This is a genomic window from Paenibacillus sp. FSL H7-0331, from assembly GCF_001956045.1.
In genome coordinates, this window is record NZ_MRTH01000003.1 from 1 (window position 1) to 115,343 (window position 115,343).

General features: G+C 46.1%; 97 protein-coding genes and 1 pseudogene (1 of these 98 running past the window's edge). 83 read left to right on the top strand and 15 right to left on the bottom strand.

Going from position 1 to position 115,343, the window contains the following annotated elements:
* Nucleotides 1-225 precede the first annotated feature (225 nt).
* The 10 genes and pseudogenes from BK127_RS04895 to BK127_RS04935 all read left to right on the top strand — a co-directional run bounded on the left by BK127_RS04895 (nucleotide 226) and on the right by BK127_RS04935 (nucleotide 8,215).
* A complete protein-coding gene (locus BK127_RS04895) occupies nucleotides 226-1,059 on the top strand; it encodes an AraC family transcriptional regulator (RefSeq protein ID WP_256711176.1) in 834 nt (277 codons plus the stop codon).
* Nucleotides 1,060-1,202: 143 nt separating this feature from the next.
* Nucleotides 1,203-2,033, top strand: a complete 831-nt coding sequence (locus BK127_RS04900) for a sugar phosphate isomerase/epimerase family protein (RefSeq protein WP_076228912.1) — start codon at nucleotides 1,203-1,205, stop codon at nucleotides 2,031-2,033.
* Between the two features lie 47 nt (nucleotides 2,034-2,080).
* Complete coding sequence (locus BK127_RS04905) at nucleotides 2,081-3,040, top strand: Gfo/Idh/MocA family protein (RefSeq protein ID WP_076228913.1); 960 nt, start codon at nucleotides 2,081-2,083, stop codon at nucleotides 3,038-3,040.
* A gap of 68 nt (nucleotides 3,041-3,108) precedes the next feature.
* The gene (locus BK127_RS04910) at nucleotides 3,109-3,942 is read left to right on the top strand and encodes a LamG-like jellyroll fold domain-containing protein (protein WP_256711177.1); all 834 of its coding nucleotides are present in this window, start codon (nucleotides 3,109-3,111) and stop codon (nucleotides 3,940-3,942) included.
* Entirely contained in the window at nucleotides 3,932-4,093 is a 162-nt protein-coding gene (locus BK127_RS43570) for a hypothetical protein (protein WP_179097382.1), read from the top strand. Before BK127_RS04910 ends, BK127_RS43570 begins: the two co-directional genes overlap by 11 nt.
* The gene (locus BK127_RS04915; RefSeq protein ID WP_076228914.1) at nucleotides 4,068-4,961 is read left to right on the top strand and encodes an AraC family transcriptional regulator; all 894 of its coding nucleotides are present in this window, start codon (nucleotides 4,068-4,070) and stop codon (nucleotides 4,959-4,961) included. Before BK127_RS43570 ends, BK127_RS04915 begins: the two co-directional genes overlap by 26 nt.
* A gap of 143 nt (nucleotides 4,962-5,104) precedes the next feature.
* Nucleotides 5,105-6,241 carry an amidohydrolase family protein gene (locus BK127_RS04920; protein ID WP_083689060.1) on the top strand — a complete coding sequence of 379 codons (1,137 nt, stop codon included), beginning with the start codon at nucleotides 5,105-5,107 and terminating at the stop codon, nucleotides 6,239-6,241.
* Nucleotides 6,238-6,657 (top strand): Rieske (2Fe-2S) protein, encoded by a 420-nt coding sequence (locus BK127_RS04925; RefSeq protein WP_083689061.1) that lies wholly within the window; start codon nucleotides 6,238-6,240, stop codon nucleotides 6,655-6,657. The genes BK127_RS04920 and BK127_RS04925 overlap by 4 nt, the downstream gene beginning before the upstream one ends.
* Nucleotides 6,658-6,825: 168 nt before the next feature.
* Nucleotides 6,826-7,877: pseudogene (locus BK127_RS04930) on the top strand (IS1595 family transposase).
* A gap of 29 nt (nucleotides 7,878-7,906) precedes the next feature.
* Nucleotides 7,907-8,215, top strand: a complete 309-nt coding sequence (locus tag BK127_RS04935; RefSeq protein ID WP_076228915.1) for a hypothetical protein — start codon at nucleotides 7,907-7,909, stop codon at nucleotides 8,213-8,215.
* A 506-nt stretch (nucleotides 8,216-8,721) separates the two neighbouring features.
* Here BK127_RS04935 and BK127_RS04940 read toward each other — a convergent pair.
* Nucleotides 8,722-9,498 carry a helix-turn-helix domain-containing protein gene (locus BK127_RS04940; RefSeq protein WP_076228916.1) on the bottom strand — a complete coding sequence of 259 codons (777 nt, stop codon included), beginning with the start codon at nucleotides 9,496-9,498 and terminating at the stop codon, nucleotides 8,722-8,724.
* 238 nt (nucleotides 9,499-9,736) lie between these two features.
* Between BK127_RS04940 and BK127_RS04945 the strand changes: the two genes are divergently transcribed.
* From BK127_RS04945 to BK127_RS05030, 18 genes are all read left to right on the top strand, one after another.
* Complete coding sequence (locus BK127_RS04945) at nucleotides 9,737-10,876, top strand: amidohydrolase family protein (RefSeq protein WP_076228917.1); 1,140 nt, start codon at nucleotides 9,737-9,739, stop codon at nucleotides 10,874-10,876.
* On the top strand, nucleotides 10,873-11,244 hold the full coding sequence (locus tag BK127_RS04950) for a Rieske (2Fe-2S) protein (protein ID WP_076228918.1): 372 nt from the start codon (nucleotides 10,873-10,875) through the stop codon (nucleotides 11,242-11,244). Before BK127_RS04945 ends, BK127_RS04950 begins: the two co-directional genes overlap by 4 nt.
* Nucleotides 11,245-11,288: 44 nt before the next feature.
* The gene (locus BK127_RS04955) at nucleotides 11,289-12,218 is read left to right on the top strand and encodes an ABC transporter permease (protein WP_076228919.1); all 930 of its coding nucleotides are present in this window, start codon (nucleotides 11,289-11,291) and stop codon (nucleotides 12,216-12,218) included.
* Nucleotides 12,219-12,233: 15 nt separating this feature from the next.
* Complete coding sequence (locus BK127_RS04960) at nucleotides 12,234-13,112, top strand: carbohydrate ABC transporter permease (RefSeq protein WP_076228920.1); 879 nt, start codon at nucleotides 12,234-12,236, stop codon at nucleotides 13,110-13,112.
* 38 nt (nucleotides 13,113-13,150) lie between these two features.
* Entirely contained in the window at nucleotides 13,151-14,677 is a 1,527-nt protein-coding gene (locus BK127_RS04965) for an extracellular solute-binding protein (protein WP_076228921.1), read from the top strand.
* 177 nt (nucleotides 14,678-14,854) lie between these two features.
* A complete protein-coding gene (locus BK127_RS04970; RefSeq protein ID WP_076228922.1) occupies nucleotides 14,855-15,949 on the top strand; it encodes an endospore germination permease in 1,095 nt (364 codons plus the stop codon).
* Nucleotides 15,946-17,421 carry a spore germination protein gene (locus BK127_RS04975; RefSeq protein ID WP_076228923.1) on the top strand — a complete coding sequence of 492 codons (1,476 nt, stop codon included), beginning with the start codon at nucleotides 15,946-15,948 and terminating at the stop codon, nucleotides 17,419-17,421. Before BK127_RS04970 ends, BK127_RS04975 begins: the two co-directional genes overlap by 4 nt.
* A gap of 1 nt (nucleotide 17,422) precedes the next feature.
* Entirely contained in the window at nucleotides 17,423-18,574 is a 1,152-nt protein-coding gene (locus BK127_RS04980) for a Ger(x)C family spore germination protein (RefSeq protein WP_179097383.1), read from the top strand.
* Nucleotides 18,575-18,856: 282 nt separating this feature from the next.
* Nucleotides 18,857-19,753 (top strand): MurR/RpiR family transcriptional regulator, encoded by an 897-nt coding sequence (locus BK127_RS04985; RefSeq protein ID WP_076228924.1) that lies wholly within the window; start codon nucleotides 18,857-18,859, stop codon nucleotides 19,751-19,753.
* Between the two features lie 73 nt (nucleotides 19,754-19,826).
* Nucleotides 19,827-21,455: an ABC transporter substrate-binding protein gene (locus BK127_RS04990; protein WP_076228925.1), complete on the top strand. Its 1,629-nt coding sequence runs from the start codon at nucleotides 19,827-19,829 to the stop codon at nucleotides 21,453-21,455.
* Nucleotides 21,456-21,469: 14 nt separating this feature from the next.
* On the top strand, nucleotides 21,470-22,477 hold the full coding sequence (locus BK127_RS04995; RefSeq protein ID WP_083689065.1) for an ABC transporter permease: 1,008 nt from the start codon (nucleotides 21,470-21,472) through the stop codon (nucleotides 22,475-22,477).
* A gap of 14 nt (nucleotides 22,478-22,491) precedes the next feature.
* Nucleotides 22,492-23,358 carry an ABC transporter permease gene (locus BK127_RS05000; RefSeq protein WP_076228927.1) on the top strand — a complete coding sequence of 289 codons (867 nt, stop codon included), beginning with the start codon at nucleotides 22,492-22,494 and terminating at the stop codon, nucleotides 23,356-23,358.
* Nucleotides 23,359-23,408: 50 nt separating this feature from the next.
* Complete coding sequence (locus BK127_RS05005; RefSeq protein WP_076228928.1) at nucleotides 23,409-24,446, top strand: glutamate cyclase domain-containing protein; 1,038 nt, start codon at nucleotides 23,409-23,411, stop codon at nucleotides 24,444-24,446.
* A 20-nt stretch (nucleotides 24,447-24,466) separates the two neighbouring features.
* On the top strand, nucleotides 24,467-25,651 hold the full coding sequence (locus BK127_RS05010; protein ID WP_179097384.1) for an aminotransferase class V-fold PLP-dependent enzyme: 1,185 nt from the start codon (nucleotides 24,467-24,469) through the stop codon (nucleotides 25,649-25,651).
* Between the two features lie 23 nt (nucleotides 25,652-25,674).
* The gene (locus BK127_RS05015) at nucleotides 25,675-26,433 is read left to right on the top strand and encodes a KDGP aldolase (protein ID WP_083689067.1); all 759 of its coding nucleotides are present in this window, start codon (nucleotides 25,675-25,677) and stop codon (nucleotides 26,431-26,433) included.
* A 4-nt stretch (nucleotides 26,434-26,437) separates the two neighbouring features.
* Nucleotides 26,438-27,808: a xylulokinase gene (locus BK127_RS05020; protein ID WP_076228929.1), complete on the top strand. Its 1,371-nt coding sequence runs from the start codon at nucleotides 26,438-26,440 to the stop codon at nucleotides 27,806-27,808.
* Nucleotides 27,809-27,839: 31 nt separating this feature from the next.
* Nucleotides 27,840-28,865, top strand: coding sequence for an ABC transporter ATP-binding protein (locus BK127_RS05025; RefSeq protein WP_218639001.1), 1,026 nt, complete (start codon nucleotides 27,840-27,842; stop codon nucleotides 28,863-28,865).
* A 28-nt stretch (nucleotides 28,866-28,893) separates the two neighbouring features.
* A complete protein-coding gene (locus BK127_RS05030) occupies nucleotides 28,894-29,868 on the top strand; it encodes an ABC transporter ATP-binding protein (protein ID WP_076228931.1) in 975 nt (324 codons plus the stop codon).
* A gap of 76 nt (nucleotides 29,869-29,944) precedes the next feature.
* Here the strand turns inward: BK127_RS05030 and BK127_RS05035 are convergent, their stop codons facing one another.
* Entirely contained in the window at nucleotides 29,945-31,729 is a 1,785-nt protein-coding gene (locus BK127_RS05035) for a cache domain-containing sensor histidine kinase (protein ID WP_076228932.1), read from the bottom strand.
* A 43-nt stretch (nucleotides 31,730-31,772) separates the two neighbouring features.
* Nucleotides 31,773-33,428, bottom strand: a complete 1,656-nt coding sequence (locus BK127_RS05040; RefSeq protein ID WP_076228933.1) for a response regulator transcription factor — start codon at nucleotides 33,426-33,428, stop codon at nucleotides 31,773-31,775.
* 245 nt (nucleotides 33,429-33,673) lie between these two features.
* On the opposite strand from BK127_RS05040, the gene BK127_RS05045 reads away from it, so the two are divergent.
* Genes BK127_RS05045 through BK127_RS05055 form a run of 3 tightly spaced genes read left to right on the top strand, consistent with a single transcriptional unit; the run spans nucleotide 33,674 to nucleotide 36,953 of the window.
* The gene (locus BK127_RS05045; RefSeq protein WP_076228934.1) at nucleotides 33,674-35,083 is read left to right on the top strand and encodes an ABC transporter substrate-binding protein; all 1,410 of its coding nucleotides are present in this window, start codon (nucleotides 33,674-33,676) and stop codon (nucleotides 35,081-35,083) included.
* A gap of 48 nt (nucleotides 35,084-35,131) precedes the next feature.
* A complete protein-coding gene (locus BK127_RS05050; RefSeq protein ID WP_083689068.1) occupies nucleotides 35,132-36,055 on the top strand; it encodes a carbohydrate ABC transporter permease in 924 nt (307 codons plus the stop codon).
* 10 nt (nucleotides 36,056-36,065) lie between these two features.
* Complete coding sequence (locus tag BK127_RS05055) at nucleotides 36,066-36,953, top strand: carbohydrate ABC transporter permease (RefSeq protein ID WP_083689069.1); 888 nt, start codon at nucleotides 36,066-36,068, stop codon at nucleotides 36,951-36,953.
* A gap of 149 nt (nucleotides 36,954-37,102) precedes the next feature.
* On the opposite strand, the gene BK127_RS05060 is transcribed toward BK127_RS05055, so the two are convergent.
* Nucleotides 37,103-38,152: a hypothetical protein gene (locus BK127_RS05060; RefSeq protein ID WP_076228935.1), complete on the bottom strand. Its 1,050-nt coding sequence runs from the start codon at nucleotides 38,150-38,152 to the stop codon at nucleotides 37,103-37,105.
* 543 nt (nucleotides 38,153-38,695) lie between these two features.
* Between BK127_RS05060 and BK127_RS05065 the strand changes: the two genes are divergently transcribed.
* From BK127_RS05065 to BK127_RS05090, 6 genes are all read left to right on the top strand, one after another.
* A complete protein-coding gene (locus tag BK127_RS05065; RefSeq protein ID WP_144026375.1) occupies nucleotides 38,696-39,424 on the top strand; it encodes a cache domain-containing protein in 729 nt (242 codons plus the stop codon).
* 272 nt (nucleotides 39,425-39,696) lie between these two features.
* Nucleotides 39,697-40,599 carry an ABC transporter permease gene (locus BK127_RS05070; RefSeq protein WP_372237342.1) on the top strand — a complete coding sequence of 301 codons (903 nt, stop codon included), beginning with the start codon at nucleotides 39,697-39,699 and terminating at the stop codon, nucleotides 40,597-40,599.
* 323 nt (nucleotides 40,600-40,922) lie between these two features.
* Nucleotides 40,923-41,789 carry a carbohydrate ABC transporter permease gene (locus tag BK127_RS05075; RefSeq protein ID WP_076228938.1) on the top strand — a complete coding sequence of 289 codons (867 nt, stop codon included), beginning with the start codon at nucleotides 40,923-40,925 and terminating at the stop codon, nucleotides 41,787-41,789.
* A 135-nt stretch (nucleotides 41,790-41,924) separates the two neighbouring features.
* Nucleotides 41,925-43,484, top strand: a complete 1,560-nt coding sequence (locus BK127_RS05080; RefSeq protein ID WP_076228939.1) for a type 2 periplasmic-binding domain-containing protein — start codon at nucleotides 41,925-41,927, stop codon at nucleotides 43,482-43,484.
* A gap of 42 nt (nucleotides 43,485-43,526) precedes the next feature.
* On the top strand, nucleotides 43,527-44,540 hold the full coding sequence (locus BK127_RS05085) for a response regulator transcription factor (RefSeq protein ID WP_076228940.1): 1,014 nt from the start codon (nucleotides 43,527-43,529) through the stop codon (nucleotides 44,538-44,540).
* Nucleotides 44,540-46,342, top strand: a complete 1,803-nt coding sequence (locus BK127_RS05090; protein ID WP_076228941.1) for a cache domain-containing sensor histidine kinase — start codon at nucleotides 44,540-44,542, stop codon at nucleotides 46,340-46,342. Before BK127_RS05085 ends, BK127_RS05090 begins: the two co-directional genes overlap by 1 nt.
* 605 nt (nucleotides 46,343-46,947) lie before the next feature.
* On the opposite strand, the gene BK127_RS05100 is transcribed toward BK127_RS05090, so the two are convergent.
* The 4 genes from BK127_RS05100 to BK127_RS05115 form a co-directional block, all read right to left on the bottom strand.
* Nucleotides 46,948-49,191, bottom strand: coding sequence for a M56 family metallopeptidase (locus BK127_RS05100; RefSeq protein ID WP_076228943.1), 2,244 nt, complete (start codon nucleotides 49,189-49,191; stop codon nucleotides 46,948-46,950).
* A 35-nt stretch (nucleotides 49,192-49,226) separates the two neighbouring features.
* A complete protein-coding gene (locus BK127_RS05105) occupies nucleotides 49,227-49,625 on the bottom strand; it encodes a BlaI/MecI/CopY family transcriptional regulator (RefSeq protein ID WP_076228944.1) in 399 nt (132 codons plus the stop codon).
* Between the two features lie 154 nt (nucleotides 49,626-49,779).
* Nucleotides 49,780-50,874 carry a sensor histidine kinase gene (locus tag BK127_RS05110; RefSeq protein ID WP_179097385.1) on the bottom strand — a complete coding sequence of 365 codons (1,095 nt, stop codon included), beginning with the start codon at nucleotides 50,872-50,874 and terminating at the stop codon, nucleotides 49,780-49,782.
* A 107-nt stretch (nucleotides 50,875-50,981) separates the two neighbouring features.
* On the bottom strand, nucleotides 50,982-52,085 hold the full coding sequence (locus tag BK127_RS05115) for an NAD(P)H-binding protein (RefSeq protein WP_076228946.1): 1,104 nt from the start codon (nucleotides 52,083-52,085) through the stop codon (nucleotides 50,982-50,984).
* Between the two features lie 154 nt (nucleotides 52,086-52,239).
* Here BK127_RS05115 and BK127_RS05120 point away from each other — a divergent pair, with 154 nt between their 5' ends.
* Together BK127_RS05120 and BK127_RS44680 are read left to right on the top strand one after the other, a co-directional pair.
* Nucleotides 52,240-55,425 (top strand): chondroitinase-B domain-containing protein, encoded by a 3,186-nt coding sequence (locus BK127_RS05120; RefSeq protein WP_076228947.1) that lies wholly within the window; start codon nucleotides 52,240-52,242, stop codon nucleotides 55,423-55,425.
* Nucleotides 55,426-56,175 (top strand): fibronectin type III domain-containing protein, encoded by a 750-nt coding sequence (locus tag BK127_RS44680; RefSeq protein ID WP_076228948.1) that lies wholly within the window; start codon nucleotides 55,426-55,428, stop codon nucleotides 56,173-56,175. It begins immediately after the preceding gene.
* 42 nt (nucleotides 56,176-56,217) lie between these two features.
* Here BK127_RS44680 and BK127_RS05130 read toward each other — a convergent pair whose 3' ends face one another.
* On the bottom strand, nucleotides 56,218-57,102 hold the full coding sequence (locus BK127_RS05130) for a helix-turn-helix transcriptional regulator (protein ID WP_076228949.1): 885 nt from the start codon (nucleotides 57,100-57,102) through the stop codon (nucleotides 56,218-56,220).
* Nucleotides 57,103-57,358: 256 nt separating this feature from the next.
* Here BK127_RS05130 and BK127_RS05135 point away from each other — a divergent pair, with 256 nt between their 5' ends.
* Complete coding sequence (locus BK127_RS05135; RefSeq protein ID WP_076228950.1) at nucleotides 57,359-57,553, top strand: transcription initiation factor TFIIIB; 195 nt, start codon at nucleotides 57,359-57,361, stop codon at nucleotides 57,551-57,553.
* Between the two features lie 106 nt (nucleotides 57,554-57,659).
* Here BK127_RS05135 and BK127_RS05140 read toward each other — a convergent pair whose 3' ends face one another.
* Nucleotides 57,660-58,031 (bottom strand): sulfurtransferase, encoded by a 372-nt coding sequence (locus BK127_RS05140; RefSeq protein WP_305954280.1) that lies wholly within the window; start codon nucleotides 58,029-58,031, stop codon nucleotides 57,660-57,662.
* Nucleotides 58,032-58,181: 150 nt separating this feature from the next.
* Here BK127_RS05140 and BK127_RS05145 point away from each other — a divergent pair, with 150 nt between their 5' ends.
* The 5 genes from BK127_RS05145 (at nucleotide 58,182) to BK127_RS05165 (ending at nucleotide 63,232) form a co-directional block, all read left to right on the top strand.
* A complete protein-coding gene (locus BK127_RS05145) occupies nucleotides 58,182-59,105 on the top strand; it encodes an N-acetylneuraminate lyase (RefSeq protein ID WP_076228951.1) in 924 nt (307 codons plus the stop codon).
* Nucleotides 59,106-59,222: 117 nt separating this feature from the next.
* Nucleotides 59,223-59,609 carry a VOC family protein gene (locus tag BK127_RS05150; protein WP_076228952.1) on the top strand — a complete coding sequence of 129 codons (387 nt, stop codon included), beginning with the start codon at nucleotides 59,223-59,225 and terminating at the stop codon, nucleotides 59,607-59,609.
* A gap of 519 nt (nucleotides 59,610-60,128) precedes the next feature.
* A complete protein-coding gene (locus BK127_RS05155) occupies nucleotides 60,129-61,283 on the top strand; it encodes a mannitol-1-phosphate 5-dehydrogenase (protein WP_076228953.1) in 1,155 nt (384 codons plus the stop codon).
* A 191-nt stretch (nucleotides 61,284-61,474) separates the two neighbouring features.
* Nucleotides 61,475-62,470, top strand: coding sequence for a sugar-binding transcriptional regulator (locus tag BK127_RS05160; protein ID WP_076228954.1), 996 nt, complete (start codon nucleotides 61,475-61,477; stop codon nucleotides 62,468-62,470).
* A gap of 33 nt (nucleotides 62,471-62,503) precedes the next feature.
* Nucleotides 62,504-63,232: a glycerophosphodiester phosphodiesterase gene (locus tag BK127_RS05165; RefSeq protein ID WP_076228955.1), complete on the top strand. Its 729-nt coding sequence runs from the start codon at nucleotides 62,504-62,506 to the stop codon at nucleotides 63,230-63,232.
* Between the two features lie 92 nt (nucleotides 63,233-63,324).
* Here the strand turns inward: BK127_RS05165 and BK127_RS42920 are convergent, their stop codons facing one another.
* The gene (locus BK127_RS42920; RefSeq protein ID WP_076228956.1) at nucleotides 63,325-65,343 is read right to left on the bottom strand and encodes a phage baseplate protein; all 2,019 of its coding nucleotides are present in this window, start codon (nucleotides 65,341-65,343) and stop codon (nucleotides 63,325-63,327) included.
* A 275-nt stretch (nucleotides 65,344-65,618) separates the two neighbouring features.
* Here BK127_RS42920 and BK127_RS05175 point away from each other — a divergent pair, with 275 nt between their 5' ends.
* From BK127_RS05175 to BK127_RS05225, 11 genes are all read left to right on the top strand, one after another.
* Nucleotides 65,619-66,413, top strand: coding sequence for a DeoR/GlpR family DNA-binding transcription regulator (locus tag BK127_RS05175; protein ID WP_083689072.1), 795 nt, complete (start codon nucleotides 65,619-65,621; stop codon nucleotides 66,411-66,413).
* 194 nt (nucleotides 66,414-66,607) lie between these two features.
* Complete coding sequence (rpe, locus tag BK127_RS05180) at nucleotides 66,608-67,264, top strand: ribulose-phosphate 3-epimerase (protein WP_256711202.1); 657 nt, start codon at nucleotides 66,608-66,610, stop codon at nucleotides 67,262-67,264.
* Nucleotides 67,265-67,296: 32 nt separating this feature from the next.
* A complete protein-coding gene (gene rbsK / locus BK127_RS05185) occupies nucleotides 67,297-68,241 on the top strand; it encodes a ribokinase (RefSeq protein ID WP_083689073.1) in 945 nt (314 codons plus the stop codon).
* A gap of 20 nt (nucleotides 68,242-68,261) precedes the next feature.
* A complete protein-coding gene (locus BK127_RS05190) occupies nucleotides 68,262-69,329 on the top strand; it encodes an NAD(P)-dependent alcohol dehydrogenase (protein ID WP_076229262.1) in 1,068 nt (355 codons plus the stop codon).
* 37 nt (nucleotides 69,330-69,366) lie between these two features.
* A complete protein-coding gene (locus tag BK127_RS05195) occupies nucleotides 69,367-70,407 on the top strand; it encodes an ABC transporter ATP-binding protein (protein ID WP_076228958.1) in 1,041 nt (346 codons plus the stop codon).
* A 4-nt stretch (nucleotides 70,408-70,411) separates the two neighbouring features.
* Complete coding sequence (locus BK127_RS05200; RefSeq protein ID WP_076228959.1) at nucleotides 70,412-71,290, top strand: carbohydrate ABC transporter permease; 879 nt, start codon at nucleotides 70,412-70,414, stop codon at nucleotides 71,288-71,290.
* Between the two features lie 24 nt (nucleotides 71,291-71,314).
* A complete protein-coding gene (locus tag BK127_RS05205; protein ID WP_076228960.1) occupies nucleotides 71,315-72,145 on the top strand; it encodes a carbohydrate ABC transporter permease in 831 nt (276 codons plus the stop codon).
* Between the two features lie 49 nt (nucleotides 72,146-72,194).
* Nucleotides 72,195-73,511 (top strand): ABC transporter substrate-binding protein, encoded by a 1,317-nt coding sequence (locus tag BK127_RS05210; protein WP_076228961.1) that lies wholly within the window; start codon nucleotides 72,195-72,197, stop codon nucleotides 73,509-73,511.
* Nucleotides 73,512-73,639: 128 nt separating this feature from the next.
* Nucleotides 73,640-74,407, top strand: a complete 768-nt coding sequence (locus tag BK127_RS05215; RefSeq protein ID WP_076229263.1) for a glycerophosphodiester phosphodiesterase family protein — start codon at nucleotides 73,640-73,642, stop codon at nucleotides 74,405-74,407.
* 23 nt (nucleotides 74,408-74,430) lie between these two features.
* Nucleotides 74,431-75,474 (top strand): galactitol-1-phosphate 5-dehydrogenase, encoded by a 1,044-nt coding sequence (locus BK127_RS05220; RefSeq protein ID WP_076228962.1) that lies wholly within the window; start codon nucleotides 74,431-74,433, stop codon nucleotides 75,472-75,474.
* 98 nt (nucleotides 75,475-75,572) lie between these two features.
* A complete protein-coding gene (locus BK127_RS05225) occupies nucleotides 75,573-76,277 on the top strand; it encodes an MgtC/SapB family protein (protein ID WP_083689115.1) in 705 nt (234 codons plus the stop codon).
* Here BK127_RS05225 and BK127_RS05230 read toward each other — a convergent pair.
* Nucleotides 76,274-77,086: a helix-turn-helix domain-containing protein gene (locus BK127_RS05230; RefSeq protein ID WP_256711178.1), complete on the bottom strand. Its 813-nt coding sequence runs from the start codon at nucleotides 77,084-77,086 to the stop codon at nucleotides 76,274-76,276. The two genes, BK127_RS05225 and BK127_RS05230, sit on opposite strands and share 4 nt — an antisense overlap.
* A 220-nt stretch (nucleotides 77,087-77,306) precedes the next feature.
* Here BK127_RS05230 and BK127_RS05235 point away from each other — a divergent pair, with 220 nt between their 5' ends.
* From BK127_RS05235 to BK127_RS05280, 10 genes are all read left to right on the top strand, one after another.
* Entirely contained in the window at nucleotides 77,307-78,116 is an 810-nt protein-coding gene (locus tag BK127_RS05235) for a phytanoyl-CoA dioxygenase family protein (protein WP_076228965.1), read from the top strand.
* Between the two features lie 134 nt (nucleotides 78,117-78,250).
* Nucleotides 78,251-78,946 (top strand): SDR family oxidoreductase, encoded by a 696-nt coding sequence (locus BK127_RS05240; protein ID WP_076228966.1) that lies wholly within the window; start codon nucleotides 78,251-78,253, stop codon nucleotides 78,944-78,946.
* Nucleotides 78,947-79,170: 224 nt separating this feature from the next.
* Entirely contained in the window at nucleotides 79,171-80,133 is a 963-nt protein-coding gene (gene trxB, locus BK127_RS05245; protein ID WP_076228967.1) for a thioredoxin-disulfide reductase, read from the top strand.
* Between the two features lie 175 nt (nucleotides 80,134-80,308).
* The gene (locus BK127_RS05250; RefSeq protein WP_076229264.1) at nucleotides 80,309-81,109 is read left to right on the top strand and encodes a polysaccharide deacetylase family protein; all 801 of its coding nucleotides are present in this window, start codon (nucleotides 80,309-80,311) and stop codon (nucleotides 81,107-81,109) included.
* A gap of 51 nt (nucleotides 81,110-81,160) precedes the next feature.
* Nucleotides 81,161-82,369 (top strand): multidrug effflux MFS transporter, encoded by a 1,209-nt coding sequence (locus BK127_RS05255; protein WP_076228968.1) that lies wholly within the window; start codon nucleotides 81,161-81,163, stop codon nucleotides 82,367-82,369.
* 358 nt (nucleotides 82,370-82,727) lie between these two features.
* Nucleotides 82,728-83,621 (top strand): peptidylprolyl isomerase, encoded by an 894-nt coding sequence (locus tag BK127_RS05260; RefSeq protein ID WP_076228969.1) that lies wholly within the window; start codon nucleotides 82,728-82,730, stop codon nucleotides 83,619-83,621.
* Nucleotides 83,622-83,875: 254 nt separating this feature from the next.
* Entirely contained in the window at nucleotides 83,876-84,079 is a 204-nt protein-coding gene (locus tag BK127_RS05265; protein ID WP_076228970.1) for a hypothetical protein, read from the top strand.
* A gap of 176 nt (nucleotides 84,080-84,255) precedes the next feature.
* Nucleotides 84,256-84,537: a YkgJ family cysteine cluster protein gene (locus BK127_RS45665; RefSeq protein ID WP_341165264.1), complete on the top strand. Its 282-nt coding sequence runs from the start codon at nucleotides 84,256-84,258 to the stop codon at nucleotides 84,535-84,537.
* 50 nt (nucleotides 84,538-84,587) lie between these two features.
* Nucleotides 84,588-86,195, top strand: a complete 1,608-nt coding sequence (locus BK127_RS05275) for an ankyrin repeat domain-containing protein (RefSeq protein ID WP_076228972.1) — start codon at nucleotides 84,588-84,590, stop codon at nucleotides 86,193-86,195.
* A 42-nt stretch (nucleotides 86,196-86,237) separates the two neighbouring features.
* On the top strand, nucleotides 86,238-87,389 hold the full coding sequence (locus BK127_RS05280) for a serine hydrolase domain-containing protein (RefSeq protein ID WP_076228973.1): 1,152 nt from the start codon (nucleotides 86,238-86,240) through the stop codon (nucleotides 87,387-87,389).
* Nucleotides 87,390-87,404: 15 nt separating this feature from the next.
* On the opposite strand, the gene BK127_RS05285 is transcribed toward BK127_RS05280, so the two are convergent.
* A complete protein-coding gene (locus tag BK127_RS05285; protein ID WP_372237343.1) occupies nucleotides 87,405-89,162 on the bottom strand; it encodes a sulfatase family protein in 1,758 nt (585 codons plus the stop codon).
* A gap of 115 nt (nucleotides 89,163-89,277) precedes the next feature.
* Here BK127_RS05285 and BK127_RS05290 point away from each other — a divergent pair, with 115 nt between their 5' ends.
* The 17 genes from BK127_RS05290 to BK127_RS05370 all read left to right on the top strand — a co-directional run bounded on the left by BK127_RS05290 (nucleotide 89,278) and on the right by BK127_RS05370 (nucleotide 113,107).
* A complete protein-coding gene (locus BK127_RS05290) occupies nucleotides 89,278-90,819 on the top strand; it encodes a response regulator (protein WP_076228974.1) in 1,542 nt (513 codons plus the stop codon).
* Nucleotides 90,816-92,534 (top strand): sensor histidine kinase, encoded by a 1,719-nt coding sequence (locus BK127_RS05295; protein ID WP_076228975.1) that lies wholly within the window; start codon nucleotides 90,816-90,818, stop codon nucleotides 92,532-92,534. The genes BK127_RS05290 and BK127_RS05295 overlap by 4 nt, the downstream gene beginning before the upstream one ends.
* A gap of 214 nt (nucleotides 92,535-92,748) precedes the next feature.
* Nucleotides 92,749-93,609 (top strand): ABC transporter permease, encoded by an 861-nt coding sequence (locus tag BK127_RS05300; protein WP_083689074.1) that lies wholly within the window; start codon nucleotides 92,749-92,751, stop codon nucleotides 93,607-93,609.
* A gap of 30 nt (nucleotides 93,610-93,639) precedes the next feature.
* A complete protein-coding gene (locus BK127_RS05305; RefSeq protein WP_076228977.1) occupies nucleotides 93,640-94,527 on the top strand; it encodes a carbohydrate ABC transporter permease in 888 nt (295 codons plus the stop codon).
* A 39-nt stretch (nucleotides 94,528-94,566) separates the two neighbouring features.
* Nucleotides 94,567-96,150: a type 2 periplasmic-binding domain-containing protein gene (locus tag BK127_RS05310; RefSeq protein WP_076228978.1), complete on the top strand. Its 1,584-nt coding sequence runs from the start codon at nucleotides 94,567-94,569 to the stop codon at nucleotides 96,148-96,150.
* A gap of 27 nt (nucleotides 96,151-96,177) precedes the next feature.
* Complete coding sequence (locus BK127_RS05315; protein WP_076228979.1) at nucleotides 96,178-97,197, top strand: Gfo/Idh/MocA family protein; 1,020 nt, start codon at nucleotides 96,178-96,180, stop codon at nucleotides 97,195-97,197.
* 40 nt (nucleotides 97,198-97,237) lie between these two features.
* Nucleotides 97,238-99,052, top strand: coding sequence for a glycoside hydrolase family 97 protein (locus BK127_RS05320; RefSeq protein ID WP_256711203.1), 1,815 nt, complete (start codon nucleotides 97,238-97,240; stop codon nucleotides 99,050-99,052).
* A gap of 67 nt (nucleotides 99,053-99,119) precedes the next feature.
* Nucleotides 99,120-101,687, top strand: coding sequence for a glycosyl hydrolase family 95 catalytic domain-containing protein (locus tag BK127_RS05325; protein ID WP_076228981.1), 2,568 nt, complete (start codon nucleotides 99,120-99,122; stop codon nucleotides 101,685-101,687).
* A gap of 166 nt (nucleotides 101,688-101,853) precedes the next feature.
* Nucleotides 101,854-102,849: an ABC transporter substrate-binding protein gene (locus tag BK127_RS05330; protein WP_076229266.1), complete on the top strand. Its 996-nt coding sequence runs from the start codon at nucleotides 101,854-101,856 to the stop codon at nucleotides 102,847-102,849.
* A gap of 36 nt (nucleotides 102,850-102,885) precedes the next feature.
* Nucleotides 102,886-103,893 carry a helix-turn-helix transcriptional regulator gene (locus BK127_RS05335; protein ID WP_076228982.1) on the top strand — a complete coding sequence of 336 codons (1,008 nt, stop codon included), beginning with the start codon at nucleotides 102,886-102,888 and terminating at the stop codon, nucleotides 103,891-103,893.
* Nucleotides 103,894-104,132: 239 nt separating this feature from the next.
* On the top strand, nucleotides 104,133-104,849 hold the full coding sequence (locus BK127_RS05340) for an ABC transporter substrate-binding protein (protein WP_083689076.1): 717 nt from the start codon (nucleotides 104,133-104,135) through the stop codon (nucleotides 104,847-104,849).
* 34 nt (nucleotides 104,850-104,883) lie between these two features.
* Nucleotides 104,884-106,083, top strand: coding sequence for an MFS transporter (locus BK127_RS05345; RefSeq protein ID WP_256711179.1), 1,200 nt, complete (start codon nucleotides 104,884-104,886; stop codon nucleotides 106,081-106,083).
* A 325-nt stretch (nucleotides 106,084-106,408) separates the two neighbouring features.
* A complete protein-coding gene (locus BK127_RS05350; protein WP_076228983.1) occupies nucleotides 106,409-107,371 on the top strand; it encodes an ABC transporter permease in 963 nt (320 codons plus the stop codon).
* A gap of 160 nt (nucleotides 107,372-107,531) precedes the next feature.
* On the top strand, nucleotides 107,532-108,407 hold the full coding sequence (locus tag BK127_RS05355) for a carbohydrate ABC transporter permease (protein WP_076228984.1): 876 nt from the start codon (nucleotides 107,532-107,534) through the stop codon (nucleotides 108,405-108,407).
* 84 nt (nucleotides 108,408-108,491) lie between these two features.
* Nucleotides 108,492-110,054 (top strand): extracellular solute-binding protein, encoded by a 1,563-nt coding sequence (locus tag BK127_RS05360; RefSeq protein WP_076228985.1) that lies wholly within the window; start codon nucleotides 108,492-108,494, stop codon nucleotides 110,052-110,054.
* Nucleotides 110,055-110,216: 162 nt separating this feature from the next.
* On the top strand, nucleotides 110,217-111,995 hold the full coding sequence (locus BK127_RS05365; protein ID WP_076228986.1) for a sensor histidine kinase: 1,779 nt from the start codon (nucleotides 110,217-110,219) through the stop codon (nucleotides 111,993-111,995).
* A gap of 20 nt (nucleotides 111,996-112,015) precedes the next feature.
* On the top strand, nucleotides 112,016-113,107 hold the full coding sequence (locus BK127_RS05370) for a response regulator transcription factor (RefSeq protein ID WP_076228987.1): 1,092 nt from the start codon (nucleotides 112,016-112,018) through the stop codon (nucleotides 113,105-113,107).
* Nucleotides 113,108-113,209: 102 nt separating this feature from the next.
* Here BK127_RS05370 and BK127_RS05375 read toward each other — a convergent pair whose 3' ends face one another.
* Both BK127_RS05375 and BK127_RS05380 read right to left on the bottom strand, forming a co-directional pair.
* A complete protein-coding gene (locus tag BK127_RS05375; protein WP_076228988.1) occupies nucleotides 113,210-114,589 on the bottom strand; it encodes an ADP-ribosylglycohydrolase family protein in 1,380 nt (459 codons plus the stop codon).
* A 61-nt stretch (nucleotides 114,590-114,650) separates the two neighbouring features.
* Nucleotides 114,651-115,343: the 3' portion of an AraC family transcriptional regulator gene (locus tag BK127_RS05380; RefSeq protein WP_076228989.1), read on the bottom strand. 189 nt of this gene lie beyond the right edge of the window; the window shows 693 of its 882 coding nt (coding positions 190-882); its start codon lies off the right edge, out of view — the gene reads right to left on this strand; its stop codon occupies nucleotides 114,651-114,653.

Below are 115,343 nucleotides of genomic sequence, written 5' to 3' on the forward strand. Positions count from 1 at the left end.
AATTTAGTATTGTCTTTTTTACCATTCTAAACAAGATTAAAATCTTTCTTAAGCTCCTATTGACATTATATTAGCTGGTTTGTGTACAAGAGCAGGACCGTCCGGACAGGAGCCGAACGGTTCTTTACTATTTTTGCGTTGATTTTATCCATATGTTCCGGTTACAGTGATAACATGAAGGGTAGTTGCCAGTTAATTGCGGGGAAGCCGTACAGGATGAGGGGCGTGAACAAGTTGGGCGGAGGCGAGATATTAACCAAACCGGAGTTGCATGTCCGGAGTTTTGTGGCTACTACGAATACAGATTGGGCGGATGACGGCTTTCACCAGCACCGCACCTTGGAAATCAGCATTTTGCTGGAAGGTAGAGGCGTATTCGAATGGAATGACAGTAAGCTTAACCTGGATGCAGGGCAAGTGATTATCATCCCGCCTGCCCTGCCGCACCGGTTTGAAGGGAAGCAGCGGAATCGCTATGGGGTCATGCATCTGGAAAACATACCGGCTCGGATTATGGAGCACTTATCTGATTTTGGAAGCGGATCCAAGCCAGTTATCATAGCTCTATCCCGTCTCGATAAAGAACGCTTGGAATGGCTTTTTCGCGAATTTTTACGCATATTGTCCAGTCCACTTAAGAAGCAAATGAGAACATACAGTGCATGGGTAGAGGTCATTGTTCTATTCCTGCTTGAACATTCGCAATCGGTTCAGCATGCATTAACGATCACCAAGGCGGCCGATTATATCCGCGAAAATTTGAGTCGAGGTGTGCAAATCGCTGACTTGGCCGCTTTGGCAGGACTGACCGAGGCTGGTTTTCGCCGTTTGTTCGATGAAATCTACGATATGAGCCCCAAGCAGTATTTGCAGCAATGTCGTATGGTCGAGGCCAAATGGCTGCTTAGCTCCTCGAATAAAGAATTGAATGAAATCGCCGAGCAGATAGGATTTGCCAGATTGCATTCGTTCTCGTTATGGTTCAAAAAGGTGGAAGGAATCCCTCCATCGGAGTGGCGTAAAATGCAGCAAAGAAAGACAGATGAATTTTCTATTTAAGCGGATGGCGTTTTGTGTAAATTGTGTTTCGATTTCAATAAATACAATCGGTTCGAAATACATTATTCTTCTAGTGTACCCCGAAAAACGGCAGCATGCGGTAAGTCATGCGTCATAAGCAGGGCGGAAAGGAAGAATAGTGGATGCGCAAAGGAATTAATCAATGGTGTTTTCCAAAAGGAACTTCATTAGCGAATATGTTTGAAACGAGTCGTCAAGCGGGCTTCGATGAAGTTGAACTGAACCTGTACGCACCTGGTGGTGTGGGACTAACCATGGACACCACGGAGGAGGAAGCCAAAGCCATTGGGCGGCTCGCTGAGCTTCATGGGATCCAGCTGCGCTCACTTTCCTCAGAAATCATGGGACGTTATCCGTTGTCTTCCCCGGATCAGGAAGTTCGCAATCTCGGAATTAAGGCTATGCAGAAGCAAATACAAATTGCCGCATGGCTCGGTATGGATACGATTCTTGTTGTTCCCGGCAGAGTGAACGAGGAAGTATCGTATGAGCAGTGCTATGAACGCAGCCGGACAGAGCTAGCCAAGCTGCTGCCGGCTCTGGAGGCGAATCATATCCATATGGGCATCGAAAACGTATGGAATAAGTTCATGTGGTCGCCAATTGAAATGGCCAAGTACATTGATGACTTCGGGTCATCTTTGGTATGCGCTTATTTTGATGTAGGCAATACACTGCTATTTGGTTATCCGCAGCAATGGATTCGTATACTGGGTCACCGAATTCGCAAGGTGCATGTCAAAGATTTTAAGCTGGCTATAGGTAGCCTGAATGGCTTTGTCCCGCTGCTGGCAGGTGATGTCGATTGGAAGGAAGTACGAATCGCATTGAACGATATCGGTTATAAGGATGTGCTGACTGCGGAATTGACGGCTTACACAAGTGCTCCGGAGCAGCTCATCTTCGATACGGCGAGGCATCTTGGTGTGATCATGGGCGACAAACCGAATTAAAAAAGCGTGCTTGTACAATCAAATTCCGAAGGAGTGCGGTATATATTATGGTAAAAATCGCTGTTATGGGTGCAGGCGGTATTGCTGCCGAACATATGAAAGCTTTGAAGCCTCATCCAAACGTAGAGATCGTAGGGATCTGTGATGTAATTCTCGAAAACGCACAAAATATGGTTAATGAAAATGGGGGTCGAGCCTACACTCATTATGAGGAAATGCTGGACCGGGAGCAGCCGAACGGCTTGATTATCAGTGTCCCTCCTTTCGCCCATGGTGATGTGGAAGAGGTCGCAGCGAGTCGTGGAATTCATTTATTAGTCGAGAAACCGGTTGGCCTCAATATGGATGCAGTCAGGAAAAAAGCAGAAGTGATGCAGGCGGCAGGAATTATCGTCAGCACCGGATATTGCTTGCGTTATATGGAAGCCTTGCAAAAAGCACGGGCGTATTTGTCGGATAAGCCGATAGCGATGGTGCGGGCACTGCGCATAAGCGGCATACCCCAAATGCCCTGGTGGCCGATCATGGACAAATCCGGCGGGCAGCTGGTTGAAATGACCACACATAATGTGGATATGATGCGTTGCCTGGCTGGAGATATCACGAAGGTATCCGCTGATATGAACTTGCTTGTGATGAAGGATGGGGGATTCGATATCCCTGATGTCACTTCCGCGAACTTCGTTTTTGCTAATGGGGCAGTCGGACATATCGACACCACGTTTTTTCCGCAGCCTGTCGAACGAGCTTATCTGGAAGTAATGGGCCCTGGGTATCTTCTGACAATTGAAGGTAGAACCTTGACTATAATAGAAGGCAAACAAACTATGGTTTATAAAGGGGATGATGATTTCTATAGAGCTCAGGATCATGCGTTTATCGAAGCGATTGATACGGGTGATCGCAGCCTGATCCTTGCTGATTACAGCGAGGCCATGAAAACGCTGGAGGTCACATTGGCGGCGAATGCTTCAGCTGCTTCAGGTCAAACGGTTTACCTAACCTGATAAAAGGTTCTCATGACATTAGTGATATTGCGATTTGCATTGTATAATAAGCAAGGTGCAGGAAGAATATGTCTGCCGATGCAAATCATACTTTATTCATGGGAGATGGTAATGTGACACAAGCAGGAGATCGTGCGGCTAGCGCCGTGCTAAATACGCCGGGATTGGTCAGTTTTTGGGATTTTCAGGAGCCCTCAGGAGAACCACCAACTTCCCAGGGGAAAGAGCGGTATGTGCTGCAGGATGGGAACGGCGCTGTTGCCAAGGCCAATGAAGGTGTGTTTGGGCCCTCTGCTGCCGACATTCGCAACGGTCAGTGGTATCGGATTGCTCGTGCAGACTGTCCGTCTTTGGATTTCCACGGAGAGACAGCGTTTACATTGTGTGCATGGCTGAAGCGATCCGGTCAGCAGGAGTCAACAAAATGTGAAGCGGTCGTTGGCATGTGGGATGAAACGTATAAGCATCGGCAATATTGCATGTTTCTCAATCTGCGGATTTGGGACAGCGCTCAACAGCTATGCGGACATGTGTCAGCTGAAGGCGGTCCGACACCGGAATATAAGTATTGTATGACATCGGCTATTGGACAAACAGAGGTTTCCTTTGGAGAGTGGCATTTTGCTGTGATCACTTTCGATGGCGAATATGCCAAAGTATTTCTGGACGGACAACTGGATGAACGGGAAACGTTCAACCCCTATTTGTATCCGAAGGCACTGCACAACGGTGGTAGTGAGGGATCAGACTTTACGGTTGCCGGTGTGAATAGGTCCGGAGAAATGGGTAACTTCTATGAAGGCCTGCTCGGTGGGCTGGCGGTATATGACAGGTGTTTGTCTGTAGATGAAATTACTGCGCTGCATCAAGCAACTAGGCCAATCGAGATGGATGCTTCATGATGTAGGCCCTGTTGTACATAATCGATTGGGTGGAACGGCTGCTTCTCACACCGATGTGGAGGAGCAGCCTTTTCGGGTGGAAATGGCCAGTAAGAGTATGGTTGTATGGATTGGAGATTACATGCATGGATATGAAGGATTTCATGAATAATGATAAGCTTCATTGGAATGTGGATATTGAAAATACATTAAATCGGTTTCCTATTTTGCTGCGATTTAACGAGTGGACCAAGGGAACCAGCTTTCATTACCAGCCTGGTGTGGAGATACATATTACTCAAGAGGGAGAGGGAACGATGGTTGTAGGCAGGCAAATCTTGCTGCAGGCTCCCCGTTCTGTCTTGGTATTTCGCGGAACCGTGCCTCATCAGATGATTTCCAAATCGTCTTATAAACGTGCGGTGATCTGTGTCAACTTCAGCAATGAGGATGAGGGCGTGCTTTCAAGCCTGCACCGTCTCATTGATTTTGCCTGGGTACCCGATGATTCGTGCCTGAGCTTTTCGCTTAGTCCTAAGCAGTTCCAGAAAGTAGAGGAGATGTGCAGAGGGCTGAATCATGAGCTGGAAGCTCGCGAGATTGGCTGGGAGCGGATGGCATTGGCTCTTGTACTGCAAATAACAGCTTATTTGCAAAGGAGTACGACAGATTCGGAGCGCGTAACGATGCTGCCGATGAAGGGGAAAAAGAATGATCTTGTGCAGGCTTGTCTGGATTATGTATGTGGAAATCTGGGTGAAGAATTATCATTAAAAGTAGTTGCCAAACGCTTTGCGGTCAGTGAAGAGCATTTGACGCGAAGCTTTACGAAGGAGATGGATATCAGCTTCTATCAGTATGTGCTGCTGCAAAGGGTGGCAGAAGGAAAGCGACTGCTGCGTGAGTCTGCGGATGTGTCTGTCTCGGAGATCGCATATATGATCGGTTTTCCCTCCTCATCTCACTTCAGCCGTCATTTTAAAGCTCTGACAGAGGAGACACCTTCCGCATACCGCCAGCGTTTGTTTGCAGCTGAATAAATGCAGGCAGGCAGCACTTCACCAGATTGGTCAATTATTGACCAGAAACATGTCAAACATCGGCAATCTTATTTCGCTTCTTCATCCTATAATTGATCTTGTCAAGCAACTGCAGGACAAATCGTTAATTGGAGGAGAAGCGAATGAAGGCGACAGAAGGTGGACAGCAAATGACGGTCAAACGTCCAAAGCTGAAGCGTTCGATCATTGATTGCGATATCCATCACTACACAGGGATGAATGTAATAAAACCATATTTGCCTCGTGAATATCGTGAGCTTGTCGATACTTATGGAGCTGCCTTGCCTGGAGGTATGCATTTTAATGGAGGTGTAGGCGGTCGGATGGTCGACTCTTTTCCGCCTGCTGGAGGTCCCGCGGGAAGTGATCTGGCTTACATGCAGGAGCATCATCTCGATCCCCATAATGTTGAATATGGCATCCTGACCGGTGAAGGCATGGGGATGCATGGTACGATCAACCATGATTACGCGGCAGCTTTATGCACCGCAACGAATGAATATACCATTGAGCACTGGCTGGCACAGGACAGCCGGTTGAAAGGTTCAGTATTTATTCCGAAGCAGGAGCCGAATTTATCGGCGCATGAGATTGATCGTATAGGTGGACGGGCGGATATCGCGCAGGTGATCGTTTCCAGCGGGTCGATCTTTCCTTATGGGAATCGATATTACAATCCGATCTATGAAGCATGTGTCCGTCATAACCTGCCATTTACCATTCATGTTGGCGGAGAGGGTAGCGGAGTGAATGCGGCGACTACAGGTGCAGGCTATGTGACCCATTATATAGAATCCAGAGCTGCTCGTCCGCAGGTCATGATGGCTCATCTGGCAAGCTTCATCTTCGAAGGTGTATTTGAGCGGTTTCCTACATTGAAGGTTGTGCTTCAGGAAGCAGGTGTATTCTGGATCGCCCCGTACCTGTGGAGGCTAGATCAGGATTGGAAGGCGCTGCGTGTGCAGACCCCATGGGTGAAGAAGAAGCCAAGCGAGTACTTCCGTACGAATATGCGAGTTACGACGCAGCCGATCGAGATTACGCCGAATCGGGAAGTGTTTGACCAAATGATGGACAGCATCTTCGCAAAGGAAACGATGATGTTCTGCAGCGACTATCCACATTGGGACTTTGATTCCCCGCTAAAAGCATTGCCGAAATTGGATGATGAGCTATGGGATCGTGTGTTTTACCAGAATGCTGCCGATATTTATAGTCTGCCTGTGCGTAAGGCGGAAAGTGAAGGGAAGCAGTCATGACACAGTCGACACAAGAGCAAGCCTCGCAGAAGAAGCCACCAGCTGCTGAGATGCACACCGTTGCACAAGTATCGGAGATTCCTCCTGGCACTCATAAGATTGTGGTAGCCGGCAACCGCAGCATCGGAATTTACAATATCGATGGGCAGTTTTACGCACTGCGCAACGTGTGCCCGCATCAGGGTGCAGAGCTGTGCAGAGGGCTGACCAAACCGCTTGTTAGCTCCTCAGGGCCGGGTCGCTTTGAATATGAGCGTGAAGGGGAAATCGTCCGATGTCCGTGGCATCAATGGGAATTCGATATCAAGACCGGATGTATGATTGTTGATCCGGCGATGCGAACGAAGTCCTATGAGGTAACAGTGGAAATGTTCGGGGTTTCCGTCGAGGATGGAGCGGTGATTGTCCATCTGTAGGCATGGAGTGCGTCGCAATTATATTTAGAGGAAGTCTACGGTTCACTAACTCAGTGAGCTATAGGCTTCTTTTTTCTTGGCTATGTTAAACGTTACTGTTGATTTTTGATACTTACGAACTAATGTTCTATAATAAGGGTAATATCACTGTTCGGAGATGATTTACCTATGGAGTTAAAGGAACTGAAGAGGCTTGCTGATACATTGGACGATAACGGTAAGCGAGAGCTTATCTACTTTTTGCAGTCCCGAACCAAGGGTGTGGCGGTTCCAGTTCGAGCGATTGACGAAATTCAAGAGCAGAAGCATAAAGATGGACTCGTTTGCCCGCATTGCAAAAACCATTCTGTCGTGCGATTTGGAAAGTACGCTGTAAAAACACGTACTGGAGAGGTTAAACGTCAACGATACCGTTGTAAGTCCTGTCGCCAAACGTTCAATGACCTTACAAATACCCCTCTGCAACGAACGAGGAGACCTCATAATTGGGTTCGTTTTATTGAATGCATGATTGAGGGCTTTTCTCTGAGAAAATGTGCTGAGCAGTTAAACGGTGAAGTCACGCACGTAACCTTGTTTTACTGGCGACATAAGATTCTTGCCGCTCAAAAGCAGATTCCAACTGAAGCGTTCCAGGGAATCGTCGAAATGGACGAAACGTATTTCTTATTCTCCGAAAAGGGTAAACGGAATATTGCCGAACGTAAGCCACGTAAACGTGGCGGAAAAGCCAAATATCGTGGTATTAGTAATGACCATGTATGTGTACTCGTTGCCCATGACCGTCAGAAAATGACTTACTCTGGCGTACTTGGGCGTGGACGTATTCGGACTACAAAATTGGATGAAGCGATTGGTGGTCATATATCTGATTCAAACGTGCTATGCACTGATTCGTGGAGAGCATTCAGTTCCTATGCGAATTCAAAGGGCTTGGCTCATTACCGATTCAAGTCCGACGGAAAACACGTGTAAAAGGCGTGTACCATATCCAAAACGTAAACAGCTACCACAGCCGCTTGAAGAAATGGATGGACCGCTTTAATGGTGTTGCAACCAAATATTTGCAACATTATTTGGCATGGTTTCGTTATATAGACAGCAAGGAATATGAGAATACCTCATCGAACAAGAAAAATATGTTGGTTAAATCGTGCCTGTTTACTGTAACCGACACGAATACTAAACTTAGGCTTTCTGCTTATTCTTTTTTAGTCTAACGGTTCTTGTGGGAGGAGAGGGGATATAGGTGTATGCACAAATATTTCTTGGCATTTGGATGCTCGTAAATGCAGGTTTTCATTTTTTTAAGCTTAAATTTTTTCTTAGAAAGTCGGTAATATCTATCTTGAGCGAGGATGAGTTAGCCTCTTACCAAAAGGGATCTGTTTTACCATACATCCTATTAGGCATCCTAATTATCGTTATGGGGATTATCGAGGGCAAGGAGTTGCTTTCTACTCCAGTTTTCATTGGAGTGTATATTATATTGGCTTCCATTCCATTTGCTTTGCTTTTTAGAAATAACAAAAAACACTCTGGCTATTATTTTTGGTAACTCATTTGGATTTGTAACTGGTTGCCGACACATTTAGCACATATTTATACTTTTCATTCCGTAAAGCAGTGAACCATTCCGCTAATGGAGAACGATAGCTCAATAAAACCGCCTTTTCACCGAGGCGGTTTTCTTATGGTCAAATATCAACATTAGAATTTAACATAGCCTTTTTCTTATATAAGGGGTTCACGGTTATGAATCCCGGATGGCAGATCGGCTTGGGGTAAGAAGAAGAAGACAGCACAAATTAAGGGGAGAGGACATGTATTAGAAGTAGAAGATTGCACAAATGTAGGATAGAGGACATGGGTATGGGGTGGAAAGTTTACGGGCCGTCTTTGAAGTCGTGTTCCCACCGCCCAATCTCATCCATGGAACTCGACTTCAACAACGGCTGGAACCCCATACCCATGTCCACGCCAACGCACCTAAGTATGGGTTTAGACAAGTATTTAGCCGCAGGCTGAGTTTTCTAAATTTCGATATGATCGATTCGGGAGCGATCAAACACGATAATGCTGTCTGAACGACGAAGGATTCGTCCCGATCTTGGAACTGAATATTCGGCTCAGGTAGGAGCCGTTCTCATACCCACATTGGATCGCAATCGATTCCATGGTGTCATCTGTTTCCAGCAGCAGCCGCTTGGCCTCCTCCAATCGCAAACGGGTAACAAATTCCAAAGGAGCCACGCCATATGCTGCCTGAAACCGCCTTGTAAACTGAGGCTGCTTGATTCCGAGACTGGACGCAATTTCGTGCATGCTAAGCTCGCCGAACACATTCTTGTGAATGATTCCCGCTGCTTTCTGCATGCTGGGGTCAATCTGCTTTTTACGATTAAAAGTGGATTTTTTTTCCACATCACACAGAAATAAAAGGTCCGCAACCAGATGATTGAGAATAGGAGAGGAGACGCCGTATTTGAGCTCTGTCTTACGCAAATAAGTATAAGTGGAGGAGAGCCGGGCCACATCGTGAATCGTTATTTTGCCAACAGGTGGCCGCAGAAAAGAATCCTCTACTTCCTCGGGTACGGTAAACCGAATCATGTGAAAAGTAATTTCATTGGGTGTCCTGCGCTTTAACACGACATTCGGCGGACAAATCACGATATCCCCAAAGACCGCATGTCCGTTCAACTCCCCGACATCGAAGTCAAACGCGCCTTTTTCAACGCCGAGGATAACATGATTACTGTATATATCCTCGGGCAGCTGGAAGCCAGGTTGGGGTCCCGCATAGACATATCCATCTACATTTATCAGGTTTTGAAGCATGGCACATTCCCCTCCTGCCACCAGATCAACCAAGCTGGCTTTTAATTTGAGAATATCATATTTTATGTAATTATTAAAGGTTTGGATCGGATAGTTGTTTCTCCGCATCTACGCAAAAAAGTGCAAGAGAAATGGCAAATGCGTGTATTACAATCCGTATTTTACGATGATATGATAATAGTGAAATCAGAACATTACGTAGTTCCAAGATGACAATTGCGATAAAGGGGTGGTTCAAATGGAGACAACACAAATCAAAGGATCAGAAAGCAAGTCCAAGTTGAAGCGTTCCATTATTGACACGGATATTCACGGAAGAGCTCCGCGAGAAGGTATGCTGAAGTACATGCCGCGTATTTATCGGGAACAGATTGCTACCTTTGGTTGGCGTCTGCCTGCACAAGGCGGAATGTTTCTGAATGGTGGAACCAACGGTAGTATGCAGGATGTGAACATCCCTGAGGACAGTCAGAACGAAGACACTTATCTCGATTATTTACGGAAAAACCACCTGGACACCTACAATATCGAGTATGGTATATTGACTGGGGGAGGTTATGAGGTTCATGCAGCGGTAGACACCGATTTTGCGGCGGCGGTGTGTTCGGCACACAATGATTATTATTTGGAGAGATACTTGTCGAGAGAAAGCAGACTGAAAGGCTCAATCCTGATTCCTAAGCAGGATCCTATTCTGTCCGCTAAAGAAATTGATCGTGTTGGATCCAATCCCGATATGATTCAGGTCGTGGTCTCCAATGGAGCACAGAAGCCTTACGGGCACCGATTTTATCATCCTATTTATGAAGCTTGCGTTCGCCATAACCTGCCTTTTACCATTCACGTCAGCATGGAGGGGATTGGTATCAACAATCCGACAACGGGTGCCGGGCATGTTACCAGCTACATTGAATACCGTGCAGCTCGTGCTCATATTATGGCAGCACATATGGCAAGCTTTATTTTTGAAGGGGTATTTGAGAAGTTCCCAACACTCAGGGTGGTGATGATGGAAGCGGGAATGCTGTGGATCGCTCCGCTGATCTGGAGATTGGATCAGGATTGGAAAGCATTGCGTCACCAGACACCGTGGGTCAAGGAGCCGCCAAGTGAATATTACCGCAAATTTTTTAGGATCACCTCGCAGCCCTTGGAGCTTCCTCCGACAACCGATATGATCAAGCCAATGATGAATGCCATCCATTGCGAGACGAATCTGATGTTTGCAAGCGATTTCCCGCACTGGGATTTTGATTCCCCGACACATGCCTTCCCGAAATTGGAAGAGAATATGTGGGATCGAATCTTCTACCAGAATGCAGCGGAGCTGTACGGCTTGCCGCAAAGAAAAGCGTCGAAGGGAGTGGCTTTGGCATGACCCGGTATTTGGTAGGCAGCATCTCTGAATTAACACCAGGAACCAAAAAAATTATTCAAGCCGGCGGGCGAAGTGTCGGTGTGTACAACCTGGGCGGCGAATTGTATGCGATTCGGAATTTATGTCCGCATCAAAGTGCAGGGTTATGCGAGGGCATTACGAGCTCGTTTATTACATCCACGGGACCCGGGGAATTTTGCTTTGAGCATGAGGGTGAGATTGCACGATGTCCATGGCATTTTTGGGAATTCAACATTAAGACAGGTCAAATGATGGTGGACCCGAAGGTAAGAACCAAAACGTATGATGTAGAAGTAGAACGGTTTGATGTTTCTGTAGATGAACAGCAGGTCTTCGTCCACATGTAACATCCAGAAGCTAACAGCAGGAGATTAGGGTTATCCCTTCAGAAATGGCGGTGGTAGGAATTAAAGCAACATTGACTCTGCTAAAAAAAGACAAGCATCTGTATTTATTGGCCATACCCGGCATCTTATTCTTTATTGTGTTTCATTATGTTCCGATGTATGGAATATTGATTGCTTTCAAAAAGTACAACGTATACCAAGGATTTGCTGGCAGCCCTTGGGTAGGCTTCGATAATTTTGTAAAGCTTTTTCAAATGAGTGGTTTTGTGAGAGCGCTTAACAATACGATGATTATCAGCCTTTACCAATTGGTGTTTGCTTTCCCTGCTCCTATTATCCTTGCGATTATGTTGAATGAAGTCAGGCACATGCTGTATAGAAAATTTGTGCAAACCGTCATTTATCTGCCCCATTTTGTATCGTGGATTATCATTACAGGCATATTATATGCCTTTTTTTCCCCGTCTACGGGCGTTATCAAAGAGATTTCCGTTTGGCTTGGTTATGAGGGAACTGTGATCAATTTTATGAGCAGCAAGGAATATTTCAGATCGTTGCTGGTTGTCTCGAATATATGGAAGGAAGCAGGGTTCGGGACTGTGCTCTACTTGGCGACCATCGTATCAATTGATCCTCAGTTATATGAAGCGGCGAAGGTGGACGGAGCGAAAAAGTGGCATCAAATTTGGCATATTACGCTTCCGGGGCTGCGAACAACGATTGTCATTTTACTGATCTTCCGGGTAGGCCACATCCTCAACGCCGGGCTGGATCAAGTGTATGCGCTTTATAATCCTCAGGTATATGAAGTCAGCGAAATATTGGACACCTTTATTTACAAGCTGGCTTTCGAAGAGGCCAAATATGATTTGTCGACAGCTACGGGTGTGTTCAAGTCAGTCATTGGTTTGATACTCGTATTGTTCACTAACTATATTGCCAAAAAAATCGACCGGGACAGCGGGATTATTTGAATTAAGGAGGCCAACATGAAGGAGACGTTTGGGGAGAAGTTCATTTATTGGCTGTTAAACGGATTTTTATTACTATTGTCCCTATGCACGCTGTATCCTTTCTGGCATGTCCTGATGTATGCCTTAAGTGATCCCAAGCTATCGATGGGTGGAGGCATATTCCTTCTTCCACGGGGATGGTCGCTATCGTCGTTTGAAATTTTACTGAACAGTAAGGGGATCTATACAGCCTACGGGAACTCCTTGATCAGGCTGGTTGTGGGAACCTGTGTGAATCTGCTATTTACAGCGATGCTTGCTTATCCGTTATCCCTGAAGCGTTTTATCGGTAGAAATGCGATCACACTGATGATCTTTTTTACGATGCTGTTCAGCGGCGGTATGATTCCCAGCTATTTGCTCGTTAAAGAATTGGGACTATTGGATAGTATCTGGGCGCTCATTATTCCGGGTACGATCAGTGCTTGGAATTTGCTGATTATGAAAACGTATTTTCAGAACATTCCTCCTGAGCTCGAAGAATCTGCGAGCATAGACGGAGCTTCGCCCATGAGGGTGTTAATTTCGGTTATACTGCCTGTCTCCATGCCGGTGATTGCTGCGATCGGTTTGTTTTACGGAGTCGCGCATTGGAACTCCTATTTTGACGCAATCCTATATATCAACTCACAGAGCCAACAAGTATTGCAGGTGTTCCTACGGACGATGCTCAACAGCAGTTCTTTGCAGCAGGTACAGGGCTCGGAGGCTTTTGCCAGCAATATCGGGATGGTAACCGAGGAATCGGTCAAGATGGCAACGGTCATTTCATCGGTACTGCCTATGCTGCTCATCTATCCGTTTTTGCAAAAGTACTACGTAAAAGGAGTATTAATCGGTTCAGTTAAAGGATAATGAAATGTAAATTCGGACAAATAACTAGGGGGCTGGCTATGATTAATAAATCTTGGAAATCCATCGTATGGGCAACGACAACAATAATTGCGGTTGGAAGTTTAAGCGCTTGCAGTGGAGGTGCGCAAGGAACGGGTTCCGATGCATCGGGACAGCAGCAAACCAAGCCTGGAGAAACGCCAACCGTTACGATTCTTATGAGCAAGGGCACCAATTTCCCTGAGACCAATCCGGTCATTGACCAAATCAGAAAAAAAACAGGCGCCAACGTGCAGGTCATTGCAGTGGATCTCGGGGATTATGAAAATAAATTGAATGCCATGATTGCATCCGGCAGCCCACCTGACATATTCAACAGCTACAGCAAGCCTAAGATCAAAGATCTGGTAGACAATAAAGCCATTCTTCAGCTTGATCCTTTATTAGAGAAATCAGGAAAAAACATTAGTGAGAATAAAGGCAAATATTTAAAGGGTATCGGCTACATCGACGGCAAAACGTATGCCATCCCGAATGCTTACGGACTCGGTAACGGACTTGCCATCCGTCAGGATTGGCTCGATAAGCTTGGGCTCAAAGTGCCGACAACATTGGATGAATATGAAAATGTTCTGAAAGCCTTTGTTACCAAGGACCCGGATGGTAATGGCAAGAATGATACCATCGGTCTTGGATTGTCTGTATCCATTGATCAGACATTCGAGCATGTCTTCGCGGCTTATGGGGTGCCACTCAAGAGGGGAGTGCTAGTTGACGGTAAAGTGACTCCGTGGCCACTAGCCCCCGGTTATCTGGATGCAGTCAAATACTATAACAAGCTGTACAAGGAAGGGGTGCTCGAGCCTGACTTTGCAACCGTTCCAGCGATGCAGGAATATGAAAAGCTATGGAATGGGAAGATGGGTGCCTTTCAATTTAATCCTCCAGGTACCACACAAAACTGGATGACCCGCTATATTGAAAATCCTAAACCGAAATTTGTGTATACCACGCTCAAGGGACCGAATGGTCAAGGCGGCAATGTTCGTTTTGTTCGTGAGGATAAAGGTCCGTGGACGCACATCTCCAGTAAATCCAAAAACCCTGAAGCTGCGATTAAGGTGCTTGACTTTCTAATCAGCGAAGAAGGCGACCGTTTGACATGGGCTGGAATTGAAGGAACCACCTATACCATGAAAGACGGCAAATTCGAATGGATCAAGCCTTATGACGATGCCGTTCAACTGAGAAATCAGGGGGGCTTCGCCTATTCTGCTATTATTCAACGCCTGGATGGTATGGAGTTTCAGCTGATGAACGATACGACGCGCAAAGGGATCGAACTATCGTATAACAGCCCAATCCCCGATGCTTATCTATTTGGGGTACCTGATATTGAAAGAGACAAAAAGAAGGTTCTTGATGACATGGAGCTTGAATTCAGAACCTCTGCCATCGTATCGAAGGGTGATCTGGATAAACTCTACACGGACTTTAAGAAAAAATATTTAGCCGAAGGCGGAAGCACGTGGATTGAGCAAGCAACGGTTATCTACAACAAGGAAAAAGCGGAATTAAAAAAGTGAAATGAATCAATCGTGCGTTAATCACTGAAGAATGGATAGCACACAGCACAAGCTGACAACGGTATTAGACCGGGGTCAGCTTGTTTGTATGATGGTTGTAAATTGGATGGATATGCATAATATTCGAACATCTGGATAATCTATTACCGTTATAACAGACGGATGGTGAATAGTGTCATGGATAAAAGTATAGGTAAAATTAACTTTTTGCAGGTGTGCATGATTTTGATGCTGATGAATGGACTTATGACTCATGTAGTCGTGAATCCTATGCTGCTGGAGGCATCCGGCAGGGATGCCTGGATTTCCGCTATATTGGCAGGAGTATTGCTATTACCGTGGTGTGCCCTGCTGGTTATCTTTATGAGAAAATCAGGCCAACAGAAGCTTCAGCCTTGGCTAGCGAGCAAGACAAATTCCACAATCTCGTGGTTGCTTGTCATTCCGATTTGTTTGCAATTGTATCTCATCGGAGGGACGACGGTTATCCACACCGCAACATGGACCATTATTAATAACCTGCCCGGTACGCCCAAGCTTGCCTTGGTTTTCACTTTATGTCTGGTCAGCTTGTATTACGCGATTTCTGGCATTCGGATGATAGCGATTAGTGCGGGCATCTTATTACCCATGGTAATTGTACTGGGGTATTTTGTGAGCTTCGCCAATATGCCCAAAAAAGATTTCACCCTGTTGCAGCCGGTTCTGGAGTATGGCTGGCAGCCTGTTATCCATGGCATGCTTTATGCGGGAGGCGGCTTCATAGAGCTGATTATGATCATAGCGATTCAGCATCGAATAAAGTCCCGTGTTCGGCCATGGCAGCTGATGATACTTGCAGCTGTTATGGTGTACATCACGGTCGGTCCCATTATAGGTGGAATTACGGAATTTGGGCATAGAGAAGCCACCAAGCAGATGGAATCACCCTACGAGCAATGGAGGTTGGTAAAACTTGGTAATAATATCGAGCATGTGGATTTTTTATCTGAATTCCAATGGCTTGCCGGCGCGGTGATACGAGTCAGCTTTTCACAGCTATTAATAGGAGAGCTGTTCCCTTTTCGAAGCTTGAAAAAGAAAAAATTTCTAATTTTATCCATCACGATCAGTTATATTGTGCTCACGATGCTTCCCTTGGAAAGCTATTCCGTTTATTTATGGATGTATCAATATTACATGCCGATTTCTTTCACAGTGGCTTTGCTCATATCACTTGTATGCATGGCGATTGCACTCATTTCCAGGAAGGTAAAGGAGGAAGCTGCATGAAAGGAAATAAGCTTGAATCGTCGGAAAGCTGGAGCGAATCTAAACTCAAGGCGTTATTTCCTCACTCGGCGGACGTCCAGATTCATAATTTTCGATTAGAGGATGATGGTTGCTCCGAAGTTACTCTCATTTATAGCGAGGGCTTGTGTGATACCACTCAAATTGGTAGGGTCGTTCTACCTCAGCTTAAAAATATGTATCGCCAGCATGGATTTACTGACTTGCAAGGGGATAATGTATACGGCACCCTCCCTATACATCCAGTAGAGGCCGAAGCCACACCTGTAGAAATAGCCGAATTATTATTTCAGGGGGATCTCCTGCTGCTGTTTCCTCAAACCTCAGCTTTATTTAGAATGTGTATCGGTCATCGTTCTGAGCGCACTCCTGAAGAATCAAGTACAGAGATATCGATCAAGGGTCCCAAAGATGGATTCGTAGAAGACATCATGGTGAATGTGTCACTGATCCGCAAACGGATTCGCAGCAATTCCCTCTGCTATGAAACCGTTACGCTGGGAAGACGAACTAGAACAAGAGTCGGTTTGCTGTACATTGATGACATTATTTCCCCTGATGTGTTGAATGAAGTGAAAAAAAGGCTTAACAAGATTGATGTGGATGGACTTTATAGTATAAACCAACTTGAAGAAATGATTGTTGACGCCAAGTATTCGATGTTTCCTTTACTCGATTACAGCGGTCGACCTGACAAAGCAGTAAGCAGTCTATTGGCAGGGAGATTTGTCATCATTGTCGATGGGAATCCAATGGTATTAGTTGGGCCTACGACCTTTTTGCTTCTAATAAAATCACCTGAAGATCTATATTTTAGTTTCCAAAATGTATCATTTGCACGTTTGATACGTTTATTCAGCTTCTGTATATCTATTTTGCTGCCTGGTATTTGGGTTTCGTTGTCTTCTTTTCACCAGGATCAGATCCCCTTTCGACTGATGGCAACCATTGCTTCAGCACGTATTGGATTGCCCTTTACCGCACAAGCAGAATTGTTAATTTTACTGGTGCTATTAGAGATATTCAGAGAAGCGGGTCTTCGACTACCGAGTACAATTGGACAGACATTGACCGTTGTTGGCGGATTAATTATTGGTGATGCATCTATTCGAGCCGGGTTGGTTTCTCCAAGCGTTGTTGTCGTTGGCGCCATTACAGTAGTTGCAGGAACTACTTTAGTCAATCAATCGTTAAGTTCAACCGTCAGTTTCATGCGATTTTTGATGTTTATGATTTCTTCTTTTCTTGGCATGTACGGACTCATCCTTGGGATGCTGCTGATTCTAGGTTATATGAGCCAGCTTCGTTCCTTCGGTGTGCCCTATATGGCGCCGATTTCCCCTCCGCATTTTAAAGAAATGTTAGGCGCTGTTCTTCGACTTCCCTGGAGCAAATACAAAAAAAGACCTCAATCATTACACACCATAGATTCGGACCGACAAGGGGAGGATTAGCGTGGCTGTAAGCATAAAATGGGTTCTCATACTGGCTGTACTCCTATTGGAGTCAGGCTGCTGGGATTCCAAGCCTATTCAAAATATGGTCTATGTAACAGCTATTGGTCTGGATTATGAGGAAGGCAATTTTATTGTCCATGTACAGACACTAAATTTTAGTAATGTGGCCAAGAGTGAAAATTTCGAAATTGGTAAAAATGTACCCGTGTGGTTAGGCAGAGGAGAGGGGAAAACGGTCAGCGAAGCTTTAACATCGATCTACGCGACCTCACAGGTAAGAGTATACTGGGGACATGTCAGAGCGATCATTTTCAGTGATAGAATGCTTAATGCGACAGATTCGGTTAAGCATGCTTATGACGCCATAAACCGTTATCGTGAGATTAGATATAACATTTTAGTATACGGTACGAAAGAGCCCATGACCAAGATCCTTACACAAAAATCAATTTTTAATTTTTCACCATTAGAGAGCATCATGGATACCCCGGAAGATAGCTATTCTCAAAGGTCCTTTATTCCTCCCCAGTATGGTTACAGGCTTATCGCAGAAGTGAGCGAGCCCGGAAGGACGGCAATGCTTCCATCGCTTGCCACCGTAGACGATAGCTGGACGGAGGATCAAAAGAAAAAATCAATGTTTAAAGTGGACGGAGCCTACATGGTGAACACGCAAGAACTGAGAGGTTGGTTTTCCGGTGACGATCTCAAGGGAGCCAGATGGCTATATAAAAAAATGAAACGTGCGATCATTAATATTCCCGGTAATGGGGACCCGATCGCGGCATTAGTCCTGAAGCTGCCTAAACATCGTATAGAGACTTACCTTGAAAATGGGGAATTGCGCTTTAATATCACTGTTGAGGTCCAAGCTTATGTAGATGAAATGGTCCAAAACACATCTACAAAGAAGATGGAGCAGGAAGCGGAAGCGGTTGTTCGCGAAGAAATAAAATCGACCTATTTAAAGGGAGTTTCGAAGCAGACGGATATTCTGAACTTGCTGGGACAACTTTATGAAAAAAAATATAAAATATGGAAAAGCTTATCTGACGAAAACCAGCTGGTATTAAAAGAAGATACTTTGAACAAAATCGATGTTCACGTAAGGATAACTAACACAGGGACCTACAAAGGCAAGGCACGTTGATTTACAAAATCACATCGATATAGCATATTGGGGAGGACCGATGAAGCAGCTATGCAATTCCGATTGCAGACACGCCTGCTCACGGTCTTTCCTTTCTTCAGAGCGCTTTTAATGAAAGCGTAATCAAATTGAGCGGTGATGGATGCAACCCACAAGAATCATATATGTAATTTTTGCTCTGAAAATTACAACCAGAATAATTAAAAATATATTGAAGAAAATTTTCATCTATTATATAATCGTTTTACAGAAAATTAATTTCTTTAAGGGTGGGGTGAGGAATTGGAAGAAGAAGCTCAGCTAAATGTAGGAATATTTCTAAAACTGCGGGAAATCGCTAATAACTTGACGCTGGCGGAGAAGAAGGTGGCTGAGTTTATTATTCAATCCGGTGATGAAATTATCCGGATGACGATTACCGAATTGGCTCAGAAATGCGACAGCAGCGAGTCCACGATTGTCCGTTTATGCAAAAAGCTTCGGTTGCGGGGTTATCAGGAATTGAGGGTGGCACTAGCTCAGGATTTGGTTTCTTCACCTGTGAAGCAGATTCACGAAAAGGTCGATTTGAAGGATACGGCAGAGCAAACGATGCGGAAGGTATTTCAAGCGGCTGCTCAGGCGTTAAGCGATACCGAGTCCGTGCTCTCTGTAGACAATCTGATTAAAGCTATTGAATATGTCAAAGAGGCTAGAAGCATTTCGTTTTTTGGTATTGGCGCTTCAGGCGTCATCGCTTTAGATGCGTATTACCGCTTTTCCAAGCTGGGGATCAGCTGCCATTATGCTACGGATGGTCACAGCCAGACGAACAAGGCCATTTTTCTGGGTGAGGGTGACGTTGTTATAGGCATTTCACATTCGGGACGCACCCGTGATGTTATTCGTACACTCGATATCGCTCAAAGCAAAGGAGCCAAAACGATAGCGGTAACCCAATTCGGTCATTCTCCTATAACCGAGGTTGCTGATACGGTGCTGTTCACATCTTCCCGTGAAACCGCTTTTCGCACAGAGGCGATGGCTTCGCGGATCGCACAAAGTGCGATTCTCGACTCACTATTTGTCAATGTGGCCCTAACCAGATATGAGGAAGTCATTAAGAATTACGAGCAAGTCAGGCAAGTGACCTCGGAAATGCGAATTGATCATATGAAAGACCTACACAAAAAGGGTTAACGGGTTGAACAGGCGTCAACAAATATACAATTAGGTTCATCTTGCAAATGGACCTATCGGGAGGTTATTAGTTTTGAAGAAGAATCCATTCAAAATGTTAACGTTAGTTGTTGCCATTGCTTTGACAGCGGGCTGTACCAGTACGTCTGCACCTGCACCTGTACCTGCGAATAATGCTGCGGGAGGAACAAGCGTCAAAAAAGATTCCATTGTTTACGCGCAAAGTGTAGCCATCACTTCACTGGACACAGCAGGAATGCAGCCCCAAGGTTACCCTTCCGGTTATGAAGCGGCTTTTGCGATATATAACGGTTTGGTCAAATTCGACGACAAGCTGGAGTTTAAACCTGACCTGGCAGAGAAATGGATGACTTCCAGTGATGGGAAGACGTGGAGCTTTAGTTTGCGTAAAGACGTCAAGTTCCAGGACGGAACCCCGTTTAATGCGGATGCAGTCGTTAGCGTATATACCAAAATGCTCGATAAGACGTATAATACCGGAGCTTCTACCCTCTGGGCACCGATTGACAAAATTGTCAAGGTGGATGATTACAATGTACAAATCTTGACCAAAGAGCCGTATGGCGGATTGTTGAACACGCTTGCTCATGGGTCCGCACTTATTCCAAGTCCAGCAGCTTTAGAGAAATATGGTAAGGATATCGGACTGCATCCGGTTGGAACCGGGGCTTACATTCTCGATAAGATTGAACCGGGCACTCAGGTTGTACTGAAAGCCAACGATAACTATTACGGCGGGAAGCCCGCTTATAAACAAATTACATTTAAATATGTCGGAGATGCATCTTCACGTATCGCAGCTTTGAAAAGCGGTCAAGCGGATGTGATTGACGCGGTTCCCGTGGAGCAAGCCGATGATCTGAAATCGAGTCCGAATGTAGATCTGATTAATGTTCCGGGACTACAGGTATTTGGCATCGGCCTCAATCAGAATAATACGATTCTTCAGGATAAAAATGTTCGTCAGGCTCTGAATATGGCGATTCAGAAGGAAGCTATCGTCAAAACCTTGTTCAAAGGATATGGAACGGTACTAACAAGCCCTCTTGCTCCTAATACAACCGGGTATGTGAAATCGGGCGAATACAGCTTTGATGTGGAGAAGGCGAAGAAAATATTAGCTGACGCAGGCTGGAAAGCAGGAGCGGACGGGACGCTAGAGAAGGAGGGGAAGAAGCTTTCCTTTAATCTGCGGACGCCGGATGGTATGTATCCAAACGACGTCATTGTTGCCGAAACCATGAAGAGCCAGCTCAAAACCATCGGAGTCGATGTCAAAATCAACAAGGTGGAGAAATCAACCTTCTGGGATGGAATCAAGGTTCCACAAGCAAAAGTGGATTTCGATATGGTTTTGTTTGGTTACAACCCATCACACGGCAATGGAGGCATTCAGTTGGACGCGTTGTTTGCGACGAATCCGGATGCAGCCAAAAACCCGCCGCAGTGGAACTTTAACTGGTACAGCAACAAAGCGGTGGATGAGCTGATACAGAATGCTAACAAAGAGGTTGATCAGCAAAAACGGACCCAACTGCTGGGTCAGGCCGAGAAAATGATATGGGACGACGCCCCCTATATTTGGCTGTATGCCAAAAATAATATAGCGGCCAAAGCCAAAAGTGTAGATGGCATTAAAGTACTTCCGGTAGTGTTTACCTTGGTACACGAAGCTAAATAATCGGTTCTTGATCGATGAAAATTCAGAAATGCCAACGGATGGCACCTATACGACCCGAGGTGCTTTCCCTGTTCATATGGCAGGAAAGGAAGAGAGAGACATTGGCAGGTTACATTGTCCGCAGATTCTTCTATTTGATTATACAAGTATTTGTCCTTTTAACTTTAATGTTCGTGTTATTCCGTTTGGTGCCGGGCGACCCCGCCTCATTGATATTAGGCGGCAACGCTTCACAGGATGAAGTGGACCGATTGCGGCATGCTATGGGATTGGATAAATCGATATTGCTGCAGTATGTAGATTATTTAGCTAACCTGCTGCGGGGCAATCTCGGTGATTCGATATCTTATAATTTGCCCGTTCTTCAGGTGATATCGGGTCGCATATGGCCAACCGTTCAACTGATGCTGGTCAGCATCATTATTGCCATAACAGTTGGCATTCCAGCGGGCATTATTTCGGGGCTCCGTCCTCGTGCGTTCAGCAGTCGGTCGCTATTGTTGATCTGGATTGGTTTCCTTGCTGTGCCTAATTTCTGGCTGGGATTGCTGCTGGTTCAACTATTCTCTGTGGAGCTGAACTGGCTGCCCGCTATTGGATATGGCAGCGCACTTGCACTGGTTATGCCGGCAATTGCCATTTCCGCAAGATTAATCGCTTTGATTGCCCGGATGACGAGGACGGCTATGATGGAGGTTCTTCATGAGGATTTTATCCGTACGGCAGAGGCCAAGGGGATTCCGGGATGGAAGGTTGTCATCAAGCATGCGCTTCGTCCGGCGCTTCCACCAGTTATCACCATGATCGGTTTGCAGGCAGGTTATTTGCTTGGGGGATCGGTTGTAGTGGAAAATTTGTTTTCCTATCCAGGTATGGGTCAATTGCTATTATCCGCCCAAAGCATGCGCGATTATTCACTCATGCAAGGGATTACGATCTTTTTTGTAGGCAGCTTTCTGGTCATTAATTTATTTGTCGACTTGCTCTATGGGCGGATCGATCCGCGGATTCGTTACGATTAGGAGGTGGCCGGAAGATGGCTTCCGCATCGGTTATTCAGAAGAAAAGCAATTTCGTCGTCCGGTTCCTCAAACCTATGCTTAAGGAATCGACTCTGGCGGTAGGAGCCTTATTACTATTAATTATTGTATTGTGCAGCTTATTGGCTCCTTGGATAACACGCTACGGTCCAGAAGAGCAGGATTTGATGGCGGCTTTATTAACACCATCTGGGCAGCATTGGTTTGGCACGGATGAGCTGGGTAGAGATATTTTTTCGCGAGTCATTTATGCAAGTAGGATTGATTTGTCGATTGCTATCGGTGGTGTCCTGTTGGCATTTATATTGGCGCTGCCGTTTGGCTTATCAGCCGGGTATTACGGAGGGAGAATTGATCGTCAAATCTCAACGATTTCTGAATCGATTCTGACCTTTCCTTCATTGGTATTAGCCATAATTATCGTATCGATGATAGGTACGGGCAAAACCGGATTAATCATTACGGTTATGATTACACAGGCGCCGCAGCTTGTGCGTTATATAAGAGGGTTTGTGTTTCAAATTCGTGAAATGGAGTATATCACAGCAGCTAAAGCAGCGGGAAGCCGTACCTTATTTATCATGGTGCATCATGTGCTTCGCAACATTCTCGGGTCCAGTATGGTTATTCTGAGTTTAATGGCCAGCGAGGCGGTATTGGTTGCAGCAGCACTAGGGTTTCTAGGGCTGGGTGTACAACCTCCTGATCCGGAATGGGGCACGATGCTCAGCCGAAGTCGTTCTTATTTCACGCAGACGCCGCATTTGATGTTTTTTCCGGGTTTAGCTATTGCTGTGCTAATTCTTAGCTTTAATTTGCTGGGTGACGGTTTACGTGATTATATGGACTCGAAAAAAAGATAGGAATGAACATCTAATAGAAATCGAACACAACAGGGAGTGAAGATACAGTCATGAATCCTATTCAGACAAAACTGCAGCTGGAAGTCAAATACGCTCGTTTGGGAGAAGTCATTGATGCGTTGGTATCCAAAGATTTTACGGCTAGGGGAATCTCGCATGAGCTCTATGATGCGGCGAGGGAACAAACAGGGCTGCCGTTGACAATGGCCGCTGCCGAGCATTTGCGGCAGCATGTCGGCAAAGGGGATCGCGTGCTGATATTTACAGGCTGGCCATCCCGTTCATGGTTGATCAAAGGCTTGACTGAGACCGATGGTCCGGTTGGGGCTGCAGTGTTGGCAAGAGCCTTGGAGCAGGCTTTAGGCGTCGTACCGATATTGGTCATGGAGAAATCGTTGATTCCTTTCGGTGAAGTTGCGCTGCGTGCGGCAGGATTAATCGTCAGTGATTTGGAAACGGCGCTTAAATCCAAGCCGGGTCCACCTTCAGCCTCTGTGGCTGCGGTCATAGATTTTCCAACCAGCTGGGAAGAGGGAAGCCTTGCCGTGGATCCTCTGCTGAAGCGGATCCAGCCTAAAGCGATGATTTCCGTGGAGCTTCCAGGAGCTAATGCAGAACGGAAATATCATAATGTAACAGCACGCGAGGTGCCTTCTGAGCTTGTAATTAAAGCGGATCTCTTGTTTAGCGAAGCACGTAAACGCGGGATTGCTACTATTGGAATTGGTGATGGCGGTAATGAACTGGGTATGGGGAATGTCCGCAGCGCCATTGCCGCTCATTTGTATCGGGGGGAAGCTGTAGCGCCAGCAACAGAAGTTGATATACTCATTGCCTCCGTGATTTCGAATTGGGGAGCATGCGGGCTTGCCGCTGCGATCGCTGCACTTGCCGGCAAACCTGAAGTGCTTCGCGCCATTGATGTGATCCGGATTACCGATCGTCTGGTGGATGCAGGGGCGATAGACGGATTAACGGCTTACGTTGATCCCAAAAATGACGGAACGAGCCATGAGATCAATCGTGCATTAATGAATTTCCTATATATGTCGGTAACGATGCATCTTGACGGTTGGGTCAAAGGCTAATGACGGGAGGCGATATGCTGATGAATGCAAATATAGACGCCAATGAAAATATGAATGTAAATGCAAATATGGATGACCCCATAGATTCGGATAAGATCATGAATCCATTTGAGGCTGTGCAGCTGCCGAGAGTGATTAATGCTGCAGGTAAAATGACTTACCTGGGCAGTTCAGCTGTGCGGTCTGAGGTAGCCTCTGTCATGTCTGCAGCTTCACAAAGCTATGTCGATATGGCGGCATTGAAGCAGGCCATCCAGCTTCGCGTGGCAGAGCTTACGGGTGCTGAAGCGGCTTGCATTACATCTTGCGCAGCAGCAGGGATTATCGTTTCCATAGCGGCTGTCCTGACAGGAACGGATTTGGACAAAGTCGAAGCATTACCGGAAATCAAGGGCGGCAAGCGTGAAGTCATTTTGCAAAAGGGCCATGCCGTAAGCTTTGGGGCGAATCTGACCCAAATGATTCGGATGACTGGAGCGACAGCCAAAGAAATCGGTACGGTTAATGGTGTAAAGCCGTATCATTTGGAAGGCGCAATTACGGAATCGACAGCAGCCATTGTCTATGTGGTCTCACACCATGCTGTTTCCAATGAGATGTTAAGCTTGCCGGAGGTAGTAGCCATTGCCAGCAAGCATCATATTCCTGTGATCGTGGACGCGGCTGCTGAGGTTGATTTAAAGCTGTATTTGGCGCAAGGTGCTGCTTTGGCTGTTTACAGTGGGCATAAGGCGATAGGAGGGCCTACCTCAGGTCTCATTATAGGACGTCAGGATCTGATTGACGCCTGCCAGCTTCAGGAAAAAGGCTATGCACGGGCAATGAAAATCGGCAAGGAAAATATTATGGGCTTTTATACCGCTATAGCCTATTATTTAAAGGAAGATCCCCAGGAAATGGCCGACCGATTAAAGGAAATCGTGGAGAAACTGCAAGCGGATATTAGGGGCTGTGGATTGACAGGAATCAGCACCAAGATAGCATGGGATGCAACACGACCGATACCGCGGTTGCAACTGATCATGGAAGAGAATGCGGTGATGACAGCGAAACAACTGATCGGCCGATTGGAGCAGAACAATCCCTCGATACGCACGAGAAACCATTCAGCGGATGCAGGAATTATACAATTTGATCCGCGTGAGTTAAAAATAGAAGAAACCCGAATTATCGCACAAGTCATGCAGCGAATTTGGGAAGGATAACCAAGGAACCTATGAGGAGTTGAATGACCGTAATGATTTCATTGATGCAGCAAGCAATAGGCGGAAAGGTTCTATTAAATATTCAGACACGCTCAGTCGAAGCATCCGTACAAGCATCCGAGCTGCTCGGACGCGCCGTTATTGTCGGTGTCATGGCCAAAGACTATCCAAAGCTGGAGGATGGCGTTCACTATATTGAAACCTTGCATCAGCACCATGTGCAAGTTTCTGCGGGATTAGGGGACGGCAGTGCTGATCAATGGGAGCATGCACTGCAGCTCGCACTCCAAACCCATCCGCTGCATCTGAATCAAATTTTCCCAGCGGCGGCTTTATCTCACTATGCTTTACGTTCCAAGGGTGCGCAAACGATGGTGAACGCTATGGTAAGGCCTACAGGTCAGCCTGGTATCGTTGATATCGGCACAGGCCCGCTTAGCCAACGAATAGGGCGAGGGCACGCAGCTATTGAGAACGTGCTAGCTATAATGAAGGAAATGGGTGTGCAGTCCATTAAATTTTTTCCGATAGAAGGAAACACCAAATTGGATGAAGTGCGCGCCGTGGCTGAAGCCGTCGCCAGAGAAGGTATGATGATCGAGCCAACAGGTGGCATTACGCCAGACAATGTCGCGGAGATCGTACAGGTATGTCTGGATGCGGGCGTTTCTTACATCATGCCGCATTTGTATGGTTCATTGAAAAATCCCGAAACAGGCGATCTCGATATCCAGAAGCTGACTGCAGCCTATCACCGTGTTCTTGCCTTGTTTGAGGAATAATTCGATGAATACCGCGGGACAATCGATCCTTGCCATTGATATCGGTTCTTCGTCTGTTAAAGCTGCCTGTATTGGAACTGACGGCAGTATCGTAGTGAGCTGTAAAGTTGCTCTGCCAAGTATCGTAAATGGTGATCGAGTAGAGATTGGAGCGCAACCATTATGGAAGGCTTTCGTCGATTCGGTAGGCTTGCTGCGCCAGAACGGACATGATTTGAGTGGATGTATAGGGATGGGCATCACCACGCAAATGGCAGGACTGGTCCTTCTTGATCGTGAAGGACAGCCGCTGCGCGACTTTATTCTCGGGGTCGATCAGAGGGGAGCTGACTACGTTCAGGAGCTTAGCCTCAGATTGCAGGGTACCGACATCTATTCGAAGACAGGCTGCCCTTTATCCGGGATTTATCCTTCCACGAAGCTGCTATGCTTGCAGGCTGAGGAGCCGCACATATTGACGAAGGCACATTATATAGGCGGTATCAAAGAATATTTGTTATGGAGATTGACAGGCAATTGGATGACCGACCCGGCATCCGCATCCACTACACAGCTGTACGATCAGCAGTCGCATGCTTGGTGGCCGGATATGCTGTCGGCTGTTGGCATAGTCTCTGAACAATTACCGCAAGTATGTGATCCCGTTTGCTCAGCCGGAGCGCTCTTGCAGGAGGCGATATGCGAGTTGGGGGTATCGGCCATGATTCCCATCGTCGTAGGAACAGGAGACGGACCTGCGGCCAATCTGTCCAGTGGTTCTGTCACTGGGCAGCAGCTGTGCATATCACTTGGCACCACGGCTGTAACACGTTTTTGGGCGAAGGGCACTGAGTCATACACCGGGGAAGACCATTATTTCCGGCAGCATTTTGGCTGGGATATGTATTTGCAGGGAATTCGGCTTGAAGGGGCGGGACAACGTATTTCAGAGCTGCTGCCCATCCAGTCACTACCGGATAGCAAGACTGGTGATCCTACCCAACCATCAGACCATGCCCTGCAACTGCAGGAGGTGCTGGATAGCATCCTGTTTACCTTGTATGCCTTGATGGAACCGCTCGTCACTCAAGGACGATTTGAAGAAATTCGTCCAATTGGCGGGGGGGTGCTGAGCGAATCCTGGATGCAGGATATTGCAGATTTATTCCAGCTTCCGGTCCTGTTAACGGCAGGTGGCGATAGCACATTGGGCGCTGCCATGATCGTCATCAAACATATAGAGGCTGAAGTCGATTGGAAAGATATTTCGGATCGGCTGGTAAGGGTTGTACACAGGATTAAACCGTGCAGCCAGGCGAGCGAAGCTATCCGTCAGCAATATGAAAGCTACAATCAAATGATGAAAGGAGGAAGGCGCGATCCATTCCGTCCTTAAAACGGTTTCAGGGTATTCATGCCGCCATATGATGAAGAAGAAACTGCTGGAAGTGAAAGAATTGGTTACCGACTTTACATCGGACCGGGGAACTTTTCATGTTGTGGATCGTATTTCGTTTGATATTGATTATGGTGAGACGGTAGGTTTGGTTGGAGAGTCCGGTAGCGGCAAAAGTATTACCTCTTTATCCATTCTCGGATTGATCAAGACACCGGGCCGTATTGCAGGCGGTTCGATTCTGTTCCAGGGTGAAGAATTGATTGGCAAGACGGCGAAGGAGATGGGCTCTGTCAGAGGACAGGAAATGTCGATGATCTTTCAGGAGCCGATGACCTCTCTGAATCCGGTGCTGACAGTGGGCGAGCAGATAGCGGAGACGGTTCGTCAGCATAAGGGGATGTCACGCAAGGAAGCTATGCAGCATGCCGTCGGCATGCTGGAAAAGGTAGGCATCCCGATGCCGGAAACGCGAGTGAAGCAATATCCCCATCAGCTGTCCGGGGGGATGCGACAGCGGGTCATGATCGCGATCGCTTTATCCTGCAGCCCCAAGCTGCTCATTGCCGACGAGCCGACGACAGCTCTTGATGTGACCATCCAGGCACAAATTCTCGAGCTTATGAAAACATTAAACCGGGATGAAGGTACTGGAATCCTGATGGTCACGCATGATCTTGGTGTTGTTGCCGAAGTATGCGAGAAAGTGATTGTCATGTATGCGGGTCAGGTTGTGGAGCAGGGGCCGTCGCAGGAAATATTTACGAATCCGCTGCATCCCTACACAGAGCTATTGTTGAAATCGATTCCTCAAATAGGCGGTACCCGTGAAAAGTTGTATTCCATTCCAGGCCATGTTCCTTCTCCTCACGCCATGCCTGACGGCTGCAGATTTCATGCGCGCTGTCCCTATGCATTCGATCGCTGCTCCAGAGAAGAGCCGGTACTTCTTGATCAAGGCTCAGGCAGACGCGTCAGCTGCTGGAAGTATGATGAGCTTGCTGATCCTGCACGTGTACAAGGTGAACAAGCGGATCAATTGGAACAATCTAAGTGAGCGAAACCTCTTCAAGGTGGTGAACCTAATGGAAAAAACGTTACTTCGCGTGGAAAACCTGACCAAATATTTTCCTGTGAAGCGCAAAATGTTTCAGAAGCCCGCTAACCCGGTTAAAGCGGTCAATGGATTAACCTTCGATATTATCGACGGAGAGACGCTTGCGCTTGTAGGTGAATCAGGATGCGGTAAGAGCACAACCGGTCGAACGTTACTGCGGCTTCTGGAGCCCACTGCAGGCAAAGTGACCTTTCAGGAGCAGGATATATTCTCGCTCTCCAAAGCGCAAATGCTGCATATTCGCCAGCATATGCAAATAATTTTTCAAGATCCCTTTGGCTCGCTGAATCCGCGTCTGAAGATCAAGGATATTATTGCAGAACCGCTCATTGCTCATCAGATCGGAGATAGTCGCCAGAGGCTGCTTCGGGTGAAAGAGCTGATGGAAGTAGTTGGCCTGAATGAGGATCAGATTGATCGATATCCACATGAATTTTCAGGAGGACAACGGCAGCGTATCAGCATTGCCCGTGCCTTGGCTTTGAATCCCAAGCTGATCGTATGCGATGAGGCTGTATCCGCTTTGGACGTATCCATCCAGTCCCAGGTATTGAACCTGCTGCAGGACCTGCAGGTGCGATTCGGGTTAACCTATTTGTTCATATCGCATAATTTAAGTGTCGTCCATCATATTGCTGACAGAGTGGGTGTTATGTACCTCGGTAAGTTGGTCGAATTGGGTCCGGTGGACGGTATATACAAACAGCCGGCTCATCCTTATACCGAATCACTTTTATCAGCGATACCGGAAGTTAACCCACAGAAACAGCGGACCCGTATCCTGCTCAAAGGTGATGTACCCAGTCCGGCCAATCCACCCTCAGGCTGTCAATTTCATACTCGTTGTCCCTATGTGCAGCCATTGTGCAGCTCTGTTGAACCGGAATTTAAGGAGATCGCTGCGGGCCGCTTTACCGCCTGTCATTACCCACTGAATCAATAAATGATAGTAACAGGACCCTCTGATCTCCAGTACGAAGCTGCGGATCGAGGGCCTTTACCTGTTGTCACTTGTTCATTTATGGGGAGACGTTGTTAGCTGGCATTCTAACCGTTATGGTCGTTCCTGTACCTATATGGCTCTGCACCTCAATGCCGTAGGACTCACCATAATAAAATTGAATCCGGTCATGTACGTTTTTAATGCCAATGTGCTCTTGATCCAGAGTGTCTGAAGGCTGACTCAGCCGATGCTGCAAGGCTAACAAGGTTTCCTCGTCCATGCCTACCCCATTGTCTCTTATGCTAATCATAAGCTCGTCGCCTGTCTTTGCAGCTGACACTTCGAGCAGTCCCTGTCCGGTGATTCGTTCCAATCCGTGGATAAAAGCATTTTCAATCAGCGGCTGTAATGAAAAGTGGATCACCGATATCGATTCAGTGCCAGGGGCCATGTTTTCCCTGTATGCAATCTTATCTCCAAAACGCATCTGTTGTACCTTCACGTACAGCCGGGTATGCTCCAGTTCTTCAATCAAGGGAACGGTTTCTTTGCCCGATTGGGTATGAATACGAAATAACAGACCCAGCACGCTCACCATTTCACTTATATCCCGCTGGCCGTTGATAACAGCTTTCATCTGGATCGATTCCAATGCATTGGCGAGGAAATGGGGATTGATCTGGCTTTTGAGCGCTCCGTACTGAGCTATTTTTTGCTGGGCTTTGGCCATGGAGGATCTTTCGATATAGCTTTGCAAATCCTCGACCATCTTACGTATCCCCTGATACAACACTCCGAATTCATCCTGCCGGTCGCTGCTCAGATTGACGTCAAACCTGCCCATCCCAAGTAATTTGATTTGTCTGCTTAACAATATGATCGGTTTCGTTACACGCGCCGACAAAATAAACATAAACAATATGGCAGTTCCCAGCGAACAGAGAGCCAAGGCCAAAATAATTTTGCCGAGCAGCTCGGCCTGTTTGGTCATCTCCTTTTCATCCATATATTGAATGACTTTCCAGCCTGAATAAGGTGAGGTTACAAAATTAATATAGGAATCCTTCCCGGCTATGGGGGAGTAAAAGCTTCCTGTCTCGCTATTCAAAACCGTTTGCAGCGCGAGATTGCTGATCGCATTCGGCTTGTCTGAACCCGGTTGATCATTGTCTGATGAGTAGATGATGCCGCCATGATTATCGACAATCACAAAATTCCGCTTGCTGTTCTCGGACAGCTTGAGGATCTCGCGCAGCGAATCCAGACGAATATCGACCAGAATGACGCCAAGCTGCTGCTTGCTCCCGATTTTATTAATGACCCGTGCGATAGAGATAACGGGCTCATGCGGGTTAATGCGATGAAACGGTGGATGAGTGCCAAACAGAACCACGCCTCCTTTGTTGGCAACCGTTTGTTTGTACCAATCCTCGTTGGTAAATTCGTTGACATCGTAGTCAGACCGATTGAAGTTAGCGGAGTAAAATACACGGTCACCTGCGTAAATCTGCACACTGTCGACATTTTTGATAATCATCTCAATGGAGCTGATAAAATTTTCAATGACTTTTTGGTATTTGATCTTTTGATCCTCGGCTTCCTTTGCCTGATATTGAGACCAATTTTCCAGCGCATGCTGCAGCTGATCCTCGGTCTGGGCATTCAGCGTACCCTTTTCTATACTTTGCAAATACTGATCAATATTGAATGACAAATTATTCAGGATGAGAATGGAGCTGGCCTGATACTCATTTTTGACAGCCTGAAACGAGTAGACATAAATAATGCCTGAAATCACCATGAGCGGTATGGTAATCGTGACAATAATCAGTACGAATATTTGGGTATTGACATGCCTCATCCGAACCCTGTCGGAAAAGTGCCTCCAAAGATGGTTCACGGCTTCACGACCTTACCTGTTTTCTATACTCGGTGGGCGTCATCTGGGTGACAGCTCTAAATGTTTTTACAAAATGCTTATAGCTTTTATAACCACACATCTGACATACATCGGTGATCAGGTAATGAGGCTGCATCAGACATTCCTGTGCGTAATGAATTCTGATTTCCGTTACAAAGGTCATGTAATTCTTTTTAAGCTTCGTTTTGAAAAGTCTGCTTAAGTAAGAGGGATTATAAAAAAAGCGATCAGCGACCATTTGCAGCGTGATATCCTGATCGATGTGCTGCTTGATATAGACTTCAATCTGTTCGAAAATAAGACTCTCTTGCTGGACAGCAGGCAGCGATTGCTGCCGATAAACGGAACTGAGACGAATCATCCAGTCAGCAAGCCAATCAAATAGCGCCTCGCTGGTCTGGAAGTCATCCACACAGGCAAGCGACAGCAGCTTGTCACTATACACGCCTTCGATTTGAATGCCATTGCTGTATGCAAAACGCAAAGTAACCGTTATCAATTCCTGAAGAAAGGCAAGCCAAGGCTCTGTTGGACATTCGGAACGACCTGTACTCATTTCCTGACTCAAACGTCTCATCAGCAGCTTGATTTGTATGTCGTCACCAAGCTCCAGGCAGCTCAGCATCTGACTTTTGTCCTTCTCGTTAAAAGGCAGCGCTGAGTTCTTGGAATAAGGAAAAACATGCTCAGCAGGGGAAAGCTGGAGCAGATGACGGTCCGATTGAAAATAACGCCGTACCAAAGCTTTTTCTGCGAGTCGCAGGGACATCCCAACCTTTGCAAGCTCCGCTGTCATGGGACCCATAGCCATAAATACGGAGGCATTGCCCTGCATGCTTACTTGCTTGAGCAGCGTGTCTAAGGTTTCCTCATCCCAAGACGTGAAATCAGAGTGATCCTGAGCTTCAATGATGATGACCGCATACAATTTTGACTTGGAGATATAAGTAAGTGGTTGACGTATATTCTTTGATGTGAACAAGATGTTAACTAGTTCTGTAATCAATTGATCGGCTTCGGGGCTCGGCCAGCGGTTTGAAATGGAATAGGGCGGACTTGATGGATTGGGCACACGGGCTGCAACAAAGGTTAGATAACAGCAGGCTGTGCCTTTAAATCCGTATAGCTGATGGAGGGATTCCTCTGTCAGAGCGGGCTCTTCCTCCTCCAGTACATACTTGATGAGCTGATTGCGCTTGAGTTGGCTGCTTTCTGCCGCTTCAAGCTGCAGAGTAAGACGAGCCTGAGCCTCCTGGCGCTTGTCATTGAGGTTTTGGATGCACTCGCGGATGGTAGTCAAGCTTTCTTCATACTGCAAAGGCTTCAGTAAAAAAGCATGTACACCGCCTAAGCGAATCGCTTGTTGGGCATACTTGAAATCGTTATATCCCGTTAAAATGACAAATACAGTATTCGGAAGCTCAGCACGCAGCTGTCCAATCATCTCAAGTCCATCCATCTCTGGCATGCGGATATCCGTGATGACCAGATCTGGTCGTTCTCTGAGTCCAGTAAGCAGCCCCTGCTTACCGTTATCTGCTTCTACAATCGACTTGATACCCAGCTCAGCCCAATCGAAATATTGTTTTAATCCGGCCCGTATCAGGGGTTCGTCTTCGACTACCATCAATGTATACATGATATCCCCCCATAAATTGTGACAGCGTAATCGCGGATTTGTTAAGAGATAACCGTATTATACTAGATTGGAACCATTCGTCACAGGAATAATAGGTAGAAAACTCTTAATATTCAGAACAGGTCAGAAAAGGACCATGAAAGTAAAATCAGGGGGATTCTCATGTTAGCTTATATCCCCTATGATAAGGGAAGTAATGAAAACGATTTATGTTCACGTTCTAACTATAACTGGGGGGTAATTGAATGGGAGCTTTAAAGAAAAGCCTGATGACGATATTGGGTGTGACCATGGTTGGAACGCAGTTGGTAGCCTGCAGCAGTAATGTTGAACCGGCCAAGAGCAGCACCACACCGGCAGCCTCCGGAAGTATGGGACCAGCAGCCTCTGGTGACACCGCGAAGCCGGCAGCCAAGCCTGTTGAAATCACTTGGTGGAATTTCCCCAATTTTCAGCCGTTAGATGGAGAGGTTGGCAAATACGAAAAGCAGATTATTGCTGCATTCAACAAAAAAAATCCTGACATTAAAGTCAATCTGGAAATGATTACCTTTGAAGGCGGTCCCCAAAAGCTGAATGTCGCCATTGCCTCCAATACAGCCCCTGATGTGATCTATGATGCTCCGGGTCGAATTATCGATTGGGGCAAGAAGAAGCTGCTGGCTCCGCTGAATGATATGGTGACTAAAGAAGTGCAGGCTGATATTTCACCTGCCTTGTGGAAGCAATCCATGGTTGGCAATGATATTTATATGTACCCGATCAATACGGCGCCGTTCATGATGGCTGTTAACAAAACCGTATTTGAGAAGATTGGTGCGCTGGATTTACTCCCGTTAAGCAAACCAGACAGAACCTGGACCGTAGCCGAATATGAAAAAGCACTGCAGGCGGTCAAGGAAAAAGCGCCGGACGTTATTCCATCAGGCTTTTATGCCAAGAGTACGGCTGGAGATCAAGGAACCCGTGCTTACATAGCTAACCTCGGTGTATCCAGATTTTTGAATGAGGACTACAGCAAGGTGGCCATCAATACGGACAACGCCGCGAAGGCACTCGACTGGATTGTCAAAGCGAGCAAAGATAAATTGGTTGTACCGGGCGCAGCGTCATTGGCGGCTGCAGATGTGAACGATATGTTCCTGCAAGGCAAGCTGGCATTCACGATCAATTATTCCGCAGTTCTTAAAGCGCAAAATGTACCGAACAAAAAAGTGAAATTTGACGATATTTTGCTTCCATTCCCTACGCTGGATGGATCGAAACCGAAGTTGGAGCCTTATCTCGGTGGAATGGCGATCTTTAACAACAATGACAAAGATAAGATCGCAGCTTCCAAGAAGCTGATTGATTTTATTGCCAATGATCCTGAATACGGTAAGAAGAACCTGATCCAAACTGGTGGTTTATCGGCGCGGACGTCCGTTACAGGGCTGTATGATGATTCCGAGTACAAATATGCCGAGCTTGCTCGCAGCTTCATCACAGACCCGCCAACGATAGCTGATGGTTATGCAGAGATTCGTACCTTCTGGTTCCCTGAGCTGCAGAATGCCTTAATCGGGGGCGTATCTGGCAAAGCGGCACTTGATAATTTCGCGACCAAAGCTAACGAGGCGATTGCCAAGGCAAAGACACCAACCCAGTCCAAATAACATCAGGTATGGCATTGGGGCAGCGTTGCAAGTGCGCTGCTCCTTTCTATGAACATAAGGAAAGGGGAGCTGGAGTTGCTGGCAGCTGTGCGCAAGTCCAAACATTATATTTTACGCGATTGGCTGATGAGTTATTTATTTTTACTGCCTGCATTTGGTTTTTTTCTCTTATTTGTCGCCTATCCGATGCTAAGAGGAGTCTATATCAGTTTCTTTGATTATTCATTAAGAAGCTTTGAATTTGTTGGGCTGCATAACTATATTTCGTTGTTTCATAACGAAACCTTTCTTAAATCTTTACGCAATACCTTTTTACTTGTTGTCATCGCTGTACCGATCGTCATTGTGTTTTCCGTTTTTGTGGCGATGAATATTTACAAGACCAAAGAGGTTATTCGTTCTTTCTTTAGAGGCGTATTTTATTTACCTGCTGTATCCTCGGTTGTCAGTATTACGGTTGTCTGGGGTTGGATCTATCATCCTAACTACGGAATTCTTAATTATTTGACAGGTTTATTCGGGTTTGAGCCCATCTCTTGGCTTGGAGACACCCGCACGGCTTTGTTAGCGATTATCGCGGTTCTGATTACAACCTCGGTGGGACAGCCGATTATTCTATATGTCGCTTCGCTGGGCAACATTCCGACATCCTATATTGAAGCTGCACAAATTGATCGGGCAACCCCTTGGCAAATATTTGTGAAAATCATATGGCCGATGCTGATGCCAACTAACTTATACATTATCGTCATTACAACCATTAATACATTCCAGTGCTTTGCTTTAATTCAGCTGTTGACCTCTGGTGGTCCGATCTACAGCACCTCGACGGTTATGTATGGTGTTTATGAGCAAGCGTTCTTGCTTGGTAACTTCGGATTAGCTTCAGCGATGGGTGTCTGTTTGGCTATTATGATCGGGATTATCTCCGTCATTCAATTCAAATACTTTGGCAGTGATGTAGAGTATTAGGGGGAACATCATGAAATCACATGCACAATTAAATAGGAACGAGAAGATCCGTCCTACGAATTTCAGATCAGCTAAACGCCAAGAAATCAGCATCTCACGCATCGGTTCCGTGTGTCTGTTGATTCTCTCTACCATCGTATTCATATTTCCATTCTATTGGATTGTTACGGGTGCTTTCAAAATTCAGACCGTAGCCACGGCGATACCGCCCGAATGGTTTCCGCTCAAGCCGACGCTGCAAAATTGGAGCGATTTATTTAAAAATCCGGTATGGCGCTGGACCTTCAACAGCTTCTTTATCTCCGTGTGCGAAATGACGGCCGTGTGTCTGGTTGCTTCAACGGCTGGATATGTCCTTGCCAAGAAAGTATTCCCTGGAAGAAAAATCATATTCACGATGTTTGTTTCATCCATGGCGCTGCCCAAACAGGTTATTCTTGTCCCCTTATTTACGATGTTAGCTAGTTTCGGTTGGATCAATACGTATCATGGTCTCATTCTTCCTGCCATTGGCTGGCCATTTGGTGTCTTCCTGATGAAGCAGTTTGCCCAGACGATACCGGGGGAGCTGATGGAGGCTGCCAAAATAGACGGCTGCTCGGAGATCCGCATGTTCTCAACGATCATTATTCCATTGCTGAAACCAGCGTTGGGTGCACTCGCAATTTTCACTTTTATAGGTGCCTGGAACGATTATTTCAGCCAGCTGATTATGACAAGATCAACGCCAATGATGACACTTCCGCTCGGAATCGCTACCATGCAAGGCGAATTTACAACGAATTATGGAGTTATGATGGCTGGAGCCGCGCTCGCCTCTGTTCCGATGATCGCGATCTTTTTAATGTTCCAAAAGGCATTTACCCAAGGGATTACGATGGGTGCAGTAAAAGGCTAATCATTTCCAAGAGATATTAGCAGGACAAATAGTTCAAAAAAGCCGGAGCCCCTTTACTTTTTAAAGGATGCTTCGGCTTTTTGTCAGCTTGTGGTTGCGTTATGTATGAGAAGCTCTGATTAAAGTGAACTCTCATACAGGGCTTCGGATTACTTCCCGGCAGCGTTAACAGCTGCTTTAATGGCATCCGTCACTTTCTGTTGGAATTCAGTCGCTTCTTGTGCGGACAGGTTATCTGAAACAGCATGTATATCACTACTCCATAAGTTCAAAATACGGGATGCCAGCTCATCAGCTGATGTTGCAGTAAGACTTGTCAGGCTGCCACCTTGTTTATAAGCACTTTTCAGTTCATCATACTCAAGATCCTCAGTATTGGTAACCAGGAAAGCATCGTTAAAGATGGATGCTAAATGTTTGTTAATGAATGCTTGTGTATCATATGTGGAGTCTTTCTTTACACCCATCCCATTGGACAAGGAAACGGCAGATAAAATGGAGTTGTTTGCTTGATCCTTCAGCTTCGCAGCTTCATCAGCTGTTAGCAGATTGGCGGCAACCGCCTTATCAAGCTCTTGCAGAATCGGACTGACCAGTGCATCCCTTAAAAAGCTTTGATCGAGAAGGGTAGCCTCTGCGAGCGAGCTTCCTTTAAGTACACGGTCATGTACATCCACATAATCTTCATCTGAAATAGCTGCAGCCTTGTTCTCCAATTGATTCATAAGTGTATTCATAAGAGTATCATAATTAAATCCGCCTTTGACACTGGCAACCTGATATCCTGGTGTAGAAAGAGCGACTTGAATGCTATTGTACAAATCGGATTTCAATGTTGCTAACTGCTCATTAGTGACCGAATAGTTTTGCAAAGTACTGGATAGATCCTGATCTATCCATGCTCTCAACTTTTCGCCCAGTAATGAGCTGTCGATACTGGCAGCTTGAGCTAATGTCTGCCCATTAAGCAAAGCATCCTGCACATCTACATAATCTTTATCCGAAAACGCTACTGTCATCGTAATCAGCTTGTTTAAACGATCTGCTATGTATTGCTGTCTATCCAAAGGTGCTTTTACTCTTTCAATGACTGGGTAATCATCGTCATCCGCAAATGCTTTCGGGGCTAAAGTAAGGGCACCACTAAATAATAATGCAGTAGAAAGTATTGCAGCCATCCATGGTTTTCTGTTTTTCATTTTTAACTCCACCTTATCTCTATAGTTTTTCCTTAAACATTTCGCTAACGAAATGTTTCTGTACGAAATATATCACTTTGTGTTTGAATTGTAAATAGTATCTAAACAATAATAAGTGAATAAAGTTTGAACAATTTTCAAGAAAATGTTAATGCCACAATCTGGTACCAAGGATGACGAACTAGTTATTGCTAGAGTGCTCATAATGTTCTACAATATATTGTGAAGTAACTAACTTCTATGTAACGTAGAGCGGTGTATAGTGGTGTAGAGTGCGGTGTTAGAGATCATAGAAATCGTCGTACTTCACATCCAATGATGACCAGTATCGTTTGATCGTACAAGAATCAAGCTTCGTTTTGATAACGCTTTCAAAAAAGGGGATCGTAAACAGATATGCGCATGGCCAGCATGTTGTCAAACAAACCAATATTGAAACTGATGCTGTTAATAGGAGGATTAGGTCTAATATTACTTATCGTTAGTGGCGCGGTTCACTTCGTTTCCTCTCAGATGATGCAATATGAAAAAAAAGAGAAAACGATGAGAGTGCTAATGCAAGTGAAGCAGACCATGGACAATGAAATCAAGCAGATGAATCGGGTATACTTGCGAGTTGCTTCTGACCCGAATGTTCGGGATTATCTGTATGCTCAGGATCCTTCACCGGTCAGCCAGAAGCCCGCCGCCGAGCTTGTGATGAAAAGCTTGAACAGGTATAAAGCTGCCAATCCTTCCATACTGGATGTGTACATGTACGCCAAAAGCAATCATGCAATCGTGAGTACACAAACTGTGGACACGCCTGAACAGTTCTTTTCCACCCGGTTGTACACCTCCATGAAGTATTCAACCTGGCATCAGCTTATCAAATCGTACCAGAACAAGAACTACCTTCATATCGGACAGACCTCCAAGGATAGCTTTAAGGGAACTGGGCTGGCTCTTTTTCAATCGCTGCCGTTGACAGACCCAACAGGACCGGATGCAACGATAGTTATTGTCTTCAAGTCTGCCCCTTTACAATCCATATTGGATACTGTCGATCCGGCGCTCCAGGGCACTGTCATGATTACGGATAAATACGATGAGGTATTGCTATCCTCCCAAGTAAGAAAAGCCCCTGCTCCAGAAGTGCTGGATGGAATGACCAATGATAACGGCGTTCTATACATGGATGAGAATGGTACGAAGGTTGCTCTGTTTTATATGAAATCGTCTGATCCGGAGCTGACTTATATGGCTTTTATTCCTGAGGATTTGCTGAGTTGAAGTATGTTATTCGTTCGGGGGTACTCCTGTACAATTGGGCATTGAACGTCCAGTTTACCAGTGGAGAGGCCCCTGAATTTCGTCTGCGATTCATTCACTCATTTTACCGTATGCAATCTCCCCCCCTAATTTCTGAATATGAAACTCCTCCCAAGATTGATTTACATCACACCCATCTTAAAAAAAGATAAGTATGTTTAAATTACGGACTCCCTCTATTCAGACCCCTGCTGTAAGATTCATTTATAACAACAACGATGGGATGTGTGAATGTGAGTTTGTTAGCCTACTACAACCGGTACAAAATTCTTTATTTGTTATCCCTTCCGGGAATTATTTATTTTGTGGTTTTTAAGTATATTCCACTGGCAGGCTCGATGATGGCGTTTCAAAATTACAGTATTTTTGAGGGTATTTGGAAAAGTGAATGGGTAGGCGTGGCTAATTTCCAGCGTATGTTTGAGTTCGCAGACTTTTGGAGAATTCTGAAAAATACATTGGCTATCGGTTTTTACACGCTGGTCTTTGGGTTTCCGATTCCGATTATTTTAGCTTTAATGATGAATGAGCTGCGTAATCAGCTCTATAAGCGATTTGTCCAGACAGCGGTGTATTTGCCGCATTTTTTATCATGGGTCGTTGTTGGGGGGATTGTGATAGAAATCTTGTCACCGACCAGTGGTGTAGTGAACCACGTTCTTACCTGGTTTGGACAGGAACCGATATACTTCATGGGTGAGGACTCCCATATTCGAACGATCATCGTAAGCTCGGGGATCTGGCGGGATGCGGGCTGGAGCACGATTATTTATTTGGCCGCCATGAGCGGTATCAACCCCGATCTGTATGAGGCTGCGCAAATGGATGGAGCGACTCGGTGGAGACAGACGATCTCCATCACGATTCCTTCGATTATGACGACAATTACAATTTTGTTTTTGCTGCAGATCGGGAATTTTCTGGATCTCGGCTTTGAGCGGGTATTTGTGTTTTTGAATCCGCTGACGAATTCAAATGGGGATATTCTCGATACGTACATTTACAGGGTGGGACTCATTCAACGGGAGTACAGCTATACGACGGCGATTGGGTTGTTTAAATCGGTGATTGGGTTTGTGCTGATTGTTACGGCGAATACGTTTAGTAAGCGAGCAACGGGTGAGGGATTGTATTAAAGGTTCGATGTGGAGAGTGTGGTGAGGAGCATATGGTGAGGGGGGCGCTGCGCGGCCGAAGTGTTCTTCCGATCGCTGTTTTTCATGGATTTCCTGATTGGATAAGAGATGTATCGGTAGAAATCCATGAACAAAGGCGAACGCTCCGCTTCTGCAGAACACCACGGCCGCTCCGCTGCGTGCTCACCGAGCCTATAAGGCAGAGTAGTGATTAGGAAAAATGGAGATTGTCCAAGGTGTCCTTTGGATAATTAACTACAATATAAAACTCAGTGCATAAATATGAAGTCAGTTTGCTAAGCAAACTTTTGGGAGGCTAACCCGTGTCACCATCCAACAAAACAAGCCGATTGGCGCTGCTCAATCCATTGATTTTATTACTGATTAGTTTGACGATGCTGCTGCCGATTCTGAATATTATCGCGCAATCACTGAGTGGTTCGGTTGCGCTTAGCACTGGCAAAGTGATTTTATGGCCAGTGGAGTTTACCATGGCGAACTACGCAACCGTTTTGCAACAGGCTGCGATCTGGAGAGCTTTTGGGATCAGTGTAATTATTACCGTTTGTGGGACTTTGATTAATCTGATTATGACTGCGAGCTTGGCCTATCCTCTATCGAGACATGAGTATAGGGAACGAAAATATATTTTGCTGATGGTTTTGATTACGATGATATTTCATGCGCCGTTAATTCCGAATTATTTGCTCGTTAGGTCTTTAGGCTTGCTGGACACCCTATGGGCATTGATGCTGCCCGGAGCGATCAGTGCATTCAATTTGTTCGTGATGCGCTCATTTTTCCTTTCCATCCCCAATGAATTGATTGAATCGGCGAGAATTGACGGAGCAGGGGAGCTGCGTACCGTATGGAGCATTATTTTACCTCTATCCAAGCCGGCGATGGCAACGATGAGCATTATTTATTCGGTTGCCTTGTGGAACAATTACTCCAATGCGATGTATTATATCAATAATCGGGCCTTGTTTCCTTTGCAGGTCAAGCTGAGAGAGTTCGTTATTACCGACTCATCGGATTTGGCGAATACGGCGAATGATGTCGCCAACCTGTCACCGGAAGGGCTGAAGATGGCGGTCATCGTGATCGCAACGATTCCGATCATGCTCGTATATCCTTTTCTGCAAAAGCATTTTATTAAAGGGATGCTAATCGGATCGATTAAATCTTAACCGTGTAGGATGGATAATTCCGTGCACTACTATAATAAAGATCAACAGAGCTTAAAAAAACCGATGTTCCAGTTACAGCATTCGCGTTAAGATCATGTCGAAGCCACTCATTAACTCGTAGGGGGAACATATACAATGAAACGTTGGAAAAAAGCAGGTATGCTCGCATCGCTGACATGTGTTACAATAGTGGGCTGCTCCAGCCCGGCTGCACCCAAAGCAGCAGACAACAAACCGCAGGGACCGGTCAAAATTTCGATTTCGATGAGCGATTCCTTAAACAAGTATGCACTCGCAAGTACGGACATCAACAAGGACAAATGGGTCAAGAAGCTGGGAGAGCTTACGAATACCGAATTGGATATCCGACTGGTTCCACATGCGGAGTTCAAGCCCAAGACAGCCCTGATGTTCGCCAGCAACGATATTCCTGACGTGATGAACACCATTCAAGGCATGTTCCCTGAAGGACCCGATATGAGCGGAGCGATTAAAGGCGGATTGTTTATGCCGCTGGATGATCTGCTGAAGGAGTATGGACAGGATTTATTGAAAGCGATTCCGAAGGAAGCCTGGAACGAGGTCAAGTACAACGGTAAAATCTATGCGATCCCGGAATACTTATCGTCCTCCACGCGTCGTGCAACGTTTATCCGTAAGGATCTACTCGATCAGACGGGGCTGCCAGCGCCAAAAACTGTCGATGATCTTCTGAATGTACTGCGCGCAATGAAAAAGAACGGGGTTGCTGAACCGTTTGCCTTCCGCAAAGATTTTGTATATTCCGATGTGATTTTCGGTGCTTATGATGTGATGCCTTACAGCACGATGTTTGAAAAAATAGGCGATCAGGTTGTTCCTAAGTTTTTCAAGGTCGAAGCGATGCAAAAGGCGTTGCAGGTGTACAAGACGATGTATGACGAAGGCTTAATGGCGAAGGATTTTGCCAGTCTGGATGGTAACAAATGGACTAATAATATCAATGCCGGTAAATCGGGTGTCTGGAATCACAATGCCAATCTGCTGTTGAACTGGATTAATACCACAAAGCCTGCGAATGCCAAATCCGAGGTCATCATCATACCTTCACCTGTAGGGGATGACGGTAAAGGCGGCATGATGAAATATAGCTACACGGGCGGACTTTCTTATATTAACAGCAAGGTCAGCAAAGAAAAGGCGGCAGCCATCGTTAAATTCCACAATTATATGATTACCGAAGCGGGCGACAGATTCTTCAACTTTGGTATTGAGGGCGATACGTACACAATGAAGGATGGCAAGGTAGCTTATAAGCAGCCGACCACACCGGAGGGTACCTTGGAGGAGCAATTCCGTTCCGTTATGCTGAGATTGGTTGAAGATACGGCCTTGAATCGGACCTTGCTCAATACGACAGAGGATGGTAAAAAGCTGGTTCAGCAGTTCGATACCATTGTAACGAAGGAAGGTCGTAACGGAATTGCGTTCCAGCCTGAGCTCGCAGCCAGCGCCAAGTATACGGATGCCGGTATCAAGTTCTCGGATATGCCGCCGGTTATTCTGGATCATATGCTGAAAATGGTATACGGCAAGGAACCGATTTCCGATTGGCCGAAGGTGCTGGAGGAATGGAAATCCAAGGGCGGGAATGATATCATAAAAGAAGCAACTGACCGTTATAATCAGAAATCCGGCGTCATCATGGGAGACTAATACATCCAGACGTTGATCCCTGCACAAAATGGAGGACGGCACATGAAGCATATTCTGGTTGTAGATGATGAGCCGCTTATACTCAAAGGTCTTGTTGTCATGCTGAAGCAGCATTCGCATACCTTTGATTCCATTCGAACAGCCAGTAACGGCTTGAAAGCGCTCCAAATGATTGAGGAATCGATGCCTCAACTGCTGTTGACGGATATCCGGATGCCTAAGCTGGATGGTCTTGAGCTGTGCAAGCAGGTTCATGAGAAATACCCTTTGATTCAAAAGGTGATCATATCCGGATACGGTGATTTTGAATATGCGCAAGCCTGCATCTCGTATGGGGTTAAGGAGTACGTGCTGAAGCCGTTCATCCCCTCCAAAATTCATAGCCTGCTGGATAAGCTTGTGTACGAAAGCCATCATGCTGTATTTTCCATATCTCGATATGAGGAATGGATCGACAAAATTGTCGAAGCGATCTGGTCCTTGCGGATTGAGGAGGTTGAGCTGCATTTGGAGCAGTTAAGGTCGTATTGCAGTACGGCCTCGACCTCCGATTCGGATTTCATTCAGCTGTTGAAGGACTGCCTGACGATGCTCAAGAAACGTTTATCCGTCAAAGGTTTTCACCCGCAGGGTGAGGAAATCTCGGACGCTGCCGATAAATTGCAATATTTTGCACAGCTTCAAATACAGATCCTGAAAATGATTGATGAGCTGACCCTACAGCGGGGTGGACAGGATTTGATGCAGAAGGCCAAGTACTATATGGATTCTCATATTACGAAAGACTTGTCGCTTGAGGATGTGGCTGAATATCTCGGGATTACCCCGCCTTATCTAAGCCTGCTGTTCAAAAAGGTGCACAAGGAAAACTTCGTTCAATACCGGATTATGAAACGAATCGAGCTGGCCAAAAAGCTACTGGAAATTCCGCACTATCGGACTAACGATATTGCTTATGAGGTGGGCTACGAGAATTATCCGCATTTTTCACGCATGTTCAAGAAGGTCACCGGATTGTCGCCCTTGGAATACCGACATATGATGGGAATCAAATAATGAAGCCAACGCTCGCCAGAAGTATTTTTGCCTATATTGCATCTGTTGTCATCATCACCGCGGCTTCGATCGGATTTTTCTCCTATCATATTTCGTCCAAGAAGCTTAGTGAGCAGAATGAGCAGCATCTTAAGGAAATCGTCTCGAATGCGGTCAATCATACCGATTTGTATTTGAAATTGTATGAGCGGGCCCACCTATCTCTGTTCACCAATACGGACGTTAAAAAATTTCTCGATGCGCCTCCACAGGGAGATTACGAGTATTATGAGTTTACGAATAAGCTGAAGGTTAATGTGATTGATCCGCTGTTCATCAAATCTCCTGAGATCATGACGGTATATTTGATCGATTACAACCATAACTGGGTGTATTATGAGAATCCGGCGCTGAAGCCGATTGCCGATCCGCTGCCTGAGGTTACACTGGAGGAGCTGGATAAAGAGGCCGATGCGCAGGGAAATCTGACGATTATTAACAATAGCGTATTTGCCGGGAGCAGCAATCAATTTATTACATTGGCACGCAAAATCCACGGTGAGGTGTTTAACGAATTCAAAGGGATATTGGCGATCGAGATCAAATCCAATGAATTTTCAACGCTATGGCGAGGGATCAACCTCGGACCCAACGGGTTCTTTTCCATCGTCGATAATGAGGGACGGATCGTCTATCATCCGGATAAGAAGCAGATTGGCAGCTTTGTCGACAAGCAGCTTCTAAGTAAGCTGGAGTCGAACCCTTTGGAATCGTTCATCGATGCCTCCGGTGGTGAGGAGCGAATGGTGGTCAGTCTGAAGTCTGCATACTCCGGCTGGAATTTGATGGTGTCGTTGCCGACTGCGGATATTAACGAGCCGCTTTCGAGTATTCGGATGTCTTCCATCTGGGTGGGAGGCATTACGCTGCTGATCGCATTGCTGCTATCGTATCGATTTGGTCGGAATATTACCAAGCCGATCCAGATATTGAAAAAAGGCATGCGCCAAACCGAGCAGGGCAATTGGGTCAAGATCCCCCAGCTTCGAACTCGTAATGAGCTGGATGAGCTAATTGAACGATATAATTTGATGGTTGTGAGCTTATCCGAGTTGATGGATACGTTATACCGGACTGAATTAAGTAAAAAGGACGCCGAGCTGGAGCATCAAAAGGCGCAATTGCAATCCCTGCAGCTGCAAATCAATCCTCATTTTCTGTACAATACATTTGAAAATATTATTTGCTACGCTGTGATCCAGCAATCTGAGGAAATCACAGAAATTGTCGATGCCATTGCCTCCATGTTTCGTTATTCCGTACAGACCGATATTGAAGAGACGGCCATCGTGAATGAGCTAAAGCATGTGCTCAATTATATGACGATAATGAAGCATCGCATCGGTCGGGAGTTTGAGCTGGATGTGCGGATACCTCCACAGTTCTTTTTGAAGAAAACAGTCAGGCTGACGCTGCAGCCTTTAATTGAAAATATTTTTCAGCATGCGTTTGCGGATGGTTTGGAGGAGCATCATTTTATTCGGCTGGATGCCTGGATTGAAGGCGATGATTTGGTGATGGTGGTTGAGGATAACGGAGTGGGCATAGCTCCTGATCGTCTTGCAGTTCTGCAGAGTCAGCTGGATACGAACCAACTGGCTGAATCCAATCTGTCTGGTGGCAAGGGGCATGGCGGGATTGGCATGATGAATGTGCACCGCAGAATTCAGCTGGTATTCGGAGAGAAATACGGCTTATGTATGGAGAGTGAGCAGGGTAAGGGTACCCGCTTGTTCATTCGTTTTCCTGATCTGGCAACGTGAAACGTCCAATGCTCTTGTGTAGAGCACTGGACGTTTTTGCTTAATTATACGAGCTCCTCATTTCGGGGATGGGAATCTAATAAACGAAGCGTGGTTAGAAATACTGTAACCCCCCCCATAACAAAAACAGCAAAGAACGAATTTAGGACTAGGTACTCGCATAGTATGAAACGAGGTAATTATGAAGCATTATGGAGGTCATGTTAATGAGTTTTCAATATCCAGCAACACATCATCAGGTTTTATATCAGGCAGACCCGAGTGTAGTACACACATTAAGAACAATTCGTAATCGTATACATCATATTTGCAGTTCTCATGTTAATCGTTCAGTTCGTATTCAGACAATAGACGGTCATGTTTACGAAGGTGTAATTGTAAATTGTGATTCCGCCCATATTTATTTAAGAGTTTCTAATCCCGGAGTACATCGCCCATTTTTGGGGCCGAGTGACGCTGCAATCCTTACTTTAGTTCTATTCGAGCTGCTTGTCATAGTTTTGTTGTCATAAAAGGTACAACACACCTTCATTGGTAATCATAGAGATTCTCTTCTCTCCATGCTGCTTAGTTTAATATAGGCTACTCAATGAAGCCTTATATGTCTACTTCAAATTGTTAAAGTCTGCGGCCTTTGCGTTTATCAAGTAAGCTACAATTTCGTTTTGTTGTGATTCATTTTCCTTAAACATCACTTGAAAGCACACATCATTTTCGATCCAGAAATAGCTAACCAAATCCGCCTCATACGCATTACTTAATGGACCGTCGATTTTGTACTTCTCTGTTTGGAGCACTTCCATTCCTGCTACTTCTATCGGGCTTACCTTGACTTCATGCTTTTGCCCGTCTATACGATAGAAGTCAACATATCCGTTGTTTTTGATATCTTGATACGTATGACCGTTTTTGATTTGCTTGAGATTAAAACTGTTTGCATTACGATTGTTATTGTCAGTCTTTTGGTATCTAATACTGAGAAGTCTTGTATTCTTATCCTCATCGTCTATTGGAAAGCTGAAGTTGACCTTTTTGGTGACAAAAGCATTCATTGCTTGAAATTGTCCGAATAGCTGCAGCGGAAATTTAGGTGTAAATCCGATTAATTCCGGAGCCTGCTGTAAATCATCCGTATCATAGATTTGAATGTTCAACATATAGTCGCTTGTATAACGTTCATTCATCTGTTCATCAGGATATTTCATGGATTCTATCATCATAAGGAGCTCTTGATTTGAAACGCTCCCATGAAGTTGGTACTGGATATCCTGATCCTGCCATATATAGTACAGCTTTTCTCGCTTTCCTGAACCTACTGTCACCTTCAAAGCGTCCATTTGATTAATGATCAGGGGTTCTTTCTTTATTTCAAATTCAAATTCACTTATTTTAAGCTGTTGTTCGGATTGCTCAATTTTCGCATAAGCGGCTTCCAGTCCGTTTCCACCATACACCGCGTTTAATTCAAAATTTCCATAATGTTTGTTTCCTTTACGAGCTTCGTAATAAAATGAGGCCTGGGTTAGCTTGCTTTCTTCAGGTTGTTTTGATTTCAGATGTACACTCTCAAATTTGTAGTCCTCAGGCACAAAGTCAGGGACTTTAAACTTAAAATCGGCAATCCGAGCAGCCTTGTCCAAACGATTATAATCACGGAATGGGGAATCAAACAGAATTCGATCTTTCATTGCCGAATCGGTTGCTGCAAGCGTGTTATCCGTACTGATCGCCAAGAGCGGATTGTGAGAATTCGTTAACGTCACAGCAGCCAGAATCGCCATGCCTATGATCGCAATCGCTGATATTTTATAAGAGCCTTTTTTAAAAGACTTGATCATTGTCATCCTCCTAACGATTTGGTTATGGTTGTTCGATTCGTGAAAATACAGCAGGTTTGGCTGATTTCGTTTGGCAGAAAATCGCTTGAGAAATTCAATAATCGTCAAGCCATACGGAACAGCCTCTGCTTCTCCCAGAACCTCCAATACGTAAGCATCACAAGCGAGTTCTCTGTCAGCTTTCATCATCCTGATACAAATCCAGACCAAAGGATTCATCCAGTGGATCGCAAGAATAAAGCTTCCTATTGTATTCCAGGCCATATCTTTTCTTCGATAATGGGCTAATTCATGAGACAAGACATGTGATATCTGAGAGGGGTTCAATTCCTTGCCGATTGCTTCCGGTAAATAGATCCAAGGATGAATCACCCCTGAGATATAGGGACTTATCGCATAATTGTCTGTGTATACTGGGATCGGTAACGAAATGCCGAATTTCGCTCTGCAATCCTCCATAACCTGCATGATCGAAGAATCGGTTACCAATCGGAGGGTACGGAATCTTTGTCGCATCTTCATTATGCAATAGACCAGGTAGGTAAGGATGGTAACTACGCCTATAAGCCATACAGACGCCAAGATTTTTAAACCGAGAGCATGTGATTGTACAGTAGCAGGCTCAGGATCTTTCATCCTTAGTGCAGATAGGTCTGGCTCCATGTTAGAGTAATCCTGACTTAACCTGCTGTTATCATTGGAAAGTAATTCGTCTTGTTGGTTGGTTCTTGTTCCATTGTTAGATAGATCGCTTTGTACAAAAGAAACGATACCGGCAGCAGCCTTACTCCATTCGGTTACGAACGGCACCATATTAAAAATACTGACGTCGCTGTTTGGAAAAACGGGCAGCAGCAATCGGATCAACACAATCAACCATAACGCATGTCGAATGCGGGCATTCATGTAACGGTGAAATAACTTTTGAATCGATATCACTAACAAGGCAACAATACTTGCCGCAAAGGTCGAATACACAAACCAGACAAAAGTGTTATATACAATATCCATAGGTTTACCTCTTTACATGTACTTGGGCAGCTTCATTATGCTTGTGGTTTGTTATCGGCTTTATCCTGCTTGTCCGTCAAGATCTTCTGCAGCTGCTCGATCTCCTTATCGGACAAATGCGCCTCCTCCAAAAAATTGGTAACCATACTGCCTGCGACACCACCAAAAACTCTTTTTATAAAAGACTGACTTTCCGCCTTAACGCATTCTTTTTCTGAAAATAGGGGGTGGTATTTATAACCTCTTCCTGATTTCTCAAAGCCGATTACTTTCTTTTTCAATAGCCTGTTCACAAACGTACGAACGGTTTGCTCGCTCCATTGGATCTCATCGGGAAGCTGAAGCAGGATTTGCTCTGAGGTGATCGGGCTGCTTTTCCAAATGACTTTCATAATTTCCCACTCGGATTCCGATATTTTGGGAATCGTGCTCATAATGGAACCATCCTTTCTGATGATCTTTCATTTACGAATGTAAATATAACCTGATGAATTTGATATTACAAGTGTAAATGAAATTTGTCAACTGTTGGAATGTGATAGGAATGTCTGGATACAACGAAAAAAGAGCCGCAGCAGATGCGACTCTTCATTGAGGAGCTTTCTTAAAAGATAAAATAAAAGTGGTTTCTTTTTCATTCGTATCAAAAAGGATATCACCATCATTTTTTTGCATAATTTGCTTGCATATCATCAATCCGAGCCCAGTCCCTGATGATTTATTGGTTACAAATGGCGTGAATAAAAAATCTTTGATCTCGTCAGAGATCTTCGGGCCATTGTTAGAAATATACAGATACACCTGCTCATCATCTTCTTTTATTGACAGCGTAATTTGTTTTTTATGGGGAACTTCAATGAGCGCATCAACGGCATTGTTCAATAGATTGGAGAGTACTTGTTGTATGCCTTTCTTTTGTACCCTGATTATTTTATCGTTTTTAAATTTTTTAACAAATAGAATATCTTCTTGGATTAATCGCGGATTTATCATGGATAGAACTGAATGAATAATTTGTTGTATTGAGATGTTATCGAAGGATTCATCATGCTCTCGATTTCTGGAAAAACTGAGAAAACCCGTAATCTGCATATTAATACTCTCAAATTCATCATCAATAATTTTAATATAATCGGCAATCTTTCGGTTCATTTCAGAGGAAATGCTTTGTTTAATCAGTTTTAAAAATCCCTGGATGGATGTAAGCGGATTGCGGATCTCATGAGCCATACTTGCTGCCATTTTGCCAATCAGAGCTAGACGTTCACTATGCAGCTCATTAATTTGCTTATCTTTTTCCAATATCACATTTCGGGTCAGGCTCCAATAATTTTCACGCGCATGCTTCTCAAATAAATCCATTCTGAAAATGTACTTTTTTACAAGTTGATAGATCGCAATCTCATTTTCTGTGGCAACCTGTTCGACAGTTTCAAGAATGATTTTTCTCCAAATATTCGTTGTAATAAGAATGTATTCAATATAGTTATACTGATCCAGTGAAATCTTGGACCACTTCGGTATAGAATTAAAAATAGGGTGGTCGTCTGCAGGGATTTCTAAATTCATTATATAATTTAAATAATTATCAATATTTTCAGCTGAGTCTAAAGGCAGATCGGGATAAATTTCCCGTACCTCCTGCAACCACCTTTTAGATATGATCGCTTTGTGGCTTGCCATGATTGAAACATACTCGTTATTCATTGTTACAGCCACCGCCTCGTTGAGGTTTAATTCGACAATGTAAACGCAATACCTTTAATGTATGGGTCTGAGTAAAAATATAATCAAAGGTTAGGTTGGCGGATGAGACGAAGCAGATTTTTCCTGAAGGCGTACATCACCCAGATATGTACCTTGGCCTGAGTGAATCTGTATAGGAACCAAGGCAAGGAGGGCACATAATCGTGAATCGCAACGATACATTCCTGTGTGCCTGGAATTTGCATAAACTCGAGCCTTCCGTGGTGCGACTCTTTGGTATTCGCGAACGTGCCGCCGGTAATCTGGTATACAGCACACGCGGACGTGCTTCTTGGTGAGGAATAAGTCAGCTCCAGCAGCGGTCTTCGGTCGAATACAATATAAACACGGCATACCCCGGAGTCTTCGATTACGGTCCTCAGCAAGGGCTTGGCGAAGCTCGACAGCCAGGACAAATAATAGGCAGCAGCCCAGGTGGCGTTCTTACCTTCCGGCACAAGGATACGCTGAACAGAACGTACATCGGATTTTATCGTCTGCTTCCGCTTTATGCGTTTCACCTCGGCTGTTTGCTTGAGCATTTCCTCATAGGTCGTGACATCAAGCCCTCCGATATCCATCGTTCTTCCGAACAACTCTTTATTGCCAATACTGTGCTTTAACGCGTTCAGCACTTCGGAGAGCGATGAGTTCTCAGGCTCGTCAATCAGACCTGTACGAATCGTCGTCACTGGAATTCCAAAGGATTCAAGGATCTGCTGCACCTCAAGCCGACTACGCATGTGGCGGGAAAGTGCGTTCTTCTTCGTATCAGGTGGAACAAGGCCGCTCCAATACACGATCTGCTTCACGCCATTCTTTTGAGCCGCGCGTCCAAAATGCTCAGCAAGAATGACGTTTATATCCTCAAATTTGGCCTGTGTCAGCCTGGCGGTGGACAGCATGGAAGGAGTCAAATATACGGCGTAATCCGCACCCTCAAGACCTTTCTCCGCGTCATCCATAGAGAAAAAGTCGCAGGATCGCCACTCCACGTGTTCCCTATCCTCTCGGTTGTCGGCAAGTCTGGATAATGCGATAACTTTGGTTTGTCCTGACAATTGCTTTAGCAGGTTATATCCTATATATTCGTCCGCCCCCGTTAAAGCGATCGTTGGACGTTGATGATTCTCGTTATTTTTCTCCATGCATAATGCCCCCTTGTTGATGCTTAGTGTAACAGATCTAGGTCATGATGATGAAGCGATTAATAAATCACAAGTCAGTGTAAAATAGATCATTTGCGGATACAAGTCCTACAGCTATACTCACTATATTCTCGTAAAAGGATGGTGATTATAGTTGAACAGTAGGCGATTGTTAAAAGGAGGGAAGCTGATATGCGTTTCACTTTGTCTGGCGCTGCTGCTTTCGGTATCGACACCTTGGATTCAACCCGATTTGGCAGAAGCGGCGCTGCCGTATCCCCTACAGGAAGGCTTTGAAGGCTACGGAACGACAGCGTCGGGGTACACATCTCCGATTGCACCGACTGCCAGTGCGAGCCAGCCGTGGGTAAACGCTGTTGGAGGCAGCACGAACTGGTCGGTGGGAGAGATTGCTTCCGCTACACCTGGCAATCATGTGCTGAATCAGACGGATACGACAACGACCTCAGCCTATGTGGTGACCATCAATTATTGGGGCAGCAATAACCCGGAGCTTACGACCGATAGCATGGAGCTGTCTGCCAAAGCGAAGATTACCGGTGCCAACAGCACGTATGCGGGGTTGGTAGCCAGATATTCCGTATCCGGGAGTACGCCTAATTATTACCGATTTACGTGGAAGAAAAATTCGTCCAGCTATCAGTTTTATTTGGAAAAGGTTACGGGTACCTCCAAAGTCAGCGTTCCGCAAACTTCCGGTACACCTAATGCCAGCGGGGTTTCGGTAACCAACACGATTTTGAACCCGTCCTTGGACAGCTTCGGCTATTTGCCTCTCAAGCTCAAGGTTATTGAAAATGCCGATTCCAGCTTAACGCTTGAAGGCTATTACGCATCTACGCTCGTGCTGTCCGGGACGGACACAACGCCTTATGCGACAGGCCAGGTCGGCTTGTACAGCAATGCGGGAACGACCGCCTTTGATGATGTGCAGGCAGCCACCATCAGCTCACCTACTTCACCTGCCATGATTGCAGCTCCCAATCATATTACGGCGACTTATCCGAGCACGGGAGCGGTTAAAGTATCGTGGGAGCCGGTGGATGGTGCAGCGGGCTACAATGTAAAGATGGCGACAAGCCCAACGGGTCCTTTTACGAAGCAGAACAGCACACCGGTTACGACAACCAATTACACGAGATCCGGTTTGACAACGGGGACGACTTATTATTTTGTTGTCAGCTCGGTTACGACGTCTGGAGAGGGAAATGACAGTACACCTTCCGTATCAGGTGTTACGAAAGCGGTTTCATTACCAACGGTCACCACCGCAACCCAGCTTACTGCTGCGCTCGCATCGGCAGCGCCGGGAGACATCATTTTACTTGAAAACGGAAATTATGCAGGTGCATCCTACACAGGCTTGAATGGAACCGCAGACAATCCAATCGTCATTGCGGCACGTAACAAAGGGATGGCGAAGTTTACATCGACCGGACTTAAATTCACGACGAGCTCCTATATTACGCTGCAGGATTGTGAATTTACGATGACGGCTTCTACGTGGGTTCGTTTGACAGGCTCTCATCATATCCGTGTGACGAATAACTACTTCCATTCGCCTGCCACGAGCAGCGTGACCGGACCCAAAACCGATTGGGTCTATATAGATGGAGCCGGCAGCCATCACAATCGGGTTGACCATAATTTAATGGAAAATAAGCTGGATACAGGAAAATTTATTTTGTTCGACGGCGTTTCAGCGGCAAGTGCTGCAACCAAGGAAATCACTCAATACGATATGGTGGAGTACAACATTTTCCGCAACACGCTTGGACGTCAGGAGAACGAATCGGAGAGCATTCGGATCGGGGTATCGACATTGGTGCATCTGGACGCCCATACGACGATTCAATACAACATCTTTGATCATTGCGATGGTGATCCCGAGATTGTTTCGGTCAAGAGCGGCGCGAATATCATACGGTACAATTATTTTATTGAATCGCTAGGCTCCTTGTCACTTCGGGCTGGCAACGGCTCCAGCGCTTACGGCAATATGTTCATCGGTAATGGACGTACAGAGCTTAACCCCGACCCCTACGGTGAAAATCTGGGGACAGGCGGCATCCGCATTTATGGCGAGAACCATAAGGTGTACAATAACTATTTTCAAGGCTTGACAGGCAGCAGCTTTGATGCCGCCATTACGTTTACGACTGGCGATAAGGATGATTTGATGACGAATTATCCAACTTATCCGGCTCTGCATTACATAGCCAAAAATATCGTTGTAGCCAATAACACGCTGGTCAACAATTATGCCAACATTGAACTGGGGCTTGTTCGTTATGGGCTGCCTCCCGAAAATCTGACCTTTGCCAATAACATCGTAGTCGGCTCACAAAAAGAGCTGATCAAGATCATGACTCCCATTCCGGGTCTGACATGGTTGGGCAACATCATGTTCCCGCAAAAAAATGTGCCGCTCATAACCGGCAATTCGGCATCACTGACCTCATCCGAGGTTAATGTTGCTTACCCGCTGCTGAAGGATGAGGTGCTGCAGCATGATGCCAAGCAGTACGCCTGGCTGTGGACCTCATCCAGCTATACCAGGCTGAGAACGATTGCGTACAAAAAGCTCGGCTCGGCAAGTACGGCCATCAACGCATCCACAGGTAGCTATGGCAGCGGAGGGACGTATTCTTATATCAATGAGGATATGGATCGTGAGCCGAGGACCGGTATCCCTGATGTCGGAGCAGACGAATACTCGGCAGCGGGTCTGCCAGCGGATACAGCCAACCCGACATGGAGCGGCTCGACTCCGGTTTCAGTGACAAGCATCGCCCCTCGTCATGCAACTATCAGCTGGACAGCGGCGACAGATGATACGAGGATTGCTGCCTACCATATTTATCGGAATAATGTGAAAATCGATACGACCTTTGGAGATGTAACAAGCTATGTGGCTTTTGGCTTGCAGCCAGGAACCACCTACACGTTCAAGGTAGAGGCTGTGGACCAAGCGAATAAAACGGTCATGAGCGGTAATACGGTCAGCGCATTAACACCGGTGATGAGGGGAATTGTAGTTTCGGAGGTTCCTGTGCAGATTGCGCTGGGTGGCACTTCGAAGCAGCTTAAGGTTATCGCTACTTATGCCGATCTGTCTACGGAGGATGTAACGGCAGGGTCAACCTTTACCAGCAGCAGTCCTGGGGTGCTGACCGTTTCCACGAGTGGATGGGTGACAGCAGCAGCCTTGGGCAGCTCGATTGTAACGGCTGCATATGATGGAGCAGCGTCGCCGCCCTTAACTCTCAAAGTCAACGCTTCAGCGCAAACCAATCTTCCGGTCACCGCTGATACGTAAGTGGATAACATTACAGCTGCCAATGCCGACACGAATTACAGTACAGCAGCTACGATGGAAATTAAAGGAGACGGAACCAAACGGAGAGCCGGGTATTATAAAGTAAATTTGCCAGCCCTGAGTGACCGTATCGACACTGTGCAGCTCAAGCTGTACGTCACCTCTGCCGGAGCGGGTGGGGATTTACAACTGCATGGCTTACTCGATGATTCGTGGGTTCCGACTACGATTACCGCTAATAATCAGCCCGAAAGGGCAAGAACGGACGCAGCTCTGGGAGTGATTTCACCAATTACGGCGGGCAGCTTCGTGACCTTTGATATTACACCGTTCTATAAAAGCCAGTCGGACGGTGTGCTCAGCTTCCGGCTGACGAATAAAACAGGCGGAATCGCGGTCAAAGTCGCTGGTCTCGAAGGGACCACTGATACCCGGGACCCGGTAGTCATCTACACGACGATCAGCAATCCGACGGCTGTGCCAGCGGCACCAGCCTCGTTGACGGCAGCAGCAGTAGGCGGGAAGGTAAACCTGTCGTGGAACGCCTCGGCAGCAGCGGACAGCTATAAGGTGCTGAGATCTACGAACGGTACGACCTACAATGTGATCATTACCGGAGCGGGAACGACTACATCCAACGGGTACACCGATACGAGTGTGGTCAGCGGAACCACTTATTACTACAAGGTCGTCGCTTCCAATACCGTTGGTGACAGTACGGCTTCGAATGTTGTGACCATTGTTTCTTAAAAGAGGAGGGGTGGCGCGCGGCAGCATTAGAAACGGTCACTCTTACGGAAACAGCCGCTTCTGGTGCTGGCTGTCACGGTAATCTCTGGCGCCCATTCCTTTTACTTTATGGAAAATGCGGCAGAAGCTTGGATACGAGCCGAAGCCCGCTTCCACCCATACCTCTGCGATCGGCATATCTGAGGAAAGCAGCAGACTGCAGGCATGTCGAACACGCAGCTCATGGAGGAAATCGACAAAGTGAATACCGTACTGTTTATGAAACAAATCGCTAAGGTAAGCTGGAGTGATGTGAAAATGCCGGGCTACCTGTGCAAGCGACAACGGCTCCATGTACTGCTGGTACATGTATTGAACGATGGATGTCACGAGCTTGGCTTTTGCAGATATGCCGGAGGGAGGGACAGCTGGATCATCCGCAGCGTGTAATGAGCGGTAACGAAGGAATAGTGCCAGCGCTTCAAGCAGCTTTCCTTTCAAAACCAGATGCTTGTAGGGGATATCCGCTTCAAATTCGCTCAAAGCCTCGTCAAGTAAATGGCATATACGGCTCCTGTCGCTTTTAGGAACCATGACATACGGAGGCGAGCCATCCTCCTGAACCGTTAGCAGATGCGCTAGACCAAGCTCAGCTTCCTTTCCTTCTGTCAGCAGGTCCAGAGGAAAGTTGCAGGTATACAGGGTCAGCGATTCACCAGGGATGGATCGAAAGCTGTGTATATGAAAAGGCAGCAGCAGGACAAAGGTTCCGGGAATCATCCGATGCTCACTCCCATTAATGATTTCCTGACCGCTGCCTGCGGAAACGTAAGAAAGCTCAATAAAGTCGTGTCGATGCGGAGCAACCGCTTGATACGATTTTTTTTTCATGTAAAAGGGAAACAAGGTCTGACGGTTCGGATATTCAAACAGGTAGTCGGGATACATGGAGCGGCCTCCTTTACTCGTAATCTCATTATAAAACAAATCCTCAGTTAAAAATATGAGAGGTTAATAATAGACGAGTTGGCTATCAAGTCAGCAAAATATTTGACATACCTTACAGTTACATACAAAATAAATATAACTTCAGTTATTATGGTTTACTTTTCTGTTGTTTCAATTGATAGTTCACTGGGAATTTAGCAAGCGGTATGTAAATGACTAATAAAACTATTACCTATTGGAAATGAGGAATTGAATTATGGCAAAGACCGAGACCCAATGTCCTAAATGTGGAGGCAAGGAAATAGGCAAAGGGAGACAAACTGGATATGCAGTGGTAACTCCTATAAAAGGTCTTTTTAAATTTGGCACCCCTGTAATTCATTATATTTGTTTGAAATGTGGTTTTATTGTGGAAAGTTATGTTGAAGATCCATCAAAATTTAATAGCTGATATAAACAGCCAAGTAACAATTCCGTGATGACTCCGAACAAAATAAATACATCGCCCAAGGTGTCACAATTGGTACGATGTACTCCAATATTAATTACATTATCTGTTACTCTTCCCCAATAGCCATCGGATTCTCCTCATATGAAATCCAATCGCTCCAACTTCCGGCATAAAGCTTCACATTCTTGAATCCAGCCTCGCTAAGTCCCAGAATATTCGGCGTGGAGGTTACACCGGAGCCGCAGTACACGATGATTTCCTTGTCACGCGGAAGGCGTGCATAGTTCTCGGTTATTGCAGACTCGTCCTTGAATCGGCCCTGCTCGTCCAGGACATCCTTCCAGAACTTGTTGATCGCGTCCGGAATATGACCCGCGGCTTTATCGATAGGCTCCACTTCTCCCAGGTAGCGGGGAGCTTCGCGGGAATCGAGCAGCAGGGTTCCAGGCTGACCAAGCTTGGCTTGAACCTCTGTCACATCGGCAACAATATCGGTTCGAAAATGAATACATACTATCGAAAAAATCGAATTCTTAAAAATATGAGAGGTTTATTAGAAAATATGAACACCTTGGAGGTCCCACGTCCTGTACGCTAATACCTAAGATAAGGAGAGGAGCAATAACAAATGGCGAACAGCAAACGGTTTCACGGGATTTTCACAGCGTTGGTTACCCCTATGCATGAGGACGGAGGTATCGACCACCCATCATTGGTACGATTGGTGCAGCATCAAATCGAGCATGGCATTCATGGGTTTTATGTTGGAGGCAGCACAGGAGAAGGCTTCCTGATGACGCGGGAAGAGCGCAAGCAGGTATTGGAAACGGTCATTCAGGCGACTGGCGGCAAGGCGCGTGTTGTTGCACACATCGGCAGTATGAGTACGATGGAGTCCGTTGAGCTTGCCCAACATGCTGAAGCGGCGGGAGCAGAAGCGGTCTCGGCGGTTGTGCCTTTTTACTATAAAGTAGGAGCCAGAGAAATTCAGAAGCATTATGAAACGATTATGGCTGCCACCAAGCTGCCAATGATTGTTTACCATTTCCCTGGTGCCACAGGCGTCCAGCTTTCACTCGGATTTTATGAAGAGATGGCGAAGCATCCGCAATGTATCGGAGTGAAGTTCACCTCGCTGAACCTGTTCGAAATGGAACAGATTCGTTCCAGGTGTGGGGACGATTTCCTGATCTGGAACGGTCATGACGAGGTTTTCGCAGGGGGTGCCTTAATCGCAGCGGATGGTGCTGTGGGCAGTACGATGAACATGATGCCCAGTCTGTATACGGACATGTATACGTCCATACAGGGTGGACTATGGGAGGAAGTACGCTCCCTGCAAAGTAAAGCCAACGCTATTATTTCGCATCTGGTGAATTTTGACGTGATACCCTACGAAAAATATGTACTATACAAGCAGGGGATTATCAGCACACCTACAGCCAGACAGCCATTAAGACAATTTACATCGGAGGAAAACGAGCAAATCCATCGCTTTCTGCAGAGCAATGAAATATTGAGCGTTCACAGTAAAGTAAACAACCCTTCCTGATGAACCTAAGTCTAAGTTCTGGTCCGAATCACCGCAATCCATAAGAAACCCTCCTTCTTCAGTCATGCTATAATGGCAATGAACATACCCAATAACTGGTTGGAAGGATGATGGAGGATGGCAACACTTATACCTTTCCTATTTTCGGAGGATTCCAGAGCGCAAGCGGAGTTCTATATTGGAGCGCTTGGTGGGGAGATCCAGTCCGTTATGACGCATGGTCAGGCACCAGAGCCGAATGATGCGATCAAAGACAAAGTCATGCACTTGTGTCTGCTTGCCGGAGGAATCAACTTTTTCATGGCTGATTCCATCGGTCCACTTACGCAGGGGAACGGCATCAGCCTGAATTTGAACTTCGAATCTGGAGCCGAAGGCCGGGAAGCGTTCGATAACCTCGCGGCAGGCGGCACAGTGATACATCCGCTCGAGCCGGTATTCTGGGGTGGCATGTACGGGCAAGTAGAAGATAAATATGGCGTTAATTGGATGATCAGCTGCTAAGCTGAAGAAAGCTAATCCTGACCGGAACGAGGCTTCCGATAAGGCCATACCATCGAAGAATAGGGCTGATGCAGCCCTATTCTTTTTGTTTTCAGCAATAAATGTAATAACTGTAAAATTGTACGATTACAAACCAATGAAGATCTTTTTTACACTAGAAAAGAATCAAACTAAAGGATTTACTTCAGATGGGGAGAAGAGGGCCGCAGTCTTTTATCATATCAACCAAGGAGGCTTTACCAATGAGAGGTTTTGGAAAGCATGGACAGCAGGATTAATCACTATACAACGGTCTCCAGCAGCTTCCAATTCGGTATTGCGGCAATTCGTTTGTGTGTGATACAATGATTTCAACTTGGTCAAATGCTATATTTTGGACATTTGCTCAAAATATAAATCGTGTTGGGAAGTGGTTATACACCCATACATCGCAATTGAACTGTAAGATTCATTTCATTCGTCAAACAACTGGGAAGTAACAAGCTCTCCGGGGTTACATGTTTCAAGAGGAGTGTGATCATGAGAGCCGTACATTTTGGTGCAGGCAATATTGGCAGGGGATTTATCGGACTGCTGCTTTCCCGTTCAGGTTATACGATCTGTTTTGTGGATGTGAATGATAAGGTAGTATCACTGCTTCGTCAAAGAGGGAGCTATACGGTTTCCTTGGCAACCGAGTCTCACGATAGCGTGGAGGTCAATGGAGTATCAGCAATTAACGGTAATGAGGTTGCACAGGTTATCCAGCAAATCGCCAGCGCCGATCTGATAACTACAGCGGTAGGGGTGAATTTGCTTGGATCGATTGCCGATGTCATTGCGCGAGGCATAGAACACAGGATTAAGAACAGCTTGTCCGGTCCACTTCAGGTCATAGCCTGTGAGAATGCAATCCATGCAAGCTCTTTATTGAAGAAGCAGGTGTATGAACGGTTAAGCCGTGAAGCATGCAGCAAGGCGGATGAAGCTGTATTTTTTACTAATACGGCTGTGGATCGGATCGTGCCCATTCAAAGCCATGATGATCCGTTGGAGGTAACCGTCGAACCCTTTTATGAGTGGCTGATCGATCGTAGAGGCATGCCGCCGGGAGCAGTCCAGATACAGGGGGCGGGTTATGTTGATCAGTTGGAGAGCTACATCGAGCGCAAGCTTTTTACCGTCAATACCGGACATTGCTGTGCCGCTTACTTGGGCTATCTGAACGGTTATGCAACGATCCATGAAACGATGGCTGATCCGGCTATTTCTATTCAGGTCAGGCAGGTACTGGAGGAAACGGGCTCCTTGCTTGTTAAGAAGCATGGTCTGAATCTGCAAGAGCATACACAATATATCCAAAAAATTATGAGCCGTTTTGGCAATGCTTATTTATCTGATGGGGTTGTCCGTGTGGGTCGCTCACCGATCCGTAAGCTTTCTCCGAATGACCGATTGGTTCGTCCTGCTCTTCAAGCCTTTCATTTAGGAATAGAGCCTTATCATTTATCAAGGGTAATAGCGACGGCACTGCTGTTTGATTACAGTTCAGACGAGGAAGCTGTACAAATTCAAGCGAAAATCAAGGCTGTGGGGATTCATCAAGCTGCTGCTCATTTTACTGGAATACCGATTGGACATCCTGTTCACGACCTGATTATTCATCACTATGAGACATTGACACAGCCGATATAAAATGCGAAATCATATACCTTCTATGTGGTTAACACAATGTTGTAATCGTTGTGCTGACATGATAAAATGATCGTATATTTGAGCATTTGTGCAATCGTGGACGTATGATTAGGTTGATTTGAAGATCAAGGATATTCGAAAGGCATTCTGGGAATGGGAGGCGGTGCAATCGGACAATAATTATCCTATAGTTGGATATTTTGTTGAAGGATTGGGCCAATTTGAATCATATGAGCGGAAATAGTAAAAATGAGCATTTGTCTAAAGAGAGCTTTCTGGAGAGGGTAGCACGGATGTACTACGTCCTTGGCATGAGCCAGCAGGAAATCTCTGTGCAGCTTAATATCGGAAGATCTTCAGTTTCCAGATTTTTAAATGAGGCGAGGGAAAGAGGAATCGTACAAATCCAAATTCGTTCCGACCTGGACAGCTGTCGGCATGAGCCCTTGGAACGCAAACTTACCAAGCTGTATGGCTTGAAGGACTGCGTAGTATTTCGGGGTGATCAAAGCGCGAATCCTTTTGAGGCAATGGCGACTCAATATCTGGATTCGGTACTGCCCTCACACGGGGCCATTGGGCTTGGGTGGGGGAAGACGCTGAACGCAATCGGCACCCAGCTGCATCTGTGCGATTCGCGTCCGGGACTGAAGGTTTATCAGCTGATAGGCGGTTTTGGCGCCAAGGAAGATCAGATTCCTGCCTCCTCGATCATTCAGATGTGGGCTCAAGCGCTTCGGGGCAAGGCTCATTTGTTTCCAGCACCTGCGATTGCCGGTAGCGCTGAAAGCAAGGAAAGCTTTATGCAGGATCCGAGCATACAGGAGATCATGTTGGAAATCCGCAAAATGGAAACGATTGTGTTCAGTATTGGCCACGCTGGTGAAGATTCCACCTTATTGGCGTTAAATCTGGTATCCGGTTTAACCTATGAGGAGTTAAGTGGAGCCTCTGTAGGAGAGATTCTGTTTCATTGCTATGACAAGCAGGGCAAGTTCTCCCTTCCACGCATCAGCGAAAGGGTCGTAGGCACGTCGACGGAAGATTTGATGAATATTGAGTTGCGTATTTGTGTGGCGCAAGGCGCGCACAAGGTGCAAGCTATAAGTGGTGCTTTGCAAGGAAAGCTGCTGAATGTGCTGATTACAACGGAAGAAACGGCATTGCAGGTACTTGAGCTCAAATAAATCCAATAAATTGATGTTTAAGGAGATATTATTGTGAAAATTAAAGGTGTTGCTCACCGGGGTTATCCGGTCAAGTATCCGGAAAATACACTATCCTCCTTTCAAGCTGCAGTTGATTTGTCTTTTACGCATCTGGAGCTTGACGTTCATTTAAGTAAAGACGGTATTCCAGTCCTTATGCATGATTATTCGATTGAGCGGATGACGGATGGTAAAGGCTTCATCCGTGATTACACTCTGGATGAACTCAAATATTTCCGCGTTAAGGAAGTAGAAACGATCCCGACCCTGGAGGAAGCATTGAACCTGCTTAAGGGCCAAATATCGATTCTGGTTGAGCTGAAGCAATCTGGCGACCTATATCCGGGTCTGGAGGAAAAGACGCTGGAGGTTATACGCAAAACGGACACATTGGACCAGTGCAGAATCATTGGTTTCGATCACTTTTCCATCGCCAAGACGAGACAACTGAATAAAGATATAAGACTGGGTCTGTGCAGCAGCGGAAGTATGCCTTACGTGTTTCCGTTTATGGAAGAAATCGATTGTGACTTTTTGGGTGTGCAGCTTCGCTTCATGACACCGCAATATGCAGCCATGATGCAGGAGCGGGGCATCATTTCCGGGCCTTGGCCCGTAGATACATTAGCCGATATGGAGCTTATCGCCGCCAAATATCCAACGGATCTGATCACGACGAATGAGCTGGAGCGTTGGGCCGAATTTTATCGCAACCATCCCAAGCTGCATGTAGGTGTATAGCACTTTCTTCTACTTTATGTTCATATAATAGAAAAAACGGAACAACAAGCTTTTGCTTGCGGTTCCGTTTTTATTTGTAAGTCAGGTATGAATCAGGTTCCTGTTACAAGAACATCTTTGTAAAAGATGTTGGCGTGCTTTTTTGTATCCGTCGACGATCGATACGAACCAAATCCGAAGCATAACCGAACGGTTGTGCCGACAACCTGGATGGACATGCCCTCCGGTTCTCTGAATAGCAAGGAGCTTCCTGCATTCGTCAATTGTCGATCCACCTGTAAACCTGTATTTAAGTTCACTGTCGTAATATAGGTGTTACCGGTAGGGTTCGTGGCTGTATCGTAGGCAGTTCCATCCAGTAAATAAAGATAACTTCCATAAGAGGCAAACCCCTGAAAAGTGCCTAATCCTGTCGGTTGATCCACGGTTGCGAGCGGTGTAAAGGTACCTCCTTTAAGCTGGGCCAGATTAAACGTACTATAATGGAATGCACGGCTTCCCACAACACCTGTTCGGTAGCGCATCGTCAGCAGACCGTTCGTCATATCGATATTGACAGTTGTCCGGTCTGCTCCCACTATCGGGGCGTACTTGGTAATGGATGAGTCCGTATTGACCAGAACCTGATTATTCACAAAAGGGAATCTGGCTAATTGAGTGCCATAACCATTTCCATCTGATCCATCGTTAACAGCATCCACCTCCGTCCACAAATAGGCGGTTGTACCGACAGGCTCCACACCAATGGAAACCCCGTGTCCAAAACCTATCAAATACATTTTTCCGAGTATGGTACCGGTTGAGCTGAGCTTCGTAACTGTTAAATCTCCTTTGAGCGCTCTCTCTGCGCTGCTGTAGGTCCTGGTTTCCGTCCCTAATTGCTGACCTGCATTTGTAACCTGTACCATGTAAATATGATCATTCGTATTATCTATTGCAAAGCCTTGCTGCAGCGTGGGGTCTGCCAGCACTTTACCCGTAAGCAGGGGCTCCGCCGGATCGGATAAATCAAACATGTTGGATACAAAAGCGTCCTTGTAAAAGATATTGGAATTCTTGCCGGTATCCGTCGATGATTTATAGGATGCAAAACCGAAGGATAATCGGACATCTGTACCTGCAGTCTGAATCGACATGCCATGCGGCTCTCTGAATAGAAGTGAGCTGCCTGCATTCGTCAATGACCGATCCACTTGAGCGCCCGAATTAAAATCCACCGTCGTTATATACGTGTTACCGGTAGGGTTGGTGGACGAATTGTAGGCATTCCCATCCAGTACATATAGATAGCTGCCGTAAGATACAAAGCCTTTAAAGGAACCTAAAGTCGACGGTTGATCTACTGTAGCGAGCGGTGTAAAGGTACCCGTCTTGAATTTGGCCAGGTCATAAACGCTGAAATGGAACGAGCGGCTTCCGACAACGCCTGTACGGTAACGCACGGTCAACAGGCCGTTAGCCATATCTACATTGACTGTCGTCCGATCAGCACCTGCCACTGGCGAGTATTTAGTAATCGATGAATCGGTATGGACCAATACCTGATTATTCACAAATGCGAATCTGGCTAACTGAGTGCCATAGCTATTTGCATCGGTTGAATCATCCTGGAAAGCATCGACATCGGTCCACAAATAGGTAGTCGTGCCAACTGGCTCCGCCCCGATCGAAAGCCCGTGTCCAAACCCCATCAAATACATTTTCCCCAATGCGGTTCCAGTCGTACTGAGCTTCGTAACCGTTAAATCCCCATTAAGGGCTCTCTCTGCAGCCGTGTAGGTTCGGGTTTCCGTTCCTAATTGTTGTCCTCCAGCTGTAACCTGCACCACGTAGATACAATTATTCGTATTATCGAACGCAAAGGATTGCTGTACCGTGTTGTCCGTCAGTGCCTTGCTTGTAAACAAGGGTTCTGCGGCGTCTGATAAATCGAACTTATCTGGAACTGAAGCTTGTGCAATACCTTCTCCGATGGTTAATAGAGAAAACGACAACATCATTACTACAAGAAAAATCGAAAGAACCTGCAATAGTCTCTTGCCAATAAAACGATGCTTCCTTGACACCTCGGTTACCGTCGATTGTTCTGTTCGTACACATGAAATTTTCATTTTGGCCTCCTAACAATTTTGGTTTTCAATTCCTAACTTGTAAGCATTTTCATTCTACTTCAAACCACAAAAGATGTCCAATCAATTGTTTGCATGTGGACATATGTCCAAATTTACTAAACATTAATTTATTTCAATTGTTGCGGCATTGCCCTTCATTCAAAGATGAAGTAAAATGATTAACAATGGAGTCTGTAAAACGGACATGAAAACTAACAAAGTAAAGATTCTTTGATGGGATATCACAATAATAAGCATAGGGTAAGGTGGTAAATGTGGAAAACAATACATCCAGGAGAGTGGAGACCTTAGCGGGTAATGATCGAAAAAAAGAAATTGTGAATCTGCTGGAAGAATTGGGTGTAGTCCGCGTATCTGATATGAGCAAAAGATTCGGAGTTACGGAGGAAACGATTCGCCGTGATCTTGAACGGCTTGAGAATGAAGGGTCACTGCTTCGAACACATGGCGGCGCTGTGCTTAACCGTAAAGAAGGCCCGGAGCTCCCTGTACTGCAGCGGGAATTGGTGCAAGCGGAAGAAAAAAGATCCATAGGCGAGTACGCGGCATCCTTGGTTAAGGACGGGGAAGTGATAGCCCTTGATGCCAGTACGACCTGCCTGCAAATGGCCAAATATTTTCCTAACAAAGAGATTACTGTCATCACCTACTCCATCCCCATAGCTTATGAGCTGATCAAAAAAACAAATATCCAAATATTTTTGATTGGTGGTTATCTGGATAGGCATTCATTAGGCAATACCGGTACTCCAGCCGAGAAAATGTTGGAAGGATACCATGTGGACAAGTTCTTTTTCTCTTGCCAAGGCTTTGATTTGCAAAGAGGGATCAGCGAGCCATATGAAGCACATGTACAATTAAAAAAAAGCATCGTCTCCATTTCGGACCAGCTGATTTTATTAGCAGACAGCAGTAAGTTTCAAAGAAAATCCTTAGTCCGATTAATAGGGCTGGAGGAAGTAAGCATGCTTGTAACCGACAATCATATGCCAGTAGAAGCCTTGCAAGAAATGGATTCAAGTGACATCAATGTCGTAGTAGTCAGCTGAACATCGCCTCCTTCCTATAATTCTGTATAAAAAAGAAACCAATCTGTGATTGGTTTCTTTTTTGGTAAAATATATGTTGAAAACAAATAATATATAGTATATAATCTTCCTATTGAGTTGATTTCGAAGAATAAATTGTTGGAATGAATAGTTACGTGCTTTGAAACAGACAAAATGGGGTGTGGACGATGGCAATGATAGGACCCTCATTAATGTGTGCAGATTTGGGTCGTTTAATAGAATCTGTGCAAATTTTGAACCAAGGGAATGTTGATTTTTTTCATTTTGATATTATGGATGGAAGCTTTGTTCCTAATTTTAGCATGGGACCCGATATGCTGAAGACACTGCGTCCGCATACAAGCAAACCGTTTGATGTGCATCTGATGGTTGAAGAACCGGAACGATTTATAGACATGTTTGCAGATGCGGGGGCCAATATGATCTCAGTCCATGCAGAGTCCAAAATCCATTTGCAAAGAGTGCTTCAATCCATTCGCGATCGAAATCTCCAAGCGGGTATAGCCCTTAACCCATCAACTCCCCTCTGTATATTGGATTATGTGATGGATACTGTAGATTATGTTTGTTTAATGACCGTTAATCCGGGATTTGCAGGCCAGAAATTTATTCCAAGTACGCTTGGAAAAATAGCCGATTTGAGACAAAAAATTAATGCCTCCAATATGGATATATCGATTCAGGTTGATGGAAATATCAGCTTAGCTGCGATTCCGCAGGTTATGGAAAAGGGAGCTGACATGCTCGTATGCGGAACATCAAGTTTATTCATGCGGGGTGTGAGATTGGAGCAAGCGGTCGCCGATTTGAGGGAGTATTGCCATAAATAGCCGTTCAGATCTATAGGGAAAGGAAGTGTGAGGTGACGATTACTGTAGTGGGAAGCATCAATATGGATATTGTAGCTCTAACCGATCATTATCCTTGTCACGGAGACACGATATTCGGGAATGAAATCCGGTTTTCTCCTGGTGGAAAAGGAGCCAATCAAGCAACGGCCTGCGCCAAATTGGGGAAAGAGGCCGTAATCGTAGGGTGCGTTGGAAGAGACCCGTTCGGTGACCGCTTGATTGAAACTATGCACGGAAACCATGTAAATGTAAGCTTTATCAAAAGGTCTGTATCCAGGCGTACCGGGACAGTGCTCGTAACCGTTGATGAGTCCGCAGAGAATACAATGCTTGTTGTAAGAGGCGCCAATGGGGAGTTAGATGCTGGAGACGTTGAGAGCTGCAGTGAACTGATTAAAAAGAGCAAGGTGCTGCTTGTACAATTGGAAATTCCTGAAGAAACTGCGATTTATGCAATGGCTAAAGCCCGCGAGTACGGGGTGACCGTTATTTTGGATCCTGCACCTGCAGAGGGTATTCATTTGAATGTTTTGAAATTTGCCGATATCCTTATTCCAAATCGACAGGAAGCCAAATTTATAACAGGTATTGATGTGATAGACATCCAATCCGCGCTTGCAGCGGCAAGGTTTTTGGAACAAAGGGCAGGCGTGACAAGATCCATTATCAAAATGGCTGAGCTGGGATCTCTTGTATATACAAAAGGGCTGTGGGAGTATGTGGAGGCCATCAAGGTTCATCCCGTTGATACCGTGGCAGCGGGAGATGCGTTTGCAGGTGCGTTGGCTTGTGCGATTGCTGACGGTGAAGCCTTGGGCAGCGCTGCGAGGTTTGCAACGATTGTAAGCGCTTTAAAGGTAACGAAATTAGACGCTCAGGACGGTATTCCAACGATGGACGAAGTCAATGAATTTTGCGCTTCAAGAAATCTGAGACATTACCTGAGTCATTCGTAAGAAGGAGTAGGAACATGAATATGAGTGAAGCGATGATGAGAGCCGCAGTTTTGGAAAAACCGTTATCCATAGCGGTTCAAACCGTACAAAGACCTGTTCCAGGTCCGAATGATGCATTAATAAAGGTTCATTGCATTGGTGTTTGTGGCTCAGATATTCATTATTATGAGCATGGAAAAATTGGAAGATATGTCGTGGATAGCCCGATTGTTTTAGGTCATGAGCTTGCAGGTGAAGTTATTCAGGTCGGTGATCAGGTGACCAATGTCACTGTAGGTGATCGGGTAGCTGTTGAACCGTGCGTTACGTGCGGCCGCTGCAATTTTTGCAAGTCAGGGCGGTACAATCTATGTCCAGATGTTGTTTTCATGGCTACACCTCCTGTGGACGGGGCTTGGTCTGAATACGTTGCCATTCGAAGTGATTTTTTGTTCAAGCTGCCAGAGGACATGAGTTATGAAGAAGGAGCTCTTTTGGAACCGCTATCTGTTGGCTTTCATGCGATGAGAAGGGGGAAGGTGGGCCCATCCGACCGTATGCTGATACTCGGATTAGGTCCAATTGGCTTACTGGCCATTCAAGCAGCGAAACTGTTCGGTGTTACCGAGATCATTGCGTCCGACGTTGTGCCGTTCCGACGCGAAATGGCACTTAAGCTTGGTGCAACAGCTGTAATCAATCCATTGCAGGACAACATCTCTGAGCAGCTTTCCCTACTCACTGGGGGGGATGGCATCGATGTCATCATCGAATCGTCAGGCAATAGCCAAGCGATCTCGGATACGATCCGATTGGTTAATCGCGGGGGGCGCATTGTATATATTGGCTTGCCGACAGTGGATCAAATTCCTATGGATATGAACCTGTTAATTGATTCAGAATTAGATGTGTATGGTGTGTTCCGGTATGCCAACACGTACCCGGCAGCTATACAAGCGCTCAAGAATAGTGATATTGACCTGCGTCAGTCCATTACCCACAAGTTTGCTCTTAGTGATATTCAGGAGGCTATCGATGTAGCAAGAATCCACAAGGATACAAGTATTAAGGTTATGATTTATCCTGACAACGATAACGTAGAAAAGTAATACTTTGAAAATTTTACTACTATGAGGAGGGGTCCAATTGGCATCTATAGAATTTGTGAAGGTTACGAAATCATTTGATAAGCACGATGTTATTAAAGACCTGGACTTGAAAATTGAAGATGGCAAATTTACCGTTCTGGTAGGTCCGTCTGGCTGCGGGAAAACGACACTTCTAAGAATGATTGCCGGAATTGACCCCCAGACATCCGGATCGGTGCTTATTAATGGCAAGGATGTAACGAAGATTGCACCTGGTCAAAGAGGAGTAGCCATGGTGTTCCAAAACTATGCGATCTACCCTACGATGTCGGTGAGGGAGAACATTGAATTCGGCTTGAAAAATAACAAGGTGCCCAAAGAAGAGCGGACTCGTTTGGTGGAATCGATCAGCGCTACGGTGGGGTTGTCCGAATATCTGGATCGCAAGCCGTCTACATTATCTGGCGGTCAACGTCAGCGTGTCGCGCTGGCCCGGGCTATGGTCAAGGAGCCATCCGTGTTCCTGATGGATGAGCCGTTGTCCAATCTGGACGCCAAACTCAGGGTGCAGATGCGCATTGAACTCATTGAGCTGCATAAGAAGCTTGGCACTACTTTTGTGTATGTGACTCATGATCAGGTAGAAGCGATGTCTATGGCCGATACGATCGTCTTGATGAATAAAGGACTTATTCAACAGGAAGCACCACCGGATATTATGTATCGCAAGCCGAGCAACAGGTTTGCTGCGGAGTTCATCGGAGTTCCGCCCATGAATATTGACGACTTGGGTGTAGAAGACATCAGGTTCGGCTTTCGCCCGGAAAGCGCTGTTTTATCTAAAGAACCTGGGGGACAGCACTTTTCCATCCGTGGAGTCATTGCCACAAGGGAAATGCTCGGATCTGAAACGGTCTATCAAGTAAAATACAAAAACAGCTCTTACATGATTAAATGCATTGAGGATCATTTCACCGTGGACCAAGAGGTATATTTGGAAGTCGCAGCCAACAAAATATTTTTCTTTGGGGCAGATGGAAACCGTATTGGCGAGGAAGATGGGCGCTTCCATGAATACATAGAAGCATTGAGAGGTTGATCGTATGGATAAAAAATTATTATGGAAGTGGATCCGTTCTTATCTCATGGTGTTACCCGCCATGATAGGCATTTTCACCTTCGTCATTTACCCGATGCTTTATTTGATTTATTTAAGTCTTTTTAAATATAACCTGATGAATAAAGCCAAAAGCACTTTCATCGGATTAGACAATTACAAAGAGGTTTTCATGCGTGAAGATTTTTACAAATCGCTGGGGAATACGGTTGTTTACACTGTTGGCGCTGTTGTGTTGACGATGGTTATATCTCTGCTTATTGCATTATGGCTTAGCAAAAGCAGCAAGTTTAACAGTATTGTGCAAGCTGGATTATTCACGCCGCATATCATCTCTATTGTGTCTATTGCACTCGTGTGGCTGTGGCTTATGGAGCCTAACCTGGGTTTTCTCAACTTTGTTTTAAAGGCTCTGGGTCTACCGCCCTCTCAATGGTTGCAGAGCTCTAAAACGGCATTGATATCCGTAATTATTGTATCTGTTTGGCACAGCGTAGGTTATTATACCTTGATTATAGTAGCTGCTCTCCAAAGCATACCGCCAAGCATCTATGAAGCAGCCGAATTGGATAATGCGAAAAAGTTTAAGGTGTTTTACAAAATAACGTTACCCTTAATTTCACCGCAGCTGTTTTTCATCTTAATCATTATGACGATTGGTTCCTTTAAGGTGTTTGATACGGTCCGAATCATGACAGGTGGAGGCCCTAACAACGCAACCAGTACATTGGTTTATTACATTTATGGATTTAGAACGACGAATATTGGCTTCTCCTCGGCAACGGGTGTTGTTTTGATGGCTATTATTGGAATTCTTACGTTTATCTACTTCAGTTTGCTTTCTAAAAAGGTTCATTATCAATAAAAGAGAAAGGGAGTTCGACCCTTCATGCCATTTGAACTCAAGCACCTATGGACGACATTAAGTACAGTACTTAAAATAGCAGTTCTTATGATTTTTGTTTTTCCATTTTTGTGGATGATCTCCACGTCGCTGCAGACCTTTCAGGAAACCTTGACGATACCTCCTACCATGATTCCGGCAGTACCTCAGTGGAATAATTTTGTGACTGCCATGAGTTCGGGTCCTTTCATGACCTATGCCAAAAACTCGATCGTTGTGACGCTTTCCGTCATTGTATTGCAATTTGCTGTGATGATCCCGGCTGCCTATGCTTTTGCCAAATATTCTTTTCCAGGAAAACAATTTTTGTTTGCTATGGTACTCCTGGCCTTCATGATTCCTGGTCAAGTCACCTTTATCCCGGTCTATCTGATGCTGGCTGATTGGGGAATGATCAAAACCTTATTGCCGCAAATTATTCCATTCATGTCCAACGCATTTGGCATTTTCCTTTTACGCCAATATTTTATGCAGATTCCAGAAGAAATTATTGAATCGGCCAAGTTGGACAATGCCAGTGAGCTCAAGATTATTTGGAAAATTATGACACCGATGTCCATGCCAGCATTGGCAACGATTGCACTGTTCAGCTTTGTGAGTCATTGGAATGATTATTTCTGGCCGCTCGTGATGACGGATTCGTCCCCGGTTCGTCCGTTGACGCTCGGAATCGCCATGCTGCGAGAAACGGAAGGGATTAGTAACTGGCATATTATTATGGCAGGTAACGTTGTCCTGGTGGTCCCTATTCTGCTCGTTTACCTGATTTGTTCCAAACAGATTGTCAAGGCATTTGTTTATTCAGGGATTAAGTAATCGTGTAATCTCTTCCGAATAATAGTTAAAAAAAGGGAGGAAGAAAAAAATGAAAAAGAATATGTCAATGATTATGGCATCAACCATGCTGCTTGGTGCACTTGCAGGCTGCAGCTCATCACCTCAAGCAACGGATACGGGTGGAGCTGCTGGAACCGCTGCAGCACCAACAGCAGCACCGGCCAAGACCGGCAAGACCACGATTCAATATTGGCATTCCATGGGAGGGAAAAACGGTGAATATACAGATGCACTCATTAAACGTTTTAATGAATCCCATCCCGATATCGAGGTTGTTGGGACTTTCCAGGGAGGTTATGAAGAAGTAGTTACCAAGCTTCAGCAGGCAGCTGCAGCGAATACGGCACCTGATGTAAGCATGCTGGAGCGTTCTTTTGTACAGTTGTTTGCAGATGCAGACGTTTTGGAAGACCTTACACCGTATTTAAAGAAATCCGGATTAAGCGTTGATGATTTTGTTCCCGGTCTTATGGGCCATTCTACTTTCAATAAAAAGTTGGTAACACTGCCATTAAACCGTTCCACTCCGATCATGCATGTTAACAAGACGATGCTGGATGAGAAAGGGCTCAAGGTGCCGACAACCTGGGACGAAATGAAAACGGTAGCCAATGCGCTAGTCATTAAAGAAAATGGGGCTTACAAACGTCAAGGGCTATCCATGCCGTTTGATGATTGGTATCTCATTGCGATGATGACCCAGTCCAAAGGAAGATTTTTTAATGAACAGGGTACCTCGATCGGGTTTTATGATAACGGAGTAGGGCTTAAAGTGTTCAGTTACCTGAAGGACCTTCAGAACACGGGAGCCTTGTTTTATCCACCGACTCAGGATTCCGGTAATATCGCCAACCAGATGTTTATGGAAGGTAAAGTCGGATTGCTGCTGCAGTCAACGGGAAGTATTGGAGGGTTTGCGCAAAATGTGAAATTCGATTATGTGACCGCCTTCCTGCCCAAAAATGATGTGTTTGCCACACCAACCGGGGGAGCAAACGTTACCATGCTGGCCTCATCCAAAAGCAAAGCGGCTGCTTGGGAATTTATAAACTGGTTGATGACGGATCCTAAGGGTGGACAGCAGTTTGTAATCGATACCGGTTACCTGCCTTTCACGAAGAAAATGGTAGAGTCCAAAGAAATTAAAGAGCTGTATGCAAAAGAACCGAACCGAAAGGTCGCTTACGATCAGCTTCAATATGCAACGGACACGAATAAGCATTTGGCTTGGACACCGGTGGTACAAGAGTTCCGCTCGGCTATGCAGGCGATCATGTATGACAACAAGGATATTCAGACCACATTGACTACATTCAAAAATTCAGCCGAAAAACTGATGAAATAGTAAGCCCAGTTATGTAAAACCCACAAGGCCTTTCAGGAAAGCAGACAGACCGATGTTGGAATCCACATTCGGTTTTCTGCTTTCTTTGCTACATGAGGATGATTATTCAAGAGAGGGATGCAGCCTATATGTTAGAACGTCTGGAAAATAATTCGTCAATTCAAATTGTCGGACATCGAGGATACAAATCCTCCTATCCAGAGAACACACTTCTTGCTTTCCAGAAGTCACTGGAGATGGGGGTAGATGTGCTTGAGTTTGATCTGCGTTTCTCCAAGGATAAGGTCATCATGGTTATCCACGATGAAACACTGGATCGCACAACCAATGGCTCGGGCAAAGTGAGTGACTATACGATGGCGGAGCTTCAACAACTGGATGCTGGAGGATGGTTCGGTAAACCATTTGAAGGGCTCAAGATACCAACCTTTGAAGAGTTGTGCCAGTTGTTGGCCTCATATCCCGATACTCTGCTAAATGTAGAAATTAAACCAAGCAGTCATGCCAAGGAAATTGCCGATCTAGCTATCTGTATGTTGGAAAAATATGGATGTTTATCTCGTTGTATATTTACTTGTTTTGATGCAGAGATCATTACTTATATCTACGATACGTACGAATTGAAAACACAAGGCTTTCCTGAAGAGCTTATGTCAAACTTTGTTACAGGCAAAGACGGTACCTACTCTAAAATGTGGTCAATAGGTATCAGTTTAAAATTGTTAACTCCTGCATTAGTTAAAGAGTTTCAGCAAATGGGTCTTCTTGTCGGGTGCTGGAGTACGGATAATGAGCAACAGGTTTATTATGCGCTGGGATGCGGTGTTACTTTGCTAACCTGCAACGATCCACAAGCAGCTATGCATGTTCGCCAGCAAATGGGTGGCATTCGATAGCAAGTCAGAAAGGAAAGATGAAGATGAAAGCTTGGCCTTTGTACGCTATCGGAGACATTCGGTTAGAAAACAGAACGAAACCGCATGCGGGTTCAGGGGAGGTTCTTCTGAAGGTGCGTGCGTGCGGCATTTGCGGCTCCGATATTCCCCGAGTCTACTCGAAGGGAACTTACTCGTTTCCGACGATACCTGGACATGAATTTTCCGGTGAGATCGTAGAAGTAGGCGAAGGTGGGGATGAGTCGCTAGTCGGCCGCGGTGCCGCGGTGTTTCCATTAATGCCCTGCCGGAGCTGCAGCGCATGCGAGATTGGACAGTTTGCGTTATGCGACAATTACAATTATATGGGCTCGCGATGCGATGGGGCTTTTGCCGAATATATCACAGTACCCTTATGGAACCTGCTGTTAATGCCCGAAGGTGTGTCCTATGAAGAAGCGGCAATGGTTGAGCCAGCTGCCGTAGCCTTGCATGCGCTCCGACAAGCCAGTGTGGACATTGGTGATACGGTGCTCATTTATGGAGCGGGCCCGATTGGTATGATGCTCGCCCTGTGGGCTCAGATTTGGGGTGCAGGCCGTATACTGCTCGTCGATATCGATGAAGCGAAGCTGGCATTCGCGCAAGGGCTTGGCATTACGAATACGTGTAACGCTGCCGTGACTGACACAGTAGCCTGGGTACATGAACAAACGAACGGGCGAGGTGCAGACGTAACGATCGAGGGCGCAGGCAGCACGATTTCCTTTGAGAATGCGATGCATACGACACGTCCCTTCGGCAAAGTTATACTTATGGGCAATCCAGCTGGTGATATGAAGCTGACGCAGAAGGGCTACTGGGAAATACTTCGTAATAATCTTACCCTTATCGGTACCTGGAACTCGTATTATGCGAATTTGCCGGTTAACGAGTGGCAACTGGTGCTGACCTTTATTGCTTCCGGAAAGCTTCGGCTGGATCCTTTAATAACGCATCGTGTGCCCATAGAAAGAATTGGTGATGCCTTGCAGATGATACGGGATCGCAGCGAGTTTTCCGTTAAAGTGATGTATATTCATCAATAAGGATTTATTAATAAATTCCGGTCATATAAAAGGAAGTGCAATTCGTGAACAACATTTCACAAATATGGTACATCTCACACGGGGAGCTGCTTCTCCGAATGGTCCTTGCCGCTGTCTTGGGAGGGCTGGTTGGCATGGAGCGGGAATGGAATAACCATGCTGCGGGCTTCCGTACCCACATCTTGGTTTGTCTGGGTGCGGCTACGATTATGCTTCTGTCGATCTATGGATTCAGCCAATTTGTGAACGAAGCCAATGTAAGAATGGATCCTGCCCGTCTTGCTGCTCAGGTTATTAGTGGAGTCGGCTTTTTGGGAGCAGGCGCCATTCTTCGTAATGGCCCAGTCATTAGCGGTCTGACGACGGCTGCTTCCGTTTGGGTAGTTGCTGCAATCGGATTGTGTGTGGGAGCTGGCTTCCTGTACGCAGCTTTTTATGCCACGTTAATGGTATTGGTCAGCCTCTTCCTGTTAAACAAATGGGAGAAGCATCTGCTTAGAAATCGAAGAAGCAGTGAAGTGTCCATTAGGGCGTTGGATTGCCCTGGGGTTCTTGGTCACATAGCGTCTAAATTCGGAGAGCACGGTATTCAAATTATCAATGTCAAAATGATCTCGGATAAGGAGACCAGCGATTCGGAGGGGAGACCTACCATTCAATTTATTTTCAACCTGAAGGTGCAGGAGCAGTCCAAGCTGCTCTTGGCCGTTGATCAAATTAATTCCTATGACTTTATTCTCTATATGGAATCTGGCCGCAGCTTAATGAATCCGCTTGGACAAGCAGCAGAGCATGCAAATTAGTTGTCCCCAAGCAGTGAAGATGCTGATCGTTTGTGCTTCATAAATGAACTCGGATTGACGCCATACCATTTGCGAAATTGATTCGTAAAATGGTTGTAGTTCTGAAACCCGACATCGAAGCAAATCTGGGAGGCGCTGCGTTCGGTATGCTCAAACAATAGCGCAGCCTGCTGAACACGCATTCTGTTCAATGTATCGACAATGCTTTGTCCTGTAATTGTTTTGAAGAGGTGGGACAATCGTGAAGCTGATAACCCTACCGCATGGGCCAAGTCATCTATTCGAATGTGCTCCCTCATCCGCTGAGAAAGCAGAGAGAGCGTTTCTTCGATCCTGGCATCCATAACGTGGCTTTTCTTTTGAGCCAGCAGCATAATAATCTCACGAAGTGCATTGCAGCACAATTCATTCCAATATTCCCCGCGCTCTCTGGAATCCGAAATCACTCTGGTGAAGGCATGGCGGATGCGTTGTCGGGCTGACTCATTTTCTATGGATTGCATAATCAAATTATCGTTGGGCAGCAGGCTCGTTTCAATAAGACTGGAGGGAAAGTGGGCCCATACAAATTGCCATGTATATCCGCGTCTTGTGCCGTATTGATGAGGGATACCCGGCTTGAGCAAGGTCACATCTCCGAATTGGCAGTTTAACTCATGTCCCGGGACTTTAAAATAGCCTTCACCCTCCAGCGTGAATGTGATTAACCAATCATTCCTGCCATTCGGCCTGTTGATGAAGTAGGTTTCGGTTTCCTGAAAATGTCCGGCGATAACCGTATCGTAGGTATAGCTTTTATATTTGCTCATTGGTCCAGATTCCATGGATACCCAGCTTTCGATTGAGATATAGAAACAGTTTGACTTAGGATAGAGGACTACTTTCTGATTAACAGCATATAACAAATCCAATCATTGCGCTACTTATATAGCAGGATTATATGAATATATAGCATCATTGTTACTGTTCGCTGGAGTGTAATTCGCTTACGATAAGCTTATACAAATACAGCTTACAGGAGGCAAGGCAATGGACTTACAATTGCACAGATTAACACAGGAGCAGAAGCATCATTTTGAAACGGAAGGGTATCTCGTCGTAAAAGGATTATTTGGGCCGAACCAGCTGGCAGAGATCGACAGCACCTTTGAAGAGATCAGCTATCAAACGATTTCCGGTTTTTTTGAACCCGATCTGAATGAGGATACAACAGACCCACTGAAACGATATCCACGGGTCATGCACCCTCACCGTTTTAACGAGACAGCCAAAAAATATATGCTGCATCAGCCGGTACTTGAGGTTCTGACCGATTTGTATGAGGAGGAGCCGCTCGCCGCTCAGAGCATGTTTTATTATAAGCCACCTGGATCGCGTGGGCAGGCTTTGCATCAGGATAACTTTTATTTAAAAGTCGATCCCGGAAACTGTATTGCGGCCTGGACCGCCATTGATGCAGCGGATGAGGATAATGGTGGCCTGCTGATTGTACCGAAGACGAACCAGCACGAGATTGTGTGTCCGGATCTGGCCGACGAGAACGAATCGTTCACAACTCATTATGTGAAGCCGCCCAAGGATCAGAAAGCCATTCCAGTGCTTATGGACAGAGGCGATGTGCTGTTTTTCAATGGAAATCTGATTCATGGCTCATACCGGAACAAAACGAAGGATCGCTTCCGCAGAGCTTTTATCTGCCATTATGCGAATCAGTCGGCAACCAGCATAAGCAGCCACTACCACCCTTTGTTCCGGCAGAACGGTACGACGGTGGAACTGGAGGCCAATCCCGATGGGGGACCGTGCGGCATCGAGCACCAAAATGTATACCCCCATTAACGTTGTGCCGATGCCCAAATGGTGGCCTTCTCATTTGGTTTGCCTTCTATATGAAGCGTAATCTATTTTTGTTATATTGGAATGTACAGAGATAGCGCAATGCGCTCATATGAGGAATAGAAGGAGATGCCAGCATGAATCTTGAAAATCAACGTGTAGTGATTATAGGTGGAAGCACGGGTATTGGATTAGCCACAGCTCGGGAGGCGGTTCTACAAGGAGCTCGTGTAATCATCGCAGGGCGCTCCTTGGACAAACTGGAGAAAGCTCAAGCAACCATAGATAGTGAATTACTGGAGATCCGGCAAATGGATAATCAGAGTGAAGATTCGATTAAGGCATTTTTTCAGGAGATTGGGCAGTTTGATCATCTGTTTACACCAGGAGCTTCTTACGTGCTCGGGCCTATAACAGCCAGTAAGGATGTAGCCGAAAGCTGCTTCAAAGCTAAGTTTTGGCCGCAATATTTTGCTGCCAAATATGCAGTTCCCCATATTTCACAGAATGGTTCTATCGTGCTGATGTCGGGAGCGGCGAGCCAAAGACCTATATCTGGCGCAGCCTCTTATGCCGCTTGTAATGGAGCCATCGAGAGTCTGGGCAAAGCGTTGGCTATTGAGCTGGCTCCTGTTCGGGTCAACGTCGTTTCTCCAGGCACGATCCGAACTGAGAAAGAACGGACAGAAGCGTACGAGGCTTACCAAGGGATGTGCCTGCTGAAGCGGGTAGGGAGTGTTGAAGAAGTCGCACATGCTGTTATTTACTTGATGACGAACCGATATACGACTGGAAGCACGCTGTTCCCTGATGGCGGCTACGTATTAAGCTAATTTTATCCAATATATCACAAGCATCCGTTAACTCCTTTAATAAGGGAAAGCGGGTGCTTTTTTCGATATTTTAAAAAGGCCATCTTCATCTTGCTCTGTATTTCATCGGATCTTCATGCGAATTTCACGATACCTTCATGAGGCAGGATTTGGATTCTGGTAATATAGACATATCGAAGAACAACCCAAACCAAACATAATCGTAAAATAAAGGGGAGCTTACCATGAGTACATCCGTATATAAATCAGTCATTATAGGAACAGGTCCAGCAGGACTAACAGCAGCTATTTATTTGGCCAGAGCCAATCTGGAGCCATTGATTATTGAAGGTCCAGAGCCGGGTGGTCAACTAACCACGACAACAGAGGTCGAGAATTTCCCCGGGTTTCCCGAAGGGATCATGGGACCCGAGTTGATGGACAATATGCGTAAGCAAGCGGAACGATTCGGTGCTGAGTTTCAGACAGGCTGGGTTAACAAAATTGATTTTTCCAACCGCCCATTTCGCATTTCCATTGAAGGTCGGGAAGATATTGTAGCAGAGACGATCATCGTCTCCACAGGCGCTTCAGCCAAATATTTGGGCATTGAGGGTGAAAGAGAAAATGTTGGCCGCGGTGTAAGCACCTGCGCAACTTGTGACGGATTCTTTTTCCGCAACAAAAAGATTATCGTAGTCGGCGGCGGTGATTCGGCTATGGAAGAAGCCAACTTTTTAACTCGCTTTGCATCCGAGGTAGTGGTGGTCAATCGCCGCAGTGAGCTTCGTGCATCCAAAATTATGCAGGACCGAGCACGCCAAAATCCGAAAATCAGCTGGGGCTTGAACAAAACTCCGCTTGAAGTTCTTACTAATGATCGTGGTGTTACCGGCTTAAAAGTTAAGAACAATAGCACGAATGAAGAAGAGGTTATTGAAACAGATGGCATCTTTATCGCGATTGGTCATACGCCTAACACCAAATTTTTAGATAATCAGCTGCAAACCGATGAGCAAGGCTACCTGCTGGTTAATCCAGGTACAACTGAAACGAATATTCCTGGCGTATTCGCCTGCGGCGACGTTCAGGATCATCGTTATCGCCAAGCGATCAGCGCGGCAGGAACCGGCTGCATGGCGGCACTGGATTGCGAACGTTTCCTGGAAGCTGCCGAGAGTGAGCATTTGCAAACAGCTGTTCGCTAATCATTTCATAAGAAGAGGGGCATAAGCCTCTCTTTTTTTTACTGGGAAATTTCGTTGGGTCCCTTCCACGTTTACATATAAACCATTCGTCTCATATTGTCATCCCTGAATTGATAAGGTAGGATAGACATGATCATTCAGCTATTCGATACCACAAGTGAAGAGGGATGTTATGATGAAAGTTCGTTTCGACCGCTTTCCAGGCGGCACAATGAAGGCGGTCACGTTAAGCTATGATGATGGGCGAATCCATGATCGCAGGCTGGTGGACATTATGAACCGCCATGGCCTCAAAGGAACGTTTCATTTGAATTCGGGCAAGCTCGGTCAGGACTCGTACATTACAGCGGAAGAAACGGCAGCGCTGTTTGCAGGGCATGAAGTATCGGCTCATACCGTGAATCATCCGCATCTGGAGCTGATTCCACCGGAGCGAATCGTAATGGAGCTTGTAGAAGACCGTCAGGCGCTCGAAGAGCTGGTAGGTTATCCGGTTCGGGGCATGTCATACCCGTTTGGCACCTGGAGTGATCAGGTTGTTACTATGCTTCCTTCATTAGGCATTGAATATGCGCGCACGGTTCAGAGTCATGGCGAATTTATGATGCCGGATAATTGGTTGCTCTGGTCGCCGACGTGCCATCACAAGTCGATGTTGGAGTATGGTGAGAAGTTTCTCGCGCATCAGCCCAAATATTCAAGGCAGTCTCTACTGTATGTGTGGGGTCACAGCTATGAATTCGAGAATGATAATAACTGGGAAAGGATGGAGCAGTTCGGTCAGCTCATCGGAAATCAGCCGGACATCTGGTATGCAACGAATGCGGAGATTGTAGCTTACATGATAGCGTCAAGGCAGCTTCGCTTTTCGGTATCGGGCACGATTGTACATAATCCAACGGCATTATCCGTATGGGTTGGTGTAGATGGTGAGTCGGTAGAGATTGCAGCCGGAGCGACTGTGAAGCTGGCGTAACCAATAGCAATCTGCAATAAACTTAGGGTGGATAACAAGGAGAAGCATACGATGAATATAGAGAAAAAGAAACGAAATCAACTGCGTTTTGCATTACTATTGGGTACATTTTCAGCTCTGGGGCCTTTTACCATAGATATGTATTTACCTTCATTCCCTGAAATCGTAGCACAATTCGGTACAACAGCTTCACTGGTGCAGCTTAGCTTAACGGCATGTCTGTTAGGACTCGGTCTGGGACAATTGGTGATGGGAACTTTAAGCGATGTACATGGAAGACGCAAGCCGCTGTTGATTTGTATGATCTTATATTTGGCAGCTTCGTTCACCTGTGCCCTCGCACCGAACATTGAATTTTTTATCGTCGTCCGGTTTCTTCAAGGCTTTGCTGCATCTGCAGGTATCGTTATTTCGAGAGCCATTGTTCGCGACGTCTATAACGGCCATGAGTTAACAAAGTTTTTTTCCTTGCTCATGCTGGTAAGCAATTTGGCTCCGCTCGTTGCACCTGTGGTAGGAAGTGGCATCATTTCCTTTACAACATGGGTTGGCGTATTTGTTGTATTGGGCTTAATCGGCATTTTCTTGAGCATCATGACTACCTGGAAGCTGGATGAAACCTTACCTGTGGAGCAGCGTGTTCCCAGTAACTTTATGCAAGTATTAAGAAATTTTAAATCGCTGTTAAAAGACCCTCAGTTCGCCGGCTACGCGCTCGCACAAGGTATTATGATAGCCGGAGTATTTGCTTATGTCTCAGGGACGCCATTTATTTACCAAAATATTTATGGGGCGTCACCGCAGCTGTTTGCGATTTTATTCGGCTCGAATGGCATCAGTTTAATCATCGGCTCTCAAATCGTGGGCAGGCTGACCCACAGGGTCTCAGAACGCAGCTTCCTGCTGACAGGACTGCTGTTAGCGGGATGCTCCAGCGCGGCCGTATTAATTGCAGCTCTTGTTCATGGTCCTTTATGGGCACTAGTTATTCCACTTTTTTTCTTTGTAGCCTCGATCGGGATGACGGCAACAGCATCATTTTCATTGGCCATGGAGCATCAAAGCCATGTCGCGGGCAGCGCGGCGGCACTGCTTGGGTTAATTCCTTTTATTTTGGGTGCGGTGGTTTCCCCTCTTGTCGGAATCGCAGGTGAGCATACGGCCGTTCCCTTGGGCGTAATTATCCTCTCTACGAGTGTAATTGCTTTACTTGCCTATCTTGGTCTCGTAAGAAGGCCAAGGAAAGAGCTCGCTGCATAAGGAGACTTCAGCTGATGATTATAACTTAAGGAATCATCGTCGGCCGCGGCAGACGTATAAAGCATCGTTAAAGGAGAACTATTTTTCTTTGCGGTGCTTTTTGTTATGTCTCCAGTTTGGAAGATTGGTTTATTCTGTATTCAGGAATCATTCAGTTAACGGTCAGCTCTTATTCAGGTGGACGATTTATAATTCATAGCGTAACGGAGATAAGCATCCATCAAGGAGGTGTATTCATGTTAAGAGCCTATAGTTCCCAATACTCGCTGCCACTGCGTTCTCTCATAATGATCACCTTATTGATCGTCATATATAACCTCATCTAAGAAGAAACTCAACCAGAGAAAGGAAGTTAACTATGATAACCAAAAAAACGAACTATAAATGGATCACCTCAACTTTATTATTGTTAATCGTCCTTGTCACCTATATGCTTCTATATCCTCCGGTAAGTAAAGGGCAAGAATCGGTTGCAAAAGTAAATGGAGTTTCCATAGCCAAGGAACAGCTATATAATGCAGTGTTGGCTTCGAGTGGCGAAAAAACGCTGCAAAATTTAATCGATCAGGAATTGATTCAGCAGGAAGCTAAAAAAGCAGGTGTTCAGGTGCAGCAGACGGATATCGACAGTGCATTTGAATCAACCAAAGGACAATTTGCTTCCGAAGACGAATTTAATCAGGCGTTGGTCACTTACGGAATGACATCCGATCAGCTAAAGCAAAGTATACAAACAGAGTTACTGATTGAAAAGATTTTGGAGCCAGAAATAACAGTTACCGATGATGAAATTAATCAATACTACACAGCCAATCTGGAAACATTAAAAACACCGGAGCAAGTGAAAGCTTCGCATATCTTGGTTGCCACTAAAGAAGAGGCCGATGCCATTGAGCAGCAATTGAAGAATGGTGAGGACTTTAGCACAATCGCTCAGGATAAATCGCTGGACACAGCGACCAAAAGCAAAGGCGGAGATTTGAATTACTTTGCTAAAGGCGAGATGGAGGAACCGTTTGAAGCAGCAGCTTTCAAGCTTGAGACCGGAGCCATCAGTGACGTTGTTCAGACAACAAACGGCTATCACATTATTAAAGTGACCGATCATAAACAGGCAACTACACCAACCTTGGATGAGAAAAAGGAAGAAATTCATACGACGTTGTTGAAGCAAAAGGTTTCAGATAAAGCTTCGAGCTGGCTTGAGGAAAAGAAAGCGGGAGCTTCAATCGAGAACTATTTGACCAGTTAACCATCAGTAAAAGTTAGCACGATCAAGTATTCCGTAGGCGGTAACCAGGCTCCTTTTACAAGGAAACCTCGGTTGCCGTCTTTTTGGGTTTGAGTCCAAGCAGCAGGCTTGCTACATTTGAAAGGACACCCCGTGCAGAGCTATAATGTGGAGACATCAAATTTGGATAAAAGGATTAATTACATGAGAGCCCACTTAAATAGACCATTAAAGGAGAACTATATATATGTGGTTCATTTCGAGGAGGAGGACATATGATAACCAACACGAGCACCTTGACAGAGATGAAACTCAACAATGAACAAGAAGCTTTGATGATTCAGACAATGAAAGTAGAACATACGAAGCTATGTAACCAAATGGCTCAACTGGATGAACTGCTGCTGCGACTAGAAAACAAAATTAATAGACTTGACGATTGTATGAATTTCACGCCCAGTATTCAAGCATCAGCATAAAAAGGCCCTCAACTCCATGATCTTTTCGGCATCGAATAACCAGTTTCGAGAGAAGAGAGGATATGGAATGAGGGTCTTTTTGTCTATCATACGGTCTTGTTCAGAAATAATAGTTGGCTTTATCGTGGGGTTCTCTATGGGTTGCGATATGTTATAATAAGTAAAAATGGAAAAGAGTGGGGGCTAGGTTTTTGGAATGCCGATTGGGTTGTGCGGCCTGCTGCATAGTCATTTCAATTTCTTCCTCAATCCCTGGAATGCCTAATGGAAAGCCGGCAGGAGTCCGATGTATACAGCTTTCCGATCAAAATACATGTAAATTATTCGGTTCATCCGAACGCCCGGCTGTGTGCAGCAGTCTACAACCTTCCGTAGATATGTGTGGGTTATCCAACATAGAGGCTTTCCATATTTTATCGGAACTCGAGCAAGCAACTACTCCAGCATCAACAAAATAGACATAGATCAGATATTGCTGGTAGCATACTGTGAATGAGGGGGATTTCTGTTGTTAGGTCAGTCTGTCAAACGGTTTGTGGCAGCCTTCGTATTTGTATTTTTGCTTGCTGCTTGTGAGGCGAAGCCGATTGATAGCAACGAAATTGGTAAGGAGACTCCAAATCTAGTCAATACACAAAGCACAACTGCGGATGTTGGAATCACATCTGCTGCCACATTCAATCCAAGCACAACTGGAGATCCATCTGGTAACCATTACAAAGTCACGCTTGATGGTAAAACATTTGATGCCGTGGCGGTTGTTCATGGAACTGAAGGCTATAAACGTAACTATTCCATAGCACTCTCTAACGGTGAGAAGCTTGAAGAAGCTGTTGATGGTATAGATGGTTCATTTGTACAGCTTACGTCACAAGGGAAGCATGCATTGCTACTGCACAATATAAGTGGCGGCTCTGGAGGGGACTCTTTTCTATCTACGCTTGTTCGAATCGATGGGAAACTGTCAATGAAGCACGTAGATTTTAGCACAATAACCCCCAAATCGCTCACTCATCAAAATGCGCCTTCTGGATTGCTGGTAACTATATCCGATCATAAGTTGGAAGATATTGATTTGAATCCATTCAGCGGAGCAGATATTTCGGGAAGCTCGCTTATTAGGAATTATAAGTCAATTTATCACTCGGGCCTTTTTGGAGAGGCACAGTATGAATATAATTTTACTAGCAATACCTTTCAATTTGTAAAAATCATCTCTTACACCTATGAAGATCCATTAGATAGACCAGTTTGTAAAGGTATCCAGTTAACAGATCAAGGCTACAGCATAACGGATCGTAATGTGGCCTACAACATTTTGATGGCTGTTGGAAATGATCGTAAGGATATTGTTAACAAGTTTACCCAATGCGGACAATCGCCCGATTTTGCAGCTACGGCTGGCGATCTTACTCCGCTGATCACGGCAATCCGGTCTGGTAATTTATCCATGGTGAAAGAATTGATACTGATCGGTGCGAACCCTTTGTTACGAAAAAATGAGTATACTCCATACATTGTCGCAGTCTACTTGAATGCTAATGATGATCGTAAACGGTTTACGGATATTGCAAACTTTCTGAGAAAATATGCAACCTCTTATGATATGGCTGCTTTACAATTATTTTCTCTGCCTAAAGTCGAGGAAGTGTCTCAGTTAGTTAAAGCAGCTAACGTGAACATAAATTTATCTGCTTTTGATGGTTTTAATGGAACGCCTCTTGGATTTGCATTAGCAAAAGGTACGACAGAACTGGTAAGAGCCTTGCTCGAGAATGGTGCTGATCCCAAACTCAGATTTGGTTCAGAGGCAGGAGGATATACACCGATTGTCTACGCTATACAAAATAAAAAATTTGATGCAGCCCAGTATCTAATCCGCTCCGGTGTTGACATTAATGGTTTATACAGTTACTCGTATGTTACACATAGTTTATTGGGAAAAACTCTTATAGAATGCGATGCTGCAGGCACTTCATTTTTAGCTGCCAACGGTGCGAAATTGGTTTCTTATTATGCCTCCATAGATGGGGACAAGCTTCCAGTTACGGATGCTGTCAAGTTGGTGAACAGATGTGAGAATAGTGCTGATTTACTAAAGATTCTGGGGAAATAATTACTATACTAATTGAATTCCAATTCGAAAGGGGCTAATGAAATGGAACGTTTACAACGCTTGACGCCTTTGCTGAAGAGCTTTATGGAAAAAGGACCTGCCGGTTGCGCCATTACAGTTGTCAGAAGTGGAGAGGTATTGTATCAGGAAAGCTTTGGCTATGCAGATTTGGACAAGAAAAAGAAGCTTGATTCAGATACGATCTATCGGATCTACTCGATGACCAAAGTGCTGACCTGCGCCGCGGCTCTCATGCTTTACGAAAAAGGAATCTACATGTTAAACGATCCACTGGAGGATTACTTGCCGGAATTTAAAAATATATCGGTGCACCGATATAACGATTTTGGATTAAGATCGATATCTCCCGCATCAGGACCGATACGGATCAAGGATTTGTTCACCATGTCCTCGGGGCTTACCTACGGCGGGGATGGTACAGAAACCGAACGGCTAACGCGCGCCATCATGGAACAAGCCATTGCTACGATGGATATGAGAGCGCTGTCCAAAGCGCTAGCGACGGTTCCACTCGCTTTTGATCCGGGAACCCATTGGAAGTATGGTACAAGCCACGATGTTCTGGCTGCCTTGATTGAAGTATGGTCCGGTGTTTCTTTCGGAGAGTTTCTACAGAAGGAAATTTTCGAGCCGCTGCAGATGAAGGATACTTCATTTCGGATTCCAGATGACAAAAGAGACCGTCTCAGCATGATGTATAACCGGGCAGAAGACGGTACGCTAACCCCTAATACGGAGCGAGACACCCCTTATCAGCAGGGATGTATTCACGAAAGCGGTGGAAGCGGGCTGCTGTCAACGATAGGTGATTACAGCCGATTTGCGCAGGCATTGGCAAGGGGCGGAGAATTGGATGGGGCGCGGATTCTTGGACGGAAAACCGTACAATTGATGGCAACCAATCATTTGGGACCCCAGCAGCTTAAGGATTTCAATTGGCTGCAGATGAAGGGCTTTGGTTATGGTCTGGGAGTTCGAGTCTTGATCGACCCGGCAGAGGGCGGACTTAACGGCTCGATCGGTGAATTTGGCTGGGCAGGTCTTGCTGGTTCTTGGGTGTTAATCGACCCTAAGGAACAATTATCTGTCGTTTACATGCAGCAGATGCTGCCGAGTCTGGAGCCTTACATTCATAATCGTCTGCGGGCCGTCATTTATGGAGCGTTGGAGTAGAGAAATGATTTACAATTACGATTTGGATTGATGCGGAACCAGTCGCTTTTGTTTCCGCTGCTCATTCAGAAGTTGTGTCATAAACTCCTGAATAGATTTCGTTTCCTCTGTCGCAAAAGCATTATGGGCGTGATTGCGAGTTTCGAGAGGATCCTCAGATAAATTATACATTTCGTATTCATCTGCGACTGGTTCTGTTTTGATAGAGATGCAATAAGTCTGGTAGCCACCCTCGGGATGCGGATAAACACTCCCAACAGGAGTGAAAGACTCATCCCGGATACCGGGATGGCTCCAAAATTGATCGTTGTCAAAGTAACGGGAAAATTTCCACAATTGCTGTTTATCATTTCTTGTGATACAGGCAATCACGGTTTCGATGTGATTGGGCTGAATAACGGAAGCATAGGGGATACCCAGCGGATTTACTTGATGTGGGCCGCGCGTCACATCGTCATCGGTCATAAAGTAAATCGGTTCATCCGCACGTTCACACTCGAAGCCGAACAGGCAGGGTGACAGGTCACGCCCGACAAAGGGGTGAACTTCGCTGAATTTTTGGCGCAATCTATTTTGAATGCCTTCCAGATCGGCGTCGGCCAATCCAAGCATGGTTGGAATGATATCTAGATGACTTGTCAGTTTATCGAAATGTGCTTCTTGGGCAAATAATTGTTTGTTATGAATGATCAAAGGCACGTGAACGAATTCTTCGTAAGCACAATACCATTTCTGATGAAGGTAACCGTGAGCGCCAAGCAGGTCTCCGTGATCTGAAGTGAATATCACAATCGTTTCGTCATAAAATGAGGATTTGGTGAGGGATTCGAAAACCTTGAGCATTTGCTGATCGGCATTCTTTTGCAGCTGGTAGTACAGCTTACTGTAATGAGGCTGGTTAAATATGGGCTGCAACGCCCGTGGATATACATCACGATAGCTTGCCTGGCATCGAGGTTTTGTATGTAAAGGCTCCTGAATGGTTGGTGGTGGGCATGGCTGCGGCATGGGTTCCACAGCGAAATTAAACATAGGGTTATGGGCTGTCAGTGCTCCATACAATACAATATCGTGCGGGTTCACAAAGGAGGCTACAAGCAGCCAGGGCTCTAGATGCCCGTCGTTGCGTTTTTTGTGATCCAGTGATTCGATAAGCTCAACCACTTCTGCAGCATAGAATTCATCTCTGCCGCTGACTCCAATTCCAGCTGAAGAGGCGGAATTTTGGGGATTTTTCCCGTGTGGCTCCGGTCCAATCCAACTGGAGAATCCGAAGTCATCTAAAGGATCGGCATGAAGATATAAATCTTCTTTTTGCTTATTGGGTATGCCGGTTATGGGATCATAGCTTAATAGGCCATTGTGAGTGCCAGGAATGATAATATCTTCGTAGGAAACATGCCATTTCCCTTTATAATAGGTTTGGTAGCCTGCCTCCCGGAAATAATGGCCCATTGTTGGGACCGTGTTTCTGTTAAGCCAGAACATATCCGGATCGGAGGCTTCCTTGGCGATTCCATTAGTCTGACTGACACCATGAAGGGACGGATAATGTCCAGTAAATAATGTCGCTCGACTGGGACAGCAGGCAGCACTTCCGATATAATGCCGATTGAACTCAAGTCCGTTCGTTCTTAGCAGCTCCTGCGTAACGAGATTGTGTGCACGCCATTCTCTGAGGTCACGGTTCTCATATACAGGGGGATACCTCTGCTCATCAACGAGTATAACAAGAAAATTAGGCTTCTGAATGTTCCTGATACGTGTCATCATACACCCCGCCTTTATGTCATGTCTAAGTAATATGCGGCAGGCTTTTGTCCTATGAAGATAGATGAATGGAACCTGCACAGAACTATAGTTCAAACTGGAAGTAGAAGGTGATTCGATGTATAAGGCTTTGATCGTAGATGATGAAAAAATCGAGCGGGAGGGTGTCAAGTTTTTAATCGAAAAACTAGAGCTGACCCTACAAACTGAGGAAGCGGAAAATGGTGTCAAAGCGCTGGAATATTTGCAAACGCATGAGGTAGACATATTGTTCACCGATATCCGTATGCCGTTCATGGACGGGTTAGCGTTGGCCACGAAGGCAAAGATGCTTTATCCCAAGCTTAAGGTCATTATTGTAAGCGCATACGGTGATTTTGAATATGCTAAGCAAGCCATCCACATTCAGGTGGTCCACTATTTGTTGAAGCCTGTAGAAGTATCCGAGTTTCTTGAGGTGGTTACGGAGGTTGTCCGTTTATGTGATGAGGATCGTGAGCAGAGGGCAAGATCGCAGCAGTTGCAGCAAGTGTACGAAATCGGGAATCGATATGTGCAGGAGCAAATGCTGTTTGATTTACTCTATGGAACCCAGTCTGCAGACAAGGTTGGAACTGCACTGAATCATCAAGGCTGGCTAAAGGAGGGTACGACATTTCGGCTCCTTCTTTTGGATACACGGAAGAAATTATTCGATACAGTCGGGGAAGGGTTACAATTGCAATTGACAAGTGCACTCCCATGGGATTGTATGTATTTGAACCTGAATGAGTATCAAAGCGTGCTTTTCGTGCGGTTAGAGGGGACTTGGGACAAGACGCAGCTGGAGCCATACGGAAAGAAGCTTCAGGAGTTTCTCATAGCACATTACGAAGCCGATAGTGTGATCGTATTCAGTGGCTTACTGAACGATCTTCAACTGGTTCCTGCCGAATATCAGGAGATGGAGAAGATATTGGAATGCAAATTTTTCTTGCCTGCATCGGCTGTATTGTTTTCGGAGGTTATGTGTACATCCCTACAGGATGTGCCAGCGGACCTCAACAATATGCTTGAGGAAATATCACGGTATATCAGCTACAGTGAGTCTCATTTGATACTGGACGCGATAGAGAGACTGTTTACAGAGCTGCACTTCAACAACCAATTATCTACCATTTATGTTAAATACATATGTGCCGAAGTTGCCAAAAAATATGTCGATAGCTTCAATCGTGACACGAACATGTCATTTCAATGGTTTGCCGAACAAATATTTAAGTCAGGCAGCCTGATGCAGCTCAAGGATTTAATGATCCAACTGGTTGAAGAGAGGTCGAAGCCAGCAGTCGAGCCTTCCAGAAAGGTGATCGGTGAGGTTCTTAAATGGATTCACCGTGATTATCAAAAGGATATAGGCCTGGAATCCCTGGCGGACAAAGCAGGCTTGTCTCCGAGCTACTTAAGCCATCTGTTCAAGAAAGAAACCGGCTCCAGTCTCATCAAGTACATAACCAGCTATCGGTTGGAAAAAGCAGGTGAGCTGCTTCGGACCACCAATATGAAAATTGCCGATATTACCAATGAGGTGGGTTATACGAGCTTCGCTTACTTTTGTTCCATATTCAAAAATTATTACGGCAAAACCCCCGCCAAATACAGGGAAGGGGATTCCGTATGAGTCACCCACTGCACATGTTCAGAAATATGCGTTTCAAGCAAAAGCTCATTCTATCTTATCTGATCGTAAGCTTAATTCCAATAGCGCTATTGGGTACTTATTCTTATAATCAGTCCAAGCTGTTTCTTCGTAAGCAGGCCGTCCAAGGCTTACAGGATACGGTAGGTACGATGGCAAGAGGCATGAACGAAAAGACGGTGCAATACGAGCGAACGGTCGACTCCGTTGTGATGAATACAGGACTTCAGCGTATTTTTGGTACCCAATATAAAAGTCTCACGCTGCTTTCCGAAGATTTAAGAAAGTATGTGGACCCTTATTTCAGCATGATCAAGAGCTTGAATAAAGACATGCTGCAGCTCACCGTATATATGCCCGATACTATGCCAGAATATGGCGATTCCATCCTTTCACTGAACAGACTAAAGGGTAATAGTCTATGGTATAACACTGCCATGCAGCAAAAGCAAACGGGTTGGTATCATAATAATGACGAACTCGTTGTGTATCGACAATTTCCGACAATACTTTATAACAATATGGAAGGTATTTTGTATTTGAAATTGAACAAGGAACTTTTTTTTGAGTCGCTTTCGTCGGTCTCTTCGATTGATTCGGCTCGTGACGGACTTTTTATTTCCGATGGGCAGCACAATGTCGTCTATTTCAATCACCGTGACGCTGCCATATTTCAACAACAAATCATACAGCTGCCAACACAGCCTGAGAATACAGCCGATATCGAGGGCATTCGATATATTGTAATTAATGTTCCTCTTCATCATTCCGATTGGACGCTTCATTATTATATACCGGAGCAGGACATATCGATGGATGCTACCAGCATTGTCAAGGCAACGGTCATACTCCTTATTGCCTGTATCGCCATATTGTTCGCGCTCATTTGGATATTTTCACACACCATGATCAAACGGATTTATCATTTGAACAAACTGATGAAACAAGTTCAGTACGGAAATATGCAATTGGACATACGCAGCGAGAACAGGGACGAAATCGGTGAATTAACGAATCGCTTCGGCAGCATGCTGTTTCGTATTAATGAACTGGTGACAGAAGTATATCAAAACAAAATTATTCAAAAGGAAGCAGAGTTTAAAGCGCTGCAGGCCCAAATTAATCCTCACTTTTTGTACAATACGTTATCTATCATCAACTGGAAGTCGCTGAAGATTGGCGCAACCGATATTAGCCATGTCGTGACTACACTATCCCGATTTTACAGAACCTCTCTAAACCGGGGAGAAAGCATGACTACCGTCAGGGATGAGCTGCAGAACACCCAGTCGTTTGTGGAAATTCAATCCGTAATGCACGATCATAGCTTTGATGTGAGCTATCATATCGATGATGAGGTGTATCAATACGATACGGTGAATTTATCGATACAGCCGCTTGTTGAAAATGCGATCATGCATGGGATCGATCAGAAACAAAATGGCAGAGGGCAGCTGATAATCACCGTTCGAGCCCATAAGGAATGGATCGAGTTTGTGGTGGAAGACAATGGACCCGGCATCCCAAAGGAAATACAGGACGATATTTTGATTAAACAATCCAAGGGCTATGGGTTAAAAAATGTGAATGAGCGGATTAAGCTCGTGTTCGGTGAAGAGTATGGCATAACGGTATTCAGTGAATATGGACAAGGGACTGCAATGATCATGACCATTCCCAAATATAGAAAGCAATAAAACGATAATTTTCAAAAAAATCTGATAATTAAAATAAAACGGCGCTGTGCTATATTAATAAACAAGAATGAATGCGCATTCATAACTTATATAGCTGGAAAGGAGAGAGATTATTATTGCACGAATCATAGCAGCCAATCAGAGTACTGAAACCGTCTCGAGGACGAAAAGTGAGTTCAGAAAGAAGCTAAAAAATTATCAGGTTCTCTACTTTATGCTGCTGCCGGGTCTGCTGTACTTTATTATTTTTCATTATGTTCCGATGTACGGTGTTGTCCTCGCTTTCAAAAATTTTAAAATTATGCAGGGCATTATGGCCAGTCCTTGGGTCGGACTTGAGCATTTTTACAAAGTATTCGCCGATCCGAATTTTTATCGAGTCTTGAACAATACCCTTATCATCAGCCTTTATAAAATCGTATTCGCCTTCCCCATTCCAATTGTTTTCGCCCTTCTGCTAAGTGAAATTACAAGTGAGCGGTTTAAAAAGCTGGTCCAGACGATTTCGTATTTGCCGCATTTTATGTCCTGGGTCATTATGGCAGGTATTTTTATCAGCATTTTTTCATTGAATGGTCCTGTCAACGCCATAATCAAGCTGTTTGGTGCTGATCCGGTATTGTTTATGGCAGATGACCGTTATTTCCGTACGATCCTGATCCTCACGGACATTTACCAAGGCTTCGGCTGGGGCTCGATCGTTTATTTTGCCGCCATCGCCGGGATCGACCCACAGCTTCAGGAAGCAGCTATCATGGACGGAGCCAACCGATTTAAAAGAATGATCTATATTACGATACCGATGCTGTTACCCGTTATTTCCATCATGCTCATTCTACGGATGGCGCACGTACTGGATGCCGGATTCGATCAAATTTTCAACATGTATAATCCTAAAGTATATGGAGTATCGGACATACTGGATACTTTCGTTTATAGAAAAGGATTGGTGGAAACGAACTACAGCTACGCGACGGCGGTTGGCCTTTTTAAATCTGTTGTTGCTCTTGTGCTCATCGTACTCGTCAATAAAGCAGTGCATATGATGGGAGGAAAGGATCATACCATTTGGTAATTCAGCGTATCTGATGGAGGCATGCAGACTATGATAAAAACGAAAAAAACGTCCGCAGAGAAGATAGGCGAATTCTCGTTGTATTTGCTCATGATCGTGATCACAGTGATAACCTTGTATCCGTTTTGGAACCAAGTGATTACGTCGATCAGTGCGGAAAGCACCTTATACACAACTGGTATGCTTCTTCTCCCAAGCAAGCTTTCCTTTGAAAGCTATCATGTGATTTTTCAATATAAAGCGATATGGACCGGCTATGGAAATACGATATTGCGTACGATCCTCGGCGTAGGTCTCAGTCTGTTCTTCACTGCGTTGTTCGCTTATCCCTTATCCAAAAAGGACCTGCCGTACAATCGCACGATCACCTCGTTCGTCTTGTTCACCATGCTGTTCAGCGGAGGTTTGATTCCCAATTATTTGCTCGTTAAGCAGCTGGGTATCTTTAATTCGGTCTGGGCACTTGTGCTGCCGAGTATGATCAGTGCCTTTAATACATTAATAATGAGAAATTTTTTCAGGTCTATACCGGACAGCCTGGAGGAATCTGCACGTGTGGACGGCGCCGGGTACTTTTTTATTTTTCGTAAAATTATCGTACCACTTTCCAAACCGGTGCTGGCTACCGTGGCCTTGTGGATTGCGGTTAACCATTGGAATGCCTGGTTCGATGCTATGATTTATATTACCGATTCGAAAAAGCAGGTACTGCAGGTTGTGCTCAGAAAAATCATCGTGGACAATAATATGGACCAGCTGAACACGATGCTGTATCAGTTTGATCAGAAGGATATGTTTTCCACGCGCCAGCTGCAGGCTACAGTCATCATGTTCTCGGTCCTGCCGATGCTCGTGATCTATCCTTTTGTGCAAAAGTATTTTGTCAAAGGCATCATGATCGGTGCGGTTAAAGGGTGATTAAGATTCCAGAATACGACTAAAGAAAGGGTGGTTTTTATGAAAATAATAATGCCGTTGACGTTAAGTGCAGTCTTAATGGGAGCAGTTCTTGCAGGCTGCAGTTCGGAAACAAGCACAGCCGGGGAAAAAACCGAAGCACCCCAGGCAGACAAAAAATACAAGCTGACCTATCTGAATCAAAATTTTGATAAAACGGTCAAGGATTCATACGCCGTTAAATATGTACAGCAAAAATTCAACGTTGAAGTGGAGCAGCTTCCAAGATCCAAGGATAATTTCAAGGATGAGCTCCTGCTGAAGGTGGCTTCCGGGGAAATTCCGGATGTATGGGTGGACCTGGGCTTTCCCGAATACGAAAAGCTTGTCAATCAGGGCGCAGTAGCGGAGATTCCCCAGGAGCTTATCGAGAAAAACGCCCCGCGTTATTGGGCCTGGCTGAAGAAGCACCTCGGTGATGATCCGTTGAAGCTGTACCGAAGAGACGGCAAAAACTATTCGATGCCGATCATCCAGACGCTGGGTCCCGACCGTACTGTCGTAAGTCTCCGTAAGGACTGGCTTGACAATGTAGGGATTACGAAAAATCCCGAGACATTGGAAGAATTTGAAGATGCCATGCGCAAATTCCGCAACAATGATCCCGACAAGAACGGCAAAAAGGATACGTACGGATGGACAGGTCAAGCTGCAGGGATTAAAGATATATTCAGTCCTGTATTTGGTGCATTCGGAGTGTTCCCCGGTACGTTTACCGATAAGAACGGTAAGATTATTCGGGGTGAAATTGAGCCAGGTGCCAAGCAGGCTCTTGCGCTGCTCAATAAATGGTACAAGGAGGAGCTGATCGATCCCGAATTCGTGTTGAATAAAGGCCCGAATGTGGACGATAAGGTCATTTCCAGCAAAGTCGGAATTGTCACTGGTTCCTGGTATCAGTTTATACAGAGGGCGGCTTTTTTTGATGGCAAGTATTATGAGAAGCTTCGTGCCAATGTGCCGAATGCCAGCTGGTTATTGACAGCGGGGCCTAAGGGACCGGACGGTCAGCAGGGCACCGTGCAGTTAAATCCGATTGCAAGCTCCGGTGGACAATTCGGCAAGCATATGGAAAAAGATAAAGGAAAGATGGCCAAATATTTGCAGGTTGCCGATGCAACTGCCTTCGATGCGGAGACATTTGAAAATATCGTTTACGGAGAAAAAGGAAAAACCTACAAAAAGGGTGATAAAGGCGATTATATTTACCTGCCTCCTTATGATAAAGAAGAGGAACAGATCAAGTTCGGGATTGGACAGCAGTATACGTTCGTAGGTAAATCATTCAACGATTATGAATTTCAAACTCCGTACATGACCCTTAATGAGATGATGCCTATCCGCAGAGCAAATGAACATATAGGTAAAGGTAAATATGATATTTTACAGCCGATTCAAATACCCGCATATAACGAAAATATCGATACGCTTGATCAAATGACGCTAAAATATTTTATCGATATGATTACCGGACAGCGACCTGTCAGTGATTTTGATAAGTATGTTGAAGAGTGGAAAAAAGCGGGCGGTTCCAAGGTAATGGAAGAGGCCCAGAAGAAGTACGAGGAGAACTTCAAGAAGTAATATGCTGATGGGGGAGGGTGGACGGCTTTGGAACCATTAAAAGTGATTCAAATCGGCGTTGGGGGATTCGGCAGATCCTGGCTGAAAACTGTACTTAAGGAACCGGATGTCGATCTGGTAGCTATCGTGGATGTTGCCGATGAAAATTTGAAATATGCGGGAGAGCTTCTACAAGACAAGGCCATACCGATGTTCCACGATCATAATGAGGCACTGAGCAGCGTACAGGCGGATGCAGTCATGATCATTACGCCACCGCAGACGCACATGACAATTGCCTTCGATGTGATGAAAGCAGGCCTTCATATATTTCTGGAGAAACCTCTTACTTATTCATTCGAGGACGCAGTGGAGTTTGTTCGCAAGTATGAGCGATATGACAAGAAAGTGATGATTAATCAGAACTATCGCTGGACCCCCGAGATTCAGGCGATGAAGCAGGCAATTGCGAACGGCTCCATTGGAGACATCGGATATATCGACTATAACTTCAGAAGGCTGCACAATTCGAATGTCGATACATGGCGCGTACATTCCGGGGAATTTTTGTTCACTGATGTCAGCATTCACCACTTCGATCTGATCCGATATTTACTGGAATCTGAGCCAGAGTATGTCACCGCACATGGCATTCGTCCATCCTGGAGCTGGTGTGAAGGCATTACAGTGGGCAGTGCAATCTTCGAATTTCCTAAGGGCGTACTGATGAATTACTTCGGAAGCTTGTCCGACTTCGGATCTTCCACTACCTGGAACGGTGAGATCCGCATAACTGGAAGTGAAGGCGCAGTCGAGCTATGTAATGATATTCCGTATTTGAGCGGGAAGGGTGGAGAGAGGCAGGATCTTCCTTTACCCCAAATGCAGTACAGCAGTCAAGGCTATTCGCTGCACCAGTTCATTTATTCGATACGGCATGATACGCGACCCGATACCGATCTGATGGACAATATTAAGAGCCATCTTATGGTGCATACGGTCATCCAATCCATTCACCGCAATGAACGGGTGGCATATGACGACTACCTTCAAGCGCTGAATCCATAAAAATTGGGAAGGTGTTACCATAAATCAGGCTATAGAAGCTATTTCAAAACAAAGCTGGCAGCTTTCATCCCCGGATAGCCGATTGCAAATCAACGTGCTGCTGGATTCTCAAGGAAGACTGACCTACGATATTACCAAAAATGCAGTTGCCATGCTGCAGGCTTCTCCGCTGGGCATCGTGACAGATCGAATTGCTTGTACAGACGGATTATCCTTTGTGAACACATCCACGGTTGAGATTAATGAAACCTATATGCTGCCGCATGGGAAAAAGAAACACTATATCAATCAAGCCAATGAATTGACCCTTAATTTCAGCAAGGAAGGCCACATGCTGCAGTTGATCTGTAGAGCTTATAACGAGGCCGTTGCGTTCCGCTTCCAATTTCCCGGAGAGGGCCAATTGCAGATAAGCTCAGAGCCAACGGGATTCGCTTTGCCTCAGGATCGGCTTGTTAATGTATGGGCGCAGAAGTTCATGGAGTGTTATGAACGGACTTATGACCACAGCATGCTTGAACTGATGGATGAGGACGATTATGGGTTGCCTATGCTGTTCCAGATTGGGAACGACGGTTGGATGCTGCTCAGCGAAGCGTCCGTGTTCGGAAGCTATTGCGCATCGCATGTGAAAGTGAGCAAGGAGCATTCACATATGCTTGAGCTTGCCTATGCACCCGATCAATCGGGACCGAATGTAGCGGAAGGCCCTTTTGCTACCCCATGGAGGGTCGCCATTATCGGCGACGAGTTATCAACGATTGTCGAATCAACGGTGGTTTTTCATTTGAACCCGCCGTCGGAAGTGGAGGATACGTCATGGATCCGGCCGGGTCGCTCTGCTTGGTCATGGCATTCGGACAGCGCCTCCAGCAGGGACCATGAGCAGCAGGTTAGATTTGTTGATTTCGCTGCGGATATGGGCTGGGAATATTCCCTTGTCGACGTTGGCTGGGATCGGGAGGAAAGTACGGTTGACGTTCCTGAATTGATCCGACATGCTGAAGCCAAGGGTGTTGGCATCTGGGTATGGACTCATTTCAAAGGGCTTCAAGAGGAAGAGACATGCCGAAGCAAGATGGCTCTATGGTCGGGCTGGGGTGTGAAGGGAGTCAAGGTCGATTTTTTCGACAGTGATGCCCAGGAGCGAATCCAAGTGTACGACATGATCGCCGAGATAGCTCTGGAGCATAAGCTGATGATTAATTACCATGGCTCCTCCAAACCGTCTGGTGAACAGCGCCGCTGGCCGCATGTGATGACCCGAGAGGGCATATTTGGAGCGGAATATTGGAAAAATCCGCTGAATGAAGGACCGAATGCGGTGCATAACTGTACCGTGCCGTTTACCCGCAATGTAGTGGGATCGATGGACTATACACCGGTTACCTTGTCAAAGCTGACTCGTACCGGTCACTGCCATCAGCTCGCATTGGCGGTACTGTTCGAATCGGCGGTTCAATGCTTTGCCGACTCTATTGAAGCTTACGAGGAGAGCGCTGGCAAGCCATTCCTTCAGCAGGTACCTGCTGCTTGGGATCAAACGCTTATGGTTGAAGGCTACCCGGGACGGTTCGTTACGATGGCTAGACGTAGTGGAGAGGACTGGTTTGTAGGTGCGATCTGTGCGGCGAGCGGAAGAACCGCTCACGTGAGCCTCGACTTCTTGGAGGAGGGCGTTACATACGTGGCTGATATTTACGAAGAAGTGTTTGGCCCCCTGGATCATTACCGGTTTAAGCACTCAACGGAAATTACGGTTCGACAAGAGACGGTCACGAAGCTAGATGTACTTTATCTGAAGCTGAAAGTAAACGGCGGCAGCGTGATCCGATTAAGGAAGGCTGCAAAGTAACGACACTGGCTAACGCAATCCTGCGTTAGCCTTCACTTTTATTATTAATCGGGAGCGTGAAGCATGCATGGGAAAGGTAGAAAATACTTTATTTAATCCGCATTTGGATTATCGCAGGCTCGTATCGCGGGGAGATCTGCATTATGAGCATACGGTGAAACGAAGCGAGGGGGGATTGCCCATTGGTAAGGGACGGATGGGCAGTCTGGTATGGACCTCTCCCTCTGCGATCAAGCTCCAAATTAACCGGGTGGATGTATATGCTAATGATGGCTCTAGCCAAAGCTTTAATCAGAGACACACAGATTATGCATACGGCTGCGGATTCGTGGATATCGATTTCGTCGATTATGGGCAGGATGTTTTTCATGATGAAGGGATTCGTCAACATCTCAGCCTTTACGATGCGTTGGCAAGCATTGAAGGCGACGGCGTGAATGCACAGCTGTTCGCAAGTGCGCACGATGATGTATTTGCTATCAGAGCTGAAGATCATAGAGAGGCGCCACAGGTGATTAATATCAAATTGAAAATGCTCAGACCCGCTGAGGTAGTGACCAAACATCATTCGGCAATATCAAGCTTGAGCATTCACCATGATATGATTGTTTTGAAGCAGGAATTTAGTGAAGGTAGCTATTACTGCAGCTCTGCCCTTGTGGTAGGAATATTCGGTAGAGACGCAGCAGCCAGAATGAATGACGAATTCGGTGGCAGGGAGCCTGTGGGTGCATTTCGTGAAACCAAAGTTCTTGGGCAGCCAAATGAAACGGAAATACGTTTATGCGTTAAACCGGAAAGGGGAAGGTTCGAGCTGTTCATCGGTACCGCTGCGTCATTTGACCGGCATACGGACGTCGTTGCTGAAGCTGTAAATCAGGTTGAACGGGCTCGAACAGCGGGGTTTGATAAGATGCTTGCTGAGCATACAGCATGGTGGAACAAGTATTGGAGCCAATCCTATATTCAACTGCGCAGTCCGGACGGGAGCGCTGAATTTGTGGAAATGCACTATACGTATTACCTTTATCTGATGGCATCCAACTCAAGAGAAGGTCGATATCCGCCGAATTTCGGAGGGATGCTGCTCAGTCCAAGGGGGGATCTGCGGCACTGGGGAGCCATGCATTGGTGGAATAACTTGAACCTGTATTATAATGCCGTTCTTCCATCCGGTCATTATGAGCTGTTTCAGCCTTACTTTACTATGTATACGGCCATGTACGATTCATGCGCGAGGGCTGCAGAACAGCAGTGGGGCAGTAAGGGAATATTTATTCCTGAGGTTGTCTCATTTAGCGGATTGGAGGAGCTGCCAGACGATATTGCCGCTGAGATGCGGGACCTTTACCTACTGCGAAAGCCATGGGATCAGATGTCCATCCGCTTTAAGGAATATGCGCATGTCAAGCCTCCGCATGAGAGCAGATGGAACTGGAAGATGGCGGAACGGTTCGTAGACGGCAAGTTGGTATATCCGGACAGAGGCTATGGGCCGTTTGGTTTTACCACGCATATGTTTGCCAGCCAGGTGGGGATTGCTTACCATTACTGGCAGTATTATGAGTACACCTTGGATCAGACATGGCTCCGTGACAGAGCTTACTCGCTGATCAAAGGGACCGCGGAGTTTTTCCGTAACTTCCCGAATTTGAAGAAGGAGGCAGATGGGAAATATCATATTTATCACACAATCAGCGACGAGAAGTATATAGACGGTAAAGACAATATGGACTCTATGGCGGCGATGCATGGGATTATGCCCGTGCTGCTAAGGGCATCGGAGATTTTGGGAGTTGACGAGGAAATGAGACCCATATGGAGAGAGTTTTACGACAACCTGGCTCCTCTCCCTACAAGCGATCATCCCGATGCCGTGCTGCGGACAGCAGATAACGAACGTGCTGTATGGGTAGGTTCGCTGGGCCCAGTCCTTGATCAGCGGAGCGGGACTGATTTGCGGCCGGGGCGATTCTGCAGTCTATGTACATTGGAGACCGCTTATGATAACCCGGATAGGTTCGAAACGATGATGGCCACTATTAAATACGATGAAGTAAACAAATATGGCGGCGATTGGAGTCATGCTGCATCCGAAATGTCAGCTGCAGCACGGGTTCTTGTGGAAATGGGCTTGGCCGAGGAGTTTAAACAGGCAGTGTTAGGTCAATTGAAATGTGTCAATGCCGACAAAGAATACTGCTATTATACAGACACGGGCAAGGTCAAATTTTTCGAAAACCGTTTAACAGTGAGAGAAGGCGTCAACTGCATAAGTGCACAGCGTTTAGGTAATGCAGCTGCCGCACTGCAGTCTTCGCTGTGTCAAAGCCAGCCCTCGGGGCCAGGGAAAGATTCCGTGATCCGTATCTTTCCTGCGTGTCCTATAGGGTGGGAGGGTGAGTTTTCTCTATGGTGCCACAGGGGCTTCCAGGTGACATCGCAGCTTCGCGATGGGGTTATTCCCTTTGTACAAATCAACTCAACCCTTGGTGGGCTCTGCAGAATCCGCAACCCTTGGGGTGATGCACCCGTTTCTTTGCATAAATTCGCACACAAGATAAAGACAATTAATGGAACGCTGCTTGAGTTCGAAACAGAGCCAGGCGATCAATTTGAATTGTTATCGGAATAACGGAAGCTCTGGGCCCGCTTGCTGGCGGGCGTGATCTTCAAAAAATATAATCCGCCAAACCGCTAAACGATCCGTCTACAGGTGGTTTGGATCTTTGTGATGAATTATAATCAACTGTATTACATTGAGAATGGTTATCACTTAGAGGATGGAAAGGGTTGTGAATATGCTAGGCGTTAAGAGAATATCGCTTGCTGGTGTCGCTGTGTTGATGGTGTTTTTGCTGTACGGATGTGGCAGTCCAAACCATGACATAGGTGAAGCTTCGTCTGGATCCGTGAATTCCCCATCAGCTTCCAATGGAGCAGCGACGGCGCAGACGCGTACCGTTAAGGACACTAAGGGAAATGTAGTCATTCCTGCCAAACCCGTGAGAATCGCAGATATTTCCGGTTCCACAGAAGAACTGCTGCTTCTTGGATTTCAACCTGTACTGACTGGCAATACCGATATGGGGAACCCCGGGAAGCTTACGCCGCTTCTCTCCGGCAAATTGCAGACAAACGTTAGTATTGCAGGCTGGTTTCAAACCGAAATCAACATAGAGGCTGTCATGGCGGCGAATCCCGATCTGATCCTGGCAGGACCTACACAAGAGAAGATTTATGATCAACTGGTCAAGATTGCTCCAACGGTGAGAGTGCCGTATGGTTTTAACGCTTATCGGGAACGATTTGCATTTGTAGCGGAGGTGCTCGATAAAAAGGGTGAGATGGAGGCATGGCTGAAGGCTTATGATCAACTCGCCAAACAATTGCATGATCAAATTACCGATGTCACCAAGCAGGAAACGTTTGGGGTGATCGAGTCCACGCAGAAGGAAATTCGGATTTATGCCCGCACAGGATTGGCCGATATCGTTTTTAATGATCTTGGACTGCCCAAAGCGCCGGGGACGCCGGAACCCGATCCGTGGGGTGGGAAGGTGATGAGCCTTGAGGGACTTTCCACGTATGATCCGGATCATTTGATTTTACTCACAGACGGAGAGCAAAATGTGCTGGAACAAAGCAAAATCTGGAGCAGCCTCAAAGCTGTCAAATCCGGACATGTATACAGGATGACAAGCAGGCAAAATTATAACGAAGCCTTTTTTGCGATGGGGAAGAAGGCAGTTATGGAGCAGATTGCGGGCGATATAACGAAACCAATCAAAAGGTAAGGCCGATGACATCAAAGCAATAAGAAAGAGGATGATATGACAAAAGCAGGATATAGGAATAGGTCAGACTTTCATCAAAACTTTAACCTTTTTTTCGACGGGTTCGAGCTGCAGAGGAACAATGTAAATCATACGGAACAGATGACGCTCCATTCACAAATGGGGGAAGGGGTTATTCGTCGCTTTGTCCCTCGTACCGATATCGAAGTGGTTATTTCTGACTACACCTTGTATCGCAATCACGCCATGAAGCTTTTCACCGAAACCGCTATGGTAGAGCTTAATTATTGCTTACAAGGGGCAAGAGAAGTGAGTGTTGCAGGAATACGCCATGAGTTTGTTCCGGGAAATTGTACCCTGCAATTTATGAATCATGCGGATGTACACTTCGAATTCGATGGCAATCAGCCTTTTCTAATGCTCGGTATCGGGATTCCGGTTTCGACCTTTCATCATTTTATGGAGGAAGCTGGCGGGGAGAGATCGGTCGATTTTTCTCAGCTTCTTGGCAATCGGCCCTATCGCATTTTTCAAGAAACGACTCATCCAGCCGCTACCGTTGTTGTGAAACGAATGATGCAAGCTGCTACAGGACAACACACCCGAAATTTTGAGATGGAGTGCAGTGTACTGGAGCTTCTATCTTTGGCCTTTCGATCTTTTTTGGTTGATTGCAATCCGGAATTTCCTAAGTTGTCCAAGAGTGATATGCACAAAATCCAGAGTGCGAGGGATATTATATTGGACCGTATGGTAGACCCGCCCACGCTGCTCGAATTATCACGGATGATTGGTCTGAATGATTTTAAATTAAAGAGCGGTTTTAAAGAAATGTATGGAACGACCGTATTCGGGTATTTGCGCGAGCAGCGGTTGGAAAAGGCCTTTCTTTTGCTGGAGCAGGGCAAGATGAACGTGAGCGAAACGTCATTTGCGGTCGGTTATTCCAATTCCAGTTACTTTTCGGAAGTATTCCGGGAGAAGTATGGGGTCAATCCCGGAGTTTTTGTTCGAAGCTCTTCCGCTTTGCGTGAGTCCTATTAATAGGTGAATAGAATTGCACTTGAAACTGCTCCTTCGAGTAGTTTTTTTGTTATATGTCGGTTCCCATTAACCAGCAAAGTAATCCGGCTGCAGGTAGAAGCTTGCCGTACAAGCGTAGTATCATTAGCTTATTGATAATGAATCTCATTTACAATATATCAAATTAAAGTTGTAGCCTTCCAGGCTTATAACGGCAAGGAGCAAGCAAATGGAGAAGTGGAAAAGATTACCTCGCTGTTTTGGACGAATATCCGATTGCTGCGCAAGGGGTTGAAACGATCAAACGGAATTTTCCAAGTTTGAGCAAACATGTGGCGGGGAAAGACATCATGGATCTTGGTATGGAGGTCGATCTGGAGAAACTGCTGGTCGCACAGCCCGATTTGATTATCGCCGCGGATGATATGAAGGATCAGTATGAGAAGCTAAGTCAAATTGCACGAACCGTTATACTTCCCCAAGCAGGGGACTGGCGTGAGACAATTCAGCAAATTGGCAAGGTGATCGGCAAAGAAGATAAAGCCGCAAGCGTACTCGCCGAATTTGATCGCAAATCTAAAGATTATAAAGAAAAATTGGCATTTCGAAGTGAAGAGTCCATAATGTTCGCGATGTATAGAGGCAAGGAGCAGTTCGTAACCTGGAATGACGGGCGGTTCGATCCTTTTTATAAGGGGCTTGGACTGAAGCCGATAGCTGGTGTGCAAACAGACGGACAATTGTCCTTGGAAAGTTTGGCTGCATTAAATCCTGATCATCTCTTCATTATAAACAATTGGCAGAACCCGATTCAGGGAGGCGTCAAGAAAGCGTTGGAAGGCAGTAAGGTATGGGGCAGCTTGAATGCGGTGAAAAACAATCGCGTTTATGAACTGAAAGATCCTTCACTTCCCGGACCGATGGCACTCGCTAAAATCGACGGTATTGAAAAAATCATGGAGGCGCTGGCGAAATAAAGGACGCAATATAGAGAAGAGGAGTGGATGTGTTGTGAAATACAGATTTATGATTATGTTCCTTATTGTATTGTGTGGAATGATCTCGATCGCCGCCTTCAACCCGATTATCGGTCCGCTTTCCCGTAATTTGGGATTAAGTGAAATCCAATCGGGATGTTTGGTGTCGGTGACAGGACTTTGCTGGCTCCTGGGTGGATATTTTTGGGAAAAAATGACGTTTATGAGCAGAAAAAAGATGTTGGTGTTGATTATGCTAGTCTATTTAGTGACACTCATCGTGTTTGCCCTGCTTGCCGATTATGCAGAAACTCATTTATTGCACATGTCGGGACTGTTTTGGATTTTCATAGTGCTGCGAGCCATTGCAGGATTTTTCTTCGGGGGTATTCCTGCAAAAGCACAAGCCTACGTGATGGGATGGACGACACAGGAAACACGTACACGGGGAATGGCGCTATTCGGAGCTGCCAATGGACTAGGATTCGTATTGGGACCAGCGATGAGCGGGGGGATGGCGGCAGTAGGTCTGACTGCACCGATGTATGCGGCTGCGATATTACTTTTCGCGATGGCAATCCTGTTTCTGGCGTTCATTCCAAACGAGCCGAACCAAGAAATTCATCGGCAAGCTTCATCGCTATCACCGAATGATGCGCGAATACGCCTCTATTTATGGATCGGGCTTGCGCTATCGTTTGTACTGAATATCGTTCAGGTGACCATCGGATTTTATGTGCAGGATACGCTTGGTTACAATGCCAGGGAAGCGACTCAGCTGATCGGACTCGGTTTGGCCATTTCCGGCGTTATGGTCGTCGCCTCGCAAATTGTAATTAGTAAATACTTGAAGTGGCAGCCCAGGAAGGTGCTGCGCGTCGGGTTGTTATTTGTCGCATTGGGGCTGCTGGGACTGTTAACATTCATTCGTTTCGCCTATATAGATTTTGCATTATTGGGAATTGGGATCGGCTTTACGCTGCTTGGATACAGCTCGGGCGCGTCTCTGGCGTTGCAAGACCATGAGCAGAGAGGAGTTGCTTCCTTTATTGCGGCTGTGCAAGGTGGCGGATCATTCCTTGGACCTGTTGTAGGTACGTCATTGTATACCGCTCATATGGTTTTTCCATATTCGTTTTGTGTGCTTATCATCTGCCTGTCTGGCGTTTTGGTTCTCGGGAAAAGGAGCGTACACTCAGATTCTATGGGGGAAGCAGCCAAAATACGCAATTAAGCTGTAACGGCCGCAAGTCAACCCCGTTTCCCGCCCTTCGACTCCTCTGTAAGCGGTGTTGCATCCGCTCTTGGCGAACATTTTTGACAGGCAGCGGGAGTCGCGGCACCGATGAGCCTGAAGTAAGGCTCACAATTGGCAGGATAGCTGCAGAAGCGAGTAACTGTTGGGATAGTATGACCTCGCTTCCTATCGCTCTCTCCACGTCCCCACATTTCCATAACATTAGACAATAAACCATAATCCTGCCTGATTGTTCATCTCCCTGACAAAGCTTACACTAACTACAGAAAGATATTCATCAAGTCAAAAAGGAGGGATGAACATGACGCAAAATATGACGCGTGCCATACAGAGCAATCGGCCGGCAGCCAGACCGGCGAAGCCCCATTGGTTCAGGCACATAAGAAACAATCCGGGATTGTATTTAATGGTCGTGCCGGGAATCATCTACTTTGTCGTATTCCGCTATGTGCCTTTGCTCGGGAGCGCCATTGCATTTCAGGATTACAATATTTTCAAAGGTATAACGGACAGCAATTGGGTAGGCTTCAAGTGGTTCGAGCAAATGTATACGTTTCCAAATTTCAAGCGTCTGCTCGTAAATACATTGATCATCAGCTTTTACCAATTGATCTTTGCCTTTCCGGCTCCGATCATATTGGCTTGCATGATGAACGAGCTTAGCCGTACCCGAATGAAGCAATGGATGCAGACGATCCTGTATTTGCCACATTTCCTGTCGTGGACCATCATCTTCGCTCTCGTCTACTCGCTGCTGTCCTCGCAGTCGGGGCTGCTCAACCATTACTTGACGCAATGGGGAGGGACGGAAATCCATTTCCTGCAGGAGCCGGGATATTTCCGCACAATCGTCATCTCGACAGGCATGTGGAAGGAGATGGGCTGGGGAACCATTATTTATCTGGCGGCGTTGGCTGGAGTTAACCCGTCGCTGTATGAGGCGGCTACTGTCGATGGAGCAGGGCGATGGAAGCAATTCCTGCATATTACAGCTCCCGAGCTTATACCGGCTACGATGATCCTGCTGCTGCTGAAGATCGGTCATATCCTGGATATCGGCTTCGAGCAAATCTATGTATTCCTCACCCCTGCCACCTACTCGGTTGGCGATGTCATAGACACCTATGCCTATCGGGCCGGACTGCTGAACGGCCAGTACAGCTTCGCAACCGCCATCGGATTGTTCAAATCGATTGTCGGGTTTCTGATGCTTGTGATTGCCAACCGGATAAGCAAAGCTACTACCGGCCAAGGGCTGTATTGAGCGCAGCGGCGTTGACCACACTTGGCTATTAGCAGAAAACTTGTCTCCCGTTATAAAATCCTGGGCCTGGGCAAAGTGTAACCCATTCACCGAAAGTAACACACCAGATGATGCTGGGATGGAACACTTACTGCTCTTAGCATATAAGGAGGAACCGGCAATGTATTCAAAATCATTCGGGGAACGCAGCTTTGACACGCTTAACGTTACGCTGCTGATTGGCGCCTGCCTGCTAATCATTATTCCCTTTGCCCATTTACTGGCGGCTTCCTTCAGTTCGAGGGAAGCGCTTATCCACAATCTTGTCACCTTCCTACCGGTTGACTCAACGTTAGATAATTACTTGCTGGTATGGCACAATAAAGTGTTTTGGAATTCATTCCGCATTTCGTTGATCGTTACCATAGTGGGAACCGTAATTAACATGTACTTTACGCTGCTAACGGCTTATCCGTTGTCGAGACCTACGTTTAAAGGGAAGAAGTGGATTCTGCTGGGGATCGTTTTCACCATGATATTCTCCGCTCCGCTTATTCCTATGTACCTTGTAGTGAAAAGCCTGGGCATGATGAACACGCTCTGGGCGATTATGATTCCCAATGCGATCGGCGCCTTTAATCTGATTCTGTGCATCACTTTCTTTCGAGGTTTGCCCGAAGAACTGACCGAAGCAGCCAAGATGGATGGAATGGGTGACAACGGGATATTGTGGCGCATCTTCATGCCGCTTTCGCTGCCGATCGTTATGACACTTACGCTCTTCTATGCCGTTGGCCATTGGAACAATTACATGGGACCGCTGTTCTTCATCACGGACTCTGGAATCAAGCCGCTCCAACTCTATCTGTACAGCCTACTTAGCCAGTTCAACACCCAGGATTCCTTCCTGAATATACCGGAATCCATTAGCGAATACTCTCCGCTCGGTATTCAGATGGCCACGGTAGGAGTTGCTACGCTGCCTGTATTGATGATTTATCCATTCATTCAAAAGCACTTCATCCGAGGAGCTCTTCTTGGTTCAGTCAAGGAGTAAACGAAGGAGCAAGCTGCCGGACAGATTATACCGTATATTGTCTTTTTAAGCAGATCAACTATCTTATATAGGGGGAATACGAGATTGAACAATTATGTTAACAGAAAATGGATGGGGGCACTTTCCATTATTGTATTAGGGTCAACGCTCGCGGCTTGCACAGGCGGGGAGACGGGCAAGAACCCGGAACCGGGAAAAGGCGAAGCTCCATCAGCCAGCTCTAAACCGGTTACGTTAAAAGCATTCGAGACGGACATTAATAATCCGATTCCTCCAGGCAATTCCATGAGCATTCCCACGATTGCATATCTCGGCAACAAAACGAACACCATCCTTGATGTAACCTTCTTGTCTCACGGCAAATACAACGAGCAATTGCGCCTGAAAATGGCCGCAGGGGAGTATCCCGACTTCTATTGGACTGGAGGGTTCGCCAATGAGGAGACACTGGCCAACGGAATGGTGCTGCCGCTCAACGAATTGATCGACAAACATGGGCCGAATCTGAAGAAAGTTATACCTCAATCCGCCTGGGATGCCGTTACACTCAAGGGCCAGATTATGGCGATCCCGAGATTCTCAGGAGGGGGGACGGATACGGATCGGCTTATCTATGTGCGGAAGGATTATTTAGACAAGGTAGGAGCAAAAATTCCTTCGACCTCCGATGAATTCCTCGACATGCTGAGACTGTTGAGGGACAAAGATCCGGATGGCAATGGCAAGGATGATACCATTCCATTCAGTGGAAGGCAAAGCTTTGGCTGGATGGAGAATATATTCGGGATGTGGGGCGTCGACCCTTCGGCGAATATACTCTACAATAACGAGATTATACCCGGCTATCTGCACCCTAACATGAAGCCTGCGCTTGAGTTCATCAGGACCATGTACAAGGAAAAGCTGTTGGATCAGGAGTTCCTATCCAATACGGGCAGCATATTTACTCAGAAGCTGAATTCGGGACAGGCAGCCTCTTATAACCACACGGTCGAGCAGATTGCCGACTTCCAGAAGGCGATACAGGATGCCAACAAGAATCACAAGGTGGATGTCGTGGCGATCCCTACCCCGAAGGGTAAAGGGTATACGGGACCGGTCGGCAACCGGAAATATCCGTTCGGAGTCTCAACCATCGTCATGAAAACCACGAAGCATCCTGTCGAGGTGATCAAGCTGTTCGACTGGATTGCTTCGGAGGAAGGGCAAGTGTATGTTGATATCGGCATCGAAGGAGATACTTACCGAAAGGAAGGTGACAAATACATTTATGATTCGGCAAACGACAAAAACAAGGCGAACTTGCGCTCCGTCTTCGCGGTGACTCCCCTTTATTTCAACAAACAGACCATTCAGGCGCGGTATTCCCCTGAAGCGATGAAGCGCATTGATCAGGCTTACGAAATCGCCCGGAAGGAAGGGCTGCCCAATCCTACAGTTGCGATGCCCAAGCCGAAGGCACTATCCGAAAACCCGGAGCTAAGCTGGTATTCGAGCAGTATGATCCAGGAGACGATGACGAAGATTGTATATGGAGAGTTGCCAGTTGATTACTTTGATACCTTTGTACAGGACATCAGGAAACAAGGCGGAAATCAATTGATCAAGGAAATGACCGAATGGTATAACAATAACAAAACCAAATAGGTTTGCACCTGCCTGCATACAGTCCCGGGAAATTCGGGGCTGTATGTTCCATGTGGGAGGAGCAAACTGTTGTAAGAGGGATGCCTGGATTTGCCACTGCTGCAGAATAACTGTAGACTTATTTCATAAAAAGACAGCTTTGAGCAGAAAGAAGTGGACACCATGAAGGTGCTGCAATTCATCAGAGAATCGATCAAGAGAAAGATTATCCTTCTTTTTGTAACCGTGATTCTCTTTATCGCTTCTACGGTAGGTATTGTTCAATATGTGCTCACTTCTTCAATGCTTCAGCTGGATCTTGAGAAATATAGCAGACAGATGCTGGAGCAAGCCAATTTGAATATTAATCGTTACCTCAAGGAGTATGAACAAGCGTTCCTGTTCATAGAAGGAAGCGATGAATTTTATCAGTGGACAAGGCAGCAGGACAGGTTCACTTCAACCTACTTGCGGCTGTACAATCTGGTCTACCAAAACTCGGTGCAGCCCTTCGTGATGCAGCACCCCGAGGTGGCTTCCATATCCTTGCTTAATTCTTACGGGAATGAGCTTCGCTATAATCCGGTTCTTCCCTTCAAGCTTGGGTACTCCCTGGCGGAGCGAGTGAAGGAGCAGCCTGTGACAGATGCCCGCTCGACGACCTTCATAGTCAAGCGGTCTACCGATTACGAAGGCAAACCGATTGTTGTATTAACGCTGTTCAAAAAATTGGACTACTATGGAAATCATTCATACATTCAAATGGATATAAGCGTTAAACCTATACTGAACATTCTGGAACGGATGAACGATGGCAACCATAACTCACGCTATATAATGGATTCGGAGGGAACCATCGTGGCGCATCCTGTTGAAGAGGCTATATTCACATCTGTCCCATCTCCCTTGCTCACAAGAATGTCAGGCATGGAATCCGGCGCTTTTCTGGACCCTGACTCCAGACAGTTCGTGGTATTCGCCTCCATTCCTGATACTCCCGGCTGGAAATCTGTAATTGAGGTTCCTTACAAGGAAGCTGCACGCACGATCTACCTTGTGCGTGACGTAACGTTGATGGTAACGGGTATCGGTATCGGGGTTACGGTACTGATGCTCTTCATTATGACCTCTTCCATGACCCGGAGAATTGTTTTATTAAAAAAGCAGTTGCTGAACACCAAGATCGGTTATTTTGTCCCGGGCCCGGAAGTGGGCGGAATAGATGAAATCGCCCACCTGGGGCATGCATTCAATGATATGCTGGCTCGCATGGATGCCTCTATCGACGAATTGGCCCATACCCGGGCGCGGGAGCAGATCGCTCTGTTCACCGCTGTACAGTCGCAAATTCATTCGCACTTTTTATATAATTCTTTAGAGACGATCAATGCTATGGCAAGCCTGTCCGGCATGAAGCCGATCGAAGATGCCGTTGTGTCGCTATCTTCTATGATTCGTTACTCCTCCCGTATTCGCGATATTACTGTCACGCTCAGAGATGAGATTGAGCACACGAAGCATTACCTCAATATGGCCTGCATCCGGTTCGAATCGATTACGTACAACTATAAGACGGAAGCGGCCGTGCTTTCTGCGCATTGTCCGAAACTGATTCTTCAGCCTGTTCTGGAAAATGCCATCAAGCACAATCTAGAGAAATACGGACGTTCCATCCACATCGACATATCCATGAGAAGTTGGTTCGGCCGGTATGTCCGGATTTGCATTCGCGATAATGGCGCAGGCATCCCACAGGCTGAGTTGTTCGAATTGCGGGAACGTATTTCACGTGGAAGCCTTGATATTCCAGAGGGCGACCAGAGCATAGGCTTACCGAATATTGCTTACCGCATTAAGCAGTTCTATAAAGGTTATGGTCTGCAGGCCAAAATAGTTGTCAGCAATTGCCGTTCTGGCAACGGCGTTAAGGTTCACCTTATACTGCCGATTCTACCGGCATAAAAGCGAAGGGAGGGGTAGCAATGTTATTCTGTCTAATCGTGGATGATGAGAAGTGGATACGCAACGGGCTGGTGAATCGGGTGAACGAGTACGCTGACTTTTCCGCTGTCAGTACTGCTCATAATGGACAGGTGGCACTGGAATGGCTGCAGGGCAACTACGCAGATATTCTCATCACCGATGTGCGAATGCCGAACATGGACGGTCTGGAGCTAGTACGGCGCATCAACGGACAATTTCCCTGGATGAGATCGATTCTTATATCCAGCTACGATGATTTTGAATATGCCAAACGGGGTATCTTGCTCGGCACAATCGACTATATCGTAAAGCCGGTCAAACAATCGGACCTTGAACAGGCGCTGCAGGCTGCAGCAGGACAACTGCGCTCGATACGAACGAACGAGGCGCGGTCGCTTATGCTGAAGAATTACAATTCAGCCGGGGGGCTGCTGGCCAGATGGCAGGAATACCCGGGTAATCAGCAAGTCCTGTCACTGCCTCTGCTGGTAATCGATACGTTCCATTTATTAGAATCATGGGTAGGTGAACGAGTGGAGCTGCTGCTGGCTCTCGCCGATGAATGGATCGCCGGGGTAGTCGCCGTCCGGAAAACTGAGGGGGTATTCGAGTGGATGGCCGAGGAGCATGACCGCTCTCCCGTCCCTATCCTAGATGACCGGAGATTGTACTTCAGGCTTGTCGGCGTGTATCGGCTGGAACTGGCTATAGCCTGGTTCAACAGCCATGACGGAATGGCAGGCATCAACTCAGGCAGGCGCTCCATCGTAGATGTGAAGCGGTATATTGAACGCAATTATCCCCACAAGCTAAGCCTGCAGCAAATCGCGGATGCCGTCAATATCAGCAAACCTTACTTGGCCAACGTATTCCGGCAGGAGACGGGAATGACGATATGGAACTATTTGACTGAGGTGAGAATGCGCGAAGCCAAAGAGCTGCTGCTTACTACTGACAAGAGGCTAAGCGATGTAGCGGAAGCAGTTGGTTATAGTGACAGCGCGCATTTTGCCAAAGTATTTAAGTCTTATTACGGAATGAACTCCACAGAGTTGAAAAATCGCTTATCCAGATGCGGCGCAGAACCATAATAAAGGCTATATATGGACCGGACATACCCTGGCCGGTCCGTATATAGCCTTCTTTTAATGCCTGGATGAGCTCTATTCCTGTCAGTCCGCGAGCTTGTCTTGTCAGCCGCGTATTTTGTTGAACACCTCATAGGTCCGTTTCGCGCATTCGGAGATGGAAATTGGATGGAAGCCTGACACATCGGCATAGAGTGTATCGTTCAACGGCTGCGTCCATTTTGTCGGCAGCCTTTCTGCTCCGAGCGACGCGCCCATAATGGATCCGACGGTAGCTCCGTTGCAATCGGTGTCCCAACCGCCCAGCACCGATGTTGCAATCGCCAACTCGAAATCTCCCTTGGCAAAAATGATTGATGCCGCCACAAGCGCAGCATTATTGTTCGTATGAACTGGATGATAATGCTTGAATGCCTCCCATATGCGATCAACCAGTTGGAGTTGATCCGTTGCCTCTCGTGCAATAGAAACTGCCAGCTCAATGTCATGCGCAAGCCGGCAATTGCGCGGGATTTCGCTTAGTCCGATCCTAACGATACGCTCGGGGTCACTTTCGACGAAAGCTGCTGCAATCATCGCTGCACAAAACATTTCTCCATAAATGCCATTCTTCACATGCGAGAACGAGGCATCGCGCCAAGCGAGATCGGCGGCAAGCTCGGGATTGCCAGCCGCTCCATAAGCGAAGCCATCGGCCCGAATTTGAGCTCCGATCCATTCGCGATAAGGATTCAAATACGTGCGGACCCAATCCTTGCGTTCTTCCCAATTATCCGGTCTTTCTGCCTTCTGGTGGGAGGTTGCCTGCGTAAAGTTCAGATAGGCTTGCGTTTCAGCTGTGCATACCTGCCTATAGGTAAGCCGGCTATGCCACAGCTTCCCGATGTCGTAGGAATCGAAATCAATTCCGCGCTCTTCGAGCATAATCAGCCCGAGTACGGTATACCGAATATCATCGTCCGTCTCCATGAAGCGGATATGTTCTCTGGTGCTCTTCAGGCTGGCGGATGCAAGGAACAGGCCGTGTTCCTTCTCGGCGCGGGATTCAAGCGGAGTGTAGCCGCGAATCGGCCAGGCATCGGCACCCTCGAACCAGAGCTGCACGTTGCGCCAGCCAGGATTGCCGCCTGTACCACCCATATAATGCCATGCCTCCAGAGGCTTACCCAGAGCGCAGCCGACACTCCGCCCCAGCCATGCCCCATAGAACTTGTCCTGCCACTGCGCTTCATCGAGCGTATCGCTTAGCTGGCGAGGTCCCTCTGGACGCAGTAAGCGAATCTCGTTTAACTCCGACGGCTCCTCATAAGGATAATCACTGCGGATCGGCAACGCCATAAGTTCATTGTAGATTGCCATCAGCTTCTCCTGATCTGTGCCTGCTGCCTCGACTCTCTCCGCATACCCTTCGACATCGCAGCCTTCCTCACTTCTCTGCACTACTTCGTTCTGTACCAGTGTATCAAGCAATGTCCAACCCGCCATATGGTTTCCCTCCAAATATAATGATTCGTTACTGTTTCAGTATACTTGCGGCCGGATCGACTCATCTACTCAACGGTTCAGTCGTATTCTCAAAAATTGCGTGAACGGAATATTGCTTGCGATAATCCAGGGGAGCAAGACCAACGGAGCGCACGAACAGACGGTAGAAAGAGGGCACGCTTTGGAACCCGCTTTCGAAGCAGACATCCACTGCGCTGTGATTTGTACTGATGAGCAGCCGCTTCGCTTCGTTGATGCGCAGTTGCAGCAGGTGCTCCTTGAAGCTGCGACCGAGTTCCTGCTGGAACAGGTGGCTGGCTCGCGAGGGGCTGATTCGGAGGACTTTGGCAACATCACCCAGTTCTATCGGCTCCCGGAAGCGTTGGTCGATCAGAACAAGAGCCGGACGTATGCGCCGGAACGAATCCGTGAGCCGATTCCACTCGTTCATCGACAAGCCTGCCGCATAGTGGCGCAGGAAGAGAACGCATAGATCCAGCAAGGCGCTCTTGGCCATACTCCGGTATCCTTCCTGCTTGTCGGTAAGCTCTTTGGATATCTTCTCGATCAGCGCTCCTATCGGCGCAGCCAAAGGGGAAGCTGCAGGTATGCGATTGTCGAAATGATCGGAGCGGTAGGCAAACGGCAGCAGAAGCGCTTCCTCCTCATCCAGCAGCAGTATCGGATCGAAATTGATGAAGATGTACGTACTCGGATCGTTCTCATTCGATCTGGCGATATGGAGCTCCAAATT

Coding starts and splice junctions, on each gene's coding strand:
- BK127_RS04955 (WP_076228919.1), top strand. CDS start 11,289: ATGGCGGTGGTAGGAATTAAAGCAACATTGACTCTGCTAAAAAAAGAC.
- BK127_RS05210 (WP_076228961.1), top strand. CDS start 72,195: ATGAAAAAGAATATGTCAATGATTATGGCATCAACCATGCTGCTTGGT.
- BK127_RS05365 (WP_076228986.1), top strand. CDS start 110,217: ATGAAGGTGCTGCAATTCATCAGAGAATCGATCAAGAGAAAGATTATC.
- BK127_RS05260 (WP_076228969.1), top strand. CDS start 82,728: ATGATAACCAAAAAAACGAACTATAAATGGATCACCTCAACTTTATTA.
- BK127_RS05220 (WP_076228962.1), top strand. CDS start 74,431: ATGAAAGCTTGGCCTTTGTACGCTATCGGAGACATTCGGTTAGAAAAC.
- BK127_RS05010 (WP_179097384.1), top strand. CDS start 24,467: ATGAATGCAAATATAGACGCCAATGAAAATATGAATGTAAATGCAAAT.
- BK127_RS05350 (WP_076228983.1), top strand. CDS start 106,409: ATGACGCAAAATATGACGCGTGCCATACAGAGCAATCGGCCGGCAGCC.
- BK127_RS05250 (WP_076229264.1), top strand. CDS start 80,309: ATGAAAGTTCGTTTCGACCGCTTTCCAGGCGGCACAATGAAGGCGGTC.
- BK127_RS05330 (WP_076229266.1), top strand. CDS start 101,854: ATGCTAGGCGTTAAGAGAATATCGCTTGCTGGTGTCGCTGTGTTGATG.
- BK127_RS05235 (WP_076228965.1), top strand. CDS start 77,307: ATGGACTTACAATTGCACAGATTAACACAGGAGCAGAAGCATCATTTT.
- BK127_RS05230 (WP_256711178.1), bottom strand. CDS start 77,086: ATGAGCAAATATAAAAGCTATACCTACGATACGGTTATCGCCGGACAT.
- BK127_RS05060 (WP_076228935.1), bottom strand. CDS start 38,152: ATGAAAAACAGAAAACCATGGATGGCTGCAATACTTTCTACTGCATTA.
- trxB (WP_076228967.1), top strand. CDS start 79,171: ATGAGTACATCCGTATATAAATCAGTCATTATAGGAACAGGTCCAGCA.
- BK127_RS04945 (WP_076228917.1), top strand. CDS start 9,737: ATGGAGACAACACAAATCAAAGGATCAGAAAGCAAGTCCAAGTTGAAG.
- BK127_RS05265 (WP_076228970.1), top strand. CDS start 83,876: ATGATAACCAACACGAGCACCTTGACAGAGATGAAACTCAACAATGAA.
- BK127_RS05225 (WP_083689115.1), top strand. CDS start 75,573: ATGGTCCTTGCCGCTGTCTTGGGAGGGCTGGTTGGCATGGAGCGGGAA.
- BK127_RS04915 (WP_076228914.1), top strand. CDS start 4,068: ATGGATATGAAGGATTTCATGAATAATGATAAGCTTCATTGGAATGTG.
- BK127_RS05335 (WP_076228982.1), top strand. CDS start 102,886: ATGACAAAAGCAGGATATAGGAATAGGTCAGACTTTCATCAAAACTTT.
- BK127_RS42920 (WP_076228956.1), bottom strand. CDS start 65,343: ATGAAAATTTCATGTGTACGAACAGAACAATCGACGGTAACCGAGGTG.
- BK127_RS05290 (WP_076228974.1), top strand. CDS start 89,278: ATGTATAAGGCTTTGATCGTAGATGATGAAAAAATCGAGCGGGAGGGT.
- BK127_RS04920 (WP_083689060.1), top strand. CDS start 5,105: ATGAAGGCGACAGAAGGTGGACAGCAAATGACGGTCAAACGTCCAAAG.
- BK127_RS04965 (WP_076228921.1), top strand. CDS start 13,151: ATGATTAATAAATCTTGGAAATCCATCGTATGGGCAACGACAACAATA.
- BK127_RS05190 (WP_076229262.1), top strand. CDS start 68,262: ATGAGTGAAGCGATGATGAGAGCCGCAGTTTTGGAAAAACCGTTATCC.
- BK127_RS05200 (WP_076228959.1), top strand. CDS start 70,412: ATGGATAAAAAATTATTATGGAAGTGGATCCGTTCTTATCTCATGGTG.
- BK127_RS05370 (WP_076228987.1), top strand. CDS start 112,016: ATGTTATTCTGTCTAATCGTGGATGATGAGAAGTGGATACGCAACGGG.
- BK127_RS04950 (WP_076228918.1), top strand. CDS start 10,873: ATGACCCGGTATTTGGTAGGCAGCATCTCTGAATTAACACCAGGAACC.
- BK127_RS05105 (WP_076228944.1), bottom strand. CDS start 49,625: ATGAGCACGATTCCCAAAATATCGGAATCCGAGTGGGAAATTATGAAA.
- BK127_RS05355 (WP_076228984.1), top strand. CDS start 107,532: ATGTATTCAAAATCATTCGGGGAACGCAGCTTTGACACGCTTAACGTT.
- BK127_RS04910 (WP_256711177.1), top strand. CDS start 3,109: ATGTCTGCCGATGCAAATCATACTTTATTCATGGGAGATGGTAATGTG.
- BK127_RS05285 (WP_372237343.1), bottom strand. CDS start 89,162: ATGATGACACGTATCAGGAACATTCAGAAGCCTAATTTTCTTGTTATA.
- BK127_RS04960 (WP_076228920.1), top strand. CDS start 12,234: ATGAAGGAGACGTTTGGGGAGAAGTTCATTTATTGGCTGTTAAACGGA.
- BK127_RS04940 (WP_076228916.1), bottom strand. CDS start 9,498: ATGCTTCAAAACCTGATAAATGTAGATGGATATGTCTATGCGGGACCC.
- BK127_RS05130 (WP_076228949.1), bottom strand. CDS start 57,102: ATGTATCCCGACTACCTGTTTGAATATCCGAACCGTCAGACCTTGTTT.
- BK127_RS05015 (WP_083689067.1), top strand. CDS start 25,675: ATGACCGTAATGATTTCATTGATGCAGCAAGCAATAGGCGGAAAGGTT.
- rpe (WP_256711202.1), top strand. CDS start 66,608: ATGATAGGACCCTCATTAATGTGTGCAGATTTGGGTCGTTTAATAGAA.
- BK127_RS05295 (WP_076228975.1), top strand. CDS start 90,816: ATGAGTCACCCACTGCACATGTTCAGAAATATGCGTTTCAAGCAAAAG.
- BK127_RS05375 (WP_076228988.1), bottom strand. CDS start 114,589: ATGGCGGGTTGGACATTGCTTGATACACTGGTACAGAACGAAGTAGTG.
- BK127_RS05215 (WP_076229263.1), top strand. CDS start 73,640: ATGTTAGAACGTCTGGAAAATAATTCGTCAATTCAAATTGTCGGACAT.
- BK127_RS05280 (WP_076228973.1), top strand. CDS start 86,238: ATGGAACGTTTACAACGCTTGACGCCTTTGCTGAAGAGCTTTATGGAA.
- BK127_RS04905 (WP_076228913.1), top strand. CDS start 2,081: ATGGTAAAAATCGCTGTTATGGGTGCAGGCGGTATTGCTGCCGAACAT.
- BK127_RS05065 (WP_144026375.1), top strand. CDS start 38,696: ATGAGAGTGCTAATGCAAGTGAAGCAGACCATGGACAATGAAATCAAG.
- BK127_RS04925 (WP_083689061.1), top strand. CDS start 6,238: ATGACACAGTCGACACAAGAGCAAGCCTCGCAGAAGAAGCCACCAGCT.
- BK127_RS05090 (WP_076228941.1), top strand. CDS start 44,540: ATGAAGCCAACGCTCGCCAGAAGTATTTTTGCCTATATTGCATCTGTT.
- BK127_RS05325 (WP_076228981.1), top strand. CDS start 99,120: ATGGGAAAGGTAGAAAATACTTTATTTAATCCGCATTTGGATTATCGC.
- BK127_RS05115 (WP_076228946.1), bottom strand. CDS start 52,085: ATGGAGAAAAATAACGAGAATCATCAACGTCCAACGATCGCTTTAACG.
- BK127_RS05045 (WP_076228934.1), top strand. CDS start 33,674: ATGGGAGCTTTAAAGAAAAGCCTGATGACGATATTGGGTGTGACCATG.
- BK127_RS05310 (WP_076228978.1), top strand. CDS start 94,567: ATGAAAATAATAATGCCGTTGACGTTAAGTGCAGTCTTAATGGGAGCA.
- BK127_RS04900 (WP_076228912.1), top strand. CDS start 1,203: ATGCGCAAAGGAATTAATCAATGGTGTTTTCCAAAAGGAACTTCATTA.
- BK127_RS05035 (WP_076228932.1), bottom strand. CDS start 31,729: ATGAGGCATGTCAATACCCAAATATTCGTACTGATTATTGTCACGATT.
- BK127_RS05205 (WP_076228960.1), top strand. CDS start 71,315: ATGCCATTTGAACTCAAGCACCTATGGACGACATTAAGTACAGTACTT.
- BK127_RS05030 (WP_076228931.1), top strand. CDS start 28,894: ATGGAAAAAACGTTACTTCGCGTGGAAAACCTGACCAAATATTTTCCT.
- BK127_RS04970 (WP_076228922.1), top strand. CDS start 14,855: ATGGATAAAAGTATAGGTAAAATTAACTTTTTGCAGGTGTGCATGATT.
- BK127_RS05305 (WP_076228977.1), top strand. CDS start 93,640: ATGATAAAAACGAAAAAAACGTCCGCAGAGAAGATAGGCGAATTCTCG.
- BK127_RS05255 (WP_076228968.1), top strand. CDS start 81,161: ATGAATATAGAGAAAAAGAAACGAAATCAACTGCGTTTTGCATTACTA.
- BK127_RS05150 (WP_076228952.1), top strand. CDS start 59,223: ATGGCAACACTTATACCTTTCCTATTTTCGGAGGATTCCAGAGCGCAA.
- BK127_RS05145 (WP_076228951.1), top strand. CDS start 58,182: ATGGCGAACAGCAAACGGTTTCACGGGATTTTCACAGCGTTGGTTACC.
- BK127_RS05055 (WP_083689069.1), top strand. CDS start 36,066: ATGAAATCACATGCACAATTAAATAGGAACGAGAAGATCCGTCCTACG.
- BK127_RS05300 (WP_083689074.1), top strand. CDS start 92,749: ATGCTGCTGCCGGGTCTGCTGTACTTTATTATTTTTCATTATGTTCCG.
- BK127_RS04995 (WP_083689065.1), top strand. CDS start 21,470: ATGAAAATTCAGAAATGCCAACGGATGGCACCTATACGACCCGAGGTG.
- BK127_RS05025 (WP_218639001.1), top strand. CDS start 27,840: ATGAAGAAGAAACTGCTGGAAGTGAAAGAATTGGTTACCGACTTTACA.
- BK127_RS05080 (WP_076228939.1), top strand. CDS start 41,925: ATGAAACGTTGGAAAAAAGCAGGTATGCTCGCATCGCTGACATGTGTT.
- BK127_RS05020 (WP_076228929.1), top strand. CDS start 26,438: ATGAATACCGCGGGACAATCGATCCTTGCCATTGATATCGGTTCTTCG.
- BK127_RS05135 (WP_076228950.1), top strand. CDS start 57,359: ATGGCAAAGACCGAGACCCAATGTCCTAAATGTGGAGGCAAGGAAATA.
- BK127_RS05040 (WP_076228933.1), bottom strand. CDS start 33,428: ATGTATACATTGATGGTAGTCGAAGACGAACCCCTGATACGGGCCGGA.
- BK127_RS05005 (WP_076228928.1), top strand. CDS start 23,409: ATGAATCCTATTCAGACAAAACTGCAGCTGGAAGTCAAATACGCTCGT.
- BK127_RS05110 (WP_179097385.1), bottom strand. CDS start 50,874: ATGGCAAGCCACAAAGCGATCATATCTAAAAGGTGGTTGCAGGAGGTA.
- BK127_RS05155 (WP_076228953.1), top strand. CDS start 60,129: ATGAGAGCCGTACATTTTGGTGCAGGCAATATTGGCAGGGGATTTATC.
- BK127_RS05000 (WP_076228927.1), top strand. CDS start 22,492: ATGGCTTCCGCATCGGTTATTCAGAAGAAAAGCAATTTCGTCGTCCGG.
- BK127_RS05240 (WP_076228966.1), top strand. CDS start 78,251: ATGAATCTTGAAAATCAACGTGTAGTGATTATAGGTGGAAGCACGGGT.
- BK127_RS04975 (WP_076228923.1), top strand. CDS start 15,946: ATGAAAGGAAATAAGCTTGAATCGTCGGAAAGCTGGAGCGAATCTAAA.
- BK127_RS05100 (WP_076228943.1), bottom strand. CDS start 49,191: ATGGATATTGTATATAACACTTTTGTCTGGTTTGTGTATTCGACCTTT.
- BK127_RS05085 (WP_076228940.1), top strand. CDS start 43,527: ATGAAGCATATTCTGGTTGTAGATGATGAGCCGCTTATACTCAAAGGT.
- BK127_RS05050 (WP_083689068.1), top strand. CDS start 35,132: ATGAACATAAGGAAAGGGGAGCTGGAGTTGCTGGCAGCTGTGCGCAAG.
- BK127_RS43570 (WP_179097382.1), top strand. CDS start 3,932: ATGCTTCATGATGTAGGCCCTGTTGTACATAATCGATTGGGTGGAACG.